Annotated in this window: 115 protein-coding genes, 2 pseudogenes and 1 riboswitch (1 of these 118 cut by a window edge); of the genes and pseudogenes, 71 read left to right on the forward strand and 46 right to left on the reverse strand. The window is 72.0% G+C overall.

Annotation, left to right across the window (positions count from 1 at the left end; translation table 11 throughout):
- Positions 1-78 precede the first annotated feature (78 nt).
- The 6 genes from ACIBUY_RS37065 to dapD all read left to right on the forward strand — a co-directional run bounded on the left by ACIBUY_RS37065 (position 79) and on the right by dapD (position 4,478).
- Positions 79-771 (forward strand): sulfotransferase, encoded by a 693-nt coding sequence (locus ACIBUY_RS37065; protein ID WP_365579498.1) that lies wholly within the window; start codon positions 79-81, stop codon positions 769-771.
- A 73-nt stretch (positions 772-844) separates the two neighbouring features.
- A complete protein-coding gene (locus ACIBUY_RS37070) occupies positions 845-1,165 on the forward strand; it encodes a multidrug efflux SMR transporter (protein ID WP_365579496.1) in 321 nt (106 codons plus the stop codon).
- The gene (locus ACIBUY_RS37075; protein ID WP_399154990.1) at positions 1,165-1,707 is read left to right on the forward strand and encodes a TetR/AcrR family transcriptional regulator; all 543 of its coding nucleotides are present in this window, start codon (positions 1,165-1,167) and stop codon (positions 1,705-1,707) included. The genes ACIBUY_RS37070 and ACIBUY_RS37075 overlap by 1 nt, the downstream gene beginning before the upstream one ends.
- A gap of 81 nt (positions 1,708-1,788) precedes the next feature.
- Positions 1,789-2,427, forward strand: a complete 639-nt coding sequence (locus tag ACIBUY_RS37080; protein WP_399154991.1) for an RNA polymerase sigma factor — start codon at positions 1,789-1,791, stop codon at positions 2,425-2,427.
- Positions 2,424-3,407, forward strand: a complete 984-nt coding sequence (locus ACIBUY_RS37085) for a CU044_5270 family protein (RefSeq protein WP_365579492.1) — start codon at positions 2,424-2,426, stop codon at positions 3,405-3,407. The genes ACIBUY_RS37080 and ACIBUY_RS37085 overlap by 4 nt, the downstream gene beginning before the upstream one ends.
- Before the next feature lie 54 nt (positions 3,408-3,461).
- Positions 3,462-4,478, forward strand: a complete 1,017-nt coding sequence (gene dapD, locus ACIBUY_RS37090) for a 2,3,4,5-tetrahydropyridine-2,6-dicarboxylate N-succinyltransferase (RefSeq protein ID WP_399154992.1) — start codon at positions 3,462-3,464, stop codon at positions 4,476-4,478.
- Here dapD and dapA read toward each other — a convergent pair.
- Entirely contained in the window at positions 4,475-5,380 is a 906-nt protein-coding gene (dapA, locus tag ACIBUY_RS37095) for a 4-hydroxy-tetrahydrodipicolinate synthase (protein WP_399154993.1), read from the reverse strand. The genes dapD and dapA overlap by 4 nt on opposite strands.
- Before the next feature lie 203 nt (positions 5,381-5,583).
- Here dapA and ACIBUY_RS37100 point away from each other — a divergent pair, with 203 nt between their 5' ends.
- The 7 genes from ACIBUY_RS37100 (at position 5,584) to ACIBUY_RS37130 (ending at position 8,346) form a co-directional block, all read left to right on the forward strand.
- The gene (locus tag ACIBUY_RS37100) at positions 5,584-5,838 is read left to right on the forward strand and encodes a hypothetical protein (RefSeq protein WP_365579486.1); all 255 of its coding nucleotides are present in this window, start codon (positions 5,584-5,586) and stop codon (positions 5,836-5,838) included.
- Between the two features lie 53 nt (positions 5,839-5,891).
- A complete protein-coding gene (locus tag ACIBUY_RS37105; RefSeq protein WP_399154994.1) occupies positions 5,892-6,038 on the forward strand; it encodes a hypothetical protein in 147 nt (48 codons plus the stop codon).
- A complete protein-coding gene (locus ACIBUY_RS37110; RefSeq protein WP_399154995.1) occupies positions 6,035-6,718 on the forward strand; it encodes a hypothetical protein in 684 nt (227 codons plus the stop codon). The genes ACIBUY_RS37105 and ACIBUY_RS37110 overlap by 4 nt, the downstream gene beginning before the upstream one ends.
- A gap of 74 nt (positions 6,719-6,792) precedes the next feature.
- Positions 6,793-7,536 (forward strand): SDR family NAD(P)-dependent oxidoreductase, encoded by a 744-nt coding sequence (locus tag ACIBUY_RS37115; RefSeq protein ID WP_399154996.1) that lies wholly within the window; start codon positions 6,793-6,795, stop codon positions 7,534-7,536.
- A 74-nt stretch (positions 7,537-7,610) separates the two neighbouring features.
- Complete coding sequence (locus ACIBUY_RS37120) at positions 7,611-8,000, forward strand: hypothetical protein (protein WP_399154997.1); 390 nt, start codon at positions 7,611-7,613, stop codon at positions 7,998-8,000.
- Positions 8,001-8,005: 5 nt separating this feature from the next.
- Entirely contained in the window at positions 8,006-8,179 is a 174-nt protein-coding gene (locus ACIBUY_RS37125; protein WP_365579476.1) for a hypothetical protein, read from the forward strand.
- The gene (locus ACIBUY_RS37130) at positions 8,176-8,346 is read left to right on the forward strand and encodes a hypothetical protein (RefSeq protein ID WP_399154998.1); all 171 of its coding nucleotides are present in this window, start codon (positions 8,176-8,178) and stop codon (positions 8,344-8,346) included. Before ACIBUY_RS37125 ends, ACIBUY_RS37130 begins: the two co-directional genes overlap by 4 nt.
- A gap of 17 nt (positions 8,347-8,363) precedes the next feature.
- On the opposite strand, the gene ACIBUY_RS37135 is transcribed toward ACIBUY_RS37130, so the two are convergent.
- Positions 8,364-10,208: an endonuclease/exonuclease/phosphatase family protein gene (locus tag ACIBUY_RS37135; protein WP_365579473.1), complete on the reverse strand. Its 1,845-nt coding sequence runs from the start codon at positions 10,206-10,208 to the stop codon at positions 8,364-8,366.
- A gap of 305 nt (positions 10,209-10,513) precedes the next feature.
- Here ACIBUY_RS37135 and ACIBUY_RS37140 point away from each other — a divergent pair, with 305 nt between their 5' ends.
- Complete coding sequence (locus ACIBUY_RS37140) at positions 10,514-11,971, forward strand: hypothetical protein (RefSeq protein ID WP_365579471.1); 1,458 nt, start codon at positions 10,514-10,516, stop codon at positions 11,969-11,971.
- Positions 11,972-12,040: 69 nt separating this feature from the next.
- Here the strand turns inward: ACIBUY_RS37140 and ACIBUY_RS37145 are convergent, their stop codons facing one another.
- The 4 genes from ACIBUY_RS37145 to ACIBUY_RS37160 form a co-directional block, all read right to left on the reverse strand.
- Positions 12,041-12,487: a hypothetical protein gene (locus tag ACIBUY_RS37145; protein WP_365579469.1), complete on the reverse strand. Its 447-nt coding sequence runs from the start codon at positions 12,485-12,487 to the stop codon at positions 12,041-12,043.
- Positions 12,488-12,516: 29 nt separating this feature from the next.
- Positions 12,517-13,674, reverse strand: coding sequence for a hypothetical protein (locus tag ACIBUY_RS37150; protein ID WP_365579467.1), 1,158 nt, complete (start codon positions 13,672-13,674; stop codon positions 12,517-12,519).
- Positions 13,675-13,742: 68 nt separating this feature from the next.
- On the reverse strand, positions 13,743-13,934 hold the full coding sequence (locus tag ACIBUY_RS37155; protein WP_365579465.1) for a hypothetical protein: 192 nt from the start codon (positions 13,932-13,934) through the stop codon (positions 13,743-13,745).
- A 215-nt stretch (positions 13,935-14,149) separates the two neighbouring features.
- The gene (locus ACIBUY_RS37160; protein ID WP_399154999.1) at positions 14,150-14,914 is read right to left on the reverse strand and encodes an SDR family NAD(P)-dependent oxidoreductase; all 765 of its coding nucleotides are present in this window, start codon (positions 14,912-14,914) and stop codon (positions 14,150-14,152) included.
- A 149-nt stretch (positions 14,915-15,063) separates the two neighbouring features.
- On the opposite strand from ACIBUY_RS37160, the gene ACIBUY_RS37165 reads away from it, so the two are divergent.
- On the forward strand, positions 15,064-16,518 hold the full coding sequence (locus ACIBUY_RS37165; protein WP_399155000.1) for an alkaline phosphatase PhoX: 1,455 nt from the start codon (positions 15,064-15,066) through the stop codon (positions 16,516-16,518).
- A 9-nt stretch (positions 16,519-16,527) separates the two neighbouring features.
- Here ACIBUY_RS37165 and ACIBUY_RS37170 read toward each other — a convergent pair whose 3' ends face one another.
- Positions 16,528-18,003 (reverse strand): amino acid permease, encoded by a 1,476-nt coding sequence (locus tag ACIBUY_RS37170; RefSeq protein ID WP_399155050.1) that lies wholly within the window; start codon positions 18,001-18,003, stop codon positions 16,528-16,530.
- A 392-nt stretch (positions 18,004-18,395) separates the two neighbouring features.
- Here ACIBUY_RS37170 and ACIBUY_RS37175 point away from each other — a divergent pair, with 392 nt between their 5' ends.
- Entirely contained in the window at positions 18,396-19,970 is a 1,575-nt protein-coding gene (locus ACIBUY_RS37175; RefSeq protein ID WP_365579457.1) for a TROVE domain-containing protein, read from the forward strand.
- A gap of 70 nt (positions 19,971-20,040) precedes the next feature.
- Here ACIBUY_RS37175 and ACIBUY_RS37180 read toward each other — a convergent pair whose 3' ends face one another.
- A complete protein-coding gene (locus ACIBUY_RS37180) occupies positions 20,041-21,516 on the reverse strand; it encodes an MFS transporter (protein WP_399155001.1) in 1,476 nt (491 codons plus the stop codon).
- Between the two features lie 159 nt (positions 21,517-21,675).
- Between ACIBUY_RS37180 and ACIBUY_RS37185 the strand changes: the two genes are divergently transcribed.
- Complete coding sequence (locus ACIBUY_RS37185) at positions 21,676-22,257, forward strand: TetR/AcrR family transcriptional regulator (protein ID WP_399155002.1); 582 nt, start codon at positions 21,676-21,678, stop codon at positions 22,255-22,257.
- 85 nt (positions 22,258-22,342) lie between these two features.
- Entirely contained in the window at positions 22,343-23,575 is a 1,233-nt protein-coding gene (locus ACIBUY_RS37190) for a TerD family protein (RefSeq protein WP_366078488.1), read from the forward strand.
- A 50-nt stretch (positions 23,576-23,625) separates the two neighbouring features.
- On the opposite strand, the gene ACIBUY_RS37195 is transcribed toward ACIBUY_RS37190, so the two are convergent.
- The 4 genes and pseudogenes from ACIBUY_RS37195 to ACIBUY_RS37210 form a co-directional block, all read right to left on the reverse strand.
- Entirely contained in the window at positions 23,626-23,829 is a 204-nt protein-coding gene (locus ACIBUY_RS37195; RefSeq protein ID WP_365579451.1) for a hypothetical protein, read from the reverse strand.
- A gap of 143 nt (positions 23,830-23,972) precedes the next feature.
- On the reverse strand, positions 23,973-24,716 hold the full coding sequence (locus ACIBUY_RS37200) for an alcohol dehydrogenase catalytic domain-containing protein (RefSeq protein ID WP_399155003.1): 744 nt from the start codon (positions 24,714-24,716) through the stop codon (positions 23,973-23,975).
- A gap of 64 nt (positions 24,717-24,780) precedes the next feature.
- Positions 24,781-25,014: pseudogene (locus tag ACIBUY_RS37205) on the reverse strand (sugar ABC transporter substrate-binding protein); the annotation flags it as partial.
- Positions 25,015-25,104: 90 nt separating this feature from the next.
- Positions 25,105-25,744, reverse strand: a pseudogene (locus ACIBUY_RS37210) (DeoR/GlpR family DNA-binding transcription regulator).
- Between the two features lie 344 nt (positions 25,745-26,088).
- On the opposite strand from ACIBUY_RS37210, the gene ACIBUY_RS37215 reads away from it, so the two are divergent.
- Genes ACIBUY_RS37215 through ACIBUY_RS37230 form a run of 4 tightly spaced genes read left to right on the forward strand, consistent with a single transcriptional unit; the run spans position 26,089 to position 28,723 of the window.
- Positions 26,089-26,601 (forward strand): SAV_915 family protein, encoded by a 513-nt coding sequence (locus ACIBUY_RS37215; protein WP_399155004.1) that lies wholly within the window; start codon positions 26,089-26,091, stop codon positions 26,599-26,601.
- Positions 26,601-26,906 carry a DUF6317 family protein gene (locus ACIBUY_RS37220; protein WP_365579445.1) on the forward strand — a complete coding sequence of 102 codons (306 nt, stop codon included), beginning with the start codon at positions 26,601-26,603 and terminating at the stop codon, positions 26,904-26,906. The genes ACIBUY_RS37215 and ACIBUY_RS37220 overlap by 1 nt, the downstream gene beginning before the upstream one ends.
- Positions 26,907-26,913: 7 nt before the next feature.
- Positions 26,914-28,188 carry a hypothetical protein gene (locus ACIBUY_RS37225; RefSeq protein WP_399155005.1) on the forward strand — a complete coding sequence of 425 codons (1,275 nt, stop codon included), beginning with the start codon at positions 26,914-26,916 and terminating at the stop codon, positions 28,186-28,188.
- Complete coding sequence (locus ACIBUY_RS37230) at positions 28,166-28,723, forward strand: hypothetical protein (protein ID WP_399155006.1); 558 nt, start codon at positions 28,166-28,168, stop codon at positions 28,721-28,723. The genes ACIBUY_RS37225 and ACIBUY_RS37230 overlap by 23 nt, the downstream gene beginning before the upstream one ends.
- Here ACIBUY_RS37230 and ACIBUY_RS37235 read toward each other — a convergent pair.
- Positions 28,695-29,531, reverse strand: coding sequence for an NAD-dependent epimerase/dehydratase family protein (locus tag ACIBUY_RS37235; protein ID WP_399155007.1), 837 nt, complete (start codon positions 29,529-29,531; stop codon positions 28,695-28,697). The genes ACIBUY_RS37230 and ACIBUY_RS37235 overlap by 29 nt on opposite strands.
- 205 nt (positions 29,532-29,736) lie before the next feature.
- Between ACIBUY_RS37235 and ACIBUY_RS37240 the strand changes: the two genes are divergently transcribed.
- The 20 genes from ACIBUY_RS37240 (at position 29,737) to ACIBUY_RS37335 (ending at position 51,756) form a co-directional block, all read left to right on the forward strand.
- Complete coding sequence (locus ACIBUY_RS37240) at positions 29,737-30,693, forward strand: 5-dehydro-4-deoxyglucarate dehydratase (RefSeq protein ID WP_365580853.1); 957 nt, start codon at positions 29,737-29,739, stop codon at positions 30,691-30,693.
- Positions 30,690-31,859: a hypothetical protein gene (locus ACIBUY_RS37245; protein WP_399155008.1), complete on the forward strand. Its 1,170-nt coding sequence runs from the start codon at positions 30,690-30,692 to the stop codon at positions 31,857-31,859. The genes ACIBUY_RS37240 and ACIBUY_RS37245 overlap by 4 nt, the downstream gene beginning before the upstream one ends.
- Before the next feature lie 98 nt (positions 31,860-31,957).
- Positions 31,958-32,542, forward strand: a complete 585-nt coding sequence (locus ACIBUY_RS37250; protein ID WP_365580848.1) for a TIGR03086 family metal-binding protein — start codon at positions 31,958-31,960, stop codon at positions 32,540-32,542.
- A 298-nt stretch (positions 32,543-32,840) separates the two neighbouring features.
- The gene (locus ACIBUY_RS37255; RefSeq protein ID WP_365570947.1) at positions 32,841-33,509 is read left to right on the forward strand and encodes a GntR family transcriptional regulator; all 669 of its coding nucleotides are present in this window, start codon (positions 32,841-32,843) and stop codon (positions 33,507-33,509) included.
- The gene (locus ACIBUY_RS37260) at positions 33,509-34,411 is read left to right on the forward strand and encodes a dihydrodipicolinate synthase family protein (RefSeq protein WP_399155009.1); all 903 of its coding nucleotides are present in this window, start codon (positions 33,509-33,511) and stop codon (positions 34,409-34,411) included. The genes ACIBUY_RS37255 and ACIBUY_RS37260 overlap by 1 nt, the downstream gene beginning before the upstream one ends.
- Complete coding sequence (gene araD / locus ACIBUY_RS37265; protein WP_399155010.1) at positions 34,408-36,150, forward strand: L-arabinonate dehydratase; 1,743 nt, start codon at positions 34,408-34,410, stop codon at positions 36,148-36,150. The genes ACIBUY_RS37260 and araD overlap by 4 nt, the downstream gene beginning before the upstream one ends.
- Positions 36,151-36,268: 118 nt before the next feature.
- On the forward strand, positions 36,269-37,213 hold the full coding sequence (locus tag ACIBUY_RS37270) for a sugar ABC transporter permease (protein WP_365570938.1): 945 nt from the start codon (positions 36,269-36,271) through the stop codon (positions 37,211-37,213).
- 71 nt (positions 37,214-37,284) lie between these two features.
- Positions 37,285-38,127, forward strand: a complete 843-nt coding sequence (locus ACIBUY_RS37275; RefSeq protein WP_365570967.1) for a carbohydrate ABC transporter permease — start codon at positions 37,285-37,287, stop codon at positions 38,125-38,127.
- Positions 38,128-38,132: 5 nt separating this feature from the next.
- Positions 38,133-38,291 carry a hypothetical protein gene (locus ACIBUY_RS37280; RefSeq protein WP_399155011.1) on the forward strand — a complete coding sequence of 53 codons (159 nt, stop codon included), beginning with the start codon at positions 38,133-38,135 and terminating at the stop codon, positions 38,289-38,291.
- Complete coding sequence (locus tag ACIBUY_RS37285; protein WP_365570932.1) at positions 38,288-39,496, forward strand: Gfo/Idh/MocA family oxidoreductase; 1,209 nt, start codon at positions 38,288-38,290, stop codon at positions 39,494-39,496. The genes ACIBUY_RS37280 and ACIBUY_RS37285 overlap by 4 nt, the downstream gene beginning before the upstream one ends.
- Positions 39,493-40,380 (forward strand): PmoA family protein, encoded by an 888-nt coding sequence (locus ACIBUY_RS37290; protein WP_399155012.1) that lies wholly within the window; start codon positions 39,493-39,495, stop codon positions 40,378-40,380. The genes ACIBUY_RS37285 and ACIBUY_RS37290 overlap by 4 nt, the downstream gene beginning before the upstream one ends.
- Entirely contained in the window at positions 40,377-41,924 is a 1,548-nt protein-coding gene (locus ACIBUY_RS37295) for a family 43 glycosylhydrolase (RefSeq protein ID WP_399155013.1), read from the forward strand. Before ACIBUY_RS37290 ends, ACIBUY_RS37295 begins: the two co-directional genes overlap by 4 nt.
- Positions 41,925-42,088: 164 nt before the next feature.
- The gene (locus tag ACIBUY_RS37300; protein WP_365570923.1) at positions 42,089-43,153 is read left to right on the forward strand and encodes a right-handed parallel beta-helix repeat-containing protein; all 1,065 of its coding nucleotides are present in this window, start codon (positions 42,089-42,091) and stop codon (positions 43,151-43,153) included.
- 37 nt (positions 43,154-43,190) lie between these two features.
- The gene (locus tag ACIBUY_RS37305) at positions 43,191-44,537 is read left to right on the forward strand and encodes an ABC transporter substrate-binding protein (RefSeq protein WP_399155014.1); all 1,347 of its coding nucleotides are present in this window, start codon (positions 43,191-43,193) and stop codon (positions 44,535-44,537) included.
- A 102-nt stretch (positions 44,538-44,639) separates the two neighbouring features.
- Entirely contained in the window at positions 44,640-45,479 is an 840-nt protein-coding gene (locus ACIBUY_RS37310; protein WP_399155015.1) for a rhamnogalacturonan acetylesterase, read from the forward strand.
- Between the two features lie 40 nt (positions 45,480-45,519).
- Entirely contained in the window at positions 45,520-46,833 is a 1,314-nt protein-coding gene (locus tag ACIBUY_RS37315) for a polysaccharide lyase family 1 protein (protein WP_399155016.1), read from the forward strand.
- Positions 46,834-47,143: 310 nt separating this feature from the next.
- The gene (locus ACIBUY_RS37320; protein WP_365570911.1) at positions 47,144-48,256 is read left to right on the forward strand and encodes a pectinesterase family protein; all 1,113 of its coding nucleotides are present in this window, start codon (positions 47,144-47,146) and stop codon (positions 48,254-48,256) included.
- Positions 48,256-49,284, forward strand: a complete 1,029-nt coding sequence (locus ACIBUY_RS37325; RefSeq protein ID WP_399155017.1) for a pectinesterase family protein — start codon at positions 48,256-48,258, stop codon at positions 49,282-49,284. Before ACIBUY_RS37320 ends, ACIBUY_RS37325 begins: the two co-directional genes overlap by 1 nt.
- Positions 49,274-50,569 (forward strand): polysaccharide lyase family 1 protein, encoded by a 1,296-nt coding sequence (locus ACIBUY_RS37330; protein WP_399155018.1) that lies wholly within the window; start codon positions 49,274-49,276, stop codon positions 50,567-50,569. The genes ACIBUY_RS37325 and ACIBUY_RS37330 overlap by 11 nt, the downstream gene beginning before the upstream one ends.
- Positions 50,570-50,604: 35 nt before the next feature.
- A complete protein-coding gene (locus ACIBUY_RS37335; RefSeq protein ID WP_399155019.1) occupies positions 50,605-51,756 on the forward strand; it encodes a chondroitinase-B domain-containing protein in 1,152 nt (383 codons plus the stop codon).
- Between the two features lie 37 nt (positions 51,757-51,793).
- On the opposite strand, the gene ACIBUY_RS37340 is transcribed toward ACIBUY_RS37335, so the two are convergent.
- On the reverse strand, positions 51,794-52,036 hold the full coding sequence (locus tag ACIBUY_RS37340; RefSeq protein WP_365570899.1) for a hypothetical protein: 243 nt from the start codon (positions 52,034-52,036) through the stop codon (positions 51,794-51,796).
- Positions 52,037-52,230: 194 nt separating this feature from the next.
- On the opposite strand from ACIBUY_RS37340, the gene ACIBUY_RS37345 reads away from it, so the two are divergent.
- Both ACIBUY_RS37345 and ACIBUY_RS37350 read left to right on the forward strand, forming a co-directional pair.
- Positions 52,231-53,025 (forward strand): HAD family acid phosphatase, encoded by a 795-nt coding sequence (locus ACIBUY_RS37345; RefSeq protein ID WP_365570896.1) that lies wholly within the window; start codon positions 52,231-52,233, stop codon positions 53,023-53,025.
- 121 nt (positions 53,026-53,146) lie between these two features.
- Positions 53,147-54,304 carry a right-handed parallel beta-helix repeat-containing protein gene (locus ACIBUY_RS37350; RefSeq protein ID WP_365570893.1) on the forward strand — a complete coding sequence of 386 codons (1,158 nt, stop codon included), beginning with the start codon at positions 53,147-53,149 and terminating at the stop codon, positions 54,302-54,304.
- Between the two features lie 82 nt (positions 54,305-54,386).
- Here ACIBUY_RS37350 and ACIBUY_RS37355 read toward each other — a convergent pair whose 3' ends face one another.
- The 3 genes from ACIBUY_RS37355 to ACIBUY_RS37365 all read right to left on the reverse strand — a co-directional run bounded on the left by ACIBUY_RS37355 (position 54,387) and on the right by ACIBUY_RS37365 (position 56,760).
- Complete coding sequence (locus ACIBUY_RS37355; protein WP_365570890.1) at positions 54,387-55,223, reverse strand: pectate lyase; 837 nt, start codon at positions 55,221-55,223, stop codon at positions 54,387-54,389.
- Between the two features lie 119 nt (positions 55,224-55,342).
- A complete protein-coding gene (locus ACIBUY_RS37360; RefSeq protein WP_399155020.1) occupies positions 55,343-56,185 on the reverse strand; it encodes a hypothetical protein in 843 nt (280 codons plus the stop codon).
- A complete protein-coding gene (locus ACIBUY_RS37365; RefSeq protein WP_365570884.1) occupies positions 56,182-56,760 on the reverse strand; it encodes a SigE family RNA polymerase sigma factor in 579 nt (192 codons plus the stop codon). Before ACIBUY_RS37365 ends, ACIBUY_RS37360 begins: the two co-directional genes overlap by 4 nt.
- 248 nt (positions 56,761-57,008) lie before the next feature.
- On the opposite strand from ACIBUY_RS37365, the gene ACIBUY_RS37370 reads away from it, so the two are divergent.
- From ACIBUY_RS37370 to ACIBUY_RS37380, 3 genes are read left to right on the forward strand one after another with little or no spacing between them, the layout of a single operon-like run.
- The gene (locus ACIBUY_RS37370) at positions 57,009-57,740 is read left to right on the forward strand and encodes a type II CAAX prenyl endopeptidase Rce1 family protein (RefSeq protein ID WP_399155021.1); all 732 of its coding nucleotides are present in this window, start codon (positions 57,009-57,011) and stop codon (positions 57,738-57,740) included.
- Entirely contained in the window at positions 57,737-58,072 is a 336-nt protein-coding gene (locus ACIBUY_RS37375; RefSeq protein ID WP_365570879.1) for a PadR family transcriptional regulator, read from the forward strand. The genes ACIBUY_RS37370 and ACIBUY_RS37375 overlap by 4 nt, the downstream gene beginning before the upstream one ends.
- Positions 58,069-58,812, forward strand: a complete 744-nt coding sequence (locus tag ACIBUY_RS37380; RefSeq protein ID WP_399155022.1) for a hypothetical protein — start codon at positions 58,069-58,071, stop codon at positions 58,810-58,812. Before ACIBUY_RS37375 ends, ACIBUY_RS37380 begins: the two co-directional genes overlap by 4 nt.
- Here ACIBUY_RS37380 and ACIBUY_RS37385 read toward each other — a convergent pair.
- From ACIBUY_RS37385 to ACIBUY_RS37405, 5 genes are all read right to left on the reverse strand, one after another.
- Entirely contained in the window at positions 58,809-60,269 is a 1,461-nt protein-coding gene (locus ACIBUY_RS37385) for a penicillin-binding transpeptidase domain-containing protein (protein WP_365570874.1), read from the reverse strand. The genes ACIBUY_RS37380 and ACIBUY_RS37385 overlap by 4 nt on opposite strands.
- A 64-nt stretch (positions 60,270-60,333) precedes the next feature.
- Positions 60,334-61,029 (reverse strand): response regulator, encoded by a 696-nt coding sequence (locus ACIBUY_RS37390; RefSeq protein ID WP_399155023.1) that lies wholly within the window; start codon positions 61,027-61,029, stop codon positions 60,334-60,336.
- Entirely contained in the window at positions 61,026-62,279 is a 1,254-nt protein-coding gene (locus ACIBUY_RS37395) for a histidine kinase (protein ID WP_365570868.1), read from the reverse strand. Before ACIBUY_RS37395 ends, ACIBUY_RS37390 begins: the two co-directional genes overlap by 4 nt.
- A complete protein-coding gene (locus ACIBUY_RS37400; protein WP_399155024.1) occupies positions 62,276-63,232 on the reverse strand; it encodes a hypothetical protein in 957 nt (318 codons plus the stop codon). The genes ACIBUY_RS37395 and ACIBUY_RS37400 overlap by 4 nt, the downstream gene beginning before the upstream one ends.
- Positions 63,233-63,314: 82 nt before the next feature.
- Positions 63,315-64,097 (reverse strand): IclR family transcriptional regulator, encoded by a 783-nt coding sequence (locus ACIBUY_RS37405; RefSeq protein ID WP_365570862.1) that lies wholly within the window; start codon positions 64,095-64,097, stop codon positions 63,315-63,317.
- Between the two features lie 137 nt (positions 64,098-64,234).
- On the opposite strand from ACIBUY_RS37405, the gene ACIBUY_RS37410 reads away from it, so the two are divergent.
- From ACIBUY_RS37410 to ACIBUY_RS37435, 6 genes are all read left to right on the forward strand, one after another.
- Complete coding sequence (locus ACIBUY_RS37410) at positions 64,235-65,776, forward strand: aldehyde dehydrogenase (NADP(+)) (RefSeq protein WP_365570859.1); 1,542 nt, start codon at positions 64,235-64,237, stop codon at positions 65,774-65,776.
- Between the two features lie 5 nt (positions 65,777-65,781).
- On the forward strand, positions 65,782-66,390 hold the full coding sequence (locus tag ACIBUY_RS37415; RefSeq protein WP_365570857.1) for a DUF1349 domain-containing protein: 609 nt from the start codon (positions 65,782-65,784) through the stop codon (positions 66,388-66,390).
- A gap of 109 nt (positions 66,391-66,499) precedes the next feature.
- A complete protein-coding gene (locus ACIBUY_RS37420) occupies positions 66,500-67,210 on the forward strand; it encodes a DsbA family oxidoreductase (protein ID WP_365570854.1) in 711 nt (236 codons plus the stop codon).
- A gap of 82 nt (positions 67,211-67,292) precedes the next feature.
- Positions 67,293-68,384, forward strand: a complete 1,092-nt coding sequence (locus tag ACIBUY_RS37425) for an aminotransferase class V-fold PLP-dependent enzyme (RefSeq protein ID WP_365570851.1) — start codon at positions 67,293-67,295, stop codon at positions 68,382-68,384.
- Between the two features lie 44 nt (positions 68,385-68,428).
- Positions 68,429-69,043, forward strand: a complete 615-nt coding sequence (locus ACIBUY_RS37430) for a sigma-70 family RNA polymerase sigma factor (RefSeq protein ID WP_365570848.1) — start codon at positions 68,429-68,431, stop codon at positions 69,041-69,043.
- Positions 69,040-70,212 carry a maleylpyruvate isomerase N-terminal domain-containing protein gene (locus tag ACIBUY_RS37435; RefSeq protein WP_399155025.1) on the forward strand — a complete coding sequence of 391 codons (1,173 nt, stop codon included), beginning with the start codon at positions 69,040-69,042 and terminating at the stop codon, positions 70,210-70,212. The genes ACIBUY_RS37430 and ACIBUY_RS37435 overlap by 4 nt, the downstream gene beginning before the upstream one ends.
- A 22-nt stretch (positions 70,213-70,234) precedes the next feature.
- On the opposite strand, the gene ACIBUY_RS37440 is transcribed toward ACIBUY_RS37435, so the two are convergent.
- On the reverse strand, positions 70,235-70,744 hold the full coding sequence (locus ACIBUY_RS37440) for a MarR family winged helix-turn-helix transcriptional regulator (RefSeq protein WP_399155026.1): 510 nt from the start codon (positions 70,742-70,744) through the stop codon (positions 70,235-70,237).
- 158 nt (positions 70,745-70,902) lie between these two features.
- Here ACIBUY_RS37440 and ACIBUY_RS37445 point away from each other — a divergent pair, with 158 nt between their 5' ends.
- Entirely contained in the window at positions 70,903-71,976 is a 1,074-nt protein-coding gene (locus ACIBUY_RS37445) for an alkene reductase (protein ID WP_399155027.1), read from the forward strand.
- A 75-nt stretch (positions 71,977-72,051) separates the two neighbouring features.
- On the opposite strand, the gene thpD is transcribed toward ACIBUY_RS37445, so the two are convergent.
- From thpD to ACIBUY_RS37470, 5 genes are all read right to left on the reverse strand, one after another.
- On the reverse strand, positions 72,052-72,942 hold the full coding sequence (gene thpD, locus ACIBUY_RS37450; RefSeq protein ID WP_365570838.1) for an ectoine hydroxylase: 891 nt from the start codon (positions 72,940-72,942) through the stop codon (positions 72,052-72,054).
- Positions 72,943-72,947: 5 nt separating this feature from the next.
- Positions 72,948-73,364 (reverse strand): ectoine synthase, encoded by a 417-nt coding sequence (locus tag ACIBUY_RS37455; protein ID WP_365570835.1) that lies wholly within the window; start codon positions 73,362-73,364, stop codon positions 72,948-72,950.
- 46 nt (positions 73,365-73,410) lie between these two features.
- Positions 73,411-74,682, reverse strand: a complete 1,272-nt coding sequence (gene ectB, locus ACIBUY_RS37460) for a diaminobutyrate--2-oxoglutarate transaminase (protein WP_365570832.1) — start codon at positions 74,680-74,682, stop codon at positions 73,411-73,413.
- A gap of 73 nt (positions 74,683-74,755) precedes the next feature.
- The gene (gene ectA / locus ACIBUY_RS37465; protein WP_365570830.1) at positions 74,756-75,259 is read right to left on the reverse strand and encodes a diaminobutyrate acetyltransferase; all 504 of its coding nucleotides are present in this window, start codon (positions 75,257-75,259) and stop codon (positions 74,756-74,758) included.
- A 380-nt stretch (positions 75,260-75,639) separates the two neighbouring features.
- Entirely contained in the window at positions 75,640-76,740 is a 1,101-nt protein-coding gene (locus tag ACIBUY_RS37470) for an aminotransferase class V-fold PLP-dependent enzyme (RefSeq protein WP_365570827.1), read from the reverse strand.
- A gap of 79 nt (positions 76,741-76,819) precedes the next feature.
- Here ACIBUY_RS37470 and ACIBUY_RS37475 point away from each other — a divergent pair, with 79 nt between their 5' ends.
- The 3 genes from ACIBUY_RS37475 to ACIBUY_RS37485 all read left to right on the forward strand — a co-directional run bounded on the left by ACIBUY_RS37475 (position 76,820) and on the right by ACIBUY_RS37485 (position 79,882).
- Entirely contained in the window at positions 76,820-77,923 is a 1,104-nt protein-coding gene (locus ACIBUY_RS37475) for an amidohydrolase family protein (protein ID WP_399155028.1), read from the forward strand.
- 480 nt (positions 77,924-78,403) lie between these two features.
- Complete coding sequence (locus ACIBUY_RS37480) at positions 78,404-79,375, forward strand: SCO1860 family LAETG-anchored protein (protein WP_399155029.1); 972 nt, start codon at positions 78,404-78,406, stop codon at positions 79,373-79,375.
- Between the two features lie 114 nt (positions 79,376-79,489).
- The gene (locus tag ACIBUY_RS37485) at positions 79,490-79,882 is read left to right on the forward strand and encodes a group 1 truncated hemoglobin (protein WP_365570818.1); all 393 of its coding nucleotides are present in this window, start codon (positions 79,490-79,492) and stop codon (positions 79,880-79,882) included.
- Here the strand turns inward: ACIBUY_RS37485 and cobC are convergent.
- Positions 79,879-81,408 (reverse strand): Rv2231c family pyridoxal phosphate-dependent protein CobC, encoded by a 1,530-nt coding sequence (gene cobC / locus ACIBUY_RS37490; protein WP_399155030.1) that lies wholly within the window; start codon positions 81,406-81,408, stop codon positions 79,879-79,881. The genes ACIBUY_RS37485 and cobC overlap by 4 nt on opposite strands.
- 6 nt (positions 81,409-81,414) lie before the next feature.
- Complete coding sequence (locus tag ACIBUY_RS37495) at positions 81,415-81,849, reverse strand: cobalamin biosynthesis protein (RefSeq protein WP_365570815.1); 435 nt, start codon at positions 81,847-81,849, stop codon at positions 81,415-81,417.
- A gap of 6 nt (positions 81,850-81,855) precedes the next feature.
- Between ACIBUY_RS37495 and ACIBUY_RS37500 the strand changes: the two genes are divergently transcribed.
- The gene (locus ACIBUY_RS37500) at positions 81,856-82,587 is read left to right on the forward strand and encodes a ZIP family metal transporter (protein ID WP_365570812.1); all 732 of its coding nucleotides are present in this window, start codon (positions 81,856-81,858) and stop codon (positions 82,585-82,587) included.
- Between the two features lie 17 nt (positions 82,588-82,604).
- Here the strand turns inward: ACIBUY_RS37500 and ACIBUY_RS37505 are convergent, their stop codons facing one another.
- From ACIBUY_RS37505 to ACIBUY_RS37540, 8 genes are all read right to left on the reverse strand, one after another.
- Positions 82,605-83,945, reverse strand: coding sequence for a cobyrinate a,c-diamide synthase (locus tag ACIBUY_RS37505; protein ID WP_399155031.1), 1,341 nt, complete (start codon positions 83,943-83,945; stop codon positions 82,605-82,607).
- A complete protein-coding gene (gene cobO, locus ACIBUY_RS37510) occupies positions 83,945-84,553 on the reverse strand; it encodes a cob(I)yrinic acid a,c-diamide adenosyltransferase (RefSeq protein ID WP_365570806.1) in 609 nt (202 codons plus the stop codon). The genes ACIBUY_RS37505 and cobO overlap by 1 nt, the downstream gene beginning before the upstream one ends.
- Complete coding sequence (locus ACIBUY_RS37515) at positions 84,553-86,574, reverse strand: putative cobaltochelatase (protein ID WP_399155032.1); 2,022 nt, start codon at positions 86,572-86,574, stop codon at positions 84,553-84,555. The genes cobO and ACIBUY_RS37515 overlap by 1 nt, the downstream gene beginning before the upstream one ends.
- Before the next feature lie 97 nt (positions 86,575-86,671).
- On the reverse strand, positions 86,672-88,183 hold the full coding sequence (locus ACIBUY_RS37520; RefSeq protein ID WP_399155051.1) for a cobyric acid synthase: 1,512 nt from the start codon (positions 88,181-88,183) through the stop codon (positions 86,672-86,674).
- A gap of 14 nt (positions 88,184-88,197) precedes the next feature.
- Positions 88,198-89,133, reverse strand: a complete 936-nt coding sequence (locus ACIBUY_RS37525; RefSeq protein ID WP_399155052.1) for a cobalamin biosynthesis protein — start codon at positions 89,131-89,133, stop codon at positions 88,198-88,200.
- A gap of 79 nt (positions 89,134-89,212) precedes the next feature.
- Positions 89,213-89,284, reverse strand: a riboswitch (cobalamin riboswitch).
- Positions 89,285-89,455: 171 nt separating this feature from the next.
- Positions 89,456-89,677: a hypothetical protein gene (locus tag ACIBUY_RS37530; RefSeq protein ID WP_365570801.1), complete on the reverse strand. Its 222-nt coding sequence runs from the start codon at positions 89,675-89,677 to the stop codon at positions 89,456-89,458.
- Between the two features lie 16 nt (positions 89,678-89,693).
- Positions 89,694-90,941: an inorganic phosphate transporter gene (locus ACIBUY_RS37535; protein WP_365570798.1), complete on the reverse strand. Its 1,248-nt coding sequence runs from the start codon at positions 90,939-90,941 to the stop codon at positions 89,694-89,696.
- Between the two features lie 214 nt (positions 90,942-91,155).
- Positions 91,156-91,896, reverse strand: a complete 741-nt coding sequence (locus ACIBUY_RS37540; RefSeq protein ID WP_399155033.1) for a lysozyme — start codon at positions 91,894-91,896, stop codon at positions 91,156-91,158.
- A 203-nt stretch (positions 91,897-92,099) separates the two neighbouring features.
- Between ACIBUY_RS37540 and ACIBUY_RS37545 the strand changes: the two genes are divergently transcribed.
- The 3 genes from ACIBUY_RS37545 (at position 92,100) to ACIBUY_RS37555 (ending at position 95,493) form a co-directional block, all read left to right on the forward strand.
- On the forward strand, positions 92,100-92,765 hold the full coding sequence (locus tag ACIBUY_RS37545) for a class II aldolase/adducin family protein (RefSeq protein ID WP_399155034.1): 666 nt from the start codon (positions 92,100-92,102) through the stop codon (positions 92,763-92,765).
- Between the two features lie 109 nt (positions 92,766-92,874).
- Positions 92,875-94,002, forward strand: a complete 1,128-nt coding sequence (locus ACIBUY_RS37550) for an alpha/beta hydrolase (protein WP_365570789.1) — start codon at positions 92,875-92,877, stop codon at positions 94,000-94,002.
- A gap of 102 nt (positions 94,003-94,104) precedes the next feature.
- Positions 94,105-95,493, forward strand: coding sequence for a hypothetical protein (locus ACIBUY_RS37555; RefSeq protein WP_399155035.1), 1,389 nt, complete (start codon positions 94,105-94,107; stop codon positions 95,491-95,493).
- A 7-nt stretch (positions 95,494-95,500) separates the two neighbouring features.
- Here ACIBUY_RS37555 and ACIBUY_RS37560 read toward each other — a convergent pair whose 3' ends face one another.
- Positions 95,501-96,388 carry a neutral zinc metallopeptidase gene (locus ACIBUY_RS37560; protein WP_399155036.1) on the reverse strand — a complete coding sequence of 296 codons (888 nt, stop codon included), beginning with the start codon at positions 96,386-96,388 and terminating at the stop codon, positions 95,501-95,503.
- Between the two features lie 215 nt (positions 96,389-96,603).
- On the opposite strand from ACIBUY_RS37560, the gene ACIBUY_RS37565 reads away from it, so the two are divergent.
- The 4 genes from ACIBUY_RS37565 to ACIBUY_RS37580 all read left to right on the forward strand — a co-directional run bounded on the left by ACIBUY_RS37565 (position 96,604) and on the right by ACIBUY_RS37580 (position 100,658).
- The gene (locus ACIBUY_RS37565; RefSeq protein WP_399155037.1) at positions 96,604-97,434 is read left to right on the forward strand and encodes a hypothetical protein; all 831 of its coding nucleotides are present in this window, start codon (positions 96,604-96,606) and stop codon (positions 97,432-97,434) included.
- Between the two features lie 96 nt (positions 97,435-97,530).
- Complete coding sequence (gene abc-f / locus ACIBUY_RS37570) at positions 97,531-99,129, forward strand: ribosomal protection-like ABC-F family protein (protein WP_365570779.1); 1,599 nt, start codon at positions 97,531-97,533, stop codon at positions 99,127-99,129.
- Between the two features lie 364 nt (positions 99,130-99,493).
- Positions 99,494-99,718 carry a helix-turn-helix domain-containing protein gene (locus tag ACIBUY_RS37575; RefSeq protein WP_365570776.1) on the forward strand — a complete coding sequence of 75 codons (225 nt, stop codon included), beginning with the start codon at positions 99,494-99,496 and terminating at the stop codon, positions 99,716-99,718.
- A 148-nt stretch (positions 99,719-99,866) separates the two neighbouring features.
- Entirely contained in the window at positions 99,867-100,658 is a 792-nt protein-coding gene (locus tag ACIBUY_RS37580; RefSeq protein WP_399155038.1) for an enoyl-CoA hydratase/isomerase family protein, read from the forward strand.
- A 21-nt stretch (positions 100,659-100,679) separates the two neighbouring features.
- Here ACIBUY_RS37580 and ACIBUY_RS37585 read toward each other — a convergent pair whose 3' ends face one another.
- Positions 100,680-101,420 carry a nucleopolyhedrovirus P10 family protein gene (locus tag ACIBUY_RS37585; RefSeq protein ID WP_399155039.1) on the reverse strand — a complete coding sequence of 247 codons (741 nt, stop codon included), beginning with the start codon at positions 101,418-101,420 and terminating at the stop codon, positions 100,680-100,682.
- Between the two features lie 120 nt (positions 101,421-101,540).
- On the opposite strand from ACIBUY_RS37585, the gene ACIBUY_RS37590 reads away from it, so the two are divergent.
- Genes ACIBUY_RS37590 through amaP form a run of 5 tightly spaced genes read left to right on the forward strand, consistent with a single transcriptional unit; the run spans position 101,541 to position 103,822 of the window.
- A complete protein-coding gene (locus tag ACIBUY_RS37590) occupies positions 101,541-102,011 on the forward strand; it encodes an Asp23/Gls24 family envelope stress response protein (RefSeq protein ID WP_365570767.1) in 471 nt (156 codons plus the stop codon).
- A 40-nt stretch (positions 102,012-102,051) separates the two neighbouring features.
- Positions 102,052-102,237 (forward strand): hypothetical protein, encoded by a 186-nt coding sequence (locus ACIBUY_RS37595; RefSeq protein ID WP_127830364.1) that lies wholly within the window; start codon positions 102,052-102,054, stop codon positions 102,235-102,237.
- Positions 102,238-102,240: 3 nt separating this feature from the next.
- Entirely contained in the window at positions 102,241-102,585 is a 345-nt protein-coding gene (locus tag ACIBUY_RS37600; RefSeq protein ID WP_365570764.1) for an iron-sulfur cluster assembly protein, read from the forward strand.
- Complete coding sequence (locus ACIBUY_RS37605) at positions 102,582-103,238, forward strand: DUF6286 domain-containing protein (protein WP_399155040.1); 657 nt, start codon at positions 102,582-102,584, stop codon at positions 103,236-103,238. The genes ACIBUY_RS37600 and ACIBUY_RS37605 overlap by 4 nt, the downstream gene beginning before the upstream one ends.
- A complete protein-coding gene (amaP, locus tag ACIBUY_RS37610; protein ID WP_399155041.1) occupies positions 103,235-103,822 on the forward strand; it encodes an alkaline shock response membrane anchor protein AmaP in 588 nt (195 codons plus the stop codon). Before ACIBUY_RS37605 ends, amaP begins: the two co-directional genes overlap by 4 nt.
- Positions 103,823-103,904: 82 nt before the next feature.
- Here amaP and ACIBUY_RS37615 read toward each other — a convergent pair whose 3' ends face one another.
- The 6 genes from ACIBUY_RS37615 to ACIBUY_RS37640 form a co-directional block, all read right to left on the reverse strand.
- The gene (locus ACIBUY_RS37615; protein WP_365570756.1) at positions 103,905-104,660 is read right to left on the reverse strand and encodes an SDR family oxidoreductase; all 756 of its coding nucleotides are present in this window, start codon (positions 104,658-104,660) and stop codon (positions 103,905-103,907) included.
- 5 nt (positions 104,661-104,665) lie between these two features.
- Entirely contained in the window at positions 104,666-106,459 is a 1,794-nt protein-coding gene (locus ACIBUY_RS37620; RefSeq protein ID WP_365570753.1) for a glycoside hydrolase family 15 protein, read from the reverse strand.
- A gap of 56 nt (positions 106,460-106,515) precedes the next feature.
- Positions 106,516-107,313 carry an SURF1 family protein gene (locus ACIBUY_RS37625; protein ID WP_365570955.1) on the reverse strand — a complete coding sequence of 266 codons (798 nt, stop codon included), beginning with the start codon at positions 107,311-107,313 and terminating at the stop codon, positions 106,516-106,518.
- 127 nt (positions 107,314-107,440) lie between these two features.
- The gene (locus ACIBUY_RS37630; protein ID WP_365570751.1) at positions 107,441-107,674 is read right to left on the reverse strand and encodes a hypothetical protein; all 234 of its coding nucleotides are present in this window, start codon (positions 107,672-107,674) and stop codon (positions 107,441-107,443) included.
- A gap of 63 nt (positions 107,675-107,737) precedes the next feature.
- Positions 107,738-108,727 (reverse strand): DEDDh family exonuclease, encoded by a 990-nt coding sequence (locus ACIBUY_RS37635; protein WP_365570748.1) that lies wholly within the window; start codon positions 108,725-108,727, stop codon positions 107,738-107,740.
- Positions 108,728-108,822: 95 nt separating this feature from the next.
- On the reverse strand, positions 108,823-109,452 hold the full coding sequence (locus ACIBUY_RS37640) for a TetR family transcriptional regulator (RefSeq protein WP_365570745.1): 630 nt from the start codon (positions 109,450-109,452) through the stop codon (positions 108,823-108,825).
- A gap of 134 nt (positions 109,453-109,586) precedes the next feature.
- On the opposite strand from ACIBUY_RS37640, the gene ACIBUY_RS37645 reads away from it, so the two are divergent.
- A protein-coding gene (locus ACIBUY_RS37645; RefSeq protein WP_365570742.1) for an acetoacetate decarboxylase family protein crosses the window boundary here: on the forward strand, positions 109,587-109,960 show its start. Its footprint extends 424 nt past the window's final position; only the first 374 of its 798 coding nucleotides appear in the window; the start codon lies at positions 109,587-109,589; the stop codon falls past the right edge of the window.

Below are 109,960 nucleotides of genomic sequence, written 5' to 3' on the forward strand. Positions count from 1 at the left end.
CCCAGAGCACGCACCAGACGCCGCGCGGCCGCCCTGCGGGCGTGGGGGTCCCCCCGGCCGAAGGCTGGGGGAGGGAGTTTGAAGACACGCCCTAGAGGCGCACGCGCAGCGGCACGGAAAGGGGCGCTGGGGCGACAAGCGGCCCGCGTACGTGCTGCACGTACGGGAGATCCTGCGGCTGTTCCCACCACGGCATCCGCAGCAGCGAGCCCACACAGTCCCGGCCGTCGCGCACCACGTGCACGAACCGGGCGGCACAGCGGCTTCCGCGAGGCCGTCGCGACCTGGTCCCAGGCGCTGGCCGAGGCCGACAAGTGGCGGGCCGGGCTGGGCAGTTCGCGGTGGCACGAGGTGCGCTTCGAGGACCTGATTGCCGACCCGGAGGGTCAACTGCACGGAATCTGCGGCTTCCTGGGGGAGTCGTACGCGGCCGAGATGTGCGAGCCGCACCGGATGGCCGCCGTCGCCGAGCCCACCCGCAAGACCTGGCACGTCCACATCTGGGGCGAGCCGGACGCGTCACCGGCGGGGATCTGGGCAACCCGGCTGACGCCCGATCAAGTCCGGCTGTGCGACGCCGTGTTGGGGGACCGGCTCGCCTCCCGCGGATACGCGCCGGCGGGGTCCGTGCGCCCCGACCCGGCGGGGCTCTCGCGCTACCGCAAGGTGGCGGCCCGGCGCCGCGCCGCGTACGCGAAGCGGGGCCTCGTCGATCGGGCGGTGCGGCTGCGCGAGCGCGGAGCCCTGAACGACCTGCGGCGGGTCGTCTGAGGCCGCCCTCCTCCATCGACGGGCCGCCGCTCGTTGCGTACGCCCGTACGCAACGATATGTACACTCGTACGCATGGGATACGTGATGCTGGCCGGGGCCATCGCCGCCGAGGTGGCCGCCACCACGGCCATGAAGTACAGCGAGGGCTTCAGCCGGCTCTGGCCCTCGCTCGTCACCGTCACCGGCTATCTGATCGCGTTCGCGCTGCTCGCGCAGACCCTGAAGACCGTGCAGGTCGGGACGGCGTACGCGATCTGGGCCGGCGTCGGCACCGCCGTCATCGCCGCGATCGGCATGCTCTTCCTCGGCGAGGGGCTGACCGCGGCCAAGGTCGCGGGCATCGTGCTCGTCATCGGCGGCGTCGTGCTGCTCAACCTCGGCGGGGCGCACTGATGGCCCGGCGCTACGACCCCGAGCGGCGGCAGCGCATCATCGACGCCGCGATCCGGGTCGTCGGGGAGAAGGGCATCGGCGGGCTCAGCCACCGCACCGTCGCCGCCGCGGCCGATGTGCCGCTGGGCTCGACCACGTACCACTTCAAGACGCTCGACGACCTGATGGTGGCCGCGCTGCGGCAGGCCAACGAAGGGTTCGCCAAGGTCGTCGCCGCGCGCGGCGCCTTCCAGGACCCGGACGTCGACCTCGCCGACGAGCTCGCCGGGCTGCTGGGCGAATGGCTCGCGGGGGACCGGATCGGCGTCGAGCTGGAGTACGAGCTCTACCTCGCCGCGCTGCGCAGGCCCGCGCTGCGGCCCGTCGCCGCCGAGTGGTGCCAGGCGCTCGCCGAGGCCCTCGCCGGGCGCACGGACCCCGTCACCGCGCGGGCGCTCGTCGCCCTGATGGACGGGATCTCGCTGCAAGTCCTGCTCACGGGCGGGGAGTTCGACCCCGCGTACGCGCGGGAGATGCTGGCGCGGCTGATCCCCGAGTCTTGAGGGCCCCAGGCGTGAACCATTCCGCCGCGTGCGGGGAACTACGGGTGACAGGCTCGACTCCCGCCCACGGACGGAGGCCCCGTGACCGGACCACCCGTGACCGGACCGCCCTTCACCGGACCACCCGCGCCCGATCCCGGTGACGACGGCGACGCGCAGGTCATCGAAAGCTCCCTGAAGCAGCCCGAGCTCTTCGCCCGGCTCTACGACCGGTACGCGCCCGACATCCACCGCTACGCCGCGCGCCGCCTCGGCCCGCACGCGGCCGACGACATCACCGCGGACACCTTCCTGACCGCGTTCCGCACGCGCGCCCGGTTCGACACCGACCGGGCCAGCGCCCGGCCGTGGCTCTACGGGATCGCCGCGCACCTCATCGGCAAGCAGCGCCGCGGCGAGGTACGGGCCCTGCGCGCGCTCGCCAGGACCGGGCGTGACCCCGTCGCCGCCTCCTGGGTCGACGACACCTGGGTCGACGACGCCGACCGGCGCATCGCCGCGCAGGGCCCGCTGGCCGACGCGCTCGCCGCGCTGTCGGGGGCCGACCGGCACGTGCTGCTGCTCGTGGCCTGGGCCGATCTGACGTACCAGGACGTCGCCGAGGCGCTCGGCATCCCCGTCGGGACCGTGCGGTCCCGGCTCAACCGGGCCCGCCGCAAGGTGCGGGCCGCGCTGGGCGACAACCCGGCGTTCGTGACCGACGTACCGGAGGTGACGTGACCGTGCGGATCGACGAGACCAGCGAGCGGGACGGGATGGACGACAGGGGCGAGATGGGTGCGGTGCGGGCCTTTCGCGACGAGGCCCCCGGCGCCGACCGGGCCAGGATCGCCGCGGGGCGGCGCGCCCTGCTCGACGGGATGGGCGCGGCCCGGCGCCGCGGGCGGCCGCGGGCCGACTGGCGCCTGGCCGCCGTCGGCGCGGCCGCGGCGATCACGGCGGCCGCGGTCGTCGGCCCCCAGCTCCTGAACGACGACGGCTCCGCGCTGCCCGCCGCCCCGCCGCCCGCGTACGTCCTCGACCTCGGCAATGCCGCACCGGTGCTGCGCGAGGCCGCCGACGCCGTGGCCGACGACCCGGTGCCACAGCCGCGGGCGGGGCAGTGGGCGTACCGGAAGGACTACGAGATCCGGGCGCAGGAGGACGGTCCCGGGGAGGAGAAGGGCGGGCCCCGCGAGACCGAGCACTGGTACGCGTACGCGGACCCGCAGTTCGAGAACGGGGCGTCCGGCGACGACCACTCGCCGCGCGAGATGTTCCGGTTCCTGGCCGACCTGCCGGGCGACGACCCGGCCGAGGTGAAGCAGCGCGCCCGCGACTTCTTCCAGGGCGGGGACGACGGCGAGAGCAAGGTGCAGCACGAGTACCGCGCCCTGACGGTCCTCGTGTCGCGGGCGAACCCGGTCGATCCCGAGGGCCTGGCCGCCGTCTACCGGGCGTTGGCCACGATCCCCGGCGTACGGGCCGTGCGCACGACCGACGCGCTCGGCCGCGACGCCATCGGCATCATGCTGCCGGACGAGCGGACGCCGAACGAGCGCGCGCTGGTGTTCCTCGACCCCGCGACCTGCCGCTACAGCGGTGACGGGCTGCTCAAGCGGTACGGCGACCACTGGAAGTCGGTGAACGAGCCGAACCGGGCCCGGGCCCTGATGGCGTCCGGGCTCGTCGACGAGGAGGGGGAGCGGCCCGCCGAGTGAGACGGGGTCCGTGCTGGTTGGCCTCGGCGACCCCGTGCCGGTTAGGTTGCCCTCATGACCGACACCACACCTTCTTCCCTCGCAGGTCCCCGCTCCACCGGCGCCGTCGCCGCAGGCCTCGCCACCGTCACCGCCGACGGCACCGTTCTCGATACCTGGTTCCCCGCCCCCGAGCTCGTCACTGAGTCTGCCGCGGGCCATGGCCCGGCCGGGTCCGAGAAGCTCTCCGCCGAGAAGGCCGTGGAACTGCTCGGCGAGGGGGCGGCCAAGGCGATCGGCCCCGACGCCCGGCGCGGTGTCGAGATCGTGGCCGTGCGCACGGTCATCGCCTCCCTCGACGACAAGCCGCTGGACGCGCACGACGTGTACCTGCGTCTGCACCTGCTCTCCCACCGCCTGGTCAAGCCGCACGGCGTGAACCTGGACGGCCAGTTCGGCTTCCTCGCCAACGTCGCCTGGACCTCGCTCGGCCCGGTCGCCGTCGACGACGTCGAGAAGGTCCGCCTGAACGCCCGCGCCGAGGGCCTGCACCTCCAGGTCACCTCGATCGACAAGTTCCCGCGCATGACCGACTACGTCGCCCCCAAGGGCGTGCGCATCGCCGACGCCGACCGCGTCCGCCTGGGTGCGCACCTCGCCGAGGGCACCACGGTCATGCACGAGGGCTTCGTGAACTTCAACGCCGGCACGCTCGGCACGTCGATGGTCGAGGGCCGCATCTCCGCGGGCGTCGTCGTCGGCGACGGCTCCGACATCGGCGGCGGCGCCTCCACCATGGGCACCCTGTCCGGCGGCGGCAACGTCCGCATCGTCATCGGCGAGCGCTGCCTCGTCGGCGCCGAGGCGGGCGTCGGCATCGCCCTCGGTGACGAGTGCGTCGTCGAGGCCGGCCTGTACGTCACCGCGGGCACCCGCGTCACGATGCCCGACGGCCAGATCGTCAAGGCCCGCGAGCTCTCCGGCGCCTCGAACATCCTCTTCCGCCGCAACTCGGTCACCGGCACGGTCGAGGCCCGCCCGAACAACGCGGTGTGGGGCGGCCTGAACGAGGTCCTGCACAGCCACAACTAGCCCGCGGCGGAGACCAGTTCCTCGTACGCAGTCAGCAGCCCGTCGGTCACCTCCTGACCGGCGGGCTGCAGCGGTTGGCGCACCGGACCGCCGCCCGGCAGGCCGAGGGCGTCGAGCAGGGCCTTCACCGTGACCGTGCCCGGCAGGCCCGACGCCATCGTCAACTCCGTGAGCGGGACGGTGAGTTGCTGGCGGCGTGCGGCCTCGGCCGTGTCGCCCGCGTCGTAGGCGTCGAGGATCGCGCGGAAGGCGGCGGGTGCCGCGTTCGCCACCGTCGAGACATAGCCCGCACCGCCGAGCGCGTACAGGGCGAGCACGTACTCGTCGCAGCCCGTGTAGTACGCCAACTCCGTCTCCCGCATGACCTTTTGCGTACCGAGCAGGTCGTACGCGCAGTCCTTCACGGCGACGATCCGGGGGTGCTCCGCCAGGCGCAGCATCGTCTCCGGCTCGATGCGGGTGCCGGTGCGGCCCGGGATGTCGTACAGCATCACCGGCAGGTCCGTCGCGTCCGCCAGCGTACGGAAGTGCGCCTCCACGGCGTCCTGCGGCGGCCTGCTGTAGGAGGGCGTCACCGCCAACAGGCCGTCCGCGCCCGCCTGTTGGGCCTCCCGCGCGAGGGCGAGGGTGTGTGCGGTGTCGGACGTGCCGATGCCGGTCAGCACGGACGCCCGGCCGTCCACGGCCTCCCGCACCGCTCGCACCAGGTCCGCCTTCTCGGCATCCGTCGTCGTCGGGGACTCGCCCGTCGTGCCGGACAGCACGAGCCCCTCGCAGCCCTCGGTGACCAGCCGGTCGGCCAGCTTCTGTGCTGTGCCGAGGTCGAGGGCGCCGGTCGGCGCGAAGGGCGTGACCATGGCGCACAGGGCGCGGCCGAAGGGGGCGGTGTCGGTGTCGTTCATGGAGGTAGTCTCGGCCGCCCCGTTGTGAAGCTCCACTTAAATCTTCTACGAGATACTGCGGAGCCCTGCTGAAGAGTGGCGCGGGTATGCGGTCTGTTTCAGTCGTTCTTGAGGGGATTTGGCCGAGAGGAGGGCTCCAGGGCACCCGCCCGGAATCCGATGAACTGCACAGAAGAGTCAGACCAGTTCATAAGGGGTTCGGGGTGCGAGAGGTGGCGTTGGCGCTGACCATGCCCGTGCTGATGTGCGCGAGCGGGATCTATGCGGCGGGCGAGGCGTGGTGGCGGCGCAGGCATCCGGCGCCGCCGCCCTACTCGCAGGCGGGGCTGCGCCGGGCGGGGGAGCGGGCGGTCGCGGTGGCCGAGGCGGTGGTGGCCGACGAGTACGCGCTGCTCAGCGGTGACGCCGAAGGCACTGGTGCCAAAACGGGCGGGATGCGCCACCATGAGAGGCCGTGAGCGTGAGTGACGACCTGTTCGACAGGTCCGTCGGTTCCGACAGGGGAGGCACCATGAGGCTCGGCAAAGCACTCGCCACCGGATACGCCGAAGAAACTCCGCAGGACACCAATGCGGAGCCCGATGTCCCGGAGCTCGAAGTCATCGACGTGGAGCGGGAGTTGACCCCCGAACCCGTCGGGGTCCCGGCCGCCCGGTGAGGCCGCGGCTCCCCGAGGAACGTCCGACGGAGCCGCCCACCGGATACAAGATCGCCCACCCCGTGCTCGACGCGGACGGTGGGCGCGCCGGTTTCCTGGGAGTCTCCCTCGGCGCGGCCGCGCCCTACCGCGTGCTCGACGTGGCGCGCTGCGTCTACGGGCGCCGCCACCGCGCCCCGCACCGGCGCTGCGACTGCGGCTTCCACTGTGTGCACGAACGACGGGTCGCCGAGGGCCTGTTGGTCCATGCCGAGCACCGCAGGGCCGTGCTCCTCGAGGTCGGCGTCCTCGGCTCCTACATCCGCTTCGAGCACGGCTTCCGCTACGAGCGCCAGCGCGTGCGCACCGCGACCGTCGGGCCCTGCCCGTGCGGGGCGGCGGCGTCCGTGCTCGCCGACGCGGGGTGGGGCAGGGACGGGCGCCGCGTGCTGGAAGCGGCGTGCCGCGGGTGTGCGGGGGCGCGGCCGCGCTGGACCCTGCAGACGTTCGCCCGGCTCGCCGGGGACGGGCTCACCGTGCGGGCGGCGCCGGGCACGGAGGCGACGGGCGAGGCGCCCGGCATGCCCGAACTGGTCGCGGAGGCGGCGCTGCTGCAGGCCAGGCTCGACTGGTTCCAGGGCCAGTTGGCGCGCCTGGGCAAGGCCATGGGCGGCGGCGGTGCACCACCGGGGAGGCGCTGACCCGGGGCATCTGGCATGATCGGCGGCGGCGCGCGACAGGGTCACCAGCTGCAGGGACCCGGAGAAACATCAACATGAGCACAGAGCAGCGCGTCGCGCTGATCACGGGATCGTCCTCGGGCATCGGCGCCGCCGTCGCCCGCCGGTTCGCCGCCGACGGACTGCGCGTCGTCGTCAACTCCGCCCGCTCGGTCGCCGCGGGCAAGCAGCTCGCGGCCGAACTGCCCGACGCCGTCTACGTCCAGGCCGACGTCTCGGACCCGGACCAGGCCGAGGCGCTGGTGCGGGCCGCCGTCGACGCGTACGGGCGGCTCGACGTCCTGGTCAACTGTGCGGGCACCACCGAGTTCATCCCGCACGACGACCTGGCCGCCGCGAGCCCCGAGGTGTGGCGCCGCCTGTACGACGTGAACGTCATCGGCGTCTGGCAGACGATCGTCGCCGCGGTGCCGCACCTGAAGGCGAGCGGTGCGGGAGCCGTCGTCACCATCTCCTCGCAGGCCGGCGTCAGGCCCGGCGGCAGCTCCATCCCGTACTCCGTCTCCAAGGCGGCCGTGAACCACATGACGCGGCTGCTCGCCAAGACGCTCGGCCCGGACGGGATCCGGGTCAACGCGGTCGCGCCCGGCATGATCGACACCCCCTGGTTCGAGGGCGTGGAGGGCATCGAGGACAGCATGCGCGAGGTCGCCTCGGCCCTGCCGCTGCGCCGCGTCGGCCGCCCCGACGACATCGCGGGCGCCGTCGCCGACCTCGCCCACTCCGCGTACATCACGGGGGAAGTGCTGCTGGTGGACGGGGGCGGACACCTGCTGTAGCCCGGGCCCCGCTCCGTACCGAACATATTCCTCGCCTGGACAAAGAGAGTTCTTTTCGGTGGGGCGGTGGAGTCATGTGGGACGTCACCGTCATCGAGGACCCGGCCGCCGCGGCGATGCTCGCGCCCAAGGTCGGCCTGGTGCGGCAGAAGGTGAACTATCACCTGAAGGCCCTGGAGAAGCACGGCCTCGTCGAGCTCGCGGGGGAGCGGCGCAAGGGCAATGTGACCGAGCGGCTGATGCGGGCGACCGCCGCGTCGTACGTGATCTCGCCGGTCGCGCTCGGCGCCGTACAGCCGGATCCGGACCGGGCCCGCGACCAGCTCTCCGCGCGCTGGCTGCTCGCGCTCGACGCCGAGGGGGGCCGCGACCACCGCGTGGTGATCGCGCTGCACCCCAAGCTCAAGGAGCAGACGGCCGACGCGCCCCAACTTCCCGCCGCACGGCAGGAATTGACGGAGTGACACCCATGACCGAGAACACCGCAGGCAGCGGCAAGGAATTCGAGATCCCCCGCGAGTTCGAGGTCGGTGCCTCGCCCGAGCAGGTCTGGGACGCCGTCACGAACGGCACGGCGGGCTGGCTGTGGCCCAGGCGCTGTCGCCGCCGTCGCGGGGCTCGATCGTGTAGTCGAGCTGGTTGACGGTCGGCCGTGCGCTCGGCCTGTCCGACGACACCGCCGAGGGCACGCGCGGCCGGGGCCCCTGGGGTGCGCCCGTCGGCATCAGCGTCCATGACTTCGCGCAGGACGCCGATGCCGCGCGGACCGAGGCGGAGTGGAGCGAATGGCTCAACTCCCTGTTCTCCTGAAGGAGTTACGGGGGGAGTTACGGGCGCAGGCGCAGCACCTGCGGGTCGTGGTCGCTGATCTGGTCGTGGAACTCGCTGTTGATGTGCACGCTGTCGTACGCGAACGCGTCCTTCCAGCGGATCGACGGGCTGATCAGGATCTGGTCGAGGACCTGGCTGTTGCCCTGGTAGTCGTACGTGTAACGCTCGTTCTTCGGCAGGGACTTGATCGCCGACCAGAGCGCTCCGCCGGCCTCCAGGCGCTGTGCCGTGCCCGAGAACTCGAAGTCGTTGATGTCGCCGAGCGTGATGACGTCCGCGTTCTGCTGGACCGCGAGGATGTCCTTCACGAAGGCGTTCACCGAGTCCGCCTGCGCGTGGCGCTGCGTCTCCGAGCTGCGCGTCGGCGGCTGGTACTGCGAGGTCAGACCCTGGTCGCCGCCCTTCGACGCGAAGTGGTTGGCGATCACGAAGACCGTCTTGCCGCGGAAGGTGAACTCGCCGGCCAGCGGCTTGCGGCTGCTCTTCCAGGCCGTGTTGGCGGGGTCGATGCGGCCGGGCGACGCGGTGAGCGCCGCCTTGCCGTGCGCGGAGGTCACGCCGACGGGCGTCGTCGCGTCGCCGCCCGCGCGGTCGGTGAACGAGACCCGCTCGGGGTTGAACAGGAACACCTGGCGGATGTTGCCGCCGGGCTCGCCGCCGTCCGTGTCGTTCGTCGGGTCGATCGAGCGCCAGTCGTACGTCGGGCCGCCCGCCGCGACGATCGCGTCGATCAGCTTGTTCACCGTCACGTCGGCGGCGACCGTGCCGTCGTCCTTCGCCCCGTTGTTGTCCTGGATCTCCTCCAGGGACACGATGTCGGGCGACTGCAGGTTGTCGACGATCGCCGCCGCGTGCTCCTCGAACGTGGCGTCGGTCGGGTCGAGGTTCTCCACGTTGTACGTCGCCACGGCCAGCTCGTTCGACTTCTGCTTCCGCGTCGTCTCGCGGGCGAGTCCCGACTGCTTCAGCGTGCCCAACTCCCGTGCTACCAGCGTGTATCCGCCGAAGGAGTTGTAGTCGAGCGGGCCCTCGGTGGTGCCGGACAGGACGTCGCCGACGTCGGCCACGGGGAAGGCGGCGGTCGTGCCGAGCGACTGGATCTGGAGGCGGCCGGTGTTCTGCGACTCGTACGAGCCGTAGCGGGTGCCGCCGCGCTTCGTGGCGTTCTCGTGCGGCTTGACCGTGACCCACAGCTCCGCGTACGCGTCGGAGGCGGTGACGACGCGGGACGCGCCGACCTTCACGTTCTGGCCCTCGAGCGACTCGTAGTAGTCGAGGGCGTACTTCTTCGGCTGCAGGGTGAGGCCGTTGACCGAACCGTTCGCCGCGGCGTCGCCCGCGGGCGCGTACGCGGCCGGGACGGACTTCGCGGTGATCGTCGTGACCGGCACCGCGTTGCCGGACGAGACCACGGTCACCGTCGGCTTGGTGATCTCGGTGAGCGACTGGTTGCCGGACGAGGCGCCGCCGGGCACGTACTCGGTGACCGTGCCCGAGACCGTCACCGCGTCGCCCGCCTTGACGGTCGGCGCGGAAGAGGTGAAGACGAAGACGCCCTCACTGGTGGCCGGGTCGGCGTCCGGCGTCGTGTCCTGGAACCAGAAGCCCTTGGACGAACCGTACGTGCGGACCCCGGTGACGACCCCGGCCACGTCCGTGACCTGCTGCCCCGCGAGCGGGGATGTCCGGGTGGAGCCCTGGATGTCGTGGATGGCCACCGTGGCCGCGTGGGCGGGCGCCGTCGCGACGACGGCGTAGGTCGCGCAGCTCGCGGTGGCGACGGCGAGCGCGGCGAGCCGGTGGCGGGTGAGCGGGGACGCGGGCTTGGACTTGCTCGGCAAGGGGATCCCTCCGGGGACGTGCGAGTGGCGAGCGCCGGGACGAGGGTGGAACGTGGGCGTGAGCGGGCGGGTGTGGCGGTGGGGCGCCGACCCGTTCTGCGTCTGCTTCTTCATCTGCGCGGTTCACTTCTTCATCTACGCGCGTCAATCTCTTTCGTGGGCCGGGGAGTTGTCAAGGTTTCGGGGATGACTCTCGGGCGACCGAAACCTGACGGGTACATGAACCGGGCAGCAAAGGGTCAAATCCGTCTACGCTGAGCCGTCGCAACGTATGACTCTTGTACGGCCCTGAGGAGAACCAGCCGATGTCAGACAGCTCCCCCCTGCCGCCGGTCCGGCTGCCCGCCGAAGCGGAGCTGGCGCGGGACGCCCTTGCCACCCCCCTCCTGTCGCGCGCGGCCAAGCTCGCCCGCTGGGCCGGGCCCGAGACGCGGGTCGAGGCGGGCGGCGACCTCGTCGAGGAGCAACTGCCCGCCGCCGCGGCCGAGCTGGGCCTGACCGACGACGAGGACGGGGCCGCGTACGCGAGCGAGGCCTGGCGCATCGCCGTCGACACCGGTCTCGTGGAGGTCGTGGACGAGGATGCCGAGGGGCACGGCACCGTCACCGTCGGCGAGGAGCTCGGCAGCCTCACCTCCGGCGCCCCCGCGGACGTCCTCGCCGTGTGGCTCGGCGCGCTCGACACCGTCCTCGCGGACGCGAGCGTGCCCGACCTCGACGACCTGGTCGACGCGATGGACCTCGAAGGCGGCTCGGGCGAGATCGACTTCTCGCAGCTGGACTGGGACCCCGAGGCGGAGGCCGAGTTCCTGGAGGGCGTGCTCGGGAACCTGTACCTGCTGACCGTCGCGGAGGGCGGAGCGGGCGAGGGGCCCGTGCCGCTGCCCGCGCTCGCCGCGTCGATGATCGTGCCCGACGACATGGGTGAGCCCACCGACGACGTCCTCGAACAGGTGTCGGACGCGATGATGCGCCTCGACGACCAGTTCCGGCTGCTCGACCCGGTGGGGCTCGTCGAGTTCCAGCCGGTCGACGAGGCGCTCATGGCCGACCTCGACGACGCGGAGGCGGCCGCGGCGGCCGAGGCCGTCGACGAGTCCGACGTCTCCCGGTACGGCATGGTGCGCCTCACCCCGCTCGGCCTGTACGGGATCCGCGCGCGGATGCTGGAGGCCGGCGTGGACGCGCCCGCCGTCGGGGACCTCGCCGACAAGGGGGCCGACGTGCTGCTCGACGGCACGTCCTGGTTCCCGCAGGCGGCCGCCCAGGCCGAGATCGAGCAGTGGCTCGCCCGGCGCGAACCGCTGGGCGCCGCACGGGAGTTGCTCGCTGCCGCGGGCGGTGGCGACGAGGGCGCACCACTGCGCCGGCTGCGCTGCCAGCAGGCCCTGTCACTGGTCGGCACCGAGGCCGAGCCGGCCCTGCGCGAGGTCCTGGACGACGCGGAGCTCGGCGGCCTCGCCCGCGTCTGGCTCGCCGAGCACGGCGCGGCGGACGTGCCCGCGCCCTCGGAGGACCTGGTCTTCTGGCTGACCGTCGACACGATCGCGGCGCAGCTCTCCCTGGAGGGCAACTCCGAGGAGCTGCAGGCCCTGGTCGAGGGCCTCGCCGCGCAGCACAGCGGCTTCTTCGCGGCGGCCTGGCGGGTCGAGCACCCGGCCACGGCCGACGTCCTGGAGGCGATGGGCCGCCTCCACCCGGACAAGAAGGTGGCGAAGGAGGCCCGCAAGGCGGCCTTCAAGGCACGTTCGGCGCAGAGCTAGCTCCACCACGAATGGCGGTGGCCCGAACTCCCGGCAAAATGACGGGAGTTCGGGCCACCCTTCGTGTGGTCAGCACAGATACCGCGTCGTGTGCTTGAACGAGGACGTCGCCCCGTCGAAGCCGTACGTGCCCCGGTACGCCGGCGGGTTCTGGTACTCGCCGACCACCGTGATGGTGTTGGCGCAGGACCCCTGACCGGACCGCTTCGCGTCGATGCGGATCGTGTCGCCGATGAAGCCGCCCGTGATGTCCCACGGCGCGCCGCAGATGCCGGACGTGATCTGGCCGCCGGTCACCACGTACGGGTGCGTGTTCGGGTTGATCTTCGCGGTGATGGCGAAGGTGACCGTGCCGTTGTTGAGTTCCAGCTTGCAGTCGACCGACACCGCCTGCGCCGAAACGTCCTGTTGCGCGGCGAACGCCTCGTCGCGCGTCTTGACCTCCGCGCCCTGCGGGTTGTGGAACCGGTGCTCGGTGCGGGACTGGCTCTTTTGCTTCCGTGCCTGAGTGGTCATGGACCGACCTCCCTTCGAAGGTGCGCGAGTCAGGCGAGCTGCTCGGAGATCTCGACGCGCAGCAACGCGCGCACGTTCTCGATGTGGTTGAGGATCGTGACCTGCGACGAGCCGGCGAACAGCAGGCCGAGCGCCACGTTGTCGAGCGAGGTCACCAGGGATCCGGAGTCGCCGCCCGCCGACATGTTCGTCGTGAGGATCTGGTCCTTGAAGCGGGCCGTGCCGGCCGTGCCGTAGTTGACGTCGACCGTCGCGTCGACCGCCATGATCCGGCCGAAGGAGATGTTCGTCGTGCGGCCCGTCTTCTTCACGAGGTCGCCGACCGCGACGTTCGCCTTGCGGCGCCAGGCGCGCGGCGCACCGCTGAAGTACTGCTCGCGCGTGGCGTCCTGGAACTGGACCTCGCCGAGCGCGCAGTCGACCACGTTGTTGTGCTGGTCGATCGGCGTCTGCGGGGCGAACTGGATGGTGATGAACCGGGACAGCGTCGCGATGCGGTCCGCGGGGTTGGTGCCGCCGTCGAACGCGCCGGGCTGGATGATGGCGCTGCCCAGCTGCGCCCGGTTGGAGTCGGCGAGCACGTGGTTGTTGGACAGGACGTAGAACTTCGCCGGGGTGCCGAGGCCGGGACCCGGCGGGTCCACGGTGGCGCCGGGCAGGAAGTCGTAGACCACGCTGCCGAGGGTGCCCGCGGTGATGGCCACGTTGCCGATCGAGAAGCCGGACGGGCACGGGCGCATACGGCGTACGAGGACCTGCGGCTCGAAGGTCTGCAGACCGCCGAACTCCTCGAGGGTCGGCTGGCTCATGCCGCCGAGCTGCTGGGAGACGCCGCCGTCGGGGCCGTAGGAGATGCCCTCCTGCGAGCGGCCGCCGGAGGGCCTCGACTGGCGCCGCTGGGCGGAGATCTGGCCGACGGCCACGATGTCGGTGGGGGTGCCGTCGTCCATCTGACGTGGAATCACATCGCGTTCGGGCAACAGCGATTCGGGTACCTTCTGGGTCACGAAGACGAGGACGGCCGGCTCTCCGGTGGGCTGTCCGTCCGTCCACTTCACGCCGTGGCCGAAGCCGACCACGTTCGACAGCGGCGCCTCGCGCCGCAGGAAGTCACTGGTCGCCTGTTGGCGGGAGCTGTCGCTGAGCTGACCGCCGGCGGGTCCTCGCATCAATTCGGGCTGGCTCACGCCAGACCACCTCTTCCCCTGACTCTGCTTGCAGGGATCCCCTCAGGACTCACGGCTCAATGGCTCAACTAGCCGTCCTGGGCGTGGACTTCACCGATCGCGAGCACGCGAACCGGTACGCCGTCGAGTTCGTCGGGAACCACGTCTTCCGCGCGGAGCCGGTCGCGGGGCACTTTCCGGGTGACGAAGACGACGATCACGTCCGCGCCCGAGTGCTCGTCCCTTCCGGTACCGACTCCGGTGACATTGGCCAGCCTCATCAGCCGGCCCTCGTGGAGGCTGCGTGCCTGACGTGCGTCCACTCGGCTCGCCTCCCCCTGCGGGTGATGCGGTGATGCGTGATGCACGTAGGGCCTGTCTATTGCGGTACGGCAGGGTGGTCAAGGCGTTCTGCGTGAAATCTTGGGATTGGACAGGAGGTGCGCCTGTTGACCTTCTTTACGAAGATTCTTCCCACCGCGGGCGGCAAGCGCTGTCATGTGCGCAGGTACGAGGCCCCGTTGAGATCGAGCACGGTTCCCGAGGCCCACTGCGCCCCGGGCGACGCCAGCCACAGCACGGCCCCGGCGATCTCGTCCGCGGAGGCGACCCGGCCGAACGGGCTCTGCGCCCGTACTTCATCCGTCAACCGGTACGCCACCCGCTCCGTCTCGATGAACCCGGGCGCCACCGACGCCACTGCGATCCCGTGCGGCGCGAGCGCGACGGCGAGGGACTGACCGAGCGCGTGCACGGCGGCCTTCGTCGCCCCGTACGCGGGATGGTCGGGCTCACCCTTGAAGGCGCCGCGCGAACCGACGTTGACGATCCGGCCACCCGTGCCCTGCTCGATCATCCGGTGCGCGGCGAGATGACTCAGATTCGCCGTGCCGAGCAGATTCACCGCGACGTGCCGCTGCCACAGCTCCGACCACGCGTCGTACGTGGTGGTCGCGGGCGGGTGCGGCAGGTTCACGGCCGCGTTGTTCACGAGTACGTCGATGCCGCCGAGGCCCTTCGCCGCCCGCTCGGCGACGGACGCCGCGCCCGCCGGATCGGAGACGTCCCCGCCGACGAGGACGTGCCCGTCCCCGGCGAGCGAGCCGAGCGTGGCCCGCGCCTCGTCCTCCCGAGACCCGAAGTGGACGGCGACCCGGTCCCCGTTCGCCGCGAACGCCTGCGCCAGGGCCCGGCCGAGTCCCCGCGACGCACCGCTCACCAGCACGCGGCGTCCGCTCTCCGCAAGGTTCACTGAAGTCATGGAAGCGGGCCCCTCGACGTTGGACGGTGTTCAACTGCCGTTTATACGCGAGCGAGACCGTGTGGCCGAAACGGGGTCCGCCACGCCCCCACAACGACCGACCTCGCCCTCCATCGACCTCCATCGACCTCCATCGGGAGACAGCCAGCATGTCGCTCACTCGCAGGGACTTCGCCAGACGCTCCGCGGCCACCGGCGCGGGCGTCGCACTCGCCGGCTCCGTCGGCGCGCTCGCCACCGCGCCCGGCGCGCTCGCCGCGACCGACACCGCCGACGCCACCGACCAGCAGGACGCGGACCGGCACGGGCACGGCCACGGTGTGGGCTACGGCCCGCTGCTGCCCGACCCCAAGGGCCTGCTCGCGCTGCCCGCCGGATTCTCGTACAAGGTCATCACGTACAGCGGCAGGACCAAGCTGGAGTCCGGCGAGTTCACGCCGTCCAACCACGACGGCACCTCCACCTTCGAGGGGCCGCGCGGCACCACCCTCCTCGTCAACAACCACGAGCTGGCCCGCGCCCGCGCCGACTGGCCGCACCCGGTGCCGCTCATCGACGGCCTCGTCTACGACCCGGGGGCGGCCGGCGGCTGCACGGTCGTCGAGGTGCGCCGCGGCGGCGAGGTCGCCGAGTGGGTCGGCATCGCCGGCACCGCCACCAACTGCGCGGGCGGCAACACCCCGTGGGGCACCTGGCTGACCTGCGAGGAGACCGAGGACAAGGCCGGCGTCTACGGCTTCACCAAGGACCACGGCTACGTCTTCGAGGTCGACCCCTACGACCGCCGTGCCAACCAGGCCCCGAAGCCCATCAAGGCGTTCGGCCGCTACGCGCACGAGGCCGTCGTCATCGACCCCAAGCGCGGCCACGCCTTCCTCACCGAGGACGCCTCGGGCCCCAACGGGCTGCTCTACCGCTGGGTTCCGCCGCACGGCTTCCACCACGGCCGCGGCAAGCTGCGCACCCTCGCCGACGACGCGGGCGTGCTGCAGGCGACCCGCTGCTTCGACTCCGGCGGCCGCTTCGTGGACGACCTGTCGCGTGCCACGAAGCTCGGCACGGTCTACGGCGTCGACTGGGTCGACGTGCCCGACCGCGACGCCAGGACGGTCTCCGTCCGCAAGCAGTTCAAGGACGGCGAGGTCACCCGCGCCCGCAAGCTCGAGGGCATGTGGTGGGGCGACGGGGGCGTCTACATCGTCTCGTCGTACGCCCGCGCGGAGAGCCCCGTCCAGCACGACGGACAGGTCTGGTTCTACGACCCCAAGCGCCGCACCCTGACGCTGAAGGTCCTGCTCGGCGTGAACCCGGACCCGTCGGTCGACGGCGCCTTCGACGGCCCGGACAACATCACCGTCTCCCCGTACGGCGGCCTGGTCATCGCCGAGGACGGCGAGGGCGTCCAGCACCTGTTCGGCGCGACCGAGCGCGGGCGCACGTACCCGATCGCGCGCAACGAGCTGAACCTGGGCACCGAAGAGGAGCCCGAGTACAGCGAGTTCACCGGTGTGACCTTCTCGCCCGACGGGCGCACCCTGTACGCGAACATCCAGACGCCCGGCATCATGCTGGCCATCACGGGCCCCTGGAAGCGCCAGAAGTAGCGGAGACGGCTACTGCAGCGGGTCCACCGGCGGCGCCTCTTGTTCGGCGGCGATCCGGTGGACCCGTGCGCGCACCGCGTACCAGCCGGCCACCAGGGCGCACGCGATCGGGATCAGCATCAGGATCGTCTTGCGGCCCGGTCCTTCCCGGTCGAACCACATCATCACGATCACCGCGAGCAGGAACGCGATCGTCACCAGCTCGATCCACGGCGACGCCCACAGCCGGAACGAGGGCCGCTGCACGAGCCCCTGTCCGGCCCGCCGGACGAACACCAGGTGGCAGATCATGATCATGCACCAGGTGGAGATGACGCCCAGCGAGGCGACGTTGGTGACGATCCCGAAGGCGTCGTCGGGCAGCCACGCGTTCAGCGCGACGCCCAGCAGCGACACCGTCGACGTCAACAGGATGCCCGCGTACGGGACGTGGCTGCGGCTCATCCGGGCGGTGAAGGACGGTGCCGAGCCGGCCATCGCCATCGAGCGCAGGATGCGCCCGGTCGTGTAGAGCCCCGAGTTGAGCGAGGACATGGCGGCCGTCAGGACGACCAGGTTCATGATGCCGCCCGCCGCGGGCACCCCGATCTTCGACAGGACCGTCACGAACGGGCTCTGGTCCGAGGAGTACGCCGTCCACGGCAGCAGCAGCGTCAGCATCACGACCGAGCCGACGTAGAAGATGCCGACCCGCCACATGATCGAGTTCACGGCCTTCGGGACGACCGTCGCCGGGTCCTCCGTCTCGCCCGCCGTCACACCGACCATCTCCACGGCCGAGTACGCGAAGATCACCGTCTGCGTGATGAGGACGACGGGCAGCACACCGAGCGGGAACCAGCCGCCGTTGTCGCTGATCAGCGGCAGACCGGGGGAGTGCCCGTCCACCTTGTCGCCCGAGACGAGGAAGAAGATGCCGATCAGCAGGAACACCACGATCGCGGTGACCTTGACGATGGCGAACCAGAACTCCATTTCGCCGAAGCTCTTCACCGAGATCAGGTTCACCGTGAGCACGATGGCGAGGGCGATCGCGGCGAGCACCCACTGCGGGACCGACGTGAACATCGACCAGTAGTGCACGTACAGGGCGACCGCCGTGATGTCGGCCATGCCGGTGGTCGCCCAGTTCAGCACGTACATCCAGCCCGCCACGAACGCGCCCTGCTCGCCCAGGAACTCGCGGGCGTAGCTCACGAAGGAGCCCGACGACGGCCGGTGCACGACGAGTTCGCCGAGCGCCCGCACGACGAAGAACGCGAACACCCCGCACACCGCGTACGCGAGCGCGAGCGCGGGCCCGGCCTTGGCGAGGTTCCCGCCCGCTCCGAGGAACAGCCCCGTGCCGATCGCACCACCGATCGCGATCATGCTGATGTGGCGTGGCTTCAGCGCCTTGCTGTATCCGAGGTCGCCCGCGTCGGTGACGCCTTCGGCGGTCGTGGGGTCGTCAAGGTGGGGGTCGTGGGGGGAGTCTTTGTGCAGGTTCACGCCGGGAACTCTCGCAAAATAAATGCCTGGCGTCGCAGATGCGCGCCGCTCTAGAGTTTTTCTCGTCCGGCCGAGCCGGACGAAAACAAGCAAACGCACCTCCCGGTGCGCAGGCTGCGGCTACTTCTCTCGCAAAGAAACTCTCGCCGCCGCCGACTTGATCTCGGGAGGCGCAGCACATGGTGTGTGCCCGGTGCGCAGACAACGGGTACTTCTTGGATCCGGCGGTTGCGGGTTCGAATCCCGTCGGCGACTTCGGGTCGTCGTAGCTCAAGGGGTAGAGCACCAGACTGTTTCCGTCGTCGACTTCTGATCTCGGGCACATTCCATTTGCTGCGCCTTCCCTCCACTGCACACTCACTCATGAATTCCGGGGGGAATTTCTCATGGCGCGTTACAACCGGAAGGCCGCCAAGGCGGCACTCCGTTCCGCCGTCCGCACCACGGGCCGCATCACGCGGACCCACCAGGGCGGCATCGGATTCGAGCGCGACGCACGTTCCGAGCTTTTCCTGCTCGCGGTCGCCAACTTCGTTTCCCAGCAGACCTTTTACGAGGACGCCGCCACCCGCGACGACCGCTTCACGGCGCTCGTGCGGCAGCTCGCCGTCAGCGACCCGGAGTGGACCGCGGGTCTGCTCGGCTGGCTGCGCGGCGACGCGAACATGCGGACCGCGTCCGTCGTCGGCGCCGCCGAGTACGTGCAGGCACGCCTCGACGCGGGCGCCACCGAGGGCCCGTCGAACCGGCAGGTCGTCGCCTCCGTGCTGCGCCGCCCCGACGAGCCCGGCGAGTTCCTCGGCTACTGGACGCAGACGCACGGCCGTGCGGTGCCCAAGCCCGTCAAGCGCGGCGTCGCGGACGCGGTGCGCCGCCTGTACCACGGCAAGGCGCTGCTCAAGTACGACACGGCGTCCAAGGGCTACCGCTTCGGCGACGTCCTGAACGTGGTGCACGCGGCGCCCGACCCGGCCAAGGCGTGGCAGGGCGACCTGTTCCGGTACGCCCTCGACCGGCGGCACAACCCGGACACGGCCGTGCCTCCGGCATCCAGCGAAGTCCTGGTCGCCCACCGGGAGTTGATGGCGCTGCCGGTCGACGAACGGCGCGCCGTGCTGACCGCCGAGGGCGGCGCCGAGCGGCTCGCCGCGGCCGGGATGACGTGGGAGGCGCTGGCCGGGTGGCTGCAGGGGCCGATGGACAAGGCGGCGTGGGAGGCCGTGATTCCGTCCATGGGCGCGATGGCACTCGTCCGCAACCTGAGGAACTTCGACGAGGCGGGTGTCTCGGACGAGGTCGCCGCACAGGTGGCGGCGAAGATCTCCGACCCGGCCGAGGTGGCGCGCTCGCGGCAGTTCCCGTTCCGCTACCTCGCCGCGTACCAGCACGCGCCGTCGCTGCGCTGGGCGTACCCGCTGGAGCGGGCGCTCGGCCACTCGCTGACCAACGTGCCGTCCCTGCGCGGCCGTTCACTGATCCTGGTGGACCGCTCGGGCTCCATGTGGGCCCCGCTGTCCGCGCGCTCGCAGCTCAACCGGGCGGACGCGGCGGCGGTGTTCGGCGCGGCGCTCGCGCTGCGCGCCGAGGACGCGGACCTGGTCCAGTTCGGCACGGGCAGCGCGCCGGTGGCGTTCGGTGCGGGGGAGTCCGTCCTGAAGGTCCTGGAGCGCTTCGGGTCCCTGGGCGGTACGAACACCGCGGAGGCGGTACGCCGTTACTTCCGCGGGCACGACCGGGTGCTGATCGTCACCGACGAGCAGGCGGCGTACAGCGTGCACGGGGACGCGACGTCGGCGGTGCCCGCGCAGGTGCCGGTCTATACGTGGAACCTGGCCGGTTATCGGGCGGGTCATGCGCCCTCGGGGGTCAACCGGCATACGTTCGGGGGGCTTTCGGATGCGGCGTTCCGGATGGTCTCGCTGCTTGAGGCGGGGCGGGACGCGGATTGGCCCTGGGGGTAGGGGGATGGCTCGGGCCGCTCATGGTGGATTCTCGTCTGCCATGAGCGGTCCGTTGCCGTGTGCGGGTTGTCTACGGTTGCTCGCGCTCCGCGGCGGAGCCGCTGATCGATACAGCCCCGCGCCCCGTGCGGGGCGCTCCCCGGAGGACGGCTGTGATGACGACGAGGGCCGCCACCGCGATCAGTGCACCCACCTCGAACGCCCGGCCCGCTCCGTGCACGAGCACCGCGTCCGCGGAGCCGTGCGCACCGCGCGTCGCCGTCCCGTACACCGTGACCAGCACCGCGAGGCCGAGCGTGCCGCCCAGCCACTGGAACGTCTGGAGCAGGCCCGAGGCCGCGCCCGCCTCGCGGGGGGCCACCCCGGCCAGGATCGTGGCGTTCAGGGGGAGGAAGCTGAGGCCGACGCCCACGCCGAGCAGGATCATCGGGCCGAGCAGGCCGGTCGCGTAGCTGTCGCCGAGGTCCAGGCGGGAGAGCCAGGCGCCGGAGGCGATGAGCAGCAGGGAGCCCGTGACGAGGACCGGCTTCGTGCCGAAGCGGGCCAGGAGCCGGGGCACCACGCGGACCGCGGCGAACGCGCCCGCCGTCAGCGGCAGGAACGCGAATCCGGCCTTCAACGGGCTGTATCCCAGGACCTGTTGGACGTACAGCGTGAGGAAGTAGAACGCGCCGAAGTTCCCGGCGGGCAGCAGCAGGATGCCCGCGTAGGCGCCCACGCGGTTGCGGTCGCGGAACAGGGTGAGCGGGGCGATGGGCTGCCGGGCGCGCGTCTCGACGCAGAGGAAACCGGCGAGCAGGGCCGCCGAGGAGAAGAAGCAGGTCAGCGCGCGGGTGTCGGACCAGCCGCTGTCCGAGACGCGGATGAAGGCGTAGACGAGGAAGGACATGCCCGCGGTGCCGCTGACGGCGCCCGCCAGGTCGAACCGGCCGCTGTGGCGCGGGGTTTCGCCGACCACGCGGGGCAGGGCGAGGGCGAGGGCGGCGCCGATCGGTACGTTGATGAGGAGGGCCCAGCGCCAGGACGCGAGGTCGGTCAGCGCGCCGCCGAGCACCAGGCCGATGGAGGCGCCGATGCCGGCCATGGAGGAGTAGACGGCGAGTGCGCGGTGGCGGCCGGGCCCTTCGGGGAAGTGCGTGGTGATCAGGGCGAGTGTGCTCGGCGCGATGAGGGCGGCGCCGACGCCCTGTACGGCGCGGGCGGCGAGCAGCAGGGCCCCGTCCGTCGCGAGGCCGCCGCACAGGGACGCGGCGGCGAAGACCAGGACGCCGCAGGTCAGGGTGGAGCGGCGGCCGAGCAGGTCGCCCGCGCGGCCGCCCAGCAGGAGGAGGCCGCCGAAGGCGAGGGTGTAGGCGTTGAGGACCCAGGACAGGCCGGTGGGGCTGAAGTCGAGGGCGCGCTGGATGTCGGGCAGGGCGACGTTCACGACGGTGGCGTCGACGCCGACCATCAAGTACGCCGTGACGATCAGGAGGAGGATGGTGCCGGGGCGCGCTACGGTGCGGCGTGCGGCCCGGGTTTCGACGACGGGCGGTGCGGAGGACATGCTCGACTCCCGTGCAGGAACGGTGGGTTGAGGAATGCGGTGACGCGTGCGGGCAGCCCGGACTGCCCGCGACGTGAAGCGGGGACTGTCTCCGTTTAACTCCGGTTAAGATACGGAGACTGTCCCCGGTTGTGCAAGGGGTTCCCGGAGGAGGTAGCGATGGCCCAGGTGGGAGTGGTCAGGCCGATGCGTGCGGACGCGCGGCGCAACTACGAGCGGCTCGTGCGGGAGGCCACGAAGGCCTTCGCCGAGAAGGGCGCGAGCGCCTCGCTCGACGACATCGCCAAGCGGGCGGGCGTCGGCTCGGGCACGCTGTACCGCCACTTCCCCACCCGCGAGGCCCTCATGGAGGCCGTCTACCTCGAGCAGTTCGAGGCGATCGGCGAACGGGCCAGAACCCTGCGGGCCGAGCAGCCGCCCGGCGAGGCCCTGTTCACCTGGCTCGGCGAACTGGCCGAACAGCTCGTACGGGTACGCGCCCTGAAAGCACTGCTCAGCGCCGCCGTCGCCGAGGGGTCCGCACCGGTCGTCGCCCAGTGCGGGGAGGTCCTCAAGGCCGAGGCCGCCGCACTGCTCGACGCGGCCCAGGCGGCGGGCGAGATCCGTGCCGACCTCACTCATCTGGAGCTGCTGCGCCTCAATCACGCCGTGGTCGGCGCGGCGGAGCTCGCGGGGGAGGGGCCGAAGGACGTCGGCCGCTATCAGCGGCTGATGCTGGAGGGGCTGCGGCCGCGGGCGTAGTCCGGCCCAGCGGGGTGCGTGGAAGAAAAGTCTTCGGTAAGGGAACGGTAAAGCGGAGCTGCTCGTTACCCCTTTCATGACAGCTATGACCCCCGGCTCGAACATCCCGCTCACGGCGCAGCGCGTCGCGGTGGACGTCCAGGCCCCCGTGCGGCTCGACGTATCGGGCCTGCTGCTCACCGCCGACGGCAAGGTGCGCTCGGACGACGACTTCATCTTCTACAACCAGCCCGCGGGCCCGGGTGTCACGTACACCTCGGGCGGGGGCGCGTCGCCGGACTCGATCACGGTCGACACCGCCGCCGTCCCGCCCGGCATCGAGAAGATCGTCGTCACCGCGAGCCCGGACGCCGCGGGCCAGACGTTCCAGGGCATCGAGCCCACGGCCACGGTGCGCAACGCGGACGACGGCTCGGTCCTGGCCACGTTCACGCCGCCGCAGCTCGGCGCGGAGACGGCGCTGGTGGTCATCGAGGTGTACCTGCGGGGCGGGGCGTGGAAGGCCCGCGCCGTCGGCCAGGGCTATGCCAACGGCCTGGCGGGGATCGCGACGGACTTCGGTGTCTCGGTGGAGGAACCGGCGGCCGGAGCGGCGGGGGCCGCGCCTGCCGCCGCGGCCCCCGCCGCTCCGGTCGCCGCCATGCCGGCCCCCACCACCGCCCCGGTCGACCCGCGCATCGCCCCGCCCCCGCCGCCGGCCGCACCCCCGGCGGCCCCGGCCGCGCCCGCTCCCGGCGCCGGGAAGATCAACCTGGACAAGGGCCGCGTCTCCCTCCAGAAGAACCAGACGGTGTCCCTGGTCAAGGGCGGCAAGCCGCTGCTGAGCCAGGTCAAGATGGGCCTTGGCTGGGAGCCCGCGTTCCGCGGCAAGGACATCGACCTGGACGCGTCGGTCATCGCGTACGGCCCGCAGCGCAACCACATCGACAGCTGCTACTTCGGCAAGCTCTCGATCGTGAACGGCGCGATCAAGCACTCCGGTGACAACCTCACGGGTGAGGGCGCGGGCGACGACGAGGTGATCGTCGTCGACCTCGGCCGGCTCCCGCAGGACGTCACGGGCCTGGTCTTCACGGTGAACTCGTTCTCGGGCCAGAAGTTCACCGAGGTCGCCAAGGCGTACTGCCGCCTCCTGGACGCGGCGACCGGCGAGGAACTGGTCCGCTTCGACCTCACGAGCGCGGAGCCGCAGACCGGCGTGATGATGGCCAAGCTCATCAAGCAGTTCAGCGGCGAGTGGGAGATGACGGCGCTGGGCGACTTCGTGAAGTCGCGGACGGTACGCGGGATGGTGAAGCCTGCGGCGCAGGCGCTGTAGACGCCCACGTGTCAGGGAGAGGCCCCGCAGGTGCTGCGGGGCCCCTCCGCTCAGCGCACCACCCGCGCCAGGAGCGTCGCGAGGTCCGTCAGGAGTTGGAGCCACGGGCGGGCCCGTTCCGCGCGGTTGCCGAGGCGGCGGTGCCAGCGGGGTGGCCGGGGATCGGCGTGGCGGCGCAGCGTTCTCTCGCGGGCCCGTCGGAGGGCTCCGAGTCGTCCCGTTCCGGTGCTGCGCCTGTGCCTGCGCCACGTCATGGCCAGACCGTAACCGCGGGGGATCGCGGTGCGCAGTGCGGTGGAGCGACAAGCGGGGCGGGGAGTTATTGGGGGTAACCGGCATCTTCGCGAAATCTTCAACTCCCCCTGAAGCAGAGGGAGTTCTATGAGTTCTATGAGTTCTACGGCGTCACCACGATCTTTCGGCCCTGGCCCGACGCGAAACGGTCCAGCGCCTGCGGGTAGTCGTCCAGCGGCAGGCGGTCGCTGATGAAGACGTCGGGGTCGAGGACGCCGGTCACGAAGAGTTCCGCCGCTCGTTCGTAGCTGTGCAGGACCGCCATCGAGCCCGTGATGGTGATCTCCTGGTTGTAGATGCGGTACGGGTCGATCGTGACGCGGGTCGCGTAGTCCGCGACGCCGAACTGGAGGAACGTGCCCGCCTTCGCGACGCGGCCGAGGCCGTCCTGGATCGCCGCCGCGTTGCCCGTCGCGTCGATCACCACGTCCCAGCCGGACGGGCGGTCCAGCGCGTCGGGGCTCGCCGCGGACGCGGAGACGCCGAGGTGCCGGGCCGCGGCTCCGCCCGCGGTCGTGACGCCGATCGCGGCCCAGCGCTCGCACAGGTTGCCCCGGCCCGCCCGGCAGTAGCGGCACTCGTGGCAGTGCAGGGACGGGTCGACCGCCACCCGGTCGCCGACCCTCAACTCCGTGACGGCGCTGCCCACTTCGGCCACCGTGCCCGCGAACTCGTGGCCCGGCACGACGGGCAGGGTCGGGGCGAACTCGCCCTGGATGATGTGCAGATCGGTGCCGCACAGGCCACAGGCGGCGACCTCGACGACCACGTCCCGGGGCCCCGGCGTGGGGTCGGGCACCTCGCCGACGACGACCTTGCCGACGGACTCGACGATCGCGGCCTTCATTTCACGGCTCCCAACGACAGGCCCTGGACGAGTTTGTCCTGGGCGGCGAACCCCGCGGCGAGCCCGGCAGGACCGTGAAGTTGACCTTGATGCCGGTCTCGCGGGTGAAGTAGCGGGACGTGAGCTTCTGCAACTCGACCATCTGCGGGTTGTTCACCATCAGGACGTTGATGGCGTCACTGCCGCCGAGCCCGCCCGCACCGGCCCAGCAGCCGGACAGGAGTGGGGTGAGCAGCGTCCCTGCGGCGGTCGTCGCGAGCAGGGCGTCCGGTGGCCTCCGTCGGCTCTGGGTTCGCATGAGTGCTCCTGGACTTCTGTGATGTATGCGGACAAAAGGTGTATGGGTGGACGTGCAGACATGCGGAACTGCCTTGCGTGCCAAGGGAGTTCAGACGCGGATGACCTGCGGCCCCAGCAGGCTGTAGCGGTGCGCCTCCGACGCGGGCAGCCGGCTGCCCGTGACGATCGCCTCCAGGGCGCCCACCGGCGCGAACCGGCAGAAGCTGACCGCGCCGAACTTCGTGTGCACGCCCGCGAACACCGTGCGCCGCGCCGCCCGGATCGCCTGCGCCTTGACCTCGCTGACCGCCGGGTCCGGGGTGGTCAGGCCGTGGTCGCCGGAGATCCCGTTCGCACCGATGAAGGCGACGTCGAGGACGAATCCGGCGAGCATCTTCGTCGTCCAGTGGTCGACGGTGGCGAGCCGCGATGAGCTGCGGCGTGAACCCCTCGTCGACGAAGACCGTCTCCGCGTCCCCGAGCAGCTCGGCGGCGGCCGACGCGATCCGCCGCTTCTCGGGCACGTGCATCGTCGTACGGAACGCGAGCGTCGTCTCGAACCCGGCGCTCTCCACCGGATACGCCCCGCCGTGCGTGCGCCGTACGAGGCCGTGGTCCTCCAGGGCGCGCAGGTCGCGGCGGACGGTCTCCTTGGTGACGCCGAGCTCGGCCGCGAGCCCGTTGACGTCGACGGAGCCCGTGCGCCGCGCCGCCCGCACGATCTCCCGCTGCCGCTCCTCGGCGCTCATGCCGCTCCCTCCACGCCCTGGTGTGCTGCCCGTTCGGGCCCGTTCGCGCGGCGGCGTGCCCGGCGCGGACCTGCGGGCGGGCCGGGGATCATGTGAGCTCGGGCGGCACGGATGCCCGGTCAACGGGGTCGGCGGGTCTGCTTGGTGCCCGATCGGGCGGCGCCGGGTCCGGGTAAGCGCCCGGTGAGAGGCGGGTCATCCCCGGGTCAAGTACGGATCAGGCCATGGCCAAAGCGTCGTATGGGTTGCGCATACGACCGTCCCGCCGGGGGATTTGCTCGGCTTTGCGCAGGTGGGGCGTGGTTACCGTGGCCCGACTGTGCCGGCAGAAGGGGGAGGCGCCGATGGGGACGCCGAGCGGGGAGCCGCCCGCGCCGCGCCGCTCGCGGCTGCTCGACTACATCGATGTCGTGGACTGCACCGAGGTCGTGGACTGCACCGAGGTCGTCGACTCCACCGGCGTCGTCGACGAGGCGCCGTCGCCGGGGCCGGGCACCGCGCGGGCACCGGGCCCGCGACCGGGCGTGCCCGCCTACCACACGCCCGTCTTCGTCCCCGCCCATCCGCGGGCCGTCCCCGGCACCGCCGCGGACGGCCGCCCGGTGCGCGCCCCCTTCATCGCGTACGAGCTCTTCGCGCACTCCGGGGGAGGCACGGTCGCCCTCGCCTTCACCGGCCTCGACCGTCTCGTCGCGGTGCTCGGCGACGCGCAGCCGTGGGTGGCCACCTCGCTCGGGCCGCTGGCCGAGGTCATGGCCGAGCGCGAGCTGACCGTACGGCTCGACCCGGTCGCGCTCGCCGGGCGGCCCCACTGGCAACCGGCCGAACTGGCCGCCTACGCACGGGAGATGCGCTGATGTCCGGGGCCGGATACCAGGTCGTCCTGAGCGACCTCACCTCGATGACCGGGACCTTCCACCGCGAGGCCGGGCACTACCGCGAGCTGCACCCGCACGTCGCGCCGCCCGTCGTCAGCGGCGGAGACAGCGGCCTCGACCACGCGATCAAGGAGGTCGCCGACCTCATCCTCGCGCTGCACACGGGCTTCGCCGACCGGCTCGACGACCACGGCGACAAGGTCGCGTACGCCCGCGACTCCTTCCGGCGCCACGACATCGACGTACACGGACTGTTCGAGGACCTGATGAAGGACGAGGGGTGAGGCGCTGATGGGGGACAGCTGGGTCGGCGGGGACATAGGCGGGCTGCGCACCATGGCCGACACGTACAAGGGCGCCAAGAAGCCCCTGGAAGAGGCCGTCCGGCCGGTCAGCACCGCCGTCGAGACGCTGGTCGGTGACGCCGGGTGGACGGGTGAGGCCGCCGAGAGCTTCCGCGGGGCGTGGAGCGAGGACGCGCTGACGGCCGGGGCGTTCGCCACGCTGGTCAGCTCCGCGGGCACCATCCTCGACACGCTCGTCGGTCAACTGTCCACGTGCGAGACGGCGTTGCAGAACGCCGAGCACGTCGCGACCCGCAAGGGCGTGCCGATGGGCGACAAGGGCGTACCGCGGCAGTTCGTGACCGGGAACCCGCCGAGCGCCGACGAGCAGAAGACGATCTCCGCCTTCGGCGAGTACGACAAGGTGCGCCAGGAGATCCTGCACACGGCGCAGCACGCGCGGCTCGTCGCGGCGGACGCGCTCCGCGGCCTGTACGAGCAGGTGGCGGCGCCGGTGTCCAAGGGGGACAAGATCACGCTCGCCGACGCGCTGCGCGGCCTGTACGCGTACGACGCGGAGGACGCCCGGGCCGGTGGCAAGGAGGCCCGCAAGCACCTCGACGACGCCAAGGACGAGGCGCGCGCGGCCAAGAAGGAGCTGAAGGCGGAGCGCCGGGCGTACCAGAAAGCGGGCAAGGCCCTGCCGAAGGACCTGCCCGCCAAGGGGGCCTACGCCGAGGCGACCATGAAGGTCGACTCGCTGGAGGAGGCGATCGCCCGCGCCGACAACGGCAGCACGAAGCTGCCGTACGACCGGGCGCTGAACGTGAAGCTGGGCGACGCCGCGGAGGCGTTGCGGGCGGGCCGGGCGCTGGAGGCGATGCCGGAGTTCCTCAGGGAGGTGCCGGTGCTCGACGTCGCGGCGGCCGGGGCGTGCGGGCTGCTCGAAGCGAAGGACGACCACGACAAGGGGTGGTCCTGGCAGAAGTCCGTCGTGGTGGACGGAGGGATCGCCCTCGGCGGTGTCGCCGCCGGGGCCGCCGCGGTGGTCGCCGCGCCCGTCGAGGGCGCGGCCGCGGTCGCCGTCGTCGGCGTCGGGGCCACGATCATCGCGACGGACGTCCTCGACCACTCCTTCCACGAGCACTGGAGCGAGGACATCCACGACCACGGCGTGGTCGGCGGTGTGCTGCACGGAGCCGGAAACGTCGCCTCCGAGACGGGGGACGACGTCGCACGGCTGGGAAAGGATGTCTGGCATGGCGTCACGAGCATCTTCTGAGCCGCGGGCCGGGGCCGCGGCCCCGGCCCCCGACTTTCCGGCGCTGCCCAAACTGGGCACCACCTGGTACCGGCGGGGGGTGCCCTACTGGCTGTGCCGGGCCCGTACGACCGTCTTCCTGCTCGTGGTGATGGCCGCGGTCTGCTTCTTCGCGATCAGCCTCTACCGGGGGTTCAGCGACGAGTGGGCCCCGGCCGTGCGCACGGCCGCCGCCTGGGTGCAGGCCGCCGCGGCCGCCGTGGCGCTGGTCTGGGGCTTCGTGAAGCAGCGCCGCGCGCACCGCGTGGCGCTGCTCGACCCGCCCACCCCGAAGCAGGCCTGGGCGGACAAGCGCGACCGCGCCGGCCGGGCGCCGGGGCGGGTCGCACTGGGGCGCGGCCTCGTGCTGATCGCGGCGCCCGTGCTGCCCGCCGTCGCCGCGTACGTCGTCGGGCAGTTGCTCGCCTGGACCACCGTCCGTGAGTACCCGAGCGAGGTCGGCGCCAGGCGCTGGATGGAGCGGCAGGTCAGTACGGCCAGATCGGCGGGTCGTTGATGAAGCGGCCGCCCATGTGGAGGTGCGCCGGGTTGTCGTCCGTCAGGGGGCCGAACTCGGCCAGGAGCTTCTCCGCGTAGTCCTCGGAGTCGTCCTGCGGGTCGTAGCCGAGGGCGCGGGCGCTCGAAAGGTCCCACCACAGGCGGGTGTTGGCGGACGAGCCGTAGACGACGGTGTGGCCGACCCCGGGCGCGGACAGGGCCGCGTGGAAGAGGCGGGCGCCGTCCGCGGGGCTCATCCAGACCGACATCATGCGCACGTCGGTCGGCTCGGCGAAGCAGGAGCCGATGCGCACCGACACCGTCTGCACGCCGAACTTGTCCCAGTAGAACTGCGCGAGGTCCTCGCCGAACGACTTCGACAGGCCGTAGTACGTGTCGGGGCGGCGCGGCGTCGAGACCGGGACCAGCGGGGCGCCGTCCTCGGTGCGCGGGCGCGGGGTGTAGCCGATCGCGTGGTTGGAGGAGGCGAAGACGACGCGGGGCGCCGTGCCGTCCGCGCGGGACTCGGCCTCCGCGCGGACCGCCTCGTACAGGTGGTACGTGCCCTTGATGTTCGCCTCGAGGATCTTGTCGAACGTCGACTCCAGGGAGATGCCGGCCAGGTGCAGCACCCCGTCGACCCCGCGCACCGCCTCGCGCAGCGCCTCCGTGTCGTTCAGGTCCGCGACGATCGCGTCCGGCGCGTCATCGAGGGGGCGGACGTCGAGCAGGCGCAGCTCGTAGCCGTGCTGCGGCAGCAGCTCCCGCATCAGGGTGCCGAGTCCGCCGGCGGCACCGGTGAGCAGGATCGTGCGGGGTGCTGGCATGTGCGTGGTCTCCTGAGCGTATGTGTGAGCTGCATTCACATTCGTGGTTGCGACCGGAACGCTAGAGAGGGGGTCCGGCTCAGTCAAGAGTCGGACAGGACGAGCAAGTTCGGACGCTTGACCGTCCCCTTTGGGGCGGCTTACGGTGGGCGCGTTCAGAAATATAGACGCGGATCAGAAACGTGCACATGTTCAGGGAGAGCCCGTGACGACGCCCCCTCTTGACCCCCTCGCCGCTCGACTCAGCATCCCCAGTGGGCCGCTGTTCTTCCCCGTCACCGCGTACGGACCCGACGGCACCGTCGACCTCGACACGTACCGCACCCACGTGCGGCGCGGCGTCGAGGCGGGGGCCGCTGCCGTGTTCGCCTGCTGCGGCACAGGGGAGTTCCATGCGCTCGCCCCCGAGGAGTTCGAGGCCTGCGTCGCGGCCGCGGTCGAGGCGACCGAGGGCCGGGTGCCCGTCGTGGCCGGCGCCGGATACGGCACGGCGCTCGCGATCCAGTACGCGCGCCTGGCCGAACGGGCGGGCGCGGACGGCCTGTTGGCGATGCCGCCCTACCTCGTGAACGCCGCGCAGGAGGGCCTGCTGCGCCACTACACGCAGCTCGCCGAGGCGACCGGCCTCGACATCATCGTCTACCAGCGCGACAACGCCGTCTTCACGCCCGAGACGGTCGTCGAGCTGGCCCGTCACCCCAAGGTGCTCGGCCTGAAGGACGGCCTCGGCGACCTCGACCTGATGCAGCGCATCGTCAGCGCCGTACGCAGCGAGGTCCACGGCTGCGACTTCCTCTACTTCAACGGCCTGCCGACCGCCGAACTCACCGGCCTGGCCTACCGCGGCATCGGCATCACCCTCTACTCCTCCGCCGTCTTCTGCTTCGCGCCCGAGCTCGCGCAGGCCTTCCACAAGGCGCTGAACACCGGCGACGACGCCACCGTGAACAAGCTGCTCGACGGCTTCTACCGGCCCCTCGTCGAACTGCGCAACCAGGGCAAGGGCTACGCCGTCGCCCTCGTCAAGGCCGGGGTACGGTTGCGCGGGCTCGACGTCGGCGAGGTGCGCCCGCCGCTGCACGAGCCGCGCGAGGAACACGTCAAGCAGCTGGCCGAACTCATCGAGCGCGGGCAGGCGTTGCTGGAAGGGGCCGGTGAGTGAAGACCTCCGCCTTCGTCTATCCCTGGGACGTCGTCGGCGACCCCGACGCCGCCCGCCGCATCGCGGACCTCGGCGTCCAGCAGGTCACCCTCGCCGCGGCCTACCACTCGACCCGCGCGCTCACCCCGCGCCACCCGCGCCACCGCATCGTCACCGCCGAGCACGCGTCCGTGCTCTACCCGGTGGACGAACAGCGCTGGGAGGGGCGGGAGTTGACGCCGTACGCGGCAGGGGACTGGGCTCCCGGTGACGCCTACGGGGAAGCCGCCGACGCCCTCGCCGGTGCCGGACTCGACGTGCACACCTGGGTCGTGCTCGCGCACAACTCCCGTCTGGGCGCGCAGTTCCCGGCGACGTCCGTCGTCAACGCCTACGGCGACCGCTATCCCTGGGCGCCCTGCATCGCGCAGGCCGCCACCCGCACCTACCTCGTCGACCTCGCCGCCGAGGCCGCGGCCCGGCCCGGCGCCGGCGGCACCGAACTGGAGTCGCTCGGCTGGTACGGCCTCGCCCATCTGCACGCCCACGACAAGACCGGCGGCGTCGGCCTCGGCGAGGCCGGGCAGTACCTGATGTCGCTCTGCTTCTGCCCCGACTGCCGGGACGGATACGCCCAACACGGCCTGGACGCCGATGAGTTGGCCCGCCAGGTGCGGGGCGCCCTGGAACCCGTATGGCGGGGAGAGGCCGCCGACGACGGCTGGGGGTCCGTCGAGAAGCTGCTCGGCGAGACGACCGCGAACGCCACCCGCGCCTACCGCGACGCCACCGCGCGCAGTCTCCAGGAGGCGGCTGTGGCAGCGGTGCGCGCCGCCGCCCCGGCCGGCTTCCAGGTGCTGCTGCACGCCGACCCGGTGTCCTACCACTGCGGCGCCAACGTCGGCGTCGACCCCGCGCACATCCTGACCGTCGCCGACGGCGTCGTCGTGCCGTGCACGGGAGGCGCGGCCCTGATCGGCCCGTTCGCCGCGCAGGGCGCCGGGGACGAGCGCGTCATCGCCGCGAACCTCACCGTCGTACGCGGCATGGGCGGCAGCCCCGACACCCTCGCCGCCGACCTCCGCGCGGCCCGTGACCTGGGCGCGAACCAGGTGCGGCTCTACCACGCGGGCCTCGCGTCGGACGCGGACCTGGCGGCGGTCACCGGGGCGCTCGCGCACCTGTGACCCCGGCAGCGATGAGTTACGGGCCGCGGGCCGGTCTGTACCGGTGAGCACCGGACACGTTCCGGACTGGACACTCACCGGAAGGGTCACCATTCACCATGAGTGACACGACAGTGGACCTCGGCCCGCAGGCCCGGATCGTCGCGCGCCTCGCCCACGGGGTGCGCGAAGAACAGCTCGACCTGCCGACCCCCTGTCCCGACTACGCGGTACGCCACCTCCTGGGCCACATCGTCGGCCTGTCCGCGGGCCTCGGCGCCACGGCCCGCAAGGAACGCGACGAGGTCAACGGCGCGGTCCCCGGCAGCACGCTGCCCGAACTGGCCCCGGACTGGCGGGCCACCCTGCCCCGGGCGCTCGACGACCTCGTCGAGGCCTGGCGCGACCCCGCGGCCTGGGACGGCATGACCCACGCGGGCGGCCAGGACCTGCCCGGCGCCGTCGCCGGACTCGTCACCGCCGACGAACTCGTCGTGCACGGCTGGGACCTGGCCCGCTCGACCGGCCAGGAATACGTCCCCGACGAGGCGGCGCTGCGGGCTGCCCACGCGCTCCTGGCCCCGGCGGTGGGCGACGACGAACGCGCGGGCCTGTTCGGCCCGGTCGTCCGCACGTCCGCCGACGCCCCGCTCGTGGACCAGGTCATCGGGCTGAGCGGCCGTGACCCGGCCTGGAAGGCGTAACCGCCGACCCGCACCTTACGACCTCGGCGCCGCTGACCACTGGTCAGCGGCGCCGAGGTCGTTCGGCAACTGCCCCCACCGTGCGGCGAGTCGGTGAACTTCTTTTGCCAGAAGCGTTGACGAAACATCGTCGGGCTCTTAACTTCAACGCGTCGTACTTCGTACGTCATATATGAGACGCGATACGCGATACGTCAGATCCGATGTGCCATACGTGATGTGTCCTACGTGATGTGTCCTACGCGATGTGTCGTACGTGGTGTGCGAGACACCCCCACGCCAGAACCGAGAGGCGCGCATGACCTCAGTGCCCACTCCGATCCCCTCCCGCACGCAGTACGTGCTTCAGGAGATCAAGCACCGCATCCTGACCGGCCAGTTGACGCCCGGACAGGCCCTCGTGGAGACCGACCTCGCCGCGCAGTTCGGGGTCTCCAAGACACCGGTGCGGGAGGCGCTCAAGACCCTGGCGGGGACCGGGCTCGTCGTGATGAGCCAGTACAAGGGCGTCACGGTGCGCATGGTCGACGCGGACATGGCCCGCGAGGTCTACGACGTGCGCCTCCTCCTCGAGCCGGAGGCGCTGCGCCGCACCGTCCACCGCCGTGCCTCGCTCGACGCCGCCCGCGACGCCCTGACGCGGGCGGACACCGCGGCGGACACGGCCCAACGCTCGCTCGCCAACCGGGAGTTCCACCGCGCGCTCTACGTCCCGTGCGGCAACCCCCTGCTCGGCAAGATGCTCGACGAGGTCCGCGACCAGGCCGCGCTCGTCTCCGCCGTGGCCTGGGCCGCCGACCCCTCGTGGGAGCGGGAGGCCGCCGAGCACCGGGAGATCCTGGAGCTCGCTCTCGCCGGTGACGCCCAGGGTGCCTCGCGCGCGCTGCGCGACCACATCGCGTCGTTCGTACAACGGGCCTTCCCCGAAACGGCACAGGCCCTGGAAGCAGAGGGTGAGCAGCACTGATGACATTCGAGACCCAGCGGGCCGCGCTCGCCGACGTCGTGGCCATCCCGGTCACCCCGTTCGCCGAGGACGGATCGGTCGACGAGACCACGTACACGAGCCTGCTGCGACGGCTGCTCGACGCCGGGGTGCGCACCCTCACGCCGAACGGGAACACCGGTGAGTTCTACGCACTGACTCCTCAAGAGCGCAGCACCGTCACGGAGTTGACGCTCGCCGAGGCGGGGGAGCGGGGCGTCGTCCTGGTCGGTGTCGGCCACGACGTGCCGACCGCGATCGACGCCGCGCGGCACGCCCGTGAGCACGGTGCCCACATGGTGATGGTGCACCAGCCCGTGCACCCGTACGTCTCCCAGGGCGGCTGGGTCGACTACCACCGCGCGATCGCCGAGGCCGTGCCCGAGCTCGGCGTCGTCCCCTACATCAAGAACGCCACCCTTGACGGTGCCCGGCTCGCCGAACTCGGCGCCGCCTGCCCGAACGTGGTCGGCGTGAAGTACGCGGTGCCGGACGCCGCGCGGTTCGCCGCGTTCGCCCGGGACGCGGGGCTCGACCGCTTCGTGTGGGTCGCCGGTCTCGCCGAGCCGTACGCGCCCTCGTACTTCTCGGCGGGCGCCACCGGCTTCACCTCCGGGCTCGTGAACGTCTCGCCGGGTGTTTCGCTGTCCATGATCGAAGCGCTTCGATCCGGCGACTACCCGGCCGCCATGAAGGTCTGGGAGCAGATCCGCCGCTTCGAGGAGCTGCGCGGCGCCGAGGCCTCCGCCAACAACGTCACCGTCGTCAAGGAAGCCCTCGCCTCGCTCGGCCTGTGCCGCCGCGAAGTGCGCCCGCCCAGCCGCGAGTTGCCCGAGGCGGAGCGCGCCGAGGTCGCCGACATCGCCGCGGGGTGGTCCATATGAGCCCCGAAGCGAGCCCCAGGCTCGCCCCGGAGGAGCTCCGCTCCCACCAGTGGTACGGCGTCGAGGGCGCCCTGCGCACCTGGTCGCACAACGCCCGGATGCGCCAACTCGGGTACGAGGCCGAGGAGTACCGGGGCCGTCCGGTGATCGCCGTCCTCAACACCTGGTCCGACATCAACCCCTGCCACGTCCATCTGCGCGAGCGCGCCGAGGCCGTCAAGCGGGGCGTGTGGCAGGCCGGCGGCTTCCCGCTGGAATTCCCCGTCTCCACGCTGTCGGAGACGTACCAGAAGCCGACCCCGATGCTCTACCGCAACCTCCTCGCCATGGAGACCGAGGAGTTGCTGCGCTCGTACCCGGTCGACGCGGCCGTGCTGCTCGGCGGCTGCGACAAGTCGACCCCGGCGCTGCTCATGGGCGCCACCTCCGCCGACGTGCCGTCCCTGTTCGTGCCCGCCGGGCCGATGCTGCCGGGACACTGGCGCGGCGAGACCCTCGGCTCCGGCACCGACATGTGGAAGTACTGGGACGAGCACCGCGCAGGGAATCTGACGGACTGTGAACTGCGGGAGCTCCAGGGAGGGTTGGCGCGGTCTCCCGGTCACTGCATGACCATGGGGACCGCCTCCACCATGACCGCGGCGGCCGAGGCGCTCGGCATGACGCTGCCCGGCGCCTCCTCGATCCCGGCCGTCGACTCCGCGCACGAGCGGATGGCCGCCGCCTCCGGGCGCCGCGCCGTCGAACTCGCCTGGACCGCGCTCAAGCCGTCCGCGATCCTGACGCGCGAGGCCTTCGAGGACGCCGTTGCCACCGTGCTCGGACTCGGCGGTTCCACCAACGCCGTCATCCATCTGATCGCGATGGCCGGGCGGGCCCATGTCACCCTCACCCTCGACGACTTCGACCGGATCGCGCGCACCGTGCCCGTCCTCGCCAACGTACGGCCCGGCGGACAGACGTACCTCATGGAGGACTTCCACTTCGCGGGCGGCCTGCCCGCCTTCCTCTCCCGCATCACCGACCTGCTCCACCTGGAGCGGCCCACGGTCAACGGGACGTTGGGGCAGCAGCTCGAAGGTGCCGTCGTGCACAACGACGACGTGATCCGCACCCGCGAGAACCCCGTCGCGGCCGAGGGCGGCGTCGCCGTGCTCCGCGGCAACCTCTGCCCCGACGGCGCCGTCATCAAGCACATCTCCGCCGAGCCGCAGCTGCTGAAGCACACCGGCCCCGCGGTCGTCTTCGACGACTACAAGACCATGCAACGCACCATCAACGACCCGGAGTCGGGCATCACCGCCGACAGCGTCCTGGTGCTCAGGAACGCGGGCCCCAAGGGCGGGCCCGGCATGCCCGAGTACGGGATGCTGCCGATCCCCGACCACCTGCTCAAGCAGGGGGTGCGGGACATGGTGCGGATCTCCGACGCCCGGATGAGCGGCACGAGCTACGGGGCGTGCGTGCTGCACGTCGCCCCCGAGTCGTACGTCGGCGGGCCGCTCGCACTGGTCCGCAGCGGCGACAGCATCACCCTCGACGTCCACGCCCGCTCCCTCCAACTCAACGTGGAGGAAGAGGAGTTGGCGCGTCGGCGGGCCGAGTGGACGGCGCCGCCCGAGCGGTTCGAGCGCGGCTACGGCGCGCTCTACAACGAGCAGATCACCCAGGCCGACACCGGCTGCGACTTCACCTTCCTGGCCAGGCCGGGCAAGGTGCCGGACCCGTACGCGAGTTGACCCTGAGCTTCCGAGCCCGCCCCGCGCGGGCCCGCGCCCCGCATGTCCGACATCTCGAACGTCGTGTGCGAAGCGCTTCACCAGTACCAGCCCGAGTCACCGAGAACGGAGTCCCGTCATGGCCCAAGCCGCAGCCGTGGCCAAAGCCCCGCCGACAGCACCGCCCCGAGGGCGGCGCCGGAAGTCCGCCACCCCGCGCAGGCTCCCGTACCTGCTGATCGCGCCCGCCGGGCTGCTGATGCTGGGCTTCATCGCGTACCCCGTCATCAGCGTCTTCTACTACAGCCTGCAGAACTACAACCCCACCAAGCCGTGGCGGAACGGCTTCGCGGGCCTCGACAACTTCGTCACCGCGTTCACCGACGACCCCGACTTCTGGACCACGCTGGGCTTCAGCCTCCAGTGGGTCGTCGTACAGGTGGTCCTCCAGCTGCTGCTCGGCCTCGGGCTCGCCCTCGTCGTCAACCAGACGTTCGTGGGCCGCGCGATGGCCCGCGCCCTCGTCTTCTCGCCGTGGGCCGTGTCCGGCGTGCTCACCTCCGCGGTGTGGATGCTGCTCTACAACTCGCAGACGGGCATCACCCGGTACCTCGCGGACGTGGGCATCGGCTCGTACGGCACCTCGTGGCTGTCGGACACCGCGACCGTCTTCCCGGCCGTCGTCACCGCCGAACTCTGGCGCGGCGTCCCCTTCTTCGCGATCCTCATCCTGGCCGACCTGCAGTCCGTCTCGAAGGACCTGTACGAGGCCGCCGAGGTCGACGGCGCCAGCCGCTTGCGGCAGTTCATCCACATCACGCTGCCGCACCTCAAGGACGCGATCATCCTCTCCACGCTGCTGCGCGCCGTGTGGGAGTTCAACAACGTCGACCTGCTCTACACCCTCACCGGCGGCGGCCCCGCGGGCGAGACGACCACCCTCCCGCTGCGCATCGCCTCCATCGCCGTCGACAGCCACGACTTCGGCTACGCGTCCGCGCTGACGTCCATCGCCTTCGTGATCCTCCTGTTCTGCTCGATGGTCTATCTCCGGCTGAGCAAGTTCGGGGGCGAGGACAAGTGACCGTCAAGGAAGCCCAGTTGACCGAGGTGACCGACACCACCGCACCCGCCCCGACGACCGGCCGCCACCGCCTGGAGGCCGCGGCGCCGAAGAAGGGCCGCTCCTGGGACGACGTGCCGCGCTGGCAGATCTACCTCCCGCTCGGCGTGTACCTCCTGTTCACGCTCGTCCCCTTCTACTGGATGCTGCTCTTCGCGTTCCGCCCGGCAGGCTCCACCTCGCTGCTGCCGTGGCCGCTCACCCTCGACCACTTCGACAAGGTGTGGAACGAGCGGGCCTTCGGCACCTTCTTCCAGAACAGCCTGATCGTCGGCGTCGCCTCCATGCTGATGACGACCGTCGTCGCGCTCGCCGGCGGTTACGCCCTGGCCCGCTTCAACTTCAAGATCAAGCAGGGCTTCATGCTGGCGCTGCTGTGCTCGCAGTTCATCCCCGGCGCCCTGATGCTGGTCCCGCTGTTCCAGATCTTCGCCAACCTGAAGATGATCAACTCGCTCGGCAGCGTCATCATCGCCGAGACCGTCTTCCAGCTCCCGCTGACGATGATCCTGATCAGCGGCTTCATCAAGAACGTACCGATGTCCCTGGAAGAGGCCGCCTGGGTCGACGGCTGCGGCCGCTTCCGCGCCTTCTGTGCCGTCGTACTCCCGCTCCTTCGCCCCGGGCTGATCGCCGTCGGCTCCTTCGCCTTCGTGCACAGCTGGAACCACTTCCTGTTCGCCCTGATGTTCCTCTCCGACCAGGACAAGCAGACGATCCCCGTCGGCCTCGCCACGCTCATGGGCGCCGACTCCGTCGACCTGGGCGCGCTCGCCGCCGGCGGCGTCGTCGCGGCCGTGCCCGTCGTCATCGTCTTCGCCTTCATCCAGAAGTGGCTCGTCACGGGCTTCAGTGCCGGGGCGGTGAAGGGATGAGAACCATGCGCGTACGCACACGAGTACTCCAAGCCGCCCTGTCCTGCGGCCTGTTGGCGGCCGGGCTCGCCGCCTCGGGCTCCGCGGGGGCGCAGGGCCGTGACATCAGCCGCGACGCGCTCGCCGCCGACGACAGCCGGGCCGCGGCGGGAGGCATCCGGTGAGCGGCCCGCTGTCGTCCACCGGCGGGCCGGTCCCCGTCGTCCTCGCGGGCGCGCGCGGGCACGGCCGCTGGCACCTGGCGAACCTGCGGCGCCTGGCCGACGCGGGGCGGGTCGTGCTCGCCGGCGTCTGCGAGCTGCGGCCGCTGGACGAGGCCGAGCTGGCGGGCTTCACCGGCGTCGCGCAGTCCGCCGACTTCGGGGAGCTCCTCGACCGTACCGGCGCCCGGGTCGCGATCATCTGCACCCCGATCCCCACGCACACGGACCTGGCCCTGGTCGCGGCCGAGCGGGGCGTGCACCTGCTCCTGGAGAAGCCGCCCGCGCCGTCATATACGGAATACGAGCGGATGGCGCGCGGTGTGGCGGAGGCCGGGATCGCCTGCCAGCTGGGGTTCCAGTCGCTGGGCTCGCATGCGGTGTCTCATATACGAGATCTCGTACGCGACGGACTCATCGGCGAGCCCCTCGGCATCGGCGCCGCCGGGGCCTGGGTCCGCGACGAGGCGTACTTCCGGCGCGCGCCCTGGGCCGGACGCCGCCGCCTGCACGACGCCGGGGGGAACGCGGTCGACGTCGTCGACGGCGTCCTGACCAACCCTCTCGCCCACGCCGTCGCCACCGCGCTCGCCCTCGACGGCGCGACCGGCGGCGACGATCTCGCCGACATCCGCACCGAACTGTTCCGCGCCAACGCCATCGAGGCCGACGACACCTCGTACGTCGAGATCGTCACCCGCGCGAACCGGCGGGTCACCGTCGCCGCGACCCTGTGTGCCGAGCGGGCCGCCGAGCCGTACGTCATCGTGCACGGCAGCCGGGGCCGGATCACCTTCTGGTACAAGCAGGACCGCGTCCTCGTGCAGCGCGCGGGGCACGGCCCGGAGGAGACCGTGCACGGCCGCACGGACCTCCTGGAGAACCTGCTCGACCACCTCGCCGACGCGAGCGGCGCCACGCCTTTGACGGTCACACCCGCCTCGACCGGCGCTTTCATGCGGGTCGTCGAAGCGATTCGACTCGCTCCCGAGCCCGTCGCGCTGCCCGCCGAGGCATGGAGCAGCGTGCCCGGTGACGGGGGCGGCGGAGTCGCCCGCCGCGTCGTGCACGGCATCGACGGACTCGTCTCCGCGAGCGCCGACACCCTCACCGGCTATGCCGCGCTCGGCGCGTTCTGGGCCCGTCAAGGACTGGAGGCCACCACATGAACCGCCTCGCCATCGCCCCGCTCACCCTGCACTGCGGCGGCCGCCCCGTCGCCCGCTACGAGATCCGCGCCGAGGCCGGTGATCTCGACAGGCGCCAGTCGCCGCGCCCGTACCTGCACCCGGTGACGACGCTCGGCGGCACGCCCGTCACCGAGTTCGCCCCCGTCGACCACCAGCACCACCTCGGGGTGGGCGTCGCCGTGCCGGACGTCGACGGGCACAACTTCTGGGGCGGCCGCACCTACGTCCGCGACCAGGGGCCGACCGAGCTCGACAACCACGGCGAGCAGCGGCACCGCGAGTTCAAGCTGTGCGACCCGGACGGTTTCGTCGAGGACCTGGAGTGGACCGCAGAGTCGGGAGCGGCGGGCGCGGCGGGTGCAGTGGGCGTGTTGCTGCGCGAGCGCCGCACCGTTGCCGTCACTCAACTCGCCGACGACGCCTGGGCATTGGACTTCACCTTCGCCCTCACCAACCCGGGCCACGAGACCGTCACGATCGGCAGCCCCGCCACCAACGGCCGCCCCGGCGCCGCCTACGGGGGTTTCTTCTGGCGGGCCCCCAAGGAGGACGCGGCCCCGTCCGTCTTCACGGCCGCCGCCGAGGGGGAGGACGCCGTGCACGGCCGCCCCGCCGACTGGCTCGCCCTGGCGGGCGGGGGCTGGACCCTCGTCTTCGCCGGGGCCACCGCCGAGACCCGGCGCGACCCCTGGTTCGTGCGGACCGGCGAGTACCCGGGCGTCGGCTCCTCGCTCGCCTCCCTGAACCGCCTGGCGATCGCCCCGGGCGACACCGCCGTACGCCGCCTCGTCACGGTCGTCGCCGACGGCACGCTCGACCGCGCGCGGGCCTCCTCCCTGGTCAGAAAGGCGGTGTCCGCGTGAACCCGCAGCTCACGACCGGCGACCTCGGCGACGGCACGTACCGCAACCCCGTGCTCGCGGCCGACTGGTCCGACCCCGACGTCGTACGCGTCGGCGACGACTTCTACCTCACCGCGTCCAGCTTCGGCCGCGCCCCGGGACTGCCGCTGCTGCACTCCCGCGACCTCGTCAACTGGACCCTGGTGGGGCACGCACTCCCACGGCTCGAACCCGCCGAGGCGTTCGCGACCCCGCGCCACGACTGCGGCGTGTGGGCCCCGTCGATCCGGCACCACGCGGGCCGCTTCTGGATCTTCTGGGGCGACCCCGACCACGGGATCTACCAGATCAACTCCCGGTCCATCAGGGGCCCTTGGAGCACCCCGCACCTCATCAAGGCGGGCAAGGGGCTGATCGACGCCTGCCCGCTGTGGGACGAGGAGAGCGGCGAGGCGTTCCTCGTGCACGCCTACGCCAAGTCGCGGGCCGGCATCAAGAACCGGCTCACCGGACACCGGATGAGCCCCGACGGCCGCGAACTCCTCGACGAGGGAAAGCTGTTGATCGACGGCGACGAGATCCCCGGCTGGTTCACGCTCGAAGGGCCCAAGCTGTACCGGCACGACGGCTGGTACTGGATCCTCGCCCCGGCCGGGGGAGTGGAGACCGGCTGGCAGGGCGCGTTCCGCTCCCGCTCGTTCTTCGGCCCGTACGAGGAGCGCGTCGTGCTCGAACAGGGCGACACCGACGTCAACGGCCCCCACCAGGGCGGCTGGGTGCGCACCGGCGCCGGGCCCGACGCCGAGGACTGGTTCCTGCACTTCCAGCAACTCGGCCCGTACGGACGGGTCGTGCACCTGCAGCCGATGCGCTGGGACGCGTCCGGCTGGCCCGTGCTCGGCCACCACGGCGCCCCCGTTCGCGTACACCGGAAGCCGGCCCTGCCCGTGCAGCCCGTGACGGCGCCCGCCACCGACGACGACTTCCCCGGCGGCCGGTACGGACGGCAGTGGCAGTGGACCGCGAACTCCCGCGAGGGCTGGGCCAGTTCGCACGCCGGGGACGGCCTGCGCCTCGCCTGTGTGCGGTCCGCCGACGGGGTGAGCGACCTGCGCCGCGTCCCGCACCTGCTCACCCAGCGCCTGCCGCTGCTCCCCTCCCGGGTCGAGGTCGGCCTCCGGCTCACCAGTACGACTCCGGGTGCCAGGGCCGGACTTGCGGTTCTCGGCGACGCCTACACCTGGATCGGCCTGGAGCGGGGCGAGGACGGCACCGCCCAGGTCGTGCACCGGTTCGCCGAGGGCGTCGCCGACACCGAGCGCGACGCCGCCCGCCCCCGCCCGGCACCGGACGGCACGGCCCGCCTGCGCGTCGACCTCACCGACGGCGCCCGCTGCCGCCTCTCCGCCGACACCGGGGACGGCTTCCTGCCCTCGGGCCAGGTCTTCGCCGCGACGCCCTGGCGCTGGGTCGGCGCACTGCTCGGCCTGTTCGCGGCGGCGCCGCCCGGCCAGGGCCCCGCGGGCACGGCCCTGTTCACGCACTTCCGCATCACCACTGCCTGAGCCACTGCCTGCGTCACCGCCCGAGCCATGGCCTGCGTCACTGCCCGACCCGCTGCCTGCGTCACCGCCCGAGCGATGGCCTGGGTCACTGCCCGACCCGCTGCCTGCGTCACTGCCTGAGCCGCCAACCGACCATCCCTGCCCGCTTGTTGGGAGCCGCGACGATGCACCTCCACCGCACCGAGCGCCACAGAGTACGGGCCGCACTGGCCGCCCTCGTCACCACCGTCGGCCTGACCGCCATGAGCGCGAGCGCGGGTGCGAGTGCCCACGCGGCCGCATCGCCCGACCGCCTCACCGGCACGCCGCACGGCTTCGCCACCCTCGCGGGCGGCACCACCGGAGGCGCGGGCGGCGAGGTCGTCACCGTCACCACCCAGGCCGACCTCGAGAAGTACGCGGCCGCCGACGAGCCCTACGTCATCCGGGTCGCCGCCACGATCACGGCCCAGCCGTTCGGCGCGAACATCGTCGTGGCCTCCGACAAGACCATCGTCGGCGTCGGCACGAAGGGCCAACTCGTCGCCGGTGAGCTGCACTTGAACCCCGGCACCAGCAACGTCGTCATCCGCAACCTCACGATCCGCGACTCCGCGGTCGCGGGGAACTGGGACTGCAAGGACACCGACTTCGACGGCATCCAGATGGACACCGCCGACCACGTGTGGATCGACCACAACCGCTTCTCGAACATCTGTGACGGCCAGCTCGACATCCGCAAGGACAGCGACTACATCACCGTCTCCCACAACCGCTTCGAGAACAACAACAAGACCTTCGGCATCGGCTGGACCACCAACGTCGTCACGAAGATCACCATCGACCACAACTGGTTCAGGAACACCAAGCAGCGCAATCCGTCCGCGGACAACTGCCAGTACGCGCACCTCTACGACAACTACCTGTCCGAGCAGTTGGCCGACGGCGACCCCGTCTGGACGTACGGCAACTGGTCCCGCGGCCACACCAAGATGGTGATCGAGAACAGCTACTACGACGGGCTCCAGCACCCCTACCAGGCCGACGACACGGCCGAGTTGGTGCAGCGCGGCTCGATCCTGAAGAACACCACGGGCCGCACCGACGCCCACGGCGACGCCTTCGACCCGCGCGCCTTCTACCGCTACCACCTCGACCCGGCGGCCGCCGTGCCCGCCCTGGTCAAGAAGTTCTCCGGTCCCCAGTCCTCCCTGGGCTCGCCCGCCCCGGACTCGCCCAGAACCCGCTAGTTCACCCTCAGTTGGATCCAGAAGAAGAGAGCCGATCATGAACATCCGCATGCGCAAAGGCGCGCTCCGCACCGGCGGTGCCGTCGCCCTGACCACCGTCCTCGCCCTCACCGCCACCGCCTGCGGCGACGACGGCTCCGGCGGTGGCGGAAAGGGCGGGGAAGGCGAGGGCAAGGGCACGATCACCTTCTGGGACAACAACACGGCCCTGCGCCGGGACGTCTGGATGGAGATCATCAAGGACTTCGAGAAGGCGAACCCGGACATCAAGGTGAAGTACGTCGGCCTGCCCGCCGCCGACGTGCAGTCCAAGTACGACACCGCCATCCAGGGCGGCGGCCTGCCCGACGTCGGCGGCGTGGGCACCGCGATGCTCGCCGGCATCGCCGCCCAGAACGCCCTCGAGCCGCTCGACGACCGCCTCGCCACGAGCTCTCTCAACGGCAAGCTCAACGACGCCTTCCTGGAGTCGGTGAAGGCCGCGGGCGGCTCCGAGTCGAAGCTGTTCACCGTGCCGACCTCCGCCAACAACGGCGTCCTGTACTACCGCACCGACCTGTTCGAGAAGGCCGGTCTGGACGCGCCGACGACGTGGGGGAAGTTCTACGACGCGGCCACGAAGCTCACCAACTCCGGGAAGAACCAGTTCGGTTACACCCTGCGCGGCGGCGAGGGCTCCATCGCCCAGGCCCTCGACGTGATGTACGGGCAGAGCGGCATCACCTCGTTCTGGGACGCGGGCAACACCAAGACGACGGTCAACGACCCCAAGAACGTGGCCGCGTTGGAGAAGTACGTCGGCCTCTACAAGAAGGCCACGCCGTCCGCCGACGTCAACAACGACTTCACGAAGATGGTCGCGCAGTTCGACAGCGGCCAGATCGGCATGCTCAGCCACAACCTGGGCTCCTTCGCCGACCACGAGAAGGCGTTCGGCGACAAGTTCCGCGGCCTGCCCAACCCGACCGGTGACGACGGCACCCGCGTGCAGGTCTCCAACCCGGTCGACGGTCTCGGCATGTTCAAGGCGAGCAAGAACAAGAAGGCCGCCTGGAAGTTCATCGAGTTCGCCGCCTCGCACGCGGAGAACAGCAAGTGGAACGAGTCGGCCAAGCAGATCCCGGCCAACACCGAGGCCGCCAAGGACGCCTGGGTGCAGAAGTCCGAGCCCACCAAGCTCGCCGCCGAGGCCCTCTCGTCCGGCTCGACGAAGATCGTGAACCTGCCGTACTACCTGCCCGACTGGAACACCATCTCCAAGGCCGACAACGAGGACGACTTCCAGAAGGTCCTGCTCGGCAAGGAGTCGGCCAAGGACTTCCTCGACACCATGGCCGAGCAGCTGAACAAGGCCCAGGACGAGTGGAAGGCGCAGGCCAAGTAGCCGACGCGCACCACCGGTTGACCAGGCCGGCGGCGGGACGTCCACGTCGCGCCGACTCCCGCCGCCGGCCTCCCCCACCCCTTTTTCTCCGTACGTACGTTCATGAAAGGACGGCACATCGACGTGTCGACCACGCGTAGAGCGACCCTGGCCGCGCTCGCCGCACTGCCGCTGGCCGCGGTCGCCGCCACTCCGGCCGCCGCCGCGCACCGCGGGCGCCGCACCCTGTTCATCGCCGGTGACTCCACCGCCGCCCAGAAGTACGTCGACGCCAAGCCCGAGACCGGCTGGGGCATGGCCCTGCCGTTCTTCCTCTCCTCCCGCGTCGAGGTCGCCAACCACGCGGTGAACGGCCGCAGTTCGAAGAGCTTCGTCGACGAGGGCCGCCTCGACGCGATCCTCGCCGCGATCCGCCCCGGCGACCTCCTGCTGATCCAGTTCGCGCACAACGACGAGAAGAGCGCCGATCCCACGCGCTACACCGAGCCCTGGTCGACGTACCAGGAGTATCTGAAGCTCTACGTCGACGGGGCGCGGGCCAAGGGCGCGCGGCCGGTGCTCGCCACCTCCGTCGAGCGCAGGAAGTTCGACGCGGCGGGCAACGCCGTGCCGACCCACGGCGACTACCCGGCGGCGATGCGCGCCCTCGCGCGGCAGGAGGGCGTCGCGCTGCTCGACATCCAGGCGCTGTCGCTCGCGCTGTGGCAGAAGCTCGGTGTCGAGGAGACGAAGGTCTACTTCAACTGGACCGCCACCGAGCAGGACAACACCCACGCCAACCCGCCCGGCGCGATCGCCGTGGCCCGGCTCGTGGCGGGCGAACTGCTGCACCGCCGGGTGCTGCCCGCCCGTGACGTACGCCGCCTCGGCGACGAGATCGACGAGTTGTCCGAGGTGTGGGCGGCACGCCTGACGTGGCTGCCCGGCACGACACCCGCCTGAGCGCGGACCCCCTCAACTCCCTCCCGTAAGGAGCCGCACAGTGAGCACACAGCTATGTCATGGCCGCGTCATAGCGAGCGTGGTCGGCTGCACCGCCCTCGTCCTCGCCGTCACCGGTACGGGCACCGCCCAGGCCCACGGCCGTGACGCGTCCCGCCAGACCCTCGCCGCGGGCGACGGCTGGGCCTCCGCGACCACCGGCACCACGGGCGGCGCCGCGGCCGACGCCGCGCACGTCTACACCGTCACCACCTGGGCCGAGCTGAAGGCCGCCTTCACCGCGGGCGGCACCGCGCCGAAGATCATCAAGGTGCGGGGGACGCTGGACGCCGACGGCGACACCTGCGCCGACTTCGCCGCCGACGGCTACGACTTCAGCCAGTACCTCGCCGACTACGACCCGGCGGTCTGGGGCTACGACACCGACCTGGAGGCCGAGAAGAAGATTCCCGGCACCCAGGAGTACCTGCGCAACGTCTCCGCCACCGCGCAGGCCAAGGCCATCAAGGCGAACGTCCCCGACAACACCACGATCATCGGCGTCGGCAAGGACGCCGGGATCGTCGGCGGCAGCCTGCAGATCAACGGCGTCGACAACGTCATCGTCCGCGGCCTCACCCTCGAGTCCCCGCTCGACTGCTTCCCCCAGTGGGACCCGACCGACGGCGACACCGGCAACTGGAACTCCGAGTACGACGCGGCCGTCGTCTACAACGCGACGCACGTGTGGCTCGACCACAACACCTTCACCGACGGCGCCCACCCCGACTCGACGCTGCCCTCCTACTACGGCCGCATCTTCCAGCAGCACGACGGCGAGCTCGACGTCGTCAAGGGCGCCGACTACGTCACCGCGTCCTGGAACGTCTTCGAGGACCACGACAAGACGTTCATGATCGGCAACAGCGACAGCGCGGGCGCCACGGACGAGGGCAAGCTCCGCGTCACCCTGCACCACAACCTGTTCAAGAACCTCGTCGAGCGCGCGCCGCGCGTCCGCTTCGGCCAGGTCGACGCGTACAACAACTCCTACGTCGCGAACGCCGACTACTCCTACTCCTTCGGCATCGGCTACAAGTCCCAACTCGTCGCCGAGAAGAACGCGTTCACGCTGCCCGCGGGGGTCGGTGCCGGGTCGATCCTGCACCGCTGGAACGACTATCCGCTCACGGCGACGGGCAACGTGGTCAACGGCACGAGCACCGACATCATCGCGGCCTACAACTCGGCCAACGCGGCTGCTCCGCTGCGGTCCGGGGCGGGCTGGATACCTGAACTCCGCCTCAGGGTCGACCCGGCGAAGGCCGTGGCCCGGGTGGTGGCCGGGGGCGCCGGAGCGACTCGGCTCCGCTGACCCGGTTACTCGTCTGCCGGGTTCCTGTCGCGTTGCCGGGTGCGGGCCGGTGGTCCTGCTTCGCGCAGTTCCCCGCGCCCCTGGGATGCGCACTTCGTGCGGCATCCCATCAGGGAAGGCAGCGGCGAAGCCGCATGCCTTCCAGAGGAAAGCGCGGCGAAGCCGCAGCTTTCAGGGGCGCGGGGCTGTGTCATCAGCGGCTCCGCCGCGGGGCGCGACCAGCCCCCACCGGCCCGCGGCCGCGAACGAGACGGCACCCGGCAGACGAGCAGGCGCCCCCAACCCACCCGCACCCCGAAGGAGCACCCGCATGCCCCGACCCCCGCTCTCAAGACGCACGTTCCTCAGCGCGAGCGCCGCCGTCGCGCTCGCGGTCTCCACCCCACAGGCCCACGCGGCGACCCCCACCCCTTTCGGCCCCTACGGCTCACCCACCCGCCGCAGAGACGCCCGCACCCTCTACGTGGACACGCAAGGCCGCGGCGACTTCACCACCGTGCAAGCCGCTGTCACCGCCGCCGGACCCGCATACACCCTCGTCCTCGCCCCCGGCATCTACCGCGAGACGGTCTCCGCCGCCCCGACCCAGACCGGCATGACCTGGATCGGCGCCGCAGGCGACCCGCGCCGTACCGTCGTCGTGTACGACAACGCGGCGGGCACGCCGAAGCCCGACGGTTCGGGGACGTACGGCACCACCGGCTCGGCCACCGTCACCCTGCGCGCCGACGGGTTCACGGCGCAGGGCGTCACCTTCGCCAACGACTGGCTGCGCGCCGACCACCCCGGCATCTTGGGCACCCAGGCCGTCGCGCTGAAGGTCATGGGCGACCGCTCGGCCTTCTTCGGCTGCCGCTTCCTCGGCCACCAGGACACCTTGTACGCCGATTCGCTCGCGCTGACCTCGTTCGCCCGCCAGTACTTCCAGGGCTGTTACGTGGAGGGCGACGTCGACTTCGTCTTCGGGCGCGGCACCGCCGTCTTCGACCGCTGCCGCTTCCGCACCCTCGACCGCGGCGACCTGGCGGGCGCCGCCCCGTACGGCTTCGTCTTCGCGCCGTCCACCGCGGCCGCCAATCCGCGGGGCTACCTGGTCACACGCTCCCGGATCGACTCCACGGCCCCCGACGCGTACTACAAGCTGGCCCGCCCGTGGGTGCCGAGCTCCGACACCACGGCCCGGCCCATGCTCACCGTCCGCGAGACGCACCTGGGCCCCGGCATCGACGCGGTCGCGCCCTACACCAACATGTCGGACTCCTTCCCGTGGCAGAGCCAGCGCTTCGCCGAGTACCGCAACGCGGGCCCCGGCGCCCGCGTCACCGACCCCGCCAACCGGCCCCAACTCACCGACGCGCAGGCCGAGTCGGCCACCCGCGCCGCCTACCTCGGCGACTGGCGTCCGGCGGAGGTGCGGGCCTGATGCGCCGCCGCACCCTGCTCGCCGCGGCCGCCGGTGCCCTCGCGGCGACCGGCTTCGCCGCCGGGCCGCGGCCGCGCACCCTGCACGTACGGCCGGGCGACTCCGTCCAGGCCGCGGTCGACGCCGTCGACGGGCCCGGCCGGACCATCGTCGTGCACCCGGGGACGTACCGAGAAGTCGTCCACGTGCCCGCGCACCTGGTCGACTTGACGATGCGCGGCGTCGAGGGGCAGGACCCGCGCGCCGCCGTCATCGTGTGCGACCACGCCAACGGGACGCCGCTGCCCGGCGGTTCGGGCACCTACGGCACCGCGGGCTCCGCCACCTTCACCTCGGCGGCGCCGGGCCTGACCGTGCGCGGCCTCACCCTCGCCAACGACTGGCTGCGCGCCGACCACCCGGAGATCACCGGGACCCAGGCCGTCGCCGCGTACGTCACCGGCGACCGCACCTTCTTCGACGGCGTGCGCCTGCTGGGCCACCAGGACACCCTGTTCGCCGACACCACCGCCCTGGACGCCTTCGACCGGCAGTACTTCCGGAACTGCTACGTGGAGGGCGACGTCGACTTCGTCTTCGGGCGCGGCACCGCCGTCTTCGAGCGCTGCCACTTCCGCACCCTCGCCCGCGACGTCGACTTCACGCCCAAGGGCATGGTCTTCGCCCCGGCCACGGCCCGCGCCAACCCGCACGGATTCCTCGCCGTGCGCTGCCGGTTCACCTCCGGCGCCGAGGACGGCGCGTACAAGCTGGCCCGCCCGTGGGTGCCGTCGTACGAGACCACGGCCTGGCCCTCCCTCGTCGTGCGGGACTCGTGGCTCGGGCCAGGGATCGACCCGGTCGCGCCGTACACGAACATGCGGGACGCCTACCCGTGGCAGTCGATGCGTTTTGGCGAGTACGCCAACTCCGGTCCCGGCGCGGTGATTTCGGTCCCCGAGAACCGGCCGCAGCTCACCGCGGCGCAGGCCGCGACGCACACCCGCAGCAGCTTTCTCGGTGACTGGAGGCCAGGACATGATGCGTAGAGCGCTGGTGGTCGGCGTCCTCGTCGCGGGGCTGTTCGCGTGCGGCGTGCCCGCGCAGGCCGCGTCGGGCCCCGTCGTCGAGGGCTGGGCCGGGGCCGAAGGGGCCACCGTGACCGGCGGGGCCGGAGCGGACCCCGCGGCCGTGTGGACCGTACGCACCCGCGCCGAGCTGAAGGAGGCCCTCGCCAACCACGGCGACCCCACCGCCCCCAAGGTCGTCCGCGTCGTCGGCGACATCGACGGCGCCGAGGCGGAGGACGGCAGCGGCCGCATCCTGGGCGAGCAGGACTATGCGCCCGGCTTCGACCAGCGCCTGTACATGTCGTGCTTCGGGGAGGACGGCACCACCTGGTCCGACACCCGCTACGACTACTGCAAACCGCAGCGCATCCTGCGCCAGACCGGCTCCAACAAGGAGAAGCTGCAGATCCAGCTGACGGTGCCGAGCAACACGACCCTGGAGGGCGTCGGCCGTGACGCGCGGCTGCTCGGCGTCTTCCTCACCGTCAACACCGGCTCCAACATCGTCGTCCGGGACCTTCAACTCGAGTCTCCCGTCGACCACTTCACCACCTGGTCCCCGGACGACGGCGCGAGCGGCAACTGGAACGCCCGCTTCGACGCCATGACCGTCGTCACCGGCACCCGGATCCTGATCTCGCACTGCACGTTCACCGACGGCCGCTTCCTCGACGAGGACGCGCCGGTGGGCTTCCACGGCAAGCACGTCCAGCGCCACGACGGGCTGCTCGACATCGAGGACGGCTCGAACCTGATCACCGTCGCCGACTCCGTCTTCGCCGAGCACGACAAGGCGCTGCTGATCGGCTCCGGCGACGGCCGCGGCGACCGCGACCGCGGCAGGCTGAGGATCACCTTCGCCCGGAACCTCTTCCGCGACATCGTCCAGCGTGCCCCGCGCGTCCGCTTCGGCCAGGTCCACGCCTACAACAACCTCTACACCGGCGCCCGTCCCTCGTACGCGCTCGGCGTCGGCCTGGAGTCCGCGATCGTCAGCGAGAAGAACTCCTTCGCGTACGCACCCGGTGCGGGTGCGCCCCGTGTGATCGGGCCGCAGGGCGGCACAGCCTTCCACGACCGCGGCTCCTGGATCGACGGCCGCAGGGCCGACCTCGATGCACAGGCCGCCGCCGTGATCGGCGCGACCTACACGGCGGACACGGGCTGGGACCCGGCCCAACTGCCGGGCTACACCTACCGGTTGCTGCCGACCGCTGCGTCCGTCACCGCGTACGTCCGCCACCACGCGGGCCCGCGCCGCTGAACCCCCACCGCCATCGGAGGAAAGGACCCGCACCCATGCTCCGTCGTGACCCGAGCCGTACCCCGAGCCGTACCCCGCGCCGCGCCACGCGTCTCGCCCTCGCCTGCGCCGTCGCCACCGGCGCCGCCGTGTTCGCCCTGCCCACCCCGGCGCAGGCCGCGACCGTCGTCGTCGACACCACCGCCGAACTCGACGCGGCGATCTCCGCCGCCGCGGCCGGTGACGTCATCCAGGTCAGGGCCGGCACCTACTACCCGACCGAGACCCTGCAGTCGACGGCCAACGGCACGTCCTCGTCGCCGGTCACGCTCCAGGCGTACGGCAGCGAGACCGTGAAGATCGACGGCTCGTCGCTGCCGTCCGGGGACTGGATCTTCAAGCTGACCGCCGACTACTGGCACGTCTCCGGCATCACCTTCCAGAACTCCCCGGACAGCGCGGTCGTCTGCCAGTCCTGCACCGGCACGACCTGGAACAACATCAAGACCGTCGACAACGGAGACTCCGGCTTCACGCTCACCGGCGACGGCACCGTGAACAACACCGTCAAGAACATCGACTCGTACGGCAACTACGACGCGGCGGGCCACGGCGAGAACGCCGACGGCATCGCCATCAAGTACGGCTCGGGAACGGGCAACCTGGTCACCGGCGCCCGCATGTACAACAACTCCGACGACGGCATCGACCTGTGGTCCTTCGCCTCGCCCGTCACCATCGAGCACTCCTGGTCCTTCGGCAACGGCGAGAACCGCTGGTCGGACAGTGCGTTCGCGGGCGACGGCAACGGCTACAAGCTGGGCGGCGACGGCGACACCGTCGCCCACGTCGTCAACAACTCGGCGGCCTGGGACAACGCGGGCAACGGCTTCACCGAGAACTCCAACACCGGCGCCATCGTCATCAACCGCACCACCGCCTACGCCAATGCCAAGTGGGGCTACTACTTCGCCACCGGCTCCGCGAAGCTCGGCAAGAACCTGGCCGTGTCCAACGGCTCGGGCCAGGTCGGCAAGAGCGCGTCCGTGACCTCGGCGGGCAACAACTGGGACAGCGGCATCGCGACCCCGCCCTTCGTCTCGACGAACGCGACGACGACGTACAACGCCCGCTCCTCGTCCGGGACGCTGCCCGCGACGACGTTCCTGACGACGGGCTCGACGACCATCGGCGCCACGATGAACTGACCCGGCAGCAGCCGCGACGCGTGGCACCCGGGCGGCGTCAGCCCAGGTGCCACAGCGCGTACGTCACACCCAGCAGGACCAGGCCCGCGAGCGCGAGCGCCGCCCCCAGGACGCGCAGATGGCCGACGCTGCGCCCGGTGCTGATCCCGCGCACGTTGAATGCCCAGGTCAGCCCTGCCGAGATGGCGACAAGCCCGCCGACGGCGAAGACGCCGAGCAGTACGGGGGAGGCGGCTTGGGTGCCCGCGGCGGCGAGGGGCAGGGTGCTGATCGTGCTCACGGAATCCGACCCTAAGAGGGCGGCATCAAGGGAAGGTCAACAGGTCGCCATGCCGGAGCAATAGTTGGGCGTGGTGCAAACCTGTGGGCCCGATATCGATCGGGTAACAGCCGTCGCGGGATCCCGTGTGATGCGCGTAGACATGCAGCCACCTGCGCGGAATACATCACCGACCCCTTTCGGAAGGACCCTTCATGCGGAAGTCCCTCAGGCTGGCGGGCATCGCCGCCGCCGTCGCCCTCGCGGGCGGGGCCGTGTACGGCACCGGTGCGGCGGGCGCCGACGCGCCCACGGCGAGGACCACGGCCGAGCCGTACAACATCGGCAAGCTCGTCGGCGACATCAAGTCGTACTACGGCGCCACCCAGGACGCCGACGGCACCTGGCAGGCCTCGGCGGACAGCGCGTACGCCGACGACCTGGCGCGGATCGAGGCCGGGGCGAAGAAGGACATCGCCAAGGCCGTCAAGAAGGCCCACCACCGCGGCGAGAAGCCCGCCGTCGTCTTCGACATCGACGACACGCTGCTGCTCAGCCTCGACTACGAGATCAAGACGAACTACGTCTACAACAGCGCCAGTTGGGCCGCCTACGTGGCCGAGGCCGACCGCCCGGCCGTCTTCGGCACGCCCGATCTCGTCAAGTACGCCGAGAGCAAGGGCGTCGAGGTCTTCTACAACTCGGGCCTGAAGGAGTCGCAGCGCGCCTCGGCCGTCGAGAACCTGAAGAAGGTCGGCATCGACATCAACCTCGACGCCGACCACGTCTTCCTCAAGGACGCGGCCAACCCGCCCGCGTACCTGAGCGCGTGTGCCACCGCGACCGCCTGGAACTGCACGACCGTGCAGTACAAGGCCGGCACCCGGCGGCACATCGAGTCGCTCGGCTACGACATCGTCGGCAACTTCGGCGACCAGCAGTCCGACCTCGACGGCGGCTACGCGGACAAGACGTACAAGCTCCCGAACCCGACGTACTACGTCGGCTGAGCCGTGCCTCCGCGCGCGGCAACCCGGACGCCGGGCGGCGGCGACTAGGGGGCGGGAGGACGGGCCGGGCTCCCCCCGGCCCGTCCTCCCGTACACGCACCCCTAGGAAAGGAGCGTTCCTGTGCGTCAGAGCACCGGACGCCACCGCAGGACCCGCACGCTCTCCGTCGCCGCGGCCGTCGCGCTCGCGGCCGCGGGCGGCGGCATCTACCTCGGCCTCCAGTCGGGCGGCGACGCGAAGGCGGCCGCCACCACGGTGACCGTGTCCACCACCGCCCAGCTGGAGTCGGCCGTCGCGAACGCCGCGGCGGGCACCACCATCCAGGTGCGCGGCGGCACGTACTACCCGACCGCCACCCTCAAGTCCACGGCGAACGGCACGGGTTCGGCCCGCATCACCCTCGCCGCGTACGGCAGCGAGAAGGTGCGGATCGACGGCTCGAAGCTGCCCGACGGCTCCTGGCTCGCCGGGATCTACGGCGACTACTGGACCGTCCAGAACCTCACCTGGCAGAACTCCCCGGCCCAGGGCTTCGTCGTCACGTCCTCGGTCGGCGGCGTCTTCAAGAACCTGGTCACCGCCGGCAACGGCGACTCGGGCTTCACGCTGCGCGGCGACGGCACGACGAACAACCTCGTGCAGAACCTGGACAGTTACGGCAACTACGACCCGGACGGACACGGCCAGAACGCCGACGGCATCGCCATCAAGTTCGGCTCGGGCACCGGCAACGTCGTCGACTCGGCCCGCCTCTACAACAACTCGGACGACGGCCTCGACCTGTGGCAGTTCTCGTCCCCGGTCACCATCAAGAACTCCTGGTCCTTCGGCAACGGCAAGAACCGCTGGAGCGACACCGCCTTCGAGGGCAACGGCAACGGCTTCAAGCTCGGCGGCGGCGGCGCGATCGTCGCCCACCGGGTGCAGAACAACGTCGCCTGGGACAACACCCTGCACGGCTTCACCGAGAACTCCAACACCGGAGCGATCGTCCTGCACCGCAACACGGCCTACGCCAACACCGACGACGGCTTCTACTTCGCCACCGGCAAGGCCCGCCTGGCCCGCAACCTCGCGGTGGGCAACGGCACCGGCAAGGCGAAGCTCGGCTCCTCGACCGTCAGCGCCGCCAACAACTGGGACACGGGCGTCGCCACCCCGTCCTTCACCTCCACGGACGCCTCGACGGCGTACGCGGCCCGCTCCGCGACCGGCGCGCTGCCCGCGACCTCGTTCCTGAAGACGGGCTCCACGACGATCGGCGCCACCGTCAACTAGTGCTGCTTGTCCGGTAGTCGTACGTGACTGCGCCCCCGCCGGGTCCCACCGGCGGGGGCGCAGTCGTCCGTGGTGCGGTGCCTCAGTTGTAGGTGAGGTCGGCCGCCGTGTAGCGGCAGTACGTGCCGTCGGGGCCGCTGCCCGCCTCGGTCGGCTCGGCGCCGGTGTTGTTGCCGTTGAAGCGCACGCACGGCTTGATCTTCTTGCTGCTGTCGCCGTGGATGCGGATGTTGCGCAGTGCCGCCGTGTCGCCGTAGTTGGAGTTGATGCCGACGATCGACTTGCCCGGCGCGGTCACGTCGACGTCGTTGATGATGATGTTGCGGTTCTTGTACTGCGTCGAGCAGTTACCACAACTGCGTACCAGCTTGCCGAAGTTCGAAACCTGGAACTTCGTGACGACGAGCTTGCCCGCGCCGTTGAACTGGAACACCTTGTCCGAGGCCGACTTCGCGCCGCCGCCGTACACCGTGTAGACCGACGACGTCGACTTGCCCTTGAACGTGGCCGCGTCCTCGCCGACGTCCTCCCACCAGACGTTCTGCAGCGTGCAACTGCCCTCGCAGTGCACGCCGTCGGCGGCCGGCGAGCCGATGATGACGTTCTTCAGGACGGCGCCGTCCTTGAGGTTGAAGATCGGGTCCTGGCCCTCGTCCTGCCCGTCACCGCCGAGGTCGCCGGATCCGTAGTAGCGCTTGTATCCGCCGTCGAGCGTGCCCGACACCGAGATGCTGCTGCTCACGGCCTGCGTGCCCTTGGCCTCCGGCCAGGCGGACGCGGCTCCGGCCGAGCCCAGCATGCCGCTGGTGACGATGGCGGCACCGGTGAGGGTGAACGCGGCGAGCCCGCCGAGGACGGCGCGGCGGCGGGTGACGCGGCGGCGGTGTGAGCGTGGGGGTTGGCTGGCTTTCATGTTCATGCCGGTTAGTTGCCGACGGCGTCACTTAGGTTGCCGGTTGTTTTGTGGTTCTGGTCAATCGTGCCCAGGTCTCGGGGCTCCGCCCCGGGCCCCGCTCCTCAATCGCCGGAGGGGCTTGATCATGCGAAGTCGCCGCCCACCGTCGCCTGTTCGCCGTGGGCGGTCCGCCCGGTGACCGTGTACGTGTCCCCGCCCGCGTCCCGGCCGCCCGTCGCGTGGTCGTACTGGCCCGCGAACACGAACTCGCCGCTCGGTACCGTACGGCCCGGCTTGAGGGTCCAGCGGTAGACCAGGAAGCCGTCCCGCTCGGTGACCGACACCGTGAAGTCGTCCGCGGGCCGGGAGCGCCAGCTGCCGGTGTTCGTGACCCCGCCGGTCTGGGCGACACGCAGCTCCACGGTCAGCGCGGAGAGGCTCTGCTGCGTCTTGAACGTGACGTTGCTCTGCGCCCAGTAGTCGTTCGACCCCGGGTCCACCGACCCGTCCGACCACAGGGGACCGTCCGTCGTGGCGGTCGCGGACGGTGCCGCCGGGGGCGCCGCCTTCCCCGAGGCCGACGGTTTCGCCGAGCCCGAGGGGGAGTGCCGCGGGGTGTGCGCGGGGGCCGAGGCGCCGCCCGCCGCGGACGAGGACGCCGAGGGCGCCGAGGGGTCGGACGGCTTTGGCGAGCGGGACGTGGCGCCCGGCGACGGGGTGGGCGTCGGCGACACGGCCACCTGCTGCTGCGGGGCCCCGTCGTCGCGCAGCGCGGCGCCGACCGCGAAACCGCCCGCGGCGAGCACCCCGGCGACCCCGGCGGTGACCGCCGCGATCCGCACCCAGCCGACGGCGGGCCGGCGCGGCTCGGGGCGCAGCGCCGGGTCCTCCTGCATGCCGCGCTCGATGCGGGCGAGCATCCGCTCCCGGTCGGGGCGGTGCGCGTCGGCGGCCTCGCGCAGCCGCTGGTGCAGTTCGTCGTTCACCGTCGGCCCCCTTCCGCCGTCGTCGTGGTCGCCCCGACCGCCCGTACGCGCCGAGGCGTCCCCGTGCCCAGCGCGTCGGACCCGAGCCGGCGCTCCAGCTCGGCCATGCCCTTCGACGTCTGGCTCTTCACCGTACCCACCGAGATCCCGAGGGCGAGCGCGGTGTCCTTCTCCGACAGGTCGAACGCGTGCCGCAGCACCACGCACGCCCGCTTGCGGAACGGCAGTTCACGCAGCGCGCCCTGCACGTCGACCACGGCCGGCACGTCCGGATCCTCGGTGCGCTCCTGCCGCCCCGACCAGAACAGGGCCACGCGCCGCCGCTCCCGTACCGCACTGCGGATCCGGGTGCGGGCGAGATTGGCGACGACGCCGCGCGCGTACGCCACGGGGTGGTCGGCCGCCCTGACCCGGTCCCAGCGGTGCCAGAGCGCGAGCAGGGCGTCCGCCGCGAGGTCGTCCGCGGCGTCCGGCTCGCCCGTCAACAGGTGGGCGAGGCGGGCGAGTTCATGGTGATGCCGTTCGAAGAAGGCATGGAACTCGGCAGCGGCGTCGTCGTCCACGACGGTGCTCACTCGGATCCCTCCCTCACTGTGCGGCCCGGCAGGAGTGCGAGAGCGTACCAGCGTTCCGTACGACGGTTCGAAGGGCGTCCGTGATGCCGGACATCTCGGAGGGGGCAATTCCGGACAGTGCTCTCGCGCCGGTCTCACGTCAGCACGGCGACATAGGTTGCGATCCTGACTAGATAGTCGTACGTTCTAGCCGTTCGTTCCGGCCGTACGTTCTGGAGGACGCGGCCTCGCTCGACTCGGGGGGACCCATGACCACACTCGCCATCTCGCCGGACTTCACCACGCCCTCGGCCGCGCTCGCGGCCGCCGCCGCGCTCTACCTGGCCGTCGGCGAACCGCTCGTCGGCCGCCGGATGTACGCCTCGCTCGGCCGCCGCCGGGAGACTCAACCTGGCGCACTGGTGCGGTACTTCAGGTTCACGCTCGGCTTCTGGGTGCTGGCCGCCGGCCTGTTCGGCGTGGTGTACGCGTGCTCCCCGGGCATCGCCGCCGCCGACCTCGGGCTCGCCGGGCCGACCGGGACGACGGGCCTTGGCGTGGGCATCGCCGTCCTCCTCGGGGTCGTGCTCGGTGCGCACCGGCTGCGCGGCGCGGCCCGCGACGGCAAGCACGTCCCCGGCCTCGACGAGATCGCTGCGCTGCTGTCCCGCACCCGGCAGGAGCGCCGGTACGCGGCGGCCGTCGCCGTCACCGACGCGCTCTGCTCCGAACTGCTCTACCGCGGCCTGCTCCTCGCGTTCGGCGTCGGTGTCCTCGGCCTGAACCTGTACGTCGCCGCCGCCCTCGCCCTGCTGATCTACGCTGGTGCGGGTCTCTACCAGGGCCGCGGCGGGATCGCCGTCTTCGCCGCCTTCGGTGCTGTGTGCACGGCGCTGTACCTGAGCTCGGGAAGCCTGCTGCTGCCCGTCCTCGCGCACGCCGCCCTCTCCCTGCGGGACCTCGTGTACGTACCGACCGTCATGAAGGGCAGGATCGCGTGACCGACCGCCGCGCCAGCTGGTTCAAGGGCGTACTCGACCTGCTCGTCCTCGCCGCGCTCACCGACGGCGAGAGTTACGGCTACGAGATCGCCAAGACCCTCGACGGCGCGGGCTTCGGACAGATCAAGGGCGGCACGCTCTACCCCGTGCTCAGCCGGCTCGAAGAGGCCGGACTGGTCGCGGCCGAGTTCCGCGCCACGGAGAAGGGGCCGGGCCGCCGCTACTACACACTCACCGACGAGGGCCGGGCCACGCTCGGCGAACAGGGCGCGCTGTGGCGGGAGTTCGACACATCAGTACGGCACATGCTGGCGAAGGGAGGAGTGCGATGACACCCCGCGAGGCTCAGACCGCGTACTGGGCGGAGCTCTCCGGTCACCTGCGCTCCCACGGCCTGCCGGCCGAGCACGTCACGGCGACGGTCGCGGACCTCGCCGCCCACCTCGCCGAGTCCGGGGCGGCCGACCCGGCGGACGAGTTCGGCCCGGCCGAGGAGTTCGCCCGGCAGCTGGCCCCGGAACCGGCGGACGCGCGGACCCCCGCCGACGAGCGCGTGGAGACCTGGCGGTGGACCGCCGACACCTACGCCGACGAGGCGCTCCTCGACCGGTTCGGCGACGAGGGCTGGGAGGTCGAGCGCATCGACGCCCTCGGCCGGTTCGTCAGCCACCGCGACCCGGAGAGCCCCCAACGCTGGGAGTACCGGCGGGAGTTGGTGACCCGAGGCCGCGCCGCGGTCGACGCGAAACTGGCCCCGGAGGGGTGGGAGCTGTGCGGCACCTGGGTCGTCTACGCCTGGTACAAGCGCCCCAAGGCGGCCACCCAGGGTCCGGCGGCGAAGCTCGATGCCCCGCCGCCGGCGCCGCAGCGCCACGCCTTCTTCAGTCGCCGCTTCTACGTGACGACGGCGGTGGCCGTCCTCTGCCTGGCCGCGGCCGCGCTCGCCCTGTCCCTCCGCGACGGGGACGCCGGCACGGGCGCGGGCTTCGTCACCGGAGCCCTCGTCGGCGCGGCGGTCCCCGTCCTCGCGATCTGGGCACTCCTGGCCCTGAACAAGCGCGGAAGGCACTAACCCTTCAGCGCGGCCTCCATCATCGCCTTGGCGATCGGCGCCGCGAGCCCGTTGCCGCTGACCTCGGAGCGGGCCGCGTCCGACTGCTCCACGAGCACGGACACCGCGACCTCCTTGCCGGTCGAGTCGTCCTTCGCGTACGACGTGAACCAGGCGTACGGCGTCTGGCTGTTGTTCTCACCGTGCTGGGCCGTGCCCGTCTTGCCGCCGACGGTCGCCCCGGCGATGTCCGCGTTCGTACCCGTGCCCTTCGACACGACGGTCTCCATCGCCGACTGCAGCTGCGAGGCGGTGCGCTCGCTCATGACGCGGCTCGTGTCGGAGTCCGCGTAGGTCTTGATCGCGTCCCCGTCCGCGTTCGTCACCTCGGACACCATGTGCGGCGAGGCCTGCTCGCCGCCGTTGGCGATCGTCGCCGACACCATGGCGATCTGCAGCGGCGTCGCCGTCACGTCGAACTGGCCGATGGCGGACAGCGCCGTCTGCGCCTTGTCCATGTCCGACGGGTAGAGGCTCTTGGCCGCGCGCACCGGCACGTCCTGCTTCTCGTCGTTGAAGCCGAACTTCTCGGCCATCGCCTTCACCTTGTCCTGGCCGAGCTGGACGGCCAGCTTGCCGAAGACGTTGTTGCACGAGTACTGCAGCGCCGTGCGGATCGTGGCGTCCTCGCAGGGGGCGGTCGCGCTCTCGTTCTTCAGGTCCGTGACCGTGCCCGGCAGCCGGTAGGGGTTGGGGGAGTCGGTCTTCTCGTCCACCGACGAGTACAGCCCGTCCTCGAGCGCGGCCGCGGCGACCACCAGCTTGAACGTCGAGCCCGGCGGCAGCGCCTGCTTCAACGCCCGGTTCATCGTCGGCACGTCCTCGTCGTCGGACAGCGCCTTCCACGCCTTGGCGTCGGACGATCCTGACCCGCTGATCCTCGACGGGTCGTACGACGGCGTCGACACCATGCCGAGGATCTTCCCGGTCTTCGGATCGATCGCGACGGCGGCGCCCTTCTTGTCGCCGAGCGCCTTGTACGCGGCCTTCTGCACGGCCGGGTCGATCGTCGTGACCACGTCACCGGGATCGGCGTGCTTGCCGGTGATCGAGTCGACGGGGTTCTTCAGGTCGGTGCTCGTCCCGTCGAGGACGTCCTGGTAGAGCGCTTCGAGCTGCGTCGACCCGTACACCTGCGAGGTGAAGCCGGTCACCGCCGAGTAGAGCGAACCGTCCTTGTAGGTCCGCTTGTACTTCAGATCGCTCGAACCGCCCGTCTGCTGCGAGCCCGTCACCGCCTCTCCGCCCACGATGATGTCGCCCAGCGGATACGCGTACTGCGCGATGGTCTTCCGCCGGTTCTTGTCGTTGTCCGCGAGTGCCTGACCGTCGTAGAACTGCACCCATGTCGCCCTGACCAGCAGAGCGAGCACGAGCAGCAGACTGAAGACGGAGGCGCGCCTGATCGTCTTGTTCATCCCGTGAAGAGACGAACGGCGGGGTGCGGATCGTTCCGATAAGCCCAGTTTTCTCAGAAACCTCTTATGTGTCCCGCATGAAGCCGCCCTCGTACGCCGCGATCACCGCCTGCGTACGGTCCCGCGCCCCGGTCTTCGCCAGCACGGCGGCCACGTGCGTCTTCACCGTGGCGGGCCCCACCCCGATCCGCCCGGCGATCTCCGCGTTCGTCAGACCCGCCGCCATCAGCCGCAGCACGTCGCTCTCCCGGCCCGTGAGGCGCGCCACCCACGGGGCGACCGCCCGCCGCGCGGCGTGCTCGGCGGCCAGGGCGCGCACCGCCGCGGGGAACAGCAGGCTGTCGCTGCGCGCCACCAGCCGCACCGCGCCGACCAGCGCGTCCGCGTCGGCCCGCTTCAGCAGGAAGCCGGAGGCTCCGGCGCGCAGGGCCTCGTACACGTAGGAGTCGTTCTCGAAGGTGGTGACGACCACGATGCGCGGCGGCGCGTCCATGGTGCGCAGGATCTGCTCGGTCGCCCGGATCCCGTCGACCTCCGGCATCCGCACGTCCATCAGGACGACGTCGGGCCGGGCCTCGCGCACCACCGACACCGCCTCCGCGCCGGTCGCCGCCTCGCCCACCACCTCGATGTCGGGCTCGGCGGACAGGATGGCGCGCAGCGCGGTGCGCACCATCCGTTCGTCGTCGGCGAGCACGACGGTGACGGGGCTCACGCCCACGGCGTTCATGCCCACGGCGTTCATGCTCCCGGTGTTCATGCGAGGGGTCCCTTCCATGGAAGTCGTACGTCGAGGCGCCACACCCCGTCGCTGCCCGCGGCCTCGGCCGCGCCGCCGAGCAGCCGCGCCCGGTCGGCGATGCCGCGCAGGCCGTGCCCGCCCCCGGGCCGCGTCGGTGCGGCATGCGGCGGCAGGGGATTCTCGGCGGTGATCCGCAGCGCGTCCCCGTCCCGTACGAGGCTCAGCGCGACCCGCGTCCCCGCGTGCCGCAGCGCGTTGCCGAGCGCCTCCTGCACGATGCGGTACGCCTCGCGGGAGACCAGCGGCGTCACCTCGGCCGGGTCGATGCCGACCGTGGCCGCCACCTCCAGGCCTGCCGCCCGCGTGCGGTGCAGCAGACCGTCCAGATCGTCGGCGAGGGTGGGCGCGGGCGCGGTGGCCGACGCGTCGCCCGCCTCCCTCAACACCCCGAGCACGGCGTCGAGTTCACCGACCGTGCGGCGCGTGGTGTCCTCGATGGCGGCCAGGGCTTCCCGTACGAAGTCGGGGTCGGAGTCGAGCACCCGGCGCGCGGCGCTCGCCTGCAGCGTGACCGCGCTCAGCGCATGCCCCACCGAGTCGTGCAGCTCGCGCGCGAGCCGGTTGCGCACGGCCAGATCGGCGGCGCGCGCCTCCGCACGGGCGAGCCGGTCTGCCGGGGTCGGTCCGAGGAGCACCGGTGCCCAGCGCGCGAGCAGACCCGAGGCGAGCGCCGCACAGGCCGCGAGGGCCACCAGCATCAGCGCCCCGGCGACCGGGGCGAGCGCCAACGCCCAGGTGTGGTCCAGGACTTGGGGCAGCGCGAGCTTCGAGTCCCGCAGGCCCGCGAAGAGCGGCAGCGCGATCAGCGCCACCGCGAACGGCGGCAGCGCCAGCGTCATCCCGCTCAGCACCCCGCCGAGCCCGAGGTGCGCCGTGAACCAGGCGACCGTGCGGCCCCGAGCGGCCCGGCTGCGCGGCGGCCCGTCCGCGAGCGCGTCGGAGTCCACCGTGCACAGCGCCCGCACCGCAGCCACCGAGATCGGCCGGGTCAGCGGGAACAGGGCGGTGAGCGCGGCGATCGGCAACCCCACGGCGAACGACAGGAGTTGAAGGCCCAGGTCCGTGAAGACGTCGTCCGCGCCCACCAGCGGCCCGACGATCACCGAGCCCACCAGCACGTACGGCATGGCGAGCGCGCCACCGAGGATCAGATGGATCCACCGGCGGCGCGCGACCCGCCCGAACAGGGCGGAGGCGAGGCGTCTCACACCGCGGCCGCGGCGAGGGCATGCGCGGCCCGCCGACGGGTGACGCAGCGCACCCCGACAGCGGCGACGAGCAGGCCGACGATCATCTGCCCAGCGTAGGTGAGGTTCATCAGGGCTGTCGGCCGGTTCTCGCTGTCCGCGACCCCGATCAGCGAGGCGAGCCCCAGCCAGCCGCCCCAGCAGGCCGCCGCGCCCGCACCGAACCAGATCAGCGCGAGCGGCACCTTCACCGGCAGGTCCCGGCCCCAGCGACGGGCGAGCAGCAGCGCACCGGCGACCGCGGCGGCCAGGTAGCCGACGTTCAGGGCCTCCAGGACGTAGAAGTCACTGCTGCGGTCGTCGGCACGCGCCGCGGTCAGGCCCGTCGTCGAACCCGCCGCCCACAGCAGATGGACGGTCGCGGGGAGGAGGGCGAGCGCGGCCGCGACGTACGCGGTCACCCGCGGCGCGGGCCCGGTCAGCTCCCGGCCGCGGCCCTGCCACAGGTGCCCCCAGCGCTGCCGGGCGTAGTCCACGAACAGTGCGCCCAGGCACAGGCCCTGCACGATGAACCCCGGGTACACGACCATGAACACCCAGTCGTCGAGGAACGCCTGCCGGGCCGGGGTGGCGGGCCCTGTCCCGTCGACCGCCTTCACGATCAACTGCGCCGGATACCCGGCCATGATCGGCACGAGCAGCCCGGTCGCCACCCACATCGGCCCGGCGAGCAGCACCGCCGGCACCCGCCGCCCCCACGGCCGCGTCAGCAGCAGGGCGAGCACGATGACGGCGCTGTCGAGCAGCACGGTGAAGGCGTTGGCGACGGCCATGGTGGTGCGGTGCTCCAGGAGGGAGCTGCCCGCGGGGATGCCGACGGTGCCGCCCGCGATCCAGACGACCTTGAGGACCAGATAGGGCAGGCAGGCGGCGACGGCGACGGTACGCAGGACGGAACGGGTGCGAGGAGTCATGCCTCCAGGCTGGTCGCGGGGGCTGCACCCCGCGTCCTGCCTGCTGCGGATCCGTCTCCGCCGTGCGGGGGAGACCCCCGGATCAGAGCCGGCGCGTGGCCAGGGTCAGCCGGTCCCGCGCGTCGAACAGCGCGTCCTTCACCATCTGCTCGTGCGCGGGCGTGAGCCGGGCCACCGGCACCGAGCAGGAGATCGCGTCCCGCGCCGGGGTCCGGTAGGGGATGGCGACGCCGAAGCAGCGAAGGCCCAGCGTGTTCTCCTCGCGGTCCACGGCGATGCCCTGCTCGCGCACCGCGTGCAGCTCCTCGATGAGCTTCTCGCGGTCGGTGATCGTGTGCTCGGTCAGCGCGGGCAGCGTCTCGGGCAGCATCTTGCGGACCTGCTCGTCGGTGTGGGTGGCGAGCAGCGCCTTGCCGAGCGACGTGGAGTGGGCGGGCAGCCGGCGGCCCACGCGCGTGAAGGGCCGCAGGTAGTGCTGCGACTGGCGCGTGGCCAGGTAGACGACGTTCGTGCCGTCGAGCCGCGCCAGGTGGATGGTCTCCGTGGTGTCGTCGGACAGCCGGTCGAGCGTGGGCCTGGCGGCGGCCACCACCTCGTCGCCGTCGATGTACGACGTGCCGACGAGCAGCGCCCGCACCCCGATCCCGTACCGCGTGCCGGTCGCGTCCGTCTCCACCCAGCCGAGCTCGACGAGCGTGCGCAGCAGCATGTAGAGGCTCGACTTCGGATATCCGACGGCCTCCTGCACCGCCGCGAGGGAGTGCATGCCGGGACGGCCCGCGAAGTATTCGAGCAACTCCACCGTCCGTACGGCCGATTTGACCTGCGCACCGCCCGCAGCGGCCCCCGTCTCGCCTGCCGACATCGCCCTTGACCCCTTCGTTCGCCGGGAACTACTGTCCAGTCTCCGTACTAGTTCATCATCAGAGACGGCGTTCAGTATATCGAACGGCCCTCGTGGAGCGCCCGGCGAGCCACGAGAAAATGCGGGAGGAATCCGCGGTGGCAGCAGCACCAGTCTGGAGTGTCGACCCCCGAACCGGGAAGCGGCGGGAGCAGGTTGCGGTCGAGGCCACAGCCCAGGAAGTGGACGAGGCCGTGCGCGCCGCGCACGACGCCCGCTCCGCCCTCGCCGACCGGACCGTACGCGCCGCGTTCCTGCGCACCGCGGCCGATCTGCTCGACGAGGCCGGTACGTCGGGGGCCCACCTGGTCGAGGCCGCCGACGCGGAGACCGCGCTCGGCCCGGTCCGCCTCGCCGGCGAACTCGCGCGTACGTGCTTCCAGTTGAGGGCGTTCGCGAAGGTCGTCGACGAGGGCGAGTTCCTCGGCGTCGTCATCGACCACCCCGACGACACGGCGACCCCGCCCATCCCGGACCTGCGCCGCTACAAGATCCCGCTGGGTGTCGTGGCCGTGTACTCCGCCTCGAACTTCCCGTTCGCCTTCTCGGTGCCCGGCGGCGACACCGCCAGCGCGCTCGCCGCGGGCTGCCCGGTCGTCGTCAAGGCGCACCCGGACCACCCGGCGACGTCCGAGCTGGTCGCGTCCGTCATCCGCCGCGCCGCCGCGCAGCACGGCATCCCGGACGGCGTGCTCGGCCTGGTCCACGGCTTCGAGGCGGGCGTCGAGCTGGTCAGGCACCCGCTGGTGGCGGCCGCGGGCTTCACCGGCTCGGTCCGCGGCGGTCGCGCCCTGTTCGACGCGGCGGCGGCCCGGCCGACGCCGATCCCGTTCCACGGCGAGCTGGGCTCCCTGAACCCCGTCGTCATCACCGAGGCCGCCGCGGCCGAGCGCGCCGACGCCATCGGCACGGGCCTCGCGGGCTCCATGACCCTCGGCGTCGGCCAGTTCTGCGTCAAGCCGGGACTGGTCTTCGCGCCGCGCGGCGAGGCCGGCGACACCCTGCTGAAGTCCCTGACCGCCGCCGTCAGCGACACCGCGGCCGGCGTCCTGCTCGACCACCGCATGCGCGACAACTTCGTCGCCGGTGTCGCCGAGCGCGCGGGACTGCCCGAGGTGGAGGCCCCGGTGACGCCGGGCGCGGGCGGCGAGCACACGGTCAGCCCCGGCTTCCTCACGGTCCCGGCCGCGCGCCTGGCCGTCGAGGGCGGGGCGCACGACCTGCTCCTCGAGGAGTGCTTCGGCCCGGTCACGGTCGTCGCCCGCTACGAGTCGGCGGACGAGATCACCGCCGTCCTGTCCCGCCTGCCCGGCAACCTCACGGCCACCGTCCAGCTCTCCGCCGAGGAGGCCGCGGGCGAGGGCCGGGGCGCCGAGCTGCTCGCCGAGCTGACGCCGCTCGCGGGCCGCGTCCTGGTCAACGGCTGGCCGACCGGTGTCGCGGTCGCTCCGGCCCAGCACCACGGCGGCCCCTACCCGGCGACCACCTCCACCTCCACGTCCGTCGGCGGCACGGCGATCGAGCGCTGGCTGCGCCCGGTCTCGTACCAGACGACGCCCGAGGCGCTGCTGCCGCCCGAGCTGCGCGACGACAACCCCCTGGGGCTGCCGCGGCGCTTCAACGGCCGCCTGGAAAACTAGGGGCCATGGAACTCCAACTCCCCGAACTGCCCTTCCCGTTGCGTGCCTACGGCCCCGACGGGAACTGGTCGTACGAGAACGGGACGCTGACCGGCTGGGCGGGTGCCCGGCAGGACCGTTTCGTCCCGCCGACCGGCGAGGCGCTGGACCCCGCCTCCGACGCGCCCCGTCTGCTGGGTGCGCCGGAGGGGGACTTCCAGCTGATCGCGCGGGTCACGGTGGGGTTCGCGGCGGCGTTCGACGCGGGCGTCCTCTATCTCCACGTCGGGGACAGGGAGTGGGCCAAGCTCTGCTTCGAGCGGTCCCCTGACGAGCCCACGATCTGTACGGTCGTCACGCGCGGCCACTCCGACGACGCGAACGCGTTCGCGGTGCCCGGGTCCTCGGTCTGGCTCCGGATCAGCCGCACCGGCTCGGCGTTCGCGTTCCACGCGTCGACGGACGGCGAGAAGTGGACCTTCGTCCGCATCTTCTCCCTCGGCGACGACAAGTCGGCCGGGGCCGCGCTGGTCGGCTTCCTGGCGCAGTCGCCGGTCGGGGAGGGGTGCGTCGTGACGTACGACCACGTCGAGTTCCGGCCGAACTGGCCGCGGGGGCTGCGGGACGGGTCCTGAGGCCCTGGCCAGGGCCGCGGGAATGAGCGGAGGGTCCATCCGGTTGTAGACGGGGCAGGGACACCCCCTGCCCCGTACGACACCGCCCGACCTGAAGCGAGAAGACCCCATGCGCGTCGAGATCTGGACCGACATCAACTGCCCGTTCTGCTACATCGGCAAGTCCCGGTTCGAGCAGGCCCTCGACGCCTTCCCGCACAAGGACCAGGTCGAGGTCGTGCACCGGTCCTTCGAGCTGGACCCGACCATCGCCAAGGGCGACACCGGTCTCGTCGTCCCGAAGATCGCCAAGAAGTACGGCATCAGCGAGGAGCAGGCCGCCGCCAACGAGCGAGGCCTCGGACAGCAGGCCGGCGCGCTCGGTCTGCCCTACCTCACCGAGGGCCGCGACTACGGCAACAGCTTCGACCTGCACCGGCTGCTGCACCTCGCCAAGGACAAGGGCGTGCAGGACGCCGTCATCGACGCGCTGTACCAGGGCAACTTCGTCGAGAAGGAGTCCGTCTTCGCCGACGAGGAGAACGTCGTACGGCTCGTCGTCGCGGCCGGACTCGACGAGGCCGAGGTCCGCGCCGTCCTCGCCGACCCGACCGCGTACGCCGACGACGTGCGGGCCGACGAGCGCGAGGCCGCCGAGCTCGGCGCGACCGGCGTCCCGTTCTTCGTCCTCGACCGCAAGTACGGCGTCTCCGGCGCCCAGCCCGCCGAGGTCTTCACGCAGGCCCTCACCCAGGCGTGGGGCGACCGCCCCGCGCCCCTGCAGACCCTCGCGGACGGCGACGCCTGCGGCCCCGACGGCTGCGCCGTACCCCAGGCCTGACCTGGGCAGATAAGCGTCGCTTAGACGTACTGCTCAACTATTCGCAATGGACGGGCAGTTGGCGGCGGGGCACAGTGGTGCCATGGAGATCACCGGTGAGCACCCGCCCGTCGCCCCCGCCCTGAACCTCGACCTGGTCCGCGCGCAGTACACCCCGGCCGTCACGTACCTGAACACGGCCGGCTCGGGACTGCTCCCCGCCCGCGCCACCGCCGCGATGCGCGCCGCGATCGACGCCATGGCCGAGGGCCGCTCCATCGACAGCCTCTTCGCCGACACCGAGGAGGCCCGCGCCGCGTTCGCCCGGATCGCCGGGGTCCCGGTGGCCCGGGTGGCGACGGGCGGATCGGTCGCCGTGTACACGGGCCTGATCGCCGCGTCGCTGCCCGAGGGCGCCGAGGTCCTCACCGCGGAGGGCGAGTTCAGCTCCACGATCAACCCCTTCCACGTGCGCGGCGACCTCAAGGTGCGCACGGTCCCGCTGGAGGCCCTCACGGAGTCCGTGCGCCCCGGCACGGCCCTGGTCGCCGTGAGCGCGGCGCAGTCCGCGGACGGCAGGGTGGCGGACCTCGCGGCCCTGCGCGCCGTGACCCGCGAGCACGGTGCGCGCCTGTACGTCGACGCGTCGCAGGCGGCGGGCTGGTTCGACCTCGCCGCGCACGCCGCGGCCGCGGACTACGTGGCCTCCGTCGCGTTCAAGTGGCTGACCTGCCCGCGCGGCGCCACGTTCTTCGTCGGGCCCGAGGACCCGCGGGAGCTGACGCCGGTCTTCGGCGGCTGGGTGGCGGGGGAGAAGCCCTGGGACAGCTGCTACGGACCGGTCACCGAACTCGCCCGCTCCGCCCGCCGCTTCGACGAGACGCCCAGCCTCATCTCGTACACCGGCGCCCGCCAGTCCCTCGCCCTCGTCGAGGAGTTGGGGACCGACGCGATCCGCGCCCACGACCTGGCCCTCGCCGACCGCTTCAGGACCGGCCTCGCCGCGATCGGCCACGAACCGGTCCCGGCCCCCGGCTCCCCGATCGTCTCCGTCCCACAACTGGGCGTACGTCAGCCGGAGTTGAGAGCCCAGGGCATCGAACTCTCCAACCGCGCAGGCAACTTGAGGGCGTCCTTCCACTTCTACAACACCACCGAGGACGTGGACCGCCTGCTCGACGCCCTGTCCGGCTGAACCCTGGCGTCCGGGCCCGCCGGACGCTAGGAAGGCACTACGAGGTGGTGGTGCCGGTGGCCCGTACGGACGAGACAGGACCGACGGCCGACGCCGCGCTGCACCAGCGGCTTGTCTACGGCGACGAGTCCGCGCTCGCGGAGGCGTACGACCGCTACGGCGGGCTCGTCCGGTCCGTCGCGGTGCGCGTCACCCGGCAGGCCGGCGCCGCCGACGACGTGGCCCAGGAGGTCTTCGCCCAGCTGTGGGCGCGGCCCTACGCCTTCGACGCGCGCCGCGGCACCCTGCGCACCTGGCTGACGATGCTGGCCCACCGCCGCGCCGTCGACTGGGTGCGCAGCGAGGCCCGCCACCGCAAGTCGGTCACCGCGGACGACGAGGCCCTGCACGCGATCCCGGCGCCGGACCCCGGGCCCGACGAGCGCGTCGTGGACCGCGAACGCGCCCTCCTGCTCCACTCGGCCCTCGCCGAACTCCCGCTGCCGCAACGGCAGGTGGTGCACCTGGCGTACTTCGCGGGCCGGACGTACCGTCAGGCTGCGGCGGAACTCGGCATCCCCGAGGGCACGGCGAAGACCCGGCTGCGCACGGCCCTGCACCGCCTGGCCGAAACCTTGGCGGACCCGCCCGACCCGGCCAGGGAGGCAAGCGCGTCATGACGACGAACGACCACGGCCACGAGCACGCGTCGACCGGCGAACTCCTCGGCGCCTGGGCCCTGAACGCCCTGCCCCCGCCCGAACGGGCCGCGGTTCCACGGCACTTGGCGGACTGTGCGCAGTGCGCGGCGGAGGCGGCCCGGCTGCGCGAGACGGTACGCCTGCTGGACGGCGGCGACCCCGGCAGCGGCGACCCGGGCAGCAGTGACTTGAGCGGCGGTGACACGCGTGACGGCGTCGGCGTCGGCGTGGCCGCGGGAGCTGCCCCGGGTGAGTCCGCCGGTGAGGCCGCGGCCGTCGCACCGGACCTTCTGCGCTCCCGCACGCTCACCCGCGCCCTGGCCACCCGTCCGCCCGCCCCCCGCGTCGCCCCCCACGCGGAGCCCTACGCCGCGGCCGTCGCCGCCCTCGCCGCCCTGCTCGCCGAGGTCACGGCGGAGGGTGCCGAGGGTGCCGAGGGTGCTGCCTGGCACACCCCCGTCGTGCACGACTGGTCCGTGCAGGACACCGTCGCGCACCTCGTCGCCGCCGACGAGCACCTCGCCGTCCGTCTGGGGCTGCCGGCCAACGAACCGTCCCCCGGCGTGCCCGGGCCGCAGGACGCCGGGTGGCGCACGGCCTGGGCCACCCGGACCCAGCGGGTCATCGCCCACGAGCGCGCCCGCGCTCCCGGCGAAACCCTCGGGCTCTGGCGCGCCCAGGCCGCCGCGCTGCTCGCCGTCCCGGCGGCCCGGGACGCCGAACTCGCCGCGCGGGCCGTCACGTTGGTCGGGGTGCGGCTGCCCGTCGCCGAGCACTTCCTGGTCCGCGCCTTCGAGACCTGGATCCACGCCGGCGACATCGGGCGCGCCCTCGGCCTGCCGGTGCCCCCGCCGCCCGCCGCACACCTGTGGCGCCTGGTCAGGCTGGCCGTGCGCATCCTCGGTCTCGCGCTCGGCCCGCAGGCGGCGCCGGTCGCGCTCACCGTCGTGGACGCCGGGCGCAGCACGGAGTGGATCCTCGGCGCGGAGGGCGAACCGGTCCGTGCCGAACTCGCCCTGGACCCGGTCGACTTCTGCCTGCTGATCGGCGGCCGCGTCGACCCCGGAACCGTCCCGCGGGGCGCGAGCGGCGACGAGGAAGCGGTGCGGGCCGTCCTGGACCGGGCCGCCAGGCTGGCCTGGCTCTGAACGACCCCGGCCGGTCCTGGTCCTACTCGGGGCACCCCTCCGGCTCCGTACAGAGATTCGCCTCCACCAGCCCGAGCAGCCGTACGAACTCCTGCTGGTCGCCCGCCGTGAGGCCCGCCAGTGTCTGCTGCTCCAGGGCGTCCCAGGCTCCGGTCACCTCTTCCAGGAGGCCGCAGCTCTTGTCGGTGGCCTCGACGAGCACCGCCCGCCGGTCGGCCGGATCGGGGGAGCGGCGCACGTGCCCGGCCTGTTCCAGGCGCTGCAGCATCTTGGTGACGGTCGACGGGTCGAGCTCGACCGACTTGATCAGCTCCGACTGACGCACCGGTCCCTTGTCCCACAGGTGCATCATCAAGAACTCCTGCCCCGGATAGAGGCCGAGCCGGCGCAGCTGCCGGCCCGCCGCGGTGCGGTGCAGCCGGGCCACGCGGGCCAGGGCGAGACTGACCGGCCCGCCGAGACCCGCCTCGTGGGCGGAACAGGCCGCCGCCGCGGAGGGCGGGGCCGATGACTTCGATGAGGGCGAGGGCATGGACGCTCCTGGTTGCGGGCTTCATCAGAAGATTACCTTGGTCGGCCAAGTAATGCGTTACAGTGGGCGCAGCCCGATTGCTTGGCCGACCAATTAATAACGGCTGACCAGCTGATGCGGCCGACCGATGACTGTTGATGACTGTTGATGGAGTAGCCATGACCACCGTGTTCGATCCGATCGACCTGCCCGGCGCCCGTCTCGCCAACCGCATCGCCATGGCCCCGATGACCCGCAGCCGGGCCGGCGAGGGCGGCACCGCCACCGAGCTGACCGCCGAGTACTACGCGCAGCGCGCCTCGGCGGGCCTGATCATCACCGAAGGCATCCAGCCCTCCGAGGCGGGCCAGGGCTACGCGTGGACGCCGGGTCTGCACAGCGCCGAGCAGATCGCCTCCTGGCGCAAGGTCACCGACGCGGTGCACGCCGCGGGCGGCACCATCTTCGCCCAGATCATGCACGCGGGCCGGATCAGCCACCCCTCGCTGCAGCCGCAGGGCGGTCTCCCCGTGGCGCCGTCCGCGGTGGCGCCCGAGGGGCAGGCCTTCACGAACGACGGCTTCCAGGACTTCGTCGCGCCCCGCGAGCTGACCGCCGACGAGATTCGCGCCACCGTCCAGGACTACGCCACGGCCGCCCGCGGCGCGATCGAGGCCGGCTTCGACGGCGTCGAACTGCACGGCGCCAACGGCTACTTGATCCACCAGTTCCTCGGCACGGGCAGCAACCAGCGCACCGACGAGTGGGGCGGCAGCGTCGAGAACCGCATCCGGTTCGCGGTGGAGACCGTCAAGGCCGTCGCCGACGCCATCGGCGCCGAGCGCACCGCACTGCGCATCTCGCCCGGAAACCCGTACAACTCGATGAGCGAGAGCGACCCGGCCGAGACCCACGCCGCTCTCGTCGACGCCGTCGAGCCGCTCGGCCTCGCGTACCTCCACGTCCTGGAGGCCACCCCCGCGGCCTGGATCCGGGAGACGACCGCCGATCTGCGCAAGCGGTTCACGGGCACGTTCGTCCTCAACCCGCACACCGAGACGCCCACCGACCACCAGGCCCTGAGCCTCATAGAGGACGGCCTCGCCGATGTGATCGCCTTCGGCGCCCTCTTCCTCGCCAACCCGGACCTGCCGGCCCGCCTGAAGACCGGGGGCCCGTACAACACCCCGGACCCGGCCACCTTCTTCGGCGGGACCGAGAAGGGGTACACGGACTACCCGGCGCTCCCGTAAGCAACGTAGGCGCAGCAAGCGCAGTCGGGGCGGGACCGCAGCACGGTCCCGCCCCAACTCGCGTACGTACGAGGGTCACTTCACCGGAGTGAAGTCCCTGGCCCCGATGAACTCAGGGCGTCGCACCGGCGCCGCGAACGGCTCCACCGCCTCGTTCTCCACGCTGTTGAACACGATGAAGACGTTGCTGCGCGGGTACGGCGTGATGTTGTCGCCCGAGCCGTGCATGGCGTTGCAGTCGAACCAGGTCGCCGAGCCCGCCGGGCCCGTGAACAGGCGGATGCCGTGCCGGTCGGCGAACTTGGTCAGCGCGTCGTCGCTCGGCGTGCCCGCGTCCTGCATCTGCAGCGACTTCTTGTAGTTGTCCTTGGGCGTGGCGCCCTCGCAGCCCAGGAACGTCTTGTGCGAGCCGGGCATGATCATGAGCCCGCCGTTGGTGTCGTAGTTCTCCGTCAGCGCGATGGAGACGGACACCGTCCGCATGTTCGGCAGACCGTCCTCGGCGTGCCAGGTCTCGAAGTCCGAGTGCCAGTAGAAGCCGCTCGCCCCGAAGCCCGGCTTGACGTTGATCCGCGACTGGTGGACGTACACGTCCGAGCCGAGGATCTGGCGGGCCCGGCCCACGACGCGTTCGTCGCGCACCAGGTTCGCGAACACCTCGCTGATCTTGTGCACTTCGAAGACGGACCGCACGTCCTGCGACGTCGGCTCGACGATCGAGCGCTCGTCGGCCTTGATCGCCGGATCCGAGATCAGCCGGTTCAACTCGGCCTGGTACGTGCCGATTTCGTGCGGCCCGATCAACTCCTCGATCGCGAGGAAGCCGTCCCGGTCGAAGGCCGCGAGGTCCGACTCGCGGATCGGACCGCGCGCCCCCGGCGGCGACCAGACCACCGGGTCGACGCGCGGGGTCGCCACCTCGGAGGTGCCACGGGTCGGGTACAGGTCAGCGGCAGTGCTCGTCATCTGGCTCAGGCCTCCTCGGTCACGGAGTCGGGCTCGGTCAGCAGCGGGTAGACGCCGTTCTCGTCGTGGTCCTCCCGTCCGGTCACGGGAGGGTTGAACACGCACACGCAGCGGAAGTCGGTCTTGGGGCGCAGCGTGTGGCGCTCGTGGCCGTTCAGGAGATACATCGTGCCCGGCTCGATCCAGTGCTTCTCGCCGGTCTCCCGGTTCTCGAGCTCGGCCTCGCCCTCGACGCACAGCACGGCCTCGATGTGGTTCGCGTACCACATGTCGGTCTCCGTGCCCGCGTAGAGGACCGTCTCGTGCAGGGAGAAGCCGACCCTCTCCTTGGCGAGGACGATGCGCTTGCTCTCCCAGGTGCCGGACGCCGACTTTACGTGCCGGTCGGTGTTCTCGATCTCCTTGAACGAACGGACGATCACGGTGAGTTGCTGCCTTTCGATCCTTGAACGGTTTGCTGATGGTGTGTCAGGCGGTCTCGCGCACGGCCCGGGTGAGCGTGCGCAGCCCCTCCTCCAGCTCCTCGGGCGTGATCGTCAGCGCCGGAAGCAGCTTGACGACCTCGCTCTCGGGGCCGGAGGTCTCGATGAGCAGACCGAGCTCGAAGGCGCGTTTGGCGACCTTGTTCGCCCGCTCCTTGTCGCGGAACTCGAGGCCCCACACCAGGCCGCGGCCGCGGTACTCGACGGTGTCCTCGGGGTACTCGGCGCGCAGCGCGCTGAGCGTCTCCTCGATCTGCTCGCCGCGCTTGAGCGTCTGCTTCTCCATGGCCGGGCCGTCGGTCCAGTACGTCTCCAGGGCCGCGGCGGCGGTCACGAACGCGGGGTTGTTGCCGCGGAACGTGCCGTTGTGCTCGCCCGGCTCCCAGATGTCGAGCTCCGGCTTGAACAGGCACAGGGACATGGGAAGCCCGTACCCGCTGATGGACTTCGAAACGGTCACGATGTCCGGTGTGATGCCCGCCTCCTCGAAGGAGAAGAACGCACCGGTGCGGCCGCAGCCCATCTGGATGTCGTCGACGATCAGGAGCATGTCCCAGCGCTCGCACACGTCGGCGAGCTTGCGCAGCCACTCGGCGCGCGCGACGTTGATGCCGCCCTCGCCCTGGACCGTCTCGACGATCACGGCCGCCGGGGTGTTCAGGCCGGAACCGGAGTCCTCCAGGAGCCGCTCGAACCAGATGAAGTCCGGGGTCTGCCCGTCCAGGTAGTTGTCGAACGGCATCGGGGTGCCGTGCACCAGCGGGATGCCCGCGCCCGCCCGCTTGAACGCGTTGCCGGTCACGGCGAGCGAGCCGAGCGACATCCCGTGGAAGGCGTTCGTGAACGACACGATCGACTCGCGGCCCTTGACCTTGCGGGCCAGCTTCAGCGCGGACTCGACGGCGTTGGTGCCCGTCGGGCCCGGGAACATGACCTTGTAGGGCAGGTCGCGCGGGCGCAGGATGACGTTCTGGAAGGTCTCCAGGAAGGCGCGCTTCGCGGAGGTCGACATGTCGAGGCCGTGCGTGACGCCGTCCCGCTCGATGTAGTCGATCAGGGCGCGTTTCAACACGGGGTTGTTGTGCCCGTAGTTGAGCGATCCGGCGCCCGCGAAGAAGTCCAGGTACTCGTGGCCGTCCTCGTCGTACATGCGGCTGCCCTGGGCCCGGTCGAAGACGGTGGGCCAGCCGCGGCAGTAGCTGCGCACCTCCGACTCAAGGGTCTCGAAGACGCTCAGGTCCGGCTGGGTGATGGTCACAGCGAAGTGCTCCTCTTTGAAGGGGAGTTGAGGGGGGTGAGGGGGGAGGGGGGGGCGGTGAAGTCTCGGGGGCTCAGGCCAGCGGCCCGATGCGGTACAGCTCCTCGGGCAGGTGCCCGTCGTCCGGGAACAGGCCCGCGTCGAACAGGACGTGGCGCTCCACCGATGCCCCGTGCCTGCGGGCGTAGGACAGGAACAGCGCCTGGGACGCGGAGTTGTCCGGCGTGATCGTCGTCTCGAGGGTCGTGACCTGCCGTCCCGCGGCGACCTTGGCGGTCAGTCCGTCGAGCAGTTCCCGGGCCAGACCGTGCCCGCGGTGCGCCTCGTCCACGGCGATCTGCCACACGACGAGCGTGCCCGGACGGTCGGGCCGCAGATAGCCGGTGACGAATCCGGCGACCTCGCCGGCCTCGTCCCTGGCCACCACGGAGGTGGCCGCGAAGTCGCGGCACCACAGCAGATAGCTGTACGACGAGTTCAGGTCGAGCACCTTCGAGTCGCGTGCGATACGCCAGATCGCGGCGCCGTCTGCGACGCCTGGATGGTCGAGCTGGAATTGCGCTTGTGCGGCGGTCATGCGAATTGAATTTACCGAGCAATTTCTGGAATTGCATCTGGGGGAGGGGTTACGTGGCGGGGGTGGTCCGTGTTATCGCGCGCGGGCGAGCACGCGCGTGAGGACTCGACACTCTGTGCCTATTTGTCCAGGAGAAAGGGGGCAAAAGGTCGCAGGTGTGGAGTGCGTCACAACGACGTAACCCCCTTGACCCGCGCCCGAATTACGTTGGTTGCCGTTGTTGAAATCTTAGTGTTTACGTCGCGGGAAAGCGGGCAGAAGCAATACGGGAAGCTGCCCCTGATAAAACTTGGAAATAGGTGAGGGAAATATAAATGGCGCCGCCCGAAAAAGGGGCGGCGCCATGGATTGTGTGCCCGGATCGCGTACCGGGTTCGCAGTTATGCCCAGGCGGCGGCGACGGCCTTGCGCGCCCCCTCCAGGTCCACCTCGAACCCGGCCTCCGCGAGCGCCCCGCCGAGCGCCGCGAGCGACGACTGCACGACGCCGCGCGTGGCCTGCGGGCCGTAGTGGTTGACGCGGATCATCTCCTGCGCCAGCGCGCCGCCACCCGCGACCAGCGGCAGCACCGGGTCCACGGCAAGGGCCTTCGCCACCAGGTCGCGCGCGTCGGTCCCGGCGGGCGCGCGCAGCGTCGTGGCGACCGGGGCCGCGTCCCGCGCCTCGTGCACGTACGGCTCAAGTCCCGCGCCCAGGGCGAGAGTTCCGGCCCGCGTCGCGGCCGCGGCGCTCGTGTGACGTGCCATCAGGGCGTCGAGGCCCTCGCTCTCGATCCGCTCCACACACGCCTCGAGCGCGAGCATCTCCAACTGCGCGGGCGCGTGCAGCAGCGCCTTGCGGCCGCCGTCGACCCAGCGCTGCTTCCAGTCGAGCAGCGACAGGTACGAGTGGCGCGGCGCCTGCGGGTTGGCGGCCATCCGCGCCCAGGCCCGCTCGCTCACCGACACGGCCGAGACGCCGGCCGGGCCGCCCATCGCCTTCTGCGCACCGATCACGCACAGGTCCACGCCCCACGCGTCCGGCAGCACCGGCTCGGCCGCGATCGAGGCGACGGCGTCCAGGTAGAACAACGCGCCGTGCTCGCGCACCACTTCACCGATCTCGGCGACCGGGTTCGTGTTGCCGGTCGCGGCCTCCGCGTGCACCAGCGACACGAAGTCGATGTCCGGGTGCTCGGCGAACGCCTGCCGCACCTGCTCGGCGGTGACGGCCGCGTGGAAGGGCACGGCGAGGTCGTGCACGGTCGCCCCGCAGTCGCGCAGCCAGTCCCCGAAGGTCTGGCCGTACGGGCCGGTGATCACGTTCAGTGCGACGGTGCCGGGCCCCGCCGTCCCGCGGATCGCGCCCTCCAGCGGCAGCAGCGCCTCGCCCTGCATGATCACCACGTCCTGCGACGTGTCCATCAGACGGGCCACGCGGTCCTCGATGGAGGCGAAGTGCTCGGCGCTCAGGGGGGCCAGATCGAGAAACGGATGCGTCACGGTGGTGCTCTCTTCGCTCACTGGTTCGGACGGGGATGCCGCTGTCGAGCGTACCCACCCCTTTCGTAGGCTTCGTGCCATGACTGAGCTGAGCCGTCCCGGGGTGCTGCACGTGAAGGGGCGGGTCCTGGCCGGGCCCGACGACGTACGCGACGAGCTGTGGGTGATCGACGGCCGCATCACCTACGACCGCCCGGTCACGGCGGGCCTCGACGTCACCACGGTCGACGGCTGGGCGCTCCCCGGCCTCGTCGACGCGCACTGCCACGTCGGCCTCGACACCCACGGCCCGGTCCCCGCGGAGACGGCGGAGAAGCAGGCGCTGACCGACCGCGAGGCGGGCACGCTGCTCCTGCGGGACGCGGGCTCACCGTCCGACACCCGCTGGATCGACGACCGCGAGGACCTGCCGAAGATCATCAGGGCCGGGCGCCACATCGCCCGCACCCGCCGCTACATCCGCAACTACGCGCACGAGATCGAGCCCGAGGACCTCGTCGCGTACGTCGCCCAGGAGGCCCGGCGCGGCGACGGCTGGGTCAAGCTCGTCGGCGACTGGATCGACCGCGGCACCGGCGACCTCTCCGCCTGCTGGCCCCGCGAGGCCGTCGAAGCGGCGATCACCGAGGCCCACCGGCTCGGGGCGCGGGTGACGGCCCACTGCTTCGCCGAGGACTCCCTGCGCGACCTGGTCGAGGCGGGCATCGACTGCATCGAGCACGCCACGGGCCTGACCGAGGACACGATCCCGCTCTTCGCCGAGCGCGGCGTCGCCATCGTCCCGACCCTGGTCAACATCGCCACGTTCCCCGACCTGGCGGCCGGCGGCGAGCAGAAGTTCCCCCGCTGGTCGGCCCACATGCGCCGCCTCTACGACCGCCGCTACGACACGGTGCGCGCCGCGTACGACGCCGGTGTCCCGGTGTACGTCGGCACGGACGCGGGGGGTTCTCTCGCGCACGGCCTGGTGGCCGGGGAGGTCGCGGAGCTCGTGAAGGCCGGCGTCCCGCCGGTCGAGGCGCTCTCGGCCACGGCCTGGGGCGCCCGCGCGTGGCTCGGCCGCCCGGGGCTCGAGGAGGGTGCGGCGGCGGACCTGGTGGTGTACGGGTCGGACCCGCGGGCGGACGTGGGTGTGCTGGCCGCACCGCGGCGGATCGTGTTGCGGGGGAGGGTGGTCGGGTAGGCGCCCGCCCGTCCGCGGGGAACTGCGCGAGAAGCCCGACCGGGCCGCGGCACGGCGGTCATCGGAATCCCCTGTGGGGCAGGCGAGTTGGCGCGTTGACGCAGCGTGACCTGCCGCGTCCGCTGCTCGTTGCACACAATTTGGCCGCACCGGCGCTGTCAACCGGCGCATACGCGGCGGATCCGCGGTCCGGGTGACAACAGGGTGACGTCAGGGAACAACCGAGCCCACAGATTCGAAGACGTGCACGGAAACCCCCCTTTGGGGTGAACTGACGCCCAGTTGCCGCCCGTTCACTCTCAGTGCGTAAAGATTCCTTCGTCGACGACCAGTTGACGACCAGTCGATCCACGACCGGTCGACGCGGTCGGCGGCTCGGCGCCATGTCCCCATGTGCGCAGCCCCGACGGCACCTCTCCGGTCCGTCTGGTCCACCTGTCCCGTTCCACTGCTCCGTCTCTACCTGGGGGTCCCACCAGCATGCCCAGCTCCACGTTCAGCACCGCCCTGCGCACGCCCGCCCGCCGGCTCGCCACGACGGCCGTCGCGACCGCGCTCGCCGCGGGCCCCGTCGCCCTCGCCGCCGCGGGACCGGCCGCCGCCACCGGCGACCACGGCGGCCGGGCGAGCGCGGTCGTCCTCCGCACCGGCCTGGACGTCTCCCTGCTCAACAAGACCGTGAACGTCCCGCTGAAGGTCGCGCTGAACGAGGTGCAGGCGCCCGCCAGCGCCGAGAAGACCGCGCTCACCGTGAAGCTGGACGGGGTCGACGCCGGCCGGCCGGTCAGCGTCCTGCGCGCCGACGTCGCGAAGGCGAGGGCGACCGTCGACGACCACAGGGCGGAGGGCTTCACCCAGCTCGTCCACGCCAAGGTGCACGTCCCCGGCCTGCCGCTGCTCTCCCTGATCGAGGTCGACCAGGTCACCTCGAAGGCGCTGTGCGAGGCGGGCAAGAAACCCGTCGCCGAGTCGAACCTGCTGGGCTCCGTCACGGTCCTCGGCAAGAAGGTGACGCTGAGCGTCGGCGGCACGACCGAGATCAAGGTGCCGGGCGTCGGCGAGGTCTCCCTCGGCCTGTCCACCACCTCGACGACGTCCACCACGGCGGCCGCCTCCGCACTTCAACTCAAGGTCTCCGTCAACCCGTTGAAGCTGAACGTCGCCGAGGTCAACGGCGAGGTGACCCTGGCCGGCGCCACCTGCGAGGCCCCGAAGCCGGCCAAGCCGTCCCCGGCCGCGTCCAAGCCGGCCGGTGACTCCGCCGACGACATCAAGCCCCAGGGCGGCAAGGAGGCCGCGCCGGTCGCCGCCGAACAGGCCGCCACGAAGAGCGACTTGGCGGAGACGGGCGGCAACTCGACGACGCCGTACGTCGCGGGCGGTGCGATCGTGCTCCTGGTCGCGGGCGGCGGGGCCGTGGCGATGGCCCGCCGGGGTCGCGCACGGTCGTAACCGGTCGCTGAGCGGGGGCTGAGCGGAGGGCTGGGCGGGGGAGGGGTGCTGCCGTGGGGGCGGCACCCCTCGCCCGCTTCTGAATGCCCCACTCCGCCGATACCTTCCGGTGCCATGGACAACACCAGTAACGACATCGGCCACGCGAACCCGTCCCTGTACGAGTCCGTGGGCGGCGCCCCCGCGGTGTCGGCCGTGGTCGACCTCTTCTACGACAAGGTCCTGGCGGACGACCTCCTGGCCCCCCACTTCGGCGACACGGACCTGCGCGCCCTCAAGGCCCACCAACGGGCCTTCATAGCAGCGGCCTTGAACGGCCCCGAGGCCTACAAGGGCCGCCCGCTGGACGAGGCTCACGCTCAACTCGCCCTGACGGAGGGCGACTTCCATCGCGTAGTGACACACCTGGCGTCCTCCTTGGCAGAGGCTGGAGTCGCCGACGACATGATCGCGGCGATCGCGGCCAGACTGACCCCGCTGAAACCCCAGATCGTGACGGCCGATTAGAGGCCCGCTCCAAGAACCTCCCGCAACGCCTTCACGAACCCCGTACTGACCGCCCGCCCCCGCACCGCGACCCGGATCCAGTCCCGCCCGAGCCCGGGGAACGTGTCCCCCCGCCGCACGGCGAACCCCACCCCGCGCAACCGCTCCCGCACACCATCCGCCCCCGGCACCTTCACCAGCACGAAGGGCCCCTCCGCAGGCTCGGCGACACGGACCCCGAACCCCGCCAACTCCCGCAGCAGCCCCACCAGATGAGCCCGGTCGTCGGCGAAGGAGGCCGCCGCGGCCGCCGCCTCGGCGACCCCACGCGCCGACACGCACGCCTGCGCCGCGACCAGCGCGGGCGACGACACCGGCCACAGCGGCCGCACCCGTTCGAGCGCGGCCACGATCTCCGGCGAAGCCAGGACGTACCCGACGCGCAGCCCGGCGAGCCCCCACGTCTTCGTCAGACTCCGCAGCACCACGAGGCCGGGCACGTCCGTCCGGCCCGCGAGCGACTCCCGCTCACCCGGCACCGCGTCCATGAACGCCTCGTCGACCACCAACACCCGCCCGGGCCCGGCGAGTTGCGCCACGACGTCGGCAGGATGCAGCACGGACGTCGGGTTCGTCGGGTTCCCCACGACCACCAGATCCGCATCGCCCGGCACCAGCGCGGGATCGAGCCGGAACCCGTCCTCCTCCCGCAACAGCACCCGGCCCACCGCGTGCCCGGCGTCCTCGAGCGCCGCCTCCGGCTCCGTGAACTGCGGATGCACGACCACCGGCCGCCGCACCCGCAGCGCCCGCGCGAGCAGCACGAACGCCTCCGCCGCCCCGGCCGTCAGCAGCACCCGCTCCACCGGCAGCCCGTGATGCGCCGCCACCGCGGCCCGCGCCGCCCGCCCGTCCGGATACGCGGCGAGCCCGTCGAGCGACCCGGCGATCTGCTCGCGGAGCCACTCCGGCGGCGTACCCGTGCGCACGTTCACCGCGAGGTCCGTCAACTTCTCGCCGTCGTCCCGGACTTCGGCGTCCCCGTGGTGCCGCAGATCGGGCCCGGCGGACGCGGACGCCACCACGGGCGGCAGAGCCGACCGCACCTCCACCTCCGGGTGCGCGGCGCCCCAGCCCTCGGCCTGCGCCGAGCACCGGTCGCAGTCCAGCGCCTCGTACGGCAGCACGACCACCCGCCGTGCGCCCAGCGCCGCACACCGGTCGAGCCCCGACGGCACGTCGGGCGCCGCCCCCGACACGAAGGCCGCCTCGACCGCGGCGTACCCGCTGCCCTCCCACAACAGCCGTGCCGCGGCGACGAGTTCGGCGTTGACCGCCGGGTCCGCCGAGCCGCGCCCCACGAGCAGCACCGTCACCCCGGCCCGGTCGAGGGGCGTGCGGGCGCCGCCGCCCAGGACGTCGTCGAGCCGCCGGTCGAGGGCGGCGAGCAGGGCCGGAGATGGCGTGTGCACGGGAGGAGCTCCTTGCGAAGGGCGTACGGGGCGAAGAGGCGGGGGGGCGCCTCCCGGCGTCGGCCGGGGAGGCATCGGACCCTACCCGGACCGTGCCACGGCGCAGGTCACCCGTCCGGCCCTGCCGTCCGCCCCCGCCGAGGTCCGCTTGGCCACCAGCAGTTCACCCCCGGCCGCGAGCGCGGCGGCCTCCGCGACCGACGGCGTACCCACCGCGTCGCGGGCCCGCTCGGACGGATGCGGCACCGGTACGGCGGCCAGGCACCCGGCGTCGTACGTCAACAGCGGCACCCCCAGCACTCCCGCGGCCCGCACGAGCCCGGGCTCGTGCCCCTTCGCGTCGACGGTCGCGAGCGCCACGAGGGCGTCAGGGCCTGCCCCCGCCTCGCCCAGGACGGCCCGCACGAGCCCGAGCACCTCGTCGGCGCCCACCCCCGCCCGGGCCCCGATGCCGACGACGACACGGCCGGGGTGAGCACCCCGGATGTGCGGCGAGGACGTCCCATGGGTTAGCAAAGGCGCATGGCGGTGTTCGTGGCGCTCGGCGCTTTTGTGATGACCCTGGTCGGCGGCTGGACCGCGAGGCGGGTCACCGACCGGCGCCATCTGGTGCTCGGGCTCGCCGGAGGCCTGATGCTCGGCGTGGTCGGCCTCGACCTGCTGCCGGAGGCGCTGGACGCGGCCGGCGGCGAGGTGTTCGGGGTGCCGGCCGCGCTGCTGCTCTTCGTCGCCGGGTTCCTCGCCGCGCACGTCCTGGAACACCTCCTCGCCCAGCGCCAGGCCGCCCACGGCGCCGACGAGCACGGATACGGCCGCGCCCCCGAGGTCGGACTCACCGCGGCCGGGGCCATGGTCGGGCACAGCATGATGGACGGCATCGCGATCGGCGCCGCGTTCCAGGTCGGCGGCGGCATGGGGCTCGCCGTGGCCCTCGCGGTCATCGCCCACGACTTCGCCGACGGCTTCAACACGTACACGATCACGCGCCTGTACGGGAACGCCCGCCGCAAGGCGATGATGATGCTGTTCGCCGACGCCGCGGCCCCGGTGGTGGGCGCCGCCTCGACGCTCCTGTTCACCATTCCGGAGCAACTGCTCGGCGGCTATCTCGGCTTCTTCGGCGGCGTGCTCCTCTACCTGGCCGCCGCCGAGATCCTGCCCGAGGCCCACCACGAACACCCCGCCCGCTCGACCCTGCTGTGCACGGTGGCGGGCGCGGCGTTCATCTGGCTCGTGGTGGGCATCGCGGGCTGAGCGGATCACCGGCACGGTCACCGGCACCGGTCGACCAGGCGCGCGGCGACGTCCGGCCGGGCCGCCCAGTGCGTGTGCAGATAACTGGCGTGCACGCCTTGCTGCACGAAGCCCTCGACGCGCGGCTGCGGCAGCCGCATGCCCCACGCCGGAGCGGGCCCCGCGCCCGGCTCCATCACGGTCCGGTGGAACTCGTGACCGCGCATCCGTGCCCCGGCCGGGGCGAGCACGCTGTCGCTGACGGCCACCGCCTCCCGGTAGCCGAGGGTGAGACGGCCCGACATCCGCGCGTCGGCGTCGAGCACCCCGCACATCTCCTGGCCGTCGAGGGAGCGGGACAGATAGAGCAGGCCCGCGCATTCGGCGGCGACGGGGGCGCCGCCGTGCGCCAGCGCGGCCACGTGCTTGCGGAGCCTGACGTTGGCCGACAGCTCGGCGGCGTACACCTCGGGGAAGCCGCCGCCGATCACGATGCCGGCGGTGCCCTCCGGCAGTTGTTCGTCGTGGAGGGGGTCGAAGGTGGCCACGTCCGCGCCCGCCGCGGTGAGCAGTTCCGCGTGCTCGGCGTAGGAGAAGGTGAAGGCGGCGCCCCCGGCGACGGCCACGACGGGCCGGTCGCCCGCAGGAGCGTGCGAGGGGGCGCTCCACCTCTCCGTATCGAGCGGCGGCGCCGTGCGGGCCAGCGCCAGCAGCCCCTCCAGGTCGCACCCCTCGCGCACCATCTCCGCCGCCGCCCGCACGGAATCGACGGCCCCGGCGCTCCGCTCGGCCACCGGCACCAGGCCCAAGTGCCGTGACGGCGTGGCCACTTGAGGTGCCCGGCGCAGGGCCCCGTACACCGGGACGCCGACCTCCTCCAGGGCCTCGCGCAGCAACTGCTCGTGCCGCTCGGAGCCGACCTTGTTGAGGATGACGCCCGCGAGCCGCACCTGGGGGTCGAACGACGCGAAGCCGTGGACCAGCGCGGCCACCGAACGCGACTGCGACGAGGCGTCGACGACGAGGACGACGGGCGCCTTGAGCAGCTTGGCGACGTGCGCTGTCGACGCCAGCTCGCCCTCGCCCGACACGCCGTCGAACAGGCCCATCACGCCTTCCACGACGGCGAGTTCGCAGCCGGCCGAGCCGTGTGCGAACAGCGGCGCCACCAGCTCAGGACCGCACATGTACGCGTCCAGGTTCCGCCCCGGGCGGCCGGTCGCCAGCGCGTGGTAGCCCGGGTCGATGTAGTCCGGGCCGACCTTGTGCGGCGACACGGCGAGGCCGCGCTCGGCGAACGCGGCCATCAGGCCGGTCGCCACGGTGGTCTTGCCCGAGCCGGACGCGGGCGCGGCGACCACCAGGCGGGGAACGGTCACTACCACTCGATACCCCGCTGGCCCTTCTGGCCCGTGTCCATCGGGTGCTTCACCTTCGACATGTCGGTCACCAGATCCGCGAACTCGACGAGTTTCTCCGGGGCGTTGCGCCCGGTGATGACAACGTGCTGGGTGCCGGGCCGGTCACGCAGCACCTGCACGACCTCCTCGACGTCGATCCAGCCCCAGTGCAGCGGGTACGCGAACTCGTCGAGCACGTACAGCTTGTACGTCTCGGCGGCCAGGTCCCGCTTGACCTGCTCCCAGCCCTCGCGCGCCTTCTCCTCATTGTCGGAGTTGTCGCCGTGGATGCCGCGCTGGACCCAGGACCAGCCCTCGCCCATCTTGTGCCAGGCGACGCTGCCGCCCTCGCCGGAGGCGCCGAGCACCTTGAGCGCGTTCTCCTCGCCGACCTTCCACTTCGCCGACTTGACGAACTGGAACACCCCGATCGGCCAGCCCTGGTTCCAGGCGCGCAGCGCGAGCCCGAACGCGGCCGTCGACTTGCCCTTGCCGACGCCCGTGTGCACGAACACCAGCGGTCGGTTGCGGCGCTGACGCGTCGTCAGTCCGTCGTCCGGTACGACACTCGGCTGTCCCTGCGGCATTAAGCGGCCCTCCTGCTGGTGTGCTGCATTCCCTGTACGTCCTTGACGAGCCCGGCGATCGCATCGGCCCGCAGTTCGTCCAACGTGACGGCACTGCCGCCCAGTTGGCCCGCCAGCCGGCCCGCGAGCCCGAGGCGCACCATGCCGCTCTCGCAGTCGACGACCACGGCGGCGGTGCCCTCGGCGGCGTGCAGCCCGGCCGCGCGCCCCGCCAGCTCGACGGGCTCGGGCCCGCCCGTCGCCCGGCCGTCCGTCACGACGACCATCAGCGGGCGACGGGCCGGATCCCGCAGCCGCTCCACGCGCAGCACCTCGTGCGCCTTGAGCAGCCCGGCGGCCAGCGGCGTGCGCCCGCCGGTCGGCAGCGACTCGAGCCGGGCCGCGGCCGCGTCCACGCTCGACGTCGGTGGCAGCGCCACCTCGGCTCCCGTGCCCCGGAAGGTGACCAGGCCGACCTTGTCGCGCCGCTGGTAGGCGTCGAGCAGCAGCGAAAGCACGGCGCCCTTCACGGCGCCCATGCGCTGCCGGGCCGCCATCGACCCCGAGGCGTCGACCACGAAGAGGACGAGGTTGCCCTCGCGCCCCTCCCGCGTCGCCTGCCGCAGGTCGTCCCGGCGTACGACGAGCCCGCGGCCACTGCGGCCACGCGCCCGCTGGTGCGGCGCAGCGGCCTGCACCGTCGCCGCCAGGTGCAGCTTCGTCAGGGCGCCCCGGGGCCGTCGCGCCCCCGTGGTCCGCCCGTGCTCGGTCCGCGCCCGGGACCGCCGGCCCGCCGCGCCCTCGCCCAGACCCGGGACGCTCAGCATCTTCGTACGGAAGGGCTCGCCGGCCGACACGGCCTGCTGCTCCCGGCCGCCACCGGACGCGGGCACCTCGGGGGGAGCGGCGTCGGGGGACTCCTCCGGCGCGCCGTCCTGCGGGGCGGGCCCGTCCTGGGGCGGCAGCCCGCCGCCGTCGGGGCCACCACCGTCGGGACCGTCGCCGTCCGGATCCGGATCCGGGTCCTCGTCGGGCCCGAACTCGTCCAGCGTCTCGTCGAGCCTGTCCTCGTCAAGTCCCGGCGCGTCGAAGGGATTTCGGCGCCGCCGGTGCGGAAGCGCGAGGAGCGCCGCCTGCCGTACGTCCTCCGCGAGCACCTCGGTGCGCCCCGCCCACGCGGCGAGCGCCGTCGCGGTGCGGGCCATCACGATGTCCGCGCGCATCCCGTCCACCTCGAACGCGGCACAGGTCGCGGCGATCTGCGTCAACGGCCCGTCGCCGAGCCGCACGTGGGGCAGCAGGGCCCGCGCGGCGACGATCCGCTCGCGCACGTCGCGCTCCTCGTCGGCCCACTGCGCCGTGAACCCCTCGGGATCGTCGTCGTACGCGAGCCGCCGCTTGACGACCTGCACGCGCTGCTCCGGCTCCCGGGACGCGGCGACCTCGACGGTGAGCCCGAACCGGTCGAGCAACTGCGGCCGCAGTTCGCCCTCTTCGGGGTTCATCGTCCCGACGAGGAGGAAGCGCGCGGCGTGCCGTACGGAGACGCCTTCGCGCTCCACGTACGAGGCGCCCATGGCGGCGGCGTCGAGCAGCAGGTCCACGAGGTGGTCGTGGAGCAGGTTGACCTCGTCGACGTACAGGATCCCGCGGTGCGCGTCGGCGAGCAGCCCCGGCTCGAAGGCCTTCACGCCCTCGGCGAGCGCCCGCTCGATGTCCAGGGCCCCGACGAGCCGGTCCTCGGACGCGCCGACCGGCAACTCGACCATGCGGGCGGCCCGTTGAACCCCGGGGCCGACCTCGTGCGGCCCGTCCGGGCACTGCGGATCGGGCGCTCCCGGAGCGCACGAGAACCGACACCCGGCGACCACGTCCACGTCCGGCAACAACGCCGAAAGAGCCCGCACGGCAGTGGACTTGGCGGTCCCCTTCTCGCCGCGCACGAGCACACCGCCGACGGCGGGCGACACGGCGTTGAGCAGAAGGGCGAGCCGCAGATCGTCCTGACCGACGACGGCCGTGAACGGATAGGGGGTGGCCATCAGGCGTCATCCTCCGTTGAGTTGGGGCGCCCCGTCAGGGGCGCGGAGCTGTGTCGACGTGCGGCGCCGCCGCGGGGGCGGCGTCCAGGACCGGCGCTCACGACGGCGCCCCGGGAGGAACGAACGGCAGCCCCACCGGCGCCCCGCCCTCGATCAACCGCCACAACGCCTCCGTGTCCGCGTACCGCTCCACCAGATCCCCGAGCCGGTCCAACTGCTCCTCCCGCAACGCCGCGAACGACGTGTCGGGCGCGGGCACGAACCGCCGCCCGGCATCCCGCGCGACCTCCCGGAGGAACGCCCGCCGAAACCCGTCCGACTCCAACGACCCGTGCCAGTGCGTTCCCCACACGGCCCCGACCCGGCACCCGTCCAGGAAGGCTTCCCCACCGAGCACCTCCGCGACGCCGTGATGGATCTCGTATCCCTCGACGTACTCGCCGAGCGCCGACCCCACCGGCCTGGCCAGCGTCTTGTCGACCGCGAACCGTACGCGTACGGGCAGCAGCCCGAGCCCGTCCACGACACCGGACCGCGACTCGACCTCGTCCTCGATGCGTTCGCCGAGGACCTGGAACCCGCCGCAGATCCCGAGCACCGGACGCCCCTCGGCGGCCCGCCGCGCCAGCGCGTCGGCGAGGCCGCGCTCGCGCAGCCACTCCAGCGCCTTCACGGTCCCGCGCGTCCCCGGCACGACCACCAGGTCCGCGTCCACCAGCTCCTCGGCGCGGTCCACGAAGCGCACCACGACACCCGGCTCGGCGGCCAGCGCGTCGACGTCGGTGAAGTTCGACATCAGCGGCACCGCGCACACGGCGACCCGCAGCACGTCCTGTCCGACGGGCGGCGCGACCACGGACTCCCGGACGGCGCCCCGCAGCGAGACCCGGAGCCCGTCCTCCTCGTCGATGCCGAGGCCGTGCTGGTAGGGGAGTACGCCGTAAGTGGCCCTCCCCGTAAGGGACTTCAGCATGTCGAGCCCGGGCTCCAGCAGGCTCACGTCGCCCCGGAACTTGTTGACCAGATATCCGGCGAGCAGCTGCTGGTCCTCCGGCGCCAGCAGAGCGGTCGTACCGAAGAACGAGGCGAAGACTCCACCCCGGTCGATGTCGCCGACCACGAGCACCGGCAGCCGCGCGGCCCGCGCGATCCCCATGTTCACGATGTCGGTACGCCGCAGATTGATCTCGGCGGGCGAACCGGCGCCCTCGCAGATCACCGCGTCATGACTCGACCGCAGCTCCTCCAGGCACCCCACGACGGTGTCGAGCAGCGCCCCCTGCCGCGCCCCGTGGTAGCCCCGCGCGCTCATCTCGCCCACGGGCTTTCCCATGAGCACGACCTGGCTGCTGCGGTCGCTGCCGGGCTTGAGCAGCACCGGGTTCATCAGCGCGCTCGGCTCGACGCGCGCGGCCCCCGCCTGCATGGCCTGCGCCCGCCCGATCTCGGCGCCGTCCCGCGTCACGAACGAGTTGAGGGACATGTTCTGCCCCTTGAACGGCGCGACCTTCACGCCCTGCCGCACCAGCCACCGGCAGATCCCGGCGGTGACGACGCTCTTGCCCGCGTCGGAGGTGGTCCCCGCGACGAGGAGCCCGCCGTTCTTCATCGCCTTCATCGCCTTCATCGACGACTCCACAGCAACCGCCCGCCCACACAGACTCCCAAGGCCAACACACTCACCCGCCGCGACAGCCGCGCGGCCCGTTCGACGTCCCCGACCCGCACCGCTCGCCCGTCGGCGTTGAGCCGGGGCCGGTGCTCGACCCGTCCCGCGTACGACAACGTGCCCCCGAGCCGGACTCCGAGGGCCCCCGCGAAGGAGGCCTCGACGACCCCGGCGTTGGGACTCGGATGGCGCCGCGCGTCCGCCCGCCAGGCCCGCGCGGCCGCGCGCGGACGGCCGCCCGCCAGCACGGCGAGCGCACCGGTGAGCCGCGCGCCCGGCCACCCGGCGACGTCGTCGAGCCGCGCCGAGGCCCAGCCGTACCGGCGGTACCTCGGCGACCTGTGCCCGACCATCGCGTCGAGCGTGTTCACGGCCCGGAAGGCGAGCAGCCCCGGCACCCCGGCCACGGCCCCCCACACCAGGGCGCCCACCACCGCGTCGGAGGTGTTCTCGGCGACGGACTCGACGACGCCCCGCGCGATCCCGTCGGCGTCGAGGCCCTGCGGATCGCGCCCGCACAGCCGCGGCAGCAACTCCCGGGCCAGCTCGACGTCCCCGGCCTCCAGGGCGGACCCGACGGCCCGCGCCTCCCGGCCCAGCGAGGTGCCGCCGACGACGGCCCAGGTGGCAACGGCGGTCAGCGCGACAGAGGCGGCGGCTGACCTGCGTACGGCATGAGCGGCGGCCGCGCCGAGAGCGGCGGCTCCACCGGCACACACCACGGTGTGCACGGCGCCCCAGCCGCGGTGGTCGCGCCACAGGACCCGCTCCACGGCACCGGCGGCCCGGCCGAATCCGGCGACGGGGTGCCCGCGGCGGGGATCACCGAACAGGGAGTCGGCGAGCAGACCGGCGGCGGCACCGAGGGCGAACGACCGCCCGGTCCGCACCGTGCCGCGCAGGGCGCACATGGCGGTAGTTGTCCTCACTCAGGGTGTCCACGCCCTGGTTCGACGAGACCGGCAGCGAGAGTTCCTGGCTCGCCCTCCCGAGGGGGGGCTCACAGTGGCGGGACCGCGCCGGATTCGCACCGGCTTCCTCGGACTGCTGCCGTATATGGCGAGGGAAGTCCACCACGCTGCGCGAAGGTGCGTCAACTTGCTGTTGACCTGGGGCGGGGGAGTGTGGGCAGGTCCACACGCGGCGCGAAAAGCCTTGCGGGCCCGGACCGTTGGAGGTCCGGGCCCGCAAGGGACGTACACACGCGACGCGTCAGGCCACGATCAGGAAGATCCCGTACGCCACGGCCGCCGCGCACAGCGCGAAGCACAGGTAGGCACCCGAGACGGCGACCGTCGCCGAGCCGCCCTTCTGCGCCGCGGACTCCCGCTTGGAGAGACCCACGATGCCGAGGGTGAACAGGCCCACGAGGGCCACGGTGACCACGAGGCTGACCCCGAAGACGGAGCCGAGAGCCGCCCAGTCGATCTTCATAGCTGGTCCTGCTTCCTTACAGCGTGGCGCCGGCGGGGCGCACGGGGTCGGTCGCGGCCGGGGCCGGAGCGGGGATCGTCACCGGCGGCGGGCTGACCGCGGCGATGGCCGTGGTCACGACGCCCGCGGGCTCCTCGACGGGGGCCGGGCCGGAGGCGCGGATCTCGTCGTCCGTGACGTTCGTGTGGTCGATGGAGTCGCGGCGCGACAGCTTCCAGATGATGCCCGAGCCGATCACCAGCAGCGCGGCGGTCAGGCCGACGCCCCACGGACCCTGCTTGGTGAGGAACTCGGCGCCCGCGCCGACCAGCCCTGCGGCCGGCAGGGTCAGGCCCCACGCGATGAACATCCGGGTCGCGGTCGACCAGCGGACGACACCGCCCTTGCGGCCGAGGCCCGAGCCCATCACGGCGCCGGAGCAGACCTGGGTGGTGGAGAGGGAGAAGCCGATGTGCGAGGAGGCGAGGATCGCCGTCGCGGCGGACGTCTGCGCGGCGAAGCCCTGCTGCGGCGCCAGGTCGGTCAGGCCCTTGCCCATGGTGCGGATGATGCGCCAGCCGCCCAGGTACGTGCCCATCGCGATGGCCAGACCGGCGGAGACGATGACCCACATCGGCGGGTTGGCGCCGTGGTCGAGGACGCCGCCGGTGATCAGGGCGAGGGTGATGATGCCCATCGTCTTCTGCGCGTCGTTCGTGCCGTGCGCGAGCGAGACGAGGCCGGCGGAGGCGATCTGCCCGGCGCGGTAGCCCTTGGCGGTCGCCTTCTGGTCGGTCTTCTTGCTGATGCGGTAGGTGAGGCGCGTGGCCAGCATCGCGGCGAGACCGGCGACGATCGGTGCGGCGACCGCGGGAAGCAGCACCTTGGTGACGACGGTGCCGCCGTTCACGGACGACCAGCCCATCGACATGACCGCGGCGCCGATGAGGCCGCCGAACAGGGCGTGCGAGGAGCTGGACGGCAGGCCGACCAGCCAGGTCAGCAGGTTCCAGAGGATGGCGCCGACGAGCGCCGCGAAGATGACCTCTGTCTTGAGGCCGTCCTCGTTGATGATCCCGCCGGAGATGGTCTTGGCGACCTCGACCGAGAGGAACGCTCCGACCAGGTTCAGCACGGCGGACATGGCCACCGCCGTCTTCGGCTTGAGGGCGCCGGTCGAGATGGTCGTCGCCATCGCGTTGGCGGTGTCGTGGAAACCGTTGGTGAAGTCAAAGACCAGCGCGGTAACGATCACGATCGCGAGGAGCAGCGTGATGTGTTCCATTTACCCAGGCTTCGTTCGGACGTCAGTGGCACGATGAACGTAGGCAATGTGGGTGAACGGAAGATGAACTGGGCAGGGCGCAGCGGTGACCGGAACCGGAGTGCCGTCGCTCCGCTCGGTGCGGGGCGGCGGCACCGATTCCGGATCGGGCGCCGAGTGACCCCGCGACAACCCCGGAATCATGGGTTCCGCAGGACCTTCGGCCCCCGTCCCGCTACCCCCTGGCGAACCTCTTCAACTGGGTGGTCGAGCCGTTGAAGAGATTCTGGTCACCCGGCAGGCGGCCGCTGTTGTCGTACTGCCAGAACGTCCAGTAGTTCCACCCGGCGGGCAGCGCCCCGGCGCTCTCGTCGAAGCGGGCGAGCCACAGGGCGTGGTTGGCGGCGAACGCCGGGCTGTTGCCGGTGCAGGTCTTCCACCAGTGGAGGTTGGTGTAGATCACCGGACGCCGCCCGGTCCTGCGCCTGATCTCGTTGCTGAAGGACGTGATCCACGAGACCATCTTCGACTTGCTCAGGCCGTAGCAGGCCGCGCCGTACGGGTTGTATTCGATGTCGAGCGCGGGCGGCAGCGTCCAGCCGTCCCGGGTCCAGCCCCCGCCGTTGCGCACGAAGTACGAGGCCTGGGTCCTGCCCGACGTCTTGTTGGGCAGCGCGAAGTGATAGGCGCCCCGGATGATGCCGGCCCTGCGGGCGCCCTTGTACTGCTGGGTGAAGTAGGGGTTCTTGTAGGTCGTGGACTCGGTCGCCTTCACATAGACGAACCGGGCCCCTTTGCTCTTTGCCCTCGACCAGTTGACGTTCTTCTGGTGCGACGAGACGTCGTGCCCTTTGGGCCTGGCCGCGGCTTGTGCGGGCAGCTCGGCGAGTGCGGTTCCCCCCAAGGTCAGCGCGGCCACCGAAGTCGCCGCGAGTACGCGGGCACGGCGACGGGACGGTTTGTGATCACGAGCCATGTTTCCCCCCGGATGGCGACGTGCATGACAAATCTCCCAGAGGCTACTGGAAGATCCCCTCTTGCCCGTCGAAGCCAAGCCAATCGCTGTCAGAGGGGGATCTATGCCCATATGTAGGCTTCCGGACGCCCCGCGTCCGCACTAGCCTGACCCGGCCGCGACCCCCGCCCCCGGCCGCCGGAGCGGCTGGCAGGATGCGCGCCATGACGGAACTGGAGCAGGCCTGGGAAGAGCTGGTGGCGACGGCCCGCCGGACGGTGTCCGACGGACTGGTCGTGGGGACCTCCGGCAATGTCTCCGTACGGGTGGGGGAGGGGCCGCGGAGCACGGTTCTGGTCACCCCGAGCGGCGTCCCGTACGACCGGCTCGGGCCGCGCGACATCGTCGCCGTCGACCTCGAGGGCGACCAGCACACGGGCACGCTCGTTCCCACCAGCGAACTGCCCATGCACCTGGCGATCTACCGGCGCACCGACGCCCGCGCCGTCGTGCACACGCACGCCGTGCACGCCACCGCCGTCTCCACGCTCGTGCCGGAGCTGCCACCCGTCCACTACATGACGGCGGCCCTCGGCGGCATCGTCCGCGTCGCCCCCTACGCCACGTACGGCACCGAAGAGTTGGCCGAGAACATGCTCGCGGCACTGACCGGGCGCACAGGTTGTCTGCTGCAGAACCACGGGACCATCACATACGGGGACACGCTCGACCGTGCCTACGACCGCACCGCGCAGCTGGAGTGGATGTGCCGGCTGTGGCTCACCGCCCACTCCGTCCCCGGCCGCACCCCCTCCCTCCTGAGCGACGGGCAGCTGCGTGAGGTGGAAGAGCGCCTTCGGGGGTACGGGCAGGGGCATGGGAACGCGTAGCAGTCGCCGCACACCGAAAACTCCGCGAGTTCTGTCCCGGCCGTCACGGAAGTCACCCCTGTTCACCGTCCCGCTGGCCGCGGCGCGCCCGGCCCCCGACACTGGACGAGTGCGTACCGCCAAAGCGACGGCCGCTGCCGTCACCGCCGTGCTAGGAGCCTCCGCCGCCGCGATCGCCGCGGGCCGCCTGGCCAGCGACGCCGCGCTCAAGGCGCCCGCGGGACGCCCCCTGCCCACCGAACCGAGACTCACCGTGCACGCCACGGCCGCGGGCCAGATCACCCTCACCCGCGACCTGGCCTCCCAGCGCCCCGGCACGTACGGGCTCGCGGGCGACGGCTACCACGCCGTCGTCGGGCCCGTGATCGAGTCGGCGCCGCACGCCGCGGACACCGTCGTACGCCGCCTGGAGCGCGTCACCCACGGCACGCTCGAACCCGGCATGCACGCCTGGCTGACCCCGCAGGTGCACATCGGCGACCCCAAGTCCGCGCTCGGCCTCGACCACGCCGACATCGACGTGCCCGGCGAACTCGGCGCCCTGCCCGCCTGGTTCCTGCCCGGCGCCCGCGACACCTGGGTCATCACCGTGCACGGCCTCGGCACCACCCGCGAACACCCCATGAACCTCATGGAGTTCCTGCACCACCACCGGTTCCCGGTGCTCGACCTCGCCTACCGCGGCGACCTCGGCGCACCCCGCTCCCCGGACGGCCTGAGCCACCTCGGCGAGACGGAGTGGCGCGACCTGGACGCCGCGATCCGCTACGCCGTGCGCTACGGCGCCCGGCACGTCATCGTGCACGGCTTCTCCACCGGCGCCGCCATGGCCCTGCACGCCGCCGCGCACTCCCCGCTGCGCGAGCGCATCCGGGGCCTGGTCCTCGACTCCCCGGTGCTCTCCTGGGAGGCGACGCTGCGCGCCCTCGCCGGCGCCCGGCGCACACCCGGTGCCCTGCTCCCGCTCGCGGTCCGGGCCGCGCAGGGCCGCACCGGTCTGAGCGGCGACAGCCTCTCCGCCGCCGCGGAGCCCGGCGCCCTCAAGGTCCCCACGCTGATCCTGCACGGTCCCGACGACGAGGTCGCCCCCTGGGCGCTCTCCCGTCAACTGGCCGCCCAGCGGCCGGACCTGGTGACCCTGCACACGGTTGACGACGCCCCGCACAACGCGATGTGGAACGTGGACCCGAAGGGCTACGAAGAGGCGCTCAGGCGCTTCCTCACCCCCCTCATGTGACGCGCCGCGGAGTCTCCTTCGGGCTCCCGGCGAACCACAAGCCGAACACCGAACAGAAGCTCCCGTTTGGGAATTCGCGGGGTCACCCTGGACACTGCTCCAGTGACGTCCCGTACCCCGCGCGACTCCAGGCTCCGACTTGTCCGCCCGCGCCGCCAGCCCCTGGCCGCCGCCGCCCCGCGCGCAGCAGCCCGCCGCCCTGCGCCGCGCCCCCCGGAGGGCACCCCGCCCCCCGCCGAACTCGCCCGCACGGCCCGGCAGGGCCTGGCCGCCGCCGTCCGCGTGGCGCGCTGGGCGGACGCCACGCTCAGCCCCGGCAACGACACGGCCACGCGCGACGGCCTCGGCACCCTCTCGGACGACACCGCCCGCCGCGCCGCCGACGACCTGGGGCTCACCCCCGAACAGGTCCGCGCCGACTGGGACACCGCGCGCCTCGCCGGACTCGTCGAGGTGCACGGCGACAGCGCACGCCCCGGCTGGCGCCTGCGCGTCTGGGACCGCGACGACACCGCCGTGCTGCGCGGCTGGGTCGCCCTGTTCGACGCCTGGTCGCTCGTCCACCCGGCGCCGGACACCCTGGAACCCGCCGCGGTCGCCGAAGTCGTCGAGGCCGTCCCGCAGTTGCTCTCCTTCTGCCAGCTGATGGCGGGCCCGGTCGCGGCCGCCCAGCTCCTCGACCTCCTCGACCAGCGCGTCCTCGAACTGCGCACCGAGCGCTGCGAGATCCCCTACGGGCCGCAGCCCGAGCCGGTCCCGCCGGAGGACACCCCGCTCCTGCCGCTGCTCGACTGGGCCCTCGCGGGCCTCGCCTCCGTCGGCGCGCTCACCTGTGCCGACGGGCACGCCACCCTTACCCCGCTGGGCAGTTGGGCGGTCTGGGTCAAGCTGGAGCAGATCTGCGTCGCCGCCCAGTCCCCGGCCGGGAACATCGAGGTCGCCGCCGAGGACATGCTGCGCGGCTGCGCCCGGCTCCGGCCGAACGCGGCGCGCGCCGAGTACCGCGCCTGGCTCGCCGCCCGCGACGTCGGCAGCGCGATCACCGAACTCCTGGACGCCGCCCGGGGCGAGGACGCCCTGCTGCGCGGCCTCGCCTTCGAAGCGCTGCGCGTCGTCGGCGCCCCCGCCGAGCCCGAGGTGCGCCGCGCCGCAGACCAGCCGGCCCTGCGCGCCTACGCCCTGCTGTGGCTCGCCGAGTACGAGGGCGCCGACCCCGAGGACGTGCACACCGTGCTCACCCGCGAGGAGGCCACGTGGCTGTGGGTCGACACGGCCGCGGCCGTCGCCGACCACGGCGAAGCCCCCCTGCTCGTACGGCACTTGGAGTCCGCGGTACAGCCCACCGTGCCCGCGCTCCTCGAAGAGGTCCGGGCCGTGGGGCATCCGCGCACCGTCCAGGTCCTCGTCGCGCTCGCGGCCGCGCACCCCGACCCGGCACTCGCCAAGGCCGTGCGCCGCGCGGCCTTCCAGGTCCACACCGGCGGGGCGTGAAGCAGCCTCAGCGGAACGTGTTGCACTGCGCCATGTCGCCGGTGCGGTACCCCTGGTAGAACCACTGCTGCCGCTGCTGCGCCGAGCCGTGCGTCCAGGACTCGGGGGTGACCCGGCCCTGGAACTTCTCCTGGATCCGGTCGTCGCCGACGGCCGCGGCCGCGTCCAGGCCGTCCCTGATGTCCGCGTCGGTCAGGCTCGTGATGAGCGGCCTGCCGGTCGACTCGTCCGGCGTCGTCGTCGCGTGGTGCGCCCACACGCCCGCGTAGCAGTCGGCCTGCAGCTCGACCCGCACCGCGTTGCTGTTCTGCCCCGTGCGCCCGTCCTGCGACTTCTTCAGCGTGCCCAGCAGGTTCTGCACGTGGTGCCCGTACTCGTGCGCCACGACGTAGGCCTGCGCGAACGGCCCGCCGCTCGAACCGAACTTGGTCCGCAGCTCGTTGAAGAACCCCAGGTCCAGATAGACCTTCTGGTCGCCGGGGCAGTAGAACGGGCCGACCGCCGAGGTGGCCCGGCCGCACGCCGTGGTCACCTGGTTGGTGAAGAACACGGTGGACGCGGGCCGGTACGTGCCCTGCCGGCGCGGGAACTCCTGGCGCCAGAAGTCCTGCACGCTGTTGACCACGGCGACGATCCGGCAGTCCTCCTTGGCGTTCGCGTCCGATCCCGTACGGCACTGCTGCTGCACCTGCGCCGCACTGGACACCGTCGTCGCGGGCGCCCCGGTGTCGCTGGAGGAGAGCCCGAACTCGTTCGTGCCGAAGAAGAGCCCGAAGAACAGGGCGATCAGCCCGGCCAGGCCGCCGCCGATCGTCGCCTTGCCGCCGGGGATCCGGCTGCCGCGTACGTCCTGGACCTCGGAGGTGTCCAGATTGGCGTCGTCGTCGAACTGCATGCCCACCGCCCTCTCGCAGGGATTCGCACCTCTCATCCTGTTACGCCCCTTGCGGTCGGGGCCTGATCCGGCGGCCGAACGGGGGACGCCCGCCGCCGCACCCGCCGTGTCGTCACCGCCGCACGAACCCGTCCGCCGCGCCCGCCGCTACGCTCTGCGCCTGATTCCCGGCCGACAGTGCACAGACAGTGAACAAGAGTGAACAAGGGGGCACGGTGGCGGTCGTTCCGCTCGACCTGACGACAGAAACAGCAGCCCCCCTACGGGAAAGCGCATGCCCGCTGCGTACCCCGCAGCCCGCGCCCCGCCGCCGCCCCCGCGCCGCGCTCGTCCTGCCGCTGCTCGCCGCCCTGCTGGCACTGCCGCTGGCCACCGCCGCCCACCACGTACGCCCCGCCCCTTACGGGGACCACCTCGCGCGCGTGGCCGCACGTACCGGCGGGCCCGCGCCCCTGCTGAGGACCTCGGCCGGGGCCGTGGAGGCGTACGACACCACGGTGCGCTGGCGCCACACCCGTACGGGACAGCGCCCGCTCGCCGTCCTCGCCGCCCCCGGACACGCCTTCGCCCTGTGGAGCGACGGCATGGTCACCGACACCGCACGCGCGGACGGCCGTGCCGTGCGCTGGCACCGGGCGGTCCCGGACGCCGGACCCTGGCTGCGCACGGCGGGCTCCCGCGGCGGCGCCGGAGTCCTGCAGCCCCTCGACCCCGCGGGCCGGATGCTCGCCGTCGTCACGCCGCGGCGCATCGCCGCTTACCGCACCGAGGACGGCGACCTGCGCTGGGTGCTGCCCGCGCGCGCGGGCTGTGCCTTCGAACCGGCCGCCCACGTACGACGCGGCACCGCACTGCTGATCGCCCAGCCCTGCACCGACGGCACCGACGGCACCGACGGCACCGACGACGAGGTCGCGTGGAGCGAGCGGATCGTGGCCGTCGACAGCCTCGGCCGGATCGCCCCGCGGCGCACGCCCCTGGGCAACGAGATGCCCGGCCGCGCGCGGCCCGAAGGCGCGGGAAAAGAGCTTGCATCCCACCGTTAAACTGGCTCGTATGACCTTCCTTCTCTGGGTGCATTAGCGGCGCCGACCGGCCCTCGCCCTGTCAATCCAGCCGTTGATAATTCCTGGAGCTTCCCCGTGATCACCGCATCCGGTATCGAACTGCGCGCCGGCGCCCGCATCCTCATCGAGAACGCCACGTTCCGCGTCGCCAAGGGCGACCGCATCGGACTCGTCGGCCGCAACGGCGCGGGCAAGACGACCCTCACCAAGTGCCTGGCCGGTGAGGGCATCCCGGCCGGCGGCACCATCTCCCGCTCCGGCGAGGTCGGCTACCTGCCGCAGGACCCGCGCACCGGCGACCTCGACGTCCTGGCCCGCGACCGCATCCTGTCCGCCCGCGGCCTGGACACCCTGATGCGCAAGATGCGGGAGAACGAGCAGCGCATCGCGACCGGCTCGGGCGCCACCCAGGCCAAGGCGCTCAAGCAGTACGAGCGCCAGGAGACCGAGTTCCTCACCAAGGGCGGGTACGCCGCGGAGGCCGAGGCCGCCACCATCGCGGCCGCGCTCAACCTCCCCGACCGCGTCCTCGGCCAGCCCCTGCACACCCTCTCCGGTGGTCAGCGCCGCCGCATCGAGCTCGCCCGCATCCTTTTCTCGGACGCGGACACCCTGCTCCTCGACGAGCCCACGAACCACCTGGACGCGGACTCGATCGTCTGGCTGCGCGACTACCTGAAGACGTACAGCGGCGGCTTCATCGTGATCTCCCACGACGTCGACCTCGTCGAGACGGTCGTCAACAAGGTCTTCTACCTGGACGCGAACCGCTCGCAGATCGACGTCTACAACATGGGCTGGAAGCTCTACCAGCAGCAGCGCGAGGCCGACGAGAAGCGCCGCAAGCGCGAGCGGCAGAACGCCGAGAAGAAGGCCGCCTCGCTGAACGCGCAGGCCGACAAGATGCGCGCCAAGGCCACCAAGACGGTCGCCGCGCAGAACATGGCCAAGCGCGCCGACAAGCTCCTCGCGGGCCTCGAGGCCGTGCGCCAGAGCGACAAGGTCGCCAAGCTGCGCTTCCCCGAGCCCGCCCCCTGCGGCAAGACGCCGCTGATGGCCGAGGGCCTGTCGAAGTCGTACGGCTCGCTGGAGATCTTCACCGACGTCGACCTGGCCATCGACAAGGGCTCCCGCGTCGTCATCCTCGGTCTGAACGGCGCGGGCAAGACGACGCTGCTGCGCCTCCTCGCGGGCACCGAGAAGCCCGACACCGGCGAGGTCGTCGAGGGCCACGGCCTCAAGCTCGGCTACTACGCGCAGGAGCACGAGACCCTCGACCCCGAGCGCTCGGTCCTGGAGAACATGCGCTCGTCGGCCCCCGACCTCGACCTCGTAGAGGTCCGCAAGGTGCTCGGCTCGTTCCTGTTCTCCGGCGACGACGTCGACAAGCCCGCCGGGGTCCTGTCCGGCGGCGAGAAGACGCGCCTGGCCCTCGCCACGCTCGTCGTCTCGGCGGCGAACGTGCTGCTCCTCGACGAGCCCACGAACAACCTCGACCCGGCCAGCCGTGAGGAGATCCTCGGCGCGCTGCGCACGTACAAGGGCGCCGTCGTCCTCGTCACGCACGACGAGGGCGCCGTCGAGGCGCTCCAGCCGGAGCGGATCATCCTGCTCCCGGACGGCGTCGAGGACCTGTGGGGTCAGGGTTACGCGGATCTCGTGGCCCTCGCGTAAGGACCGTCGCGGGCGTCAGCACTGCTTGATCGAATGGCTGATCCACTCCGTATGGATCATTCGGCCGATCCGTGATCCTTCATCTGAGTGAGATCGCCTCGTACCGGGGTGTGTCCTACACGGATTTTGCGCCGACCCGGGCCATGGAGCCCTTGGGGCGCCTGGGCAGTCGCTGACCTGGCGGTTTTTCGGTACGAGTGGTTCCGGGTGTCCCGAAAGGGGTCCGGAACCTCGAATTCCACTCGTGTGGATCGCCTTCCGGCACGGAATTGCGCGCCTATAGACCTTGCCGAATGGGTGGCCAGGAAGCCCGCAAGGGGTGATCATGGGAAATCCAGAGCGCACTTCCCATGAGGAGGCACGGGTGGCCGAGACTCTGAAGAAGGGCAGCCGGGTGACCGGCGCCGCGCGCGACAAGCTCGCGGCAGACCTGAAGAAGAAGTACGACTCCGGTGCGAGCATCCGAGCGCTGGCCGAGGAGACCGGCCGCTCGTATGGCTTCGTGCACCGGATGCTCAGCGAGTCCGGGGTCACGCTGCGAGGTCGCGGCGGGGCCACGCGAGGCAAGAACAAGGCCGCGGCAGGCTGACGCGGTCGGCCCGCTCCCCGCGGGCCGCAGCACGGTTCGTTCGGCTCACTGGTTCCTTCGGTGACCACCCGGTCGGTCGCGTGACCGACCGGGTGGTTACTGTGCAGTCACTTACGAAGTGCTCGACTGCGCAGACCCGGAGGTCCAGATGACCACGCCCGCACCGCTGCTCGACAAGGACGGCGTCCGGCTCACCGTCGACGACGCGATCGCCACGGTGACCCTGACCAACCCGGACAAGCGCAACGCCCAAAGTCCCGCTCTGTGGCGGGCGTTGACCGAGGCCGGGCGGTCCCTGCCGGGTTCCGTGCGGGTGGTCGTGGTGCGCGGCGAGGGCAAGTCCTTCTCCGCGGGCCTGGACCGTCAGGCGTTCACGCCCGAGGGTTTCGACGGCGAGCCGTCCTTCATCGACATGGCACGCGGCAGCGAGGAGTTCCTGGACTCCACGATCGCCGAGTACCAGGAGGCCTTCACCTGGCTGCGGCGCAGCGACATCCTGTCCGTCGCCGCGGTCCAGGGGCATGCGATCGGTGCGGGGTTCCAGCTCGCCCTCGCCTGTGACCTGCGCGTCGTCGCCGACGACGTGCAGTTCGCCATGCGCGAGACCAGCCTCGGACTCGTCCCCGACCTCACCGGCACGCATCCCCTCGTCTCCCTCGTCGGCTACGCGCGTGCGCTCGAGATCTGTGTCACCGGGCGCTACGTCCACGCCGAGGAGGCCGTCGCGAGCGGCCTCGCCAACGTCGCCGTGGCCGCGGACCAGGTCGACGCGACGACCCACGACCTGGTCGCCGCGCTCCTCGCCGCGCCCCGGGACGCCGTGATCGAGACCAAGGCGCTGCTGCAGGGCGTCTCCGGGCGCTCGCAGCAGGAGCAGTACGTCGCGGAGCGGGCCGCACAGGGGCGCCGGCTGCGCGATCTGGCGGGCCTCGGCGACTAGGCCGGACACCGGTCTTAGGCCTTAGGGCCGCCCCGATGTACTGGTGACCAGTACGGAGACCGTGGGGTCGTCCGGGAGTGCGGTGGCCACCGCCTCGCGGACGACCCCCGTCACGTCCAGGGCCCGATGCCCAGGACCCACCGCCAGCTCCACCCGCACATGACGCCGGGGGAGCGCCCCCGCACCCGCCCGCTCCTCGATGTGGATCGCGCGGCCGATGCCGCCGAGGACGCCGGTCAGGCGGGAGACCCCGGGGACGGACAGAGCCGCCCGGGCGACACGGCCCTCGTCACCCGTCAGGGTGGACTCCTGCTCCTCCTGCTCCTCCGGCTCGGGCCGCTCCGGGGCCGCCTCCGGGTCGGGGGCCTCGTCAAGGAGCGCCGTCACCTGCAGGTCCACCTCCGTCACGAGCAGCCCGAGCCGGTCGGCGGCCGCCTGCGAGAGCGCCGCTCTGAGCCGCGCCGCCGCCACCGGCAACGGCTCGTCCACCGTCGCCGCACACTCCGCCTCGATGCGCAGCGGCCCGGCCGGCAGCGCGCTCGGCGGGGCCGGGACCGTGGACTCGTACGTCCCCTCGGGATCGGCCGGGCCCAGGCGCAGCGCACCCAGGCGCACCCCGCGGTCCCCGGCCACCGCCCGCCGCAGCGCGTCCTGCGCCGCCGGCTCCACGATCCACGCCCCGTCACCCGGCCCGCCCAGCGGCAGCACCCTGCCGACCCCGAGCTGCTGACGCACCGCCTGTGCCCATCGGTCCACTGTCATTGCCCCAGGCTGCCCCATCCCGGGCGCGGCTTCGGGTAACCGCCCCTAATGTGGGCAAAAGAAAGCAGCACCCCACCGAGATCGCACCTGAGATCGCACCTCTATAGAGGGGACGGCCCGATGAGCGACACCGCGCAGAAGCCGGGCGAGACGCCCGCGGCCCCCGCGGGCAAGACCAACGTGACCAAGCGGGGCGGCGGCGACCCCGCCACCCGCGGACGGACCACCATCGCCGACGGCGTCGTCGAGAAGATCGCCGGTCTCGCGGCGCGCGACGTGGCCGGCGTCCATGCGATGGGCAGCGGCCTGTCCCGTACGTTCGGCGCGGTCCGCGACCGGGTGCCCGGCGGGTCGAAGTCCGTGTCGCGCGGCGTGAAGGCCGAGGTCGGAGAGGTACAGACGGCGCTCGATCTGGAGATCGTCGTCGAGTACGGCGTGTCGATCGCGGACACCGCGCGCGACGTGCGGGAGAACGTCATCGCGGCCGTGGAGCGCATGACCGGGCTCGAGGTCGTCGAGGTGAACATCGCCGTCAGCGACGTGAAGCTGCCGGACGAGGAGGACGAAGAGCCGGAGTCACGGCTCCAATGACGTCCGGGTCCGCAACGAGGGCACGTAGGAGGAGCGCACGATGAATCTGGCCGTGATCGGCATGATCGCCGGCATGGCTCTGGGGTTCGCCGGATACTTCGGCGGTTTCGGGGCCTTCCTACTGGTGGCGGCGCTCGGCGCCATCGGCTTCGTCGCCGGGCGGTTCCTCGAGGGGGACCTGGAACCCGGCGAGTTCTTCCGTACGCGCGGCGACCGGCGGCGGTGACCCGTGGCGGCACAGGTCGCGCCGGCCGAGCGCGGCGCGACCCGGATCGCCGACCGGGTCGTCGCGAAGATCGCCGCGTACGCGGCACGTGAGGCACTGGACGCGGTTCCGGACGAGGGAGCGCCCCCGCACGCCACGGTCACCGTGTACCACGACACCGCCCGGGTCCGGATCAGCCTGGAGCTCGACTACCCGGCGGACATCGGCGCCCAGTGCGGTGCCGTGCGTCGCCAAGTCGCCGAGCGGGTAAGGGCGTTGGCGGGAATGGAAGTGCCGGAGGTGGCCGTCCAGGTGGAGCGGCTGCACTCGGCGCAGACGCGCGGTACGGACCGGGGGAGGATCCGGTGAGCGACCCCACGCAAGCGCTGCCCGTCGTCGAGCGGGCCGGGGGCGACCTCGGCGACCAGTCGGCGTCCGCGGCGTCCTACGCGGCGCACCCCACCCTGGAGGGCGAGGAGAGACCGGGCCGCTTCTGGTCGGCCCGCCGCGTCCCGGCGGCGCTCGCCTCCCTGGTGCTGCTCGGCGGCGTCGGTGTGCTGCTGTACGACATCGCGGCCGTACGTTCGGGACGCCCGGCCATGCACTGGCGGCGCAGCCTCGCCCGGGAGCTGGCCGAGCGGCGCCTGGACGACACCGCCGTCCTGGTCGGCGCGGGCCTCGCCGTCGCCCTCGGCCTCTGGCTGATCGTGCTCGCGGCGACCCCGGGCCTGCGCGGCCTGCTGCCGATGCGGCGCACCCACGCCGACGTCCGCGCGGGCCTGCACCGGGACGCCGCCGCGATGGTGCTGCGCGACCGGGCCATGGAGGTGTCGGGCGTGCAGTCCGTCCGCGTACGGATGAAGCGGGCCAAGGTGGAGGTGCGGGCGGTCTCGCACTTCCGTGAACTCGACGACGTACGGGCCGACTTGGACGCCTCGCTCGCCGACGGCATCAGGGAGCTGGGGCTCGGCGCCGCGCCCGCGCTCTCGGTGCACGTGGCGCGCCCCGGCCGGAAGGGATGAGCGGCGTGATCGGAACCGTGAACCGGATCGTGCTCGGACTGCTCGGCCTCGTCCTCGTGGTCGGCGGCGGCTCGGTGCTCGCCGTCGGCCTCGGGGTGAAGCCCCCGTCCTGGTGGATCCACGACGGGAAACGGGACGTCCTGCTCAGCGTCGCGGACCGCAACCGCTGGCGCGACGACGGCTGGTGGTGGCCGACGGTCATCGCCGTGCTCGGCGCCGTCGTGCTGCTCGCGCTGTGGTGGCTGGTGGCGCAGCTGCGGCGGCACCGCCTCACCGAGGTGCTCGTCGACACCGGCGACGGCGAGGGCGCGCTGCTGCGTGGCCGCGCGCTGGAGGGCGTGCTCGTCAGCGCCGCCGAGGCGCTCGACGGAGTGGAGCGCGCCGGTGTCGCCCTGACCGGCCGCCGCTCCACCCCCCGGGCCCGCGTCGGCCTCACCCTGGAACCCCACGCCGCCCCCGGCGAGGCCCTGCACCTGCTCAGCGAGGAGTCGCTGGCCCAGGCGAGGGACTCGGCGGGCCTGGCGAGCCTCCCGGCGGAGGTCCGGCTGCGGGCGGTCAAGCACCGTGCGGAGAGGGTGAGTTGAGACATTCAAGCCCGTCCGGCGTTTGAGGACGAGCCCGAAGGGCGATCGACGGGACGCAGTCCCGTGCCCACGACCGAGACGATCAGAACCCGTGCCGGTACCCACCGTCGACGGGCAGCATGACCCCGGTCAGATACGAAGCAGCGGGCGACAGGAAGAACGCGGCGGCCCGGCCGAACTCCGCCGGGGTCCCGTACCGCCGCAGCGGAATCCGCGACTCGTTGGCCACCCGGGTCGCCGCCGGGTCGGCCGAAAGCCCGTCGAGCTCGCGGACGCGATCCGTGTCGATGCGGGCCGGAAGCAGGCCCACCACCCGGATCCCGCGCGGACCCAGCTCGTCCGCGAGGGACTTGGCGAACCCGGCGAGCCCGGGCCGCAGGCCGTTCGAGATGGTGAGCCCGGGGATCGGCTCGTGCACGGAGCCGGACAGCACGAACCCGATGACACCGCCCTCGCCGAGCTCGGCCGCGGCCGTCCGGGCCAGGCGGACCGCGCCCAGGAACACCGACTCGAAGGCCGACTGCCACTGCTCGTCGGTGTTGTCGGCGACGAGCCCAGGCGCGGGCCCGCCCACACTGACGAGTACGCCGTCGAAGCCGCCGAACTGCTCGCGCGCGACCGCGATCAGTCGCTCGGCGACCCGCGGATCGGCGTTGTCGGCGGCGACCCCGAACGCGTTCGGGCCGAGCGCGGCCGCCGCGTCCTTGACCTTCTGCTCGTCGCGTCCGGTGATGACGACCTTCGCGCCGTCGGCGACGAGCTCGCGCGCGGCGGCGTTGCCCAGGCCCCGGGTGGCGCCGGTGACTACGTAGACACGGTCCTTCAGTCCAAGATCCATGGCCCCTATCCTGCCTCTCCGTCCGCGCCCGCGCCGAACAGGGTCAGCGCGCTGGTCACCAGGCCGATGTGGCTGAAGGCCTGCGGGAAGTTGCCGAGCTGGCACCCGGAGACGGGGTCGTACTCCTCGGCCAGCAGACCCACGTCGTTGCGCAGCGCCACGAGCCGCTCGAACAGCTCCCGCGCCTCCTTCGCGCGCCCCGTCATGTGCAGCGCGTCGACCAGCCAGAACGAGCAGACGAGGAACGTGCCCTCCTGCCCCGGCAGGCCGTCGACCGTGTGGTGGTCGGTGCTGTAGCGGCGTACGAGACCGTCGTGCGCCAGCTCGTCGCGCACCGCGGCGACCGTGCCGATCACCCGCGGGTCGTCCGGCGGCAGGAAGCCCACGCGGGGGATGAGCAGCGTCGCCGCGTCGAGTTCCGTGGAGCCGTAGTACTGCGTGAACGTGCCGCGCTCGGCGTCGTAGCCGCGGTCGCACACGTCCTGGTGGATGGCTTCGCGCAGCTTGCGCAGCCGGTCGAGGTCGCCGGGCAGCTGCGGATGGTCCTCCAGGGCGCGCACGGTGCGGTCGGCGGCGACCCACGCCATGACCTTCGAGTGCACGAAGTGGCGGCGCGGCCCGCGCACCTCCCACAGCCCCTCGTCGGGCTGCTGCCACGCGTCGTGCAGGAAGTCCAGGAGTGCCAACTGCAGCCGCCAGGCGTGGGGTTGGTCGGGGAGCCCGGCGTGGCGGGCCAGTGCGAGGGTGTCGACGACCTCGCCGTACACGTCGAGCTGCAGCTGGCGTACGGCGTCGTTCCCCGCGCGGACGGGGCGTGAGTCGCGAAAGCCCGCCAGCCAGTCCAGCTCCTGTTCGGGCAGCCGCCGCTCGCCCGCGAGGCCGTACATGATCTGCAGCTTCGCGGGATCACCGGCGGCCGCGCGCAGCAGCCAGTCGCGCCAGGCCTCGGCCTCCTCCAGATATCCGGCCGAGAGCAGCGCGTTCAGGGTGAGGGTGGAGTCGCGCAGCCAGCAGTAGCGGTAGTCCCAGTTGCGTACGCCGCCGATCTCCTCCGGGAGCGAGGTGGTGGGCGCCGCGACCATGCCGCCGGTCGGCGCGTACGTGAGCGCCTTGAGGGTCAGCAGGGAGCGGAGCACGGCGTCCCGGTGCGGGCCCTGGTAGCTGCACCGCTGCGACCAGGCCTGCCAGTCCTCCAGGCTGTTGCGCAGCGACTCGTGCGGGTCGACGAGGCGGGGCCGCGGCTCGTGCGAGGGGTGCCAGGTCAGTACGAAGGCGACGCTCTCGCCCGCCTCGACGGTGAACTCGGAGTGCGTGCCGAACGACTCGCCCCAGGTCCGCACCTCGGGCTCGCTGCGCAGCCACGCGGAGTCGGGGCCCGCGACGCCGACGCGGTGTCCGTCGCAGCGGCGCACCCAGGGCACGACGTGGCCGTAGTCGAACCGCAGGCGCAGGGTGCCGCGCATCGTGACGCGGCCGCTCACCCCCTCGACGATCCGTACGAGATCGGGTGCTTTGTCCCGCTGTGGCATGAAGTCGGTGACGCGGACGCTGCCTTCGCCGGTCTCCCACTCGGTGTCGAGCACGAGCGAACCGGGCCGGTAGGCGCGCCGGGTGCAGTCACCGGCGTCCTTCGGGGCCAGCCGCCAGTGCCCGTTCTCCTCGTCGCCGAGCAGCGCGGCGAAACAGGCCGGTGAGTCGAAGCGGGGCAGGCAGAGCCAGTCGACGGAGCCGTCCCGGCCGACCAGGGCCGCGGTCTGTTCGTCGCCGATGAGGGCGTAGTCCTCGATGTGTGGGTGCACGCGGTGCGGGTTCCCGGCGGTCGGGCGCGGCAATCACGACGCCGCCGCCGGACGGGTCACACGGCGGCGGGCGCGCTCTCCTGCGCGGCCTGCTCCGACTCCGCCTTCCGGCGGCGGTCGCGCAGCTCGCGGCGGACCAGGATCACCCAGCCGGCCGGGACCGCCGCGGAGAACAGCCACCACTGGTACGCGTACGCGAAGTTCAGCGCGGAGTCCTCCTTGCCCGGCTTGCCCATCAGCTCCGGGGTGTTGCCCTTCGGGTCGGGGGCGGTCTGCGCGACGTACCCGCCGAGCACCTGCCGGTCGAGCCGGTCCGCCTGCTGCTTGCTGTTGATCAGCATGATCTGGCGGTCGGGCAGGCCCTTGAGGTTCTTGATGCCGCTGGCCGCGGTCGTCTCGTCGGGCATCAGCCGCCCGGTGACGGTGACCTCGCCCGCGGGCGGTGCGGGGATCTTGGGGAAGGTGGACTGGTCGGTGTCGTCGTCCGGGATCCAGCCCCGGTTGACCAGCATGACCTTGCCGTCGGCAAGGACGAACGGGGTCAGCACGTGATAGCCGACCTCGTCGTTGGAGTTCGTGCGGCGGCGCACGACGACCTCGTCGTCGGTGTCGAAGCGGCCCGTCGCCGTCACGGAGTGGTACCGCTCGCCGCTGGTGACGGTGTGCCCCGGCTTCGTCAGCGTCTCGACGGGCACGGGCTTGGCGTTCAACGCGTCGGAGACCAGCTGGTTCCGGGCGGCGCGCTCCTCGTAGCGGTGCATCTGCCAGATGCCCAGCCGGATCATCGTGGGGATGAGGACGAGGGCCAGCAGGGTGAGGATCACCCATTGCCGGGTCAACAGGAAGCGGTACACCCCATTGACGGTACTCGGCATGGTTCGGCCCCCTGCGGGAGGGTCCCGAGGGGGCCTGGTGCCGGCCTGGTCCTGGCCTGGTCCTGGCCTGGTCGAGTCCGGGCGGTCCGGTCCGGCGCGGCGGCGGTCAGACCTTGTCGACGATGCCCACCTTCCCCTCCGCGCGCGAGCAGTGCGCCCCGCAGAACCAGTGGCCGTCGACCTCGACGCCCTGCCCGATGATGCGCGAGCGGCAGTGCTCGCAGATGGGCGCCATGCGGTGGATGGCGCAGGAGAAGCAGTCGAAGACGTGCACCGCGCCCTGCGCGTGCACCTCGAAGGACATGCCGTAGTCGTTTCCGCAAACCTCACATCGTGCCATGCGCCACAGGGTGAGTGCCCGGGCGCCGCCTGGCGAGCGGGCACGGGGCGAGTCGCCCCGCAATCACCCGTCCGCAGGGACCACGTGGCTCAGCAGCTGGCCGAACGCCGCCTCGTCCACGATCGGCGTCCCGAACTGCTTCGCCTTCACGGCCTTCGACGTGTACGAGTCGGGGTCATTGGTCACCAGCAGACTCGTCAGCCGCGACAGGCTCGTCGCCACGTGAAGGCCCGCGTCGACCGCACGGTCCTCGAGCAGCTCCCGCTCGACCGAGGTGTCCCCGGAGAACGCGACGCGCATGCCCTGCTTGAGCGGTTTGCCCGGTTCGTAACGGCCGGGATTCGGATACGGGCACGCGGGCCGCTTCCGCGAGGGGCGCCAACTGCCGCCGCCCCCGCCGCCGCCCCGGTACGGGGACGACTGCGGCTGCCGCGGCACGGCGGAGTCCGCCCACTCGGTGAGCGGACGGCATTCGAGCAGCGGAAGCCGCACGCCCTCCGCGGCCGCCGCGCGCAGGCTCGGGCGGAACGCCTCCGCGAGCACGCGCGCGTCGTCGAGCGCGTGGTGCGCGCGCTCCTGGACGACGCCGAAGTGCGCGGCCAGGGACTCCAACTTGTGGTTGGGCAGCGGCAGGCCGAGCTCCTTGGAGAGCGCGATGGTGCACAGCCGCTGGCGGACCGGCGCCGTGCGCTGCGCGCGCGCGTACTCGCGGGCGATCATCGACCAGTCGAAGACCGCGTTGTGCGCGACCAGGACGCGGCCGTCCAGACGCGCGGCGAACTCCTCGGCGATCTCCGGGAACAGCGGCGCCCCTTCGAGGACGTCCGTCGTCAGGCCGTGGATCCACACCGGGCCCGGATCGCGCTCCGGATTGACCAGCGTGTACCAGTGGTCCTCGACCTCGCCCTGCGCGTCGAGACGGTAGACGGCAGCCGAAATTATCCGGTCGTCCCTGGAGAGACCCGTGGTCTCCACGTCGACGACCGCGTATCCCTGCGGATACGCGGCCGGCCAAGGGGCTGCGGATGCGGCGGTCGTACGGTCTTCGAGCATGGTCCCTGAGGATACGGGCCCGCACTGACACTCCGGTCGCCGCCCGGCCCATAAGGGCATCGGCGTCCTGCCGCCGTCCTGCCGCCGTCCTGCCCTCAGGGGCAAGTGCCCGGCTCCAGGAGGGACTTCACCAAGGCTCGTACCGATGTGGTGAAGATCCGCTCCGGGTCCACCGGCGCGGCGAGCGCCCGGGCCAGGGCCCGGTCGTCCTCGGCGGAGCGCGCGTCCCAGAGCTCTTCCTCGGCCGGGCGCTGCACGGGTGCCCGCTCGCGGTTGCGCTCGACCAGGACGTGCCCGACGACGTGGAACTGCACCGCGCGCACGGCCTCGGCGGCCCGGGCGCCGCGCAGCCCCGCCGCGTGCACCTCGTGCACGAGCACCTGTTGGGCGGGCAGGAACATCCGCTCGGTCAGGCCCCGCTCGTGCACCATCGCCACCAGGTGCGGATGCGCGCGCAGCTGGCGGCGCAGCGTCCGGGCGACGGAGGCGACGCGCTCGGCCGGGGTGGTTCCGCGCGGCCGGATCTCGCCGAGCTCGGCGACCGTGCGCTCCACGAGGGCGTCGAGCAGCGACTCGCGGTTGCCGACGTGCCAGTAGATCGAGGTGACGGCCGTGCCCAGTTCGGCCGCGAGCTTGCGCATCGTCAGCGCCTGCGGGCCGTGCTGCTTGACCAGGTCCGCCGCGGCGTCGAGCACCTCGTCGCGGGTGAGCGGTGCGCGCGCCATCCGTCGCCCCTTCGAAGACAGGATCCCAACTCCCGTACGTGCACGTGTCTTTACCCTTCATCGCCACCGGTGTAACTGTGTTACAGGCGCCGAGCGAACACCCCCGAAACGTCACGGACGAAGGGCGGTACGACATGGCACGCGTACGGTACGGAGCGCGCACCGAGGCGGAGATCGCCGCCGCGCGCACCGCGAGCAGCAAGCTTCCCGACATCTGGTCCACCGGCGTGGTCGCCGTGTGGGAGTCCGACCCGGACGCGGTCGCGGCGGTGCTCCCGCCGCCGCTGAAGCCGACCGCACGACCTCTGGTACGGGTCAACATCAGCAAGGTCGACCTGCCCGGCTACCCCCTGGGCGCGGGCTCGGTCGCGGTCGCCGCCGAGCACGGCGGCGTCGAGGGCTGGTACCCGCTGGTCATGCCGATGACCCACGAGCGGGCCCTGATCGGCGGCCGCGAGGTGTTCGGCGAGCCGAAGAAGCTCGGCGACGTCACCGTGGAGCGCGACAA

Origin of the sequence: Streptomyces sp. NPDC050085, assembly GCF_044460595.1 — a bacterium.
Classification (GTDB): domain Bacteria; phylum Actinomycetota; class Actinomycetes; order Streptomycetales; family Streptomycetaceae; genus Streptomyces.

Excerpts from the sequence above, each read along its gene's own strand:
- ACIBUY_RS37255 (WP_365570947.1), top strand. The coding sequence starts at position 32,841 with ATGACCTCAGTGCCCACTCCGATCCCCTCCCGCACGCAGTACGTGCTT.
- ACIBUY_RS37290 (WP_399155012.1), top strand. The coding sequence starts at position 39,493 with ATGAACCGCCTCGCCATCGCCCCGCTCACCCTGCACTGCGGCGGCCGC.
- amaP (WP_399155041.1), top strand. The coding sequence starts at position 103,235 with ATGAGCGGCGTGATCGGAACCGTGAACCGGATCGTGCTCGGACTGCTC.
- ACIBUY_RS37165 (WP_399155000.1), top strand. The coding sequence starts at position 15,064 with ATGTCGCTCACTCGCAGGGACTTCGCCAGACGCTCCGCGGCCACCGGC.
- ACIBUY_RS37415 (WP_365570857.1), top strand. The coding sequence starts at position 65,782 with ATGGAACTCCAACTCCCCGAACTGCCCTTCCCGTTGCGTGCCTACGGC.
- ACIBUY_RS37195 (WP_365579451.1), bottom strand. The coding sequence starts at position 23,829 with ATGACGTGGCGCAGGCACAGGCGCAGCACCGGAACGGGACGACTCGGA.
- ACIBUY_RS37175 (WP_365579457.1), top strand. The coding sequence starts at position 18,396 with ATGGCGCGTTACAACCGGAAGGCCGCCAAGGCGGCACTCCGTTCCGCC.
- ACIBUY_RS37540 (WP_399155033.1), bottom strand. The coding sequence starts at position 91,896 with ATGGCTCGTGATCACAAACCGTCCCGTCGCCGTGCCCGCGTACTCGCG.
- ACIBUY_RS37400 (WP_399155024.1), bottom strand. The coding sequence starts at position 63,232 with ATGACTCCTCGCACCCGTTCCGTCCTGCGTACCGTCGCCGTCGCCGCC.
- cobO (WP_365570806.1), bottom strand. The coding sequence starts at position 84,553 with ATGCCGCAGGGACAGCCGAGTGTCGTACCGGACGACGGACTGACGACG.
- ACIBUY_RS37305 (WP_399155014.1), top strand. The coding sequence starts at position 43,191 with ATGAACATCCGCATGCGCAAAGGCGCGCTCCGCACCGGCGGTGCCGTC.
- ACIBUY_RS37260 (WP_399155009.1), top strand. The coding sequence starts at position 33,509 with ATGACATTCGAGACCCAGCGGGCCGCGCTCGCCGACGTCGTGGCCATC.
- ACIBUY_RS37235 (WP_399155007.1), bottom strand. The coding sequence starts at position 29,531 with ATGCCAGCACCCCGCACGATCCTGCTCACCGGTGCCGCCGGCGGACTC.
- ACIBUY_RS37105 (WP_399154994.1), top strand. The coding sequence starts at position 5,892 with ATGAGGCTCGGCAAAGCACTCGCCACCGGATACGCCGAAGAAACTCCG.
- ACIBUY_RS37310 (WP_399155015.1), top strand. The coding sequence starts at position 44,640 with ATGAAAGGACGGCACATCGACGTGTCGACCACGCGTAGAGCGACCCTG.
- ACIBUY_RS37160 (WP_399154999.1), bottom strand. The coding sequence starts at position 14,914 with ATGACTTCAGTGAACCTTGCGGAGAGCGGACGCCGCGTGCTGGTGAGC.
- ACIBUY_RS37145 (WP_365579469.1), bottom strand. The coding sequence starts at position 12,487 with ATGACCACTCAGGCACGGAAGCAAAAGAGCCAGTCCCGCACCGAGCAC.
- thpD (WP_365570838.1), bottom strand. The coding sequence starts at position 72,942 with ATGACGAGCACTGCCGCTGACCTGTACCCGACCCGTGGCACCTCCGAG.
- ACIBUY_RS37070 (WP_365579496.1), top strand. The coding sequence starts at position 845 with ATGGGATACGTGATGCTGGCCGGGGCCATCGCCGCCGAGGTGGCCGCC.
- ACIBUY_RS37300 (WP_365570923.1), top strand. The coding sequence starts at position 42,089 with ATGCACCTCCACCGCACCGAGCGCCACAGAGTACGGGCCGCACTGGCC.
- ACIBUY_RS37330 (WP_399155018.1), top strand. The coding sequence starts at position 49,274 with ATGATGCGTAGAGCGCTGGTGGTCGGCGTCCTCGTCGCGGGGCTGTTC.
- ACIBUY_RS37615 (WP_365570756.1), bottom strand. The coding sequence starts at position 104,660 with ATGGATCTTGGACTGAAGGACCGTGTCTACGTAGTCACCGGCGCCACC.
- ACIBUY_RS37475 (WP_399155028.1), top strand. The coding sequence starts at position 76,820 with ATGACTGAGCTGAGCCGTCCCGGGGTGCTGCACGTGAAGGGGCGGGTC.
- ACIBUY_RS37380 (WP_399155022.1), top strand. The coding sequence starts at position 58,069 with ATGACACCCCGCGAGGCTCAGACCGCGTACTGGGCGGAGCTCTCCGGT.
- ACIBUY_RS37230 (WP_399155006.1), top strand. The coding sequence starts at position 28,166 with ATGGCGTCACGAGCATCTTCTGAGCCGCGGGCCGGGGCCGCGGCCCCG.
- ACIBUY_RS37580 (WP_399155038.1), top strand. The coding sequence starts at position 99,867 with ATGACCACGCCCGCACCGCTGCTCGACAAGGACGGCGTCCGGCTCACC.
- ACIBUY_RS37630 (WP_365570751.1), bottom strand. The coding sequence starts at position 107,674 with ATGGCACGATGTGAGGTTTGCGGAAACGACTACGGCATGTCCTTCGAG.
- ACIBUY_RS37250 (WP_365580848.1), top strand. The coding sequence starts at position 31,958 with ATGAGTGACACGACAGTGGACCTCGGCCCGCAGGCCCGGATCGTCGCG.
- ACIBUY_RS37425 (WP_365570851.1), top strand. The coding sequence starts at position 67,293 with ATGGAGATCACCGGTGAGCACCCGCCCGTCGCCCCCGCCCTGAACCTC.
- ACIBUY_RS37530 (WP_365570801.1), bottom strand. The coding sequence starts at position 89,677 with ATGAAGATCGACTGGGCGGCTCTCGGCTCCGTCTTCGGGGTCAGCCTC.
- ACIBUY_RS37345 (WP_365570896.1), top strand. The coding sequence starts at position 52,231 with ATGCGGAAGTCCCTCAGGCTGGCGGGCATCGCCGCCGCCGTCGCCCTC.
- ACIBUY_RS37185 (WP_399155002.1), top strand. The coding sequence starts at position 21,676 with ATGGCCCAGGTGGGAGTGGTCAGGCCGATGCGTGCGGACGCGCGGCGC.
- dapA (WP_399154993.1), bottom strand. The coding sequence starts at position 5,380 with ATGAACGACACCGACACCGCCCCCTTCGGCCGCGCCCTGTGCGCCATG.
- ACIBUY_RS37320 (WP_365570911.1), top strand. The coding sequence starts at position 47,144 with ATGCCCCGACCCCCGCTCTCAAGACGCACGTTCCTCAGCGCGAGCGCC.
- ACIBUY_RS37155 (WP_365579465.1), bottom strand. The coding sequence starts at position 13,934 with ATGAGGCTGGCCAATGTCACCGGAGTCGGTACCGGAAGGGACGAGCAC.
- ACIBUY_RS37180 (WP_399155001.1), bottom strand. The coding sequence starts at position 21,516 with ATGTCCTCCGCACCGCCCGTCGTCGAAACCCGGGCCGCACGCCGCACC.
- ACIBUY_RS37520 (WP_399155051.1), bottom strand. The coding sequence starts at position 88,183 with ATGAAGAACGGCGGGCTCCTCGTCGCGGGGACCACCTCCGACGCGGGC.
- ACIBUY_RS37485 (WP_365570818.1), top strand. The coding sequence starts at position 79,490 with ATGGACAACACCAGTAACGACATCGGCCACGCGAACCCGTCCCTGTAC.
- ACIBUY_RS37190 (WP_366078488.1), top strand. The coding sequence starts at position 22,343 with ATGACCCCCGGCTCGAACATCCCGCTCACGGCGCAGCGCGTCGCGGTG.
- ACIBUY_RS37075 (WP_399154990.1), top strand. The coding sequence starts at position 1,165 with ATGGCCCGGCGCTACGACCCCGAGCGGCGGCAGCGCATCATCGACGCC.
- ACIBUY_RS37635 (WP_365570748.1), bottom strand. The coding sequence starts at position 108,727 with ATGCTCGAAGACCGTACGACCGCCGCATCCGCAGCCCCTTGGCCGGCC.
- ACIBUY_RS37120 (WP_399154997.1), top strand. The coding sequence starts at position 7,611 with ATGTGGGACGTCACCGTCATCGAGGACCCGGCCGCCGCGGCGATGCTC.
- ACIBUY_RS37325 (WP_399155017.1), top strand. The coding sequence starts at position 48,256 with ATGCGCCGCCGCACCCTGCTCGCCGCGGCCGCCGGTGCCCTCGCGGCG.
- ACIBUY_RS37480 (WP_399155029.1), top strand. The coding sequence starts at position 78,404 with ATGCCCAGCTCCACGTTCAGCACCGCCCTGCGCACGCCCGCCCGCCGG.
- cobC (WP_399155030.1), bottom strand. The coding sequence starts at position 81,408 with ATGCCTCCCCGGCCGACGCCGGGAGGCGCCCCCCCGCCTCTTCGCCCC.
- ACIBUY_RS37200 (WP_399155003.1), bottom strand. The coding sequence starts at position 24,716 with ATGAAGGCCGCGATCGTCGAGTCCGTCGGCAAGGTCGTCGTCGGCGAG.
- ACIBUY_RS37545 (WP_399155034.1), top strand. The coding sequence starts at position 92,100 with ATGACGGAACTGGAGCAGGCCTGGGAAGAGCTGGTGGCGACGGCCCGC.
- ACIBUY_RS37355 (WP_365570890.1), bottom strand. The coding sequence starts at position 55,223 with ATGAACATGAAAGCCAGCCAACCCCCACGCTCACACCGCCGCCGCGTC.
- ACIBUY_RS37640 (WP_365570745.1), bottom strand. The coding sequence starts at position 109,452 with ATGGCGCGCGCACCGCTCACCCGCGACGAGGTGCTCGACGCCGCGGCG.
- ACIBUY_RS37270 (WP_365570938.1), top strand. The coding sequence starts at position 36,269 with ATGGCCCAAGCCGCAGCCGTGGCCAAAGCCCCGCCGACAGCACCGCCC.
- ACIBUY_RS37585 (WP_399155039.1), bottom strand. The coding sequence starts at position 101,420 with ATGACAGTGGACCGATGGGCACAGGCGGTGCGTCAGCAGCTCGGGGTC.
- ACIBUY_RS37595 (WP_127830364.1), top strand. The coding sequence starts at position 102,052 with ATGAATCTGGCCGTGATCGGCATGATCGCCGGCATGGCTCTGGGGTTC.
- ectA (WP_365570830.1), bottom strand. The coding sequence starts at position 75,259 with ATGACCGCCGCACAAGCGCAATTCCAGCTCGACCATCCAGGCGTCGCA.
- ACIBUY_RS37370 (WP_399155021.1), top strand. The coding sequence starts at position 57,009 with ATGACCACACTCGCCATCTCGCCGGACTTCACCACGCCCTCGGCCGCG.
- ACIBUY_RS37560 (WP_399155036.1), bottom strand. The coding sequence starts at position 96,388 with ATGCAGTTCGACGACGACGCCAATCTGGACACCTCCGAGGTCCAGGAC.
- araD (WP_399155010.1), top strand. The coding sequence starts at position 34,408 with ATGAGCCCCGAAGCGAGCCCCAGGCTCGCCCCGGAGGAGCTCCGCTCC.
- ACIBUY_RS37390 (WP_399155023.1), bottom strand. The coding sequence starts at position 61,029 with ATGAACACCGGGAGCATGAACGCCGTGGGCATGAACGCCGTGGGCGTG.
- ACIBUY_RS37405 (WP_365570862.1), bottom strand. The coding sequence starts at position 64,097 with ATGTCGGCAGGCGAGACGGGGGCCGCTGCGGGCGGTGCGCAGGTCAAA.
- ACIBUY_RS37440 (WP_399155026.1), bottom strand. The coding sequence starts at position 70,744 with ATGCCCTCGCCCTCATCGAAGTCATCGGCCCCGCCCTCCGCGGCGGCG.
- dapD (WP_399154992.1), top strand. The coding sequence starts at position 3,462 with ATGACCGACACCACACCTTCTTCCCTCGCAGGTCCCCGCTCCACCGGC.
- ACIBUY_RS37335 (WP_399155019.1), top strand. The coding sequence starts at position 50,605 with ATGCTCCGTCGTGACCCGAGCCGTACCCCGAGCCGTACCCCGCGCCGC.
- ACIBUY_RS37445 (WP_399155027.1), top strand. The coding sequence starts at position 70,903 with ATGACCACCGTGTTCGATCCGATCGACCTGCCCGGCGCCCGTCTCGCC.
- ACIBUY_RS37225 (WP_399155005.1), top strand. The coding sequence starts at position 26,914 with ATGGGGGACAGCTGGGTCGGCGGGGACATAGGCGGGCTGCGCACCATG.
- ACIBUY_RS37500 (WP_365570812.1), top strand. The coding sequence starts at position 81,856 with ATGGCGGTGTTCGTGGCGCTCGGCGCTTTTGTGATGACCCTGGTCGGC.
- ACIBUY_RS37140 (WP_365579471.1), top strand. The coding sequence starts at position 10,514 with ATGTCAGACAGCTCCCCCCTGCCGCCGGTCCGGCTGCCCGCCGAAGCG.
- ACIBUY_RS37515 (WP_399155032.1), bottom strand. The coding sequence starts at position 86,574 with ATGGCCACCCCCTATCCGTTCACGGCCGTCGTCGGTCAGGACGATCTG.
- ACIBUY_RS37535 (WP_365570798.1), bottom strand. The coding sequence starts at position 90,941 with ATGGAACACATCACGCTGCTCCTCGCGATCGTGATCGTTACCGCGCTG.
- ACIBUY_RS37115 (WP_399154996.1), top strand. The coding sequence starts at position 6,793 with ATGAGCACAGAGCAGCGCGTCGCGCTGATCACGGGATCGTCCTCGGGC.
- ACIBUY_RS37125 (WP_365579476.1), top strand. The coding sequence starts at position 8,006 with ATGACCGAGAACACCGCAGGCAGCGGCAAGGAATTCGAGATCCCCCGC.
- ACIBUY_RS37280 (WP_399155011.1), top strand. The coding sequence starts at position 38,133 with ATGCGCGTACGCACACGAGTACTCCAAGCCGCCCTGTCCTGCGGCCTG.
- ACIBUY_RS37590 (WP_365570767.1), top strand. The coding sequence starts at position 101,541 with ATGAGCGACACCGCGCAGAAGCCGGGCGAGACGCCCGCGGCCCCCGCG.
- ACIBUY_RS37215 (WP_399155004.1), top strand. The coding sequence starts at position 26,089 with ATGGGGACGCCGAGCGGGGAGCCGCCCGCGCCGCGCCGCTCGCGGCTG.
- ACIBUY_RS37220 (WP_365579445.1), top strand. The coding sequence starts at position 26,601 with ATGTCCGGGGCCGGATACCAGGTCGTCCTGAGCGACCTCACCTCGATG.
- ACIBUY_RS37420 (WP_365570854.1), top strand. The coding sequence starts at position 66,500 with ATGCGCGTCGAGATCTGGACCGACATCAACTGCCCGTTCTGCTACATC.
- ACIBUY_RS37435 (WP_399155025.1), top strand. The coding sequence starts at position 69,040 with ATGACGACGAACGACCACGGCCACGAGCACGCGTCGACCGGCGAACTC.
- ACIBUY_RS37385 (WP_365570874.1), bottom strand. The coding sequence starts at position 60,269 with ATGAACAAGACGATCAGGCGCGCCTCCGTCTTCAGTCTGCTGCTCGTG.